This is a genomic window from Flavobacteriales bacterium (assembly GCA_016712535.1).
Classification (GTDB): domain Bacteria; phylum Bacteroidota; class Bacteroidia; order Flavobacteriales_F; family PHOS-HE28; genus PHOS-HE28.
In genome coordinates this window covers 2246762-2362104 of the sequence record JADJQW010000002.1, presented here as the reverse complement: position 1 = coordinate 2362104, position 115343 = coordinate 2246762, and the positions used below count along the sequence as shown (strand labels likewise).

General features: G+C 60.4%; 107 protein-coding genes, 1 tRNA gene and 1 pseudogene (2 of these 109 running past the window's edge). 58 read left to right on the top strand and 51 right to left on the bottom strand.

Annotated features, from left to right (window positions below; all coding sequences use genetic code 11):
- The 3 genes from IPK70_09980 to IPK70_09970 all read left to right on the top strand — a co-directional run.
- Positions 1 to 227: the final stretch of a hypothetical protein gene (locus IPK70_09980; protein ID MBK8227487.1), read on the top strand. 529 nt of this gene lie to the left of the window's left edge; only the last 227 of its 756 coding nucleotides appear in the window; its start codon lies off the left edge, out of view; its stop codon occupies positions 225 to 227.
- 158 nt (positions 228 to 385) lie between these two features.
- The gene (locus IPK70_09975) at positions 386 to 3130 is read left to right on the top strand and encodes a relaxase domain-containing protein (GenBank protein MBK8227486.1); all 2745 of its coding nucleotides are present in this window, start codon (positions 386 to 388) and stop codon (positions 3128 to 3130) included.
- A complete protein-coding gene (locus IPK70_09970) occupies positions 3114 to 3503 on the top strand; it encodes a hypothetical protein (protein MBK8227485.1) in 390 nt (129 codons plus the stop codon). Before IPK70_09975 ends, IPK70_09970 begins: the two co-directional genes overlap by 17 nt.
- 37 nt (positions 3504 to 3540) lie before the next feature.
- Here the strand turns inward: IPK70_09970 and IPK70_09965 are convergent, their stop codons facing one another.
- The 4 genes from IPK70_09965 to IPK70_09950 form a co-directional block, all read right to left on the bottom strand.
- On the bottom strand, positions 3541 to 4962 hold the full coding sequence (locus IPK70_09965) for a hypothetical protein (GenBank protein ID MBK8227484.1): 1422 nt from the start codon (positions 4960 to 4962) through the stop codon (positions 3541 to 3543).
- The gene (locus IPK70_09960; protein MBK8227483.1) at positions 4959 to 6626 is read right to left on the bottom strand and encodes an SIR2 family protein; all 1668 of its coding nucleotides are present in this window, start codon (positions 6624 to 6626) and stop codon (positions 4959 to 4961) included. Before IPK70_09960 ends, IPK70_09965 begins: the two co-directional genes overlap by 4 nt.
- Positions 6627 to 6883: 257 nt before the next feature.
- Complete coding sequence (locus IPK70_09955; protein MBK8227482.1) at positions 6884 to 7738, bottom strand: hypothetical protein; 855 nt, start codon at positions 7736 to 7738, stop codon at positions 6884 to 6886.
- Between the two features lie 76 nt (positions 7739 to 7814).
- On the bottom strand, positions 7815 to 7991 hold the full coding sequence (locus IPK70_09950) for a DNA-binding protein (GenBank protein ID MBK8227481.1): 177 nt from the start codon (positions 7989 to 7991) through the stop codon (positions 7815 to 7817).
- A 367-nt stretch (positions 7992 to 8358) separates the two neighbouring features.
- Between IPK70_09950 and IPK70_09945 the strand changes: the two genes are divergently transcribed.
- The 3 genes from IPK70_09945 (at position 8359) to IPK70_09935 (ending at position 11474) form a co-directional block, all read left to right on the top strand.
- The gene (locus tag IPK70_09945; GenBank protein ID MBK8227480.1) at positions 8359 to 8550 is read left to right on the top strand and encodes a hypothetical protein; all 192 of its coding nucleotides are present in this window, start codon (positions 8359 to 8361) and stop codon (positions 8548 to 8550) included.
- A gap of 232 nt (positions 8551 to 8782) precedes the next feature.
- Positions 8783 to 10072 (top strand): integrase, encoded by a 1290-nt coding sequence (locus IPK70_09940; protein MBK8227479.1) that lies wholly within the window; start codon positions 8783 to 8785, stop codon positions 10070 to 10072.
- A gap of 421 nt (positions 10073 to 10493) precedes the next feature.
- Complete coding sequence (locus IPK70_09935; GenBank protein MBK8227478.1) at positions 10494 to 11474, top strand: T9SS type A sorting domain-containing protein; 981 nt, start codon at positions 10494 to 10496, stop codon at positions 11472 to 11474.
- A 71-nt stretch (positions 11475 to 11545) separates the two neighbouring features.
- Here the strand turns inward: IPK70_09935 and IPK70_09930 are convergent, their stop codons facing one another.
- Positions 11546 to 12052 carry an antirestriction protein ArdA gene (locus IPK70_09930; protein MBK8227477.1) on the bottom strand — a complete coding sequence of 169 codons (507 nt, stop codon included), beginning with the start codon at positions 12050 to 12052 and terminating at the stop codon, positions 11546 to 11548.
- A gap of 295 nt (positions 12053 to 12347) precedes the next feature.
- The gene (locus IPK70_09925) at positions 12348 to 13361 is read right to left on the bottom strand and encodes a toprim domain-containing protein (GenBank protein ID MBK8227476.1); all 1014 of its coding nucleotides are present in this window, start codon (positions 13359 to 13361) and stop codon (positions 12348 to 12350) included.
- Between the two features lie 631 nt (positions 13362 to 13992).
- Here IPK70_09925 and IPK70_09920 point away from each other — a divergent pair.
- The 23 genes from IPK70_09920 to IPK70_09810 all read left to right on the top strand — a co-directional run bounded on the left by IPK70_09920 (position 13993) and on the right by IPK70_09810 (position 38573).
- Positions 13993 to 14391: a hypothetical protein gene (locus tag IPK70_09920; protein ID MBK8227475.1), complete on the top strand. Its 399-nt coding sequence runs from the start codon at positions 13993 to 13995 to the stop codon at positions 14389 to 14391.
- A gap of 105 nt (positions 14392 to 14496) precedes the next feature.
- Positions 14497 to 18819 carry a CusA/CzcA family heavy metal efflux RND transporter gene (locus tag IPK70_09915; GenBank protein ID MBK8227474.1) on the top strand — a complete coding sequence of 1441 codons (4323 nt, stop codon included), beginning with the start codon at positions 14497 to 14499 and terminating at the stop codon, positions 18817 to 18819.
- 12 nt (positions 18820 to 18831) lie between these two features.
- A complete protein-coding gene (locus IPK70_09910; GenBank protein MBK8227473.1) occupies positions 18832 to 20334 on the top strand; it encodes an efflux RND transporter periplasmic adaptor subunit in 1503 nt (500 codons plus the stop codon).
- 12 nt (positions 20335 to 20346) lie between these two features.
- Positions 20347 to 21078, top strand: coding sequence for a hypothetical protein (locus IPK70_09905; protein MBK8227472.1), 732 nt, complete (start codon positions 20347 to 20349; stop codon positions 21076 to 21078).
- Between the two features lie 14 nt (positions 21079 to 21092).
- Positions 21093 to 22028 (top strand): hypothetical protein, encoded by a 936-nt coding sequence (locus IPK70_09900; protein ID MBK8227471.1) that lies wholly within the window; start codon positions 21093 to 21095, stop codon positions 22026 to 22028.
- Complete coding sequence (locus tag IPK70_09895) at positions 22025 to 22441, top strand: hypothetical protein (protein MBK8227470.1); 417 nt, start codon at positions 22025 to 22027, stop codon at positions 22439 to 22441. Before IPK70_09900 ends, IPK70_09895 begins: the two co-directional genes overlap by 4 nt.
- 18 nt (positions 22442 to 22459) lie before the next feature.
- The gene (locus IPK70_09890; protein ID MBK8227469.1) at positions 22460 to 22915 is read left to right on the top strand and encodes an MgtC/SapB family protein; all 456 of its coding nucleotides are present in this window, start codon (positions 22460 to 22462) and stop codon (positions 22913 to 22915) included.
- Between the two features lie 35 nt (positions 22916 to 22950).
- Positions 22951 to 23190, top strand: coding sequence for a hypothetical protein (locus IPK70_09885; GenBank protein ID MBK8227468.1), 240 nt, complete (start codon positions 22951 to 22953; stop codon positions 23188 to 23190).
- Between the two features lie 10 nt (positions 23191 to 23200).
- Positions 23201 to 25105, top strand: coding sequence for a cadmium-translocating P-type ATPase (gene cadA, locus IPK70_09880; GenBank protein ID MBK8227467.1), 1905 nt, complete (start codon positions 23201 to 23203; stop codon positions 25103 to 25105).
- Between the two features lie 280 nt (positions 25106 to 25385).
- Positions 25386 to 25676 carry a hypothetical protein gene (locus tag IPK70_09875; GenBank protein MBK8227466.1) on the top strand — a complete coding sequence of 97 codons (291 nt, stop codon included), beginning with the start codon at positions 25386 to 25388 and terminating at the stop codon, positions 25674 to 25676.
- A 146-nt stretch (positions 25677 to 25822) separates the two neighbouring features.
- Positions 25823 to 27499, top strand: coding sequence for a multicopper oxidase domain-containing protein (locus tag IPK70_09870; GenBank protein MBK8227465.1), 1677 nt, complete (start codon positions 25823 to 25825; stop codon positions 27497 to 27499).
- Between the two features lie 39 nt (positions 27500 to 27538).
- Positions 27539 to 28279: a T9SS type A sorting domain-containing protein gene (locus tag IPK70_09865; GenBank protein MBK8227464.1), complete on the top strand. Its 741-nt coding sequence runs from the start codon at positions 27539 to 27541 to the stop codon at positions 28277 to 28279.
- A 113-nt stretch (positions 28280 to 28392) separates the two neighbouring features.
- Positions 28393 to 28968 carry a helix-turn-helix transcriptional regulator gene (locus IPK70_09860; GenBank protein MBK8227463.1) on the top strand — a complete coding sequence of 192 codons (576 nt, stop codon included), beginning with the start codon at positions 28393 to 28395 and terminating at the stop codon, positions 28966 to 28968.
- Between the two features lie 92 nt (positions 28969 to 29060).
- On the top strand, positions 29061 to 29489 hold the full coding sequence (locus tag IPK70_09855; GenBank protein MBK8227462.1) for a cation transporter: 429 nt from the start codon (positions 29061 to 29063) through the stop codon (positions 29487 to 29489).
- Between the two features lie 3 nt (positions 29490 to 29492).
- A complete protein-coding gene (locus IPK70_09850; protein MBK8227461.1) occupies positions 29493 to 31928 on the top strand; it encodes a heavy metal translocating P-type ATPase in 2436 nt (811 codons plus the stop codon).
- A 10-nt stretch (positions 31929 to 31938) separates the two neighbouring features.
- Complete coding sequence (locus IPK70_09845; protein ID MBK8227460.1) at positions 31939 to 32322, top strand: heavy-metal-associated domain-containing protein; 384 nt, start codon at positions 31939 to 31941, stop codon at positions 32320 to 32322.
- A gap of 27 nt (positions 32323 to 32349) precedes the next feature.
- Positions 32350 to 33219 carry a DUF3347 domain-containing protein gene (locus IPK70_09840; GenBank protein MBK8227459.1) on the top strand — a complete coding sequence of 290 codons (870 nt, stop codon included), beginning with the start codon at positions 32350 to 32352 and terminating at the stop codon, positions 33217 to 33219.
- The gene (locus tag IPK70_09835; protein MBK8227458.1) at positions 33216 to 35534 is read left to right on the top strand and encodes a multicopper oxidase domain-containing protein; all 2319 of its coding nucleotides are present in this window, start codon (positions 33216 to 33218) and stop codon (positions 35532 to 35534) included. The genes IPK70_09840 and IPK70_09835 overlap by 4 nt, the downstream gene beginning before the upstream one ends.
- 221 nt (positions 35535 to 35755) lie before the next feature.
- Positions 35756 to 36523: a sulfite exporter TauE/SafE family protein gene (locus IPK70_09830; protein MBK8227457.1), complete on the top strand. Its 768-nt coding sequence runs from the start codon at positions 35756 to 35758 to the stop codon at positions 36521 to 36523.
- A gap of 154 nt (positions 36524 to 36677) precedes the next feature.
- Entirely contained in the window at positions 36678 to 37106 is a 429-nt protein-coding gene (locus tag IPK70_09825) for a hypothetical protein (protein MBK8227456.1), read from the top strand.
- 39 nt (positions 37107 to 37145) lie between these two features.
- A complete protein-coding gene (locus tag IPK70_09820) occupies positions 37146 to 37526 on the top strand; it encodes a heavy-metal-associated domain-containing protein (GenBank protein MBK8227455.1) in 381 nt (126 codons plus the stop codon).
- Positions 37527 to 37564: 38 nt separating this feature from the next.
- On the top strand, positions 37565 to 38197 hold the full coding sequence (locus IPK70_09815) for a class I SAM-dependent methyltransferase (protein ID MBK8227454.1): 633 nt from the start codon (positions 37565 to 37567) through the stop codon (positions 38195 to 38197).
- Between the two features lie 7 nt (positions 38198 to 38204).
- Positions 38205 to 38573, top strand: coding sequence for a DUF3703 domain-containing protein (locus tag IPK70_09810; protein MBK8227453.1), 369 nt, complete (start codon positions 38205 to 38207; stop codon positions 38571 to 38573).
- Here IPK70_09810 and IPK70_09805 read toward each other — a convergent pair.
- The 3 genes from IPK70_09805 to IPK70_09795 are packed head-to-tail and all read right to left on the bottom strand — an operon-like array spanning position 38564 to position 41404.
- Positions 38564 to 39790, bottom strand: a complete 1227-nt coding sequence (locus tag IPK70_09805; protein ID MBK8227452.1) for a hypothetical protein — start codon at positions 39788 to 39790, stop codon at positions 38564 to 38566. The two genes, IPK70_09810 and IPK70_09805, sit on opposite strands and share 10 nt — an antisense overlap.
- Positions 39787 to 40221, bottom strand: a complete 435-nt coding sequence (locus IPK70_09800; GenBank protein MBK8227451.1) for a Rieske (2Fe-2S) protein — start codon at positions 40219 to 40221, stop codon at positions 39787 to 39789. Before IPK70_09800 ends, IPK70_09805 begins: the two co-directional genes overlap by 4 nt.
- Before the next feature lies 1 nt (position 40222).
- Complete coding sequence (locus IPK70_09795; protein ID MBK8227450.1) at positions 40223 to 41404, bottom strand: thiol oxidoreductase; 1182 nt, start codon at positions 41402 to 41404, stop codon at positions 40223 to 40225.
- A gap of 67 nt (positions 41405 to 41471) precedes the next feature.
- On the opposite strand from IPK70_09795, the gene IPK70_09790 reads away from it, so the two are divergent.
- Complete coding sequence (locus IPK70_09790; GenBank protein MBK8227449.1) at positions 41472 to 42128, top strand: metal-dependent transcriptional regulator; 657 nt, start codon at positions 41472 to 41474, stop codon at positions 42126 to 42128.
- 26 nt (positions 42129 to 42154) lie between these two features.
- Positions 42155 to 42441, top strand: a pseudogene (locus IPK70_09785) (hypothetical protein).
- Between the two features lie 358 nt (positions 42442 to 42799).
- On the opposite strand, the gene IPK70_09780 reads toward IPK70_09785, so the two are convergent.
- From IPK70_09780 to IPK70_09765, 4 genes are all read right to left on the bottom strand, one after another.
- Entirely contained in the window at positions 42800 to 46054 is a 3255-nt protein-coding gene (locus IPK70_09780) for a CusA/CzcA family heavy metal efflux RND transporter (GenBank protein MBK8227448.1), read from the bottom strand.
- 10 nt (positions 46055 to 46064) lie between these two features.
- Positions 46065 to 46958, bottom strand: a complete 894-nt coding sequence (locus IPK70_09775) for an efflux RND transporter periplasmic adaptor subunit (GenBank protein ID MBK8227447.1) — start codon at positions 46956 to 46958, stop codon at positions 46065 to 46067.
- 17 nt (positions 46959 to 46975) lie between these two features.
- Complete coding sequence (locus IPK70_09770; protein MBK8227446.1) at positions 46976 to 48223, bottom strand: TolC family protein; 1248 nt, start codon at positions 48221 to 48223, stop codon at positions 46976 to 46978.
- Positions 48224 to 48830: 607 nt separating this feature from the next.
- Positions 48831 to 48917: transfer RNA gene (locus tag IPK70_09765), tRNA-Ser, on the bottom strand.
- A 97-nt stretch (positions 48918 to 49014) separates the two neighbouring features.
- Here IPK70_09765 and IPK70_09760 point away from each other — a divergent pair.
- The 11 genes from IPK70_09760 (at position 49015) to IPK70_09710 (ending at position 57846) form a co-directional block, all read left to right on the top strand.
- The gene (locus tag IPK70_09760) at positions 49015 to 50154 is read left to right on the top strand and encodes a hypothetical protein (protein MBK8227445.1); all 1140 of its coding nucleotides are present in this window, start codon (positions 49015 to 49017) and stop codon (positions 50152 to 50154) included.
- 25 nt (positions 50155 to 50179) lie between these two features.
- Positions 50180 to 50728 carry a YceI family protein gene (locus tag IPK70_09755; protein ID MBK8227444.1) on the top strand — a complete coding sequence of 183 codons (549 nt, stop codon included), beginning with the start codon at positions 50180 to 50182 and terminating at the stop codon, positions 50726 to 50728.
- A gap of 1 nt (position 50729) precedes the next feature.
- Entirely contained in the window at positions 50730 to 51929 is a 1200-nt protein-coding gene (locus tag IPK70_09750; GenBank protein ID MBK8227443.1) for a hypothetical protein, read from the top strand.
- Positions 51895 to 53502, top strand: coding sequence for a histidine kinase (locus tag IPK70_09745; GenBank protein ID MBK8227442.1), 1608 nt, complete (start codon positions 51895 to 51897; stop codon positions 53500 to 53502). The genes IPK70_09750 and IPK70_09745 overlap by 35 nt, the downstream gene beginning before the upstream one ends.
- Positions 53499 to 54251, top strand: a complete 753-nt coding sequence (locus IPK70_09740) for a response regulator transcription factor (protein ID MBK8227441.1) — start codon at positions 53499 to 53501, stop codon at positions 54249 to 54251. The genes IPK70_09745 and IPK70_09740 overlap by 4 nt, the downstream gene beginning before the upstream one ends.
- 100 nt (positions 54252 to 54351) lie before the next feature.
- A complete protein-coding gene (locus tag IPK70_09735) occupies positions 54352 to 54567 on the top strand; it encodes a hypothetical protein (protein ID MBK8227440.1) in 216 nt (71 codons plus the stop codon).
- Between the two features lie 52 nt (positions 54568 to 54619).
- Complete coding sequence (locus IPK70_09730) at positions 54620 to 55372, top strand: hypothetical protein (protein MBK8227439.1); 753 nt, start codon at positions 54620 to 54622, stop codon at positions 55370 to 55372.
- Between the two features lie 101 nt (positions 55373 to 55473).
- Positions 55474 to 55839, top strand: a complete 366-nt coding sequence (locus IPK70_09725) for a hypothetical protein (GenBank protein MBK8227438.1) — start codon at positions 55474 to 55476, stop codon at positions 55837 to 55839.
- 7 nt (positions 55840 to 55846) lie between these two features.
- Positions 55847 to 56281, top strand: coding sequence for a hypothetical protein (locus IPK70_09720; protein ID MBK8227437.1), 435 nt, complete (start codon positions 55847 to 55849; stop codon positions 56279 to 56281).
- A 54-nt stretch (positions 56282 to 56335) separates the two neighbouring features.
- Positions 56336 to 56869: a YceI family protein gene (locus IPK70_09715; protein MBK8227436.1), complete on the top strand. Its 534-nt coding sequence runs from the start codon at positions 56336 to 56338 to the stop codon at positions 56867 to 56869.
- A 47-nt stretch (positions 56870 to 56916) separates the two neighbouring features.
- On the top strand, positions 56917 to 57846 hold the full coding sequence (locus IPK70_09710; GenBank protein MBK8227435.1) for a hypothetical protein: 930 nt from the start codon (positions 56917 to 56919) through the stop codon (positions 57844 to 57846).
- A gap of 12 nt (positions 57847 to 57858) precedes the next feature.
- Here the strand turns inward: IPK70_09710 and IPK70_09705 are convergent, their stop codons facing one another.
- The 5 genes from IPK70_09705 to IPK70_09685 all read right to left on the bottom strand — a co-directional run bounded on the left by IPK70_09705 (position 57859) and on the right by IPK70_09685 (position 61702).
- Positions 57859 to 58977, bottom strand: coding sequence for a site-2 protease family protein (locus IPK70_09705; GenBank protein MBK8227434.1), 1119 nt, complete (start codon positions 58975 to 58977; stop codon positions 57859 to 57861).
- Positions 58977 to 59798, bottom strand: coding sequence for a universal stress protein (locus tag IPK70_09700; protein MBK8227433.1), 822 nt, complete (start codon positions 59796 to 59798; stop codon positions 58977 to 58979). Before IPK70_09700 ends, IPK70_09705 begins: the two co-directional genes overlap by 1 nt.
- 12 nt (positions 59799 to 59810) lie before the next feature.
- Entirely contained in the window at positions 59811 to 60029 is a 219-nt protein-coding gene (locus IPK70_09695) for a hypothetical protein (protein ID MBK8227432.1), read from the bottom strand.
- 58 nt (positions 60030 to 60087) lie between these two features.
- A complete protein-coding gene (locus IPK70_09690; GenBank protein ID MBK8227431.1) occupies positions 60088 to 60489 on the bottom strand; it encodes a hypothetical protein in 402 nt (133 codons plus the stop codon).
- An 88-nt stretch (positions 60490 to 60577) separates the two neighbouring features.
- Complete coding sequence (locus tag IPK70_09685) at positions 60578 to 61702, bottom strand: FAD-binding oxidoreductase (protein MBK8227430.1); 1125 nt, start codon at positions 61700 to 61702, stop codon at positions 60578 to 60580.
- A 75-nt stretch (positions 61703 to 61777) separates the two neighbouring features.
- Here IPK70_09685 and IPK70_09680 point away from each other — a divergent pair, with 75 nt between their 5' ends.
- The gene (locus IPK70_09680) at positions 61778 to 65962 is read left to right on the top strand and encodes a hypothetical protein (protein ID MBK8227429.1); all 4185 of its coding nucleotides are present in this window, start codon (positions 61778 to 61780) and stop codon (positions 65960 to 65962) included.
- Positions 65963 to 65992: 30 nt separating this feature from the next.
- Positions 65993 to 66649, top strand: a complete 657-nt coding sequence (locus tag IPK70_09675) for an RDD family protein (protein ID MBK8227428.1) — start codon at positions 65993 to 65995, stop codon at positions 66647 to 66649.
- 93 nt (positions 66650 to 66742) lie between these two features.
- Here the strand turns inward: IPK70_09675 and IPK70_09670 are convergent, their stop codons facing one another.
- From IPK70_09670 to IPK70_09610, 13 genes are all read right to left on the bottom strand, one after another.
- Complete coding sequence (locus tag IPK70_09670; GenBank protein ID MBK8227427.1) at positions 66743 to 67501, bottom strand: hypothetical protein; 759 nt, start codon at positions 67499 to 67501, stop codon at positions 66743 to 66745.
- A gap of 41 nt (positions 67502 to 67542) precedes the next feature.
- Positions 67543 to 68193 (bottom strand): outer membrane lipoprotein carrier protein LolA, encoded by a 651-nt coding sequence (locus IPK70_09665; protein MBK8227426.1) that lies wholly within the window; start codon positions 68191 to 68193, stop codon positions 67543 to 67545.
- Positions 68194 to 68243: 50 nt separating this feature from the next.
- The gene (gene lepB, locus IPK70_09660) at positions 68244 to 69068 is read right to left on the bottom strand and encodes a signal peptidase I (protein ID MBK8227425.1); all 825 of its coding nucleotides are present in this window, start codon (positions 69066 to 69068) and stop codon (positions 68244 to 68246) included.
- A gap of 107 nt (positions 69069 to 69175) precedes the next feature.
- Positions 69176 to 70756 carry a signal peptidase I gene (locus IPK70_09655; GenBank protein MBK8227424.1) on the bottom strand — a complete coding sequence of 527 codons (1581 nt, stop codon included), beginning with the start codon at positions 70754 to 70756 and terminating at the stop codon, positions 69176 to 69178.
- 88 nt (positions 70757 to 70844) lie between these two features.
- Positions 70845 to 71609, bottom strand: coding sequence for a 4-hydroxy-tetrahydrodipicolinate reductase (dapB, locus tag IPK70_09650; protein ID MBK8227423.1), 765 nt, complete (start codon positions 71607 to 71609; stop codon positions 70845 to 70847).
- A 66-nt stretch (positions 71610 to 71675) separates the two neighbouring features.
- The gene (locus IPK70_09645; GenBank protein MBK8227422.1) at positions 71676 to 72206 is read right to left on the bottom strand and encodes a hypothetical protein; all 531 of its coding nucleotides are present in this window, start codon (positions 72204 to 72206) and stop codon (positions 71676 to 71678) included.
- Between the two features lie 21 nt (positions 72207 to 72227).
- The gene (locus IPK70_09640) at positions 72228 to 73106 is read right to left on the bottom strand and encodes a ParB/RepB/Spo0J family partition protein (protein MBK8227421.1); all 879 of its coding nucleotides are present in this window, start codon (positions 73104 to 73106) and stop codon (positions 72228 to 72230) included.
- A 43-nt stretch (positions 73107 to 73149) separates the two neighbouring features.
- Positions 73150 to 73965: a ParA family protein gene (locus tag IPK70_09635; protein ID MBK8227420.1), complete on the bottom strand. Its 816-nt coding sequence runs from the start codon at positions 73963 to 73965 to the stop codon at positions 73150 to 73152.
- Positions 73966 to 74012: 47 nt separating this feature from the next.
- The gene (locus IPK70_09630) at positions 74013 to 74690 is read right to left on the bottom strand and encodes a metal-dependent hydrolase (GenBank protein ID MBK8227419.1); all 678 of its coding nucleotides are present in this window, start codon (positions 74688 to 74690) and stop codon (positions 74013 to 74015) included.
- 120 nt (positions 74691 to 74810) lie between these two features.
- A complete protein-coding gene (locus IPK70_09625) occupies positions 74811 to 75257 on the bottom strand; it encodes a DUF1987 domain-containing protein (GenBank protein MBK8227418.1) in 447 nt (148 codons plus the stop codon).
- Positions 75258 to 75343: 86 nt separating this feature from the next.
- Positions 75344 to 75748 (bottom strand): hypothetical protein, encoded by a 405-nt coding sequence (locus tag IPK70_09620; protein ID MBK8227417.1) that lies wholly within the window; start codon positions 75746 to 75748, stop codon positions 75344 to 75346.
- Positions 75745 to 76275 (bottom strand): tetratricopeptide repeat protein, encoded by a 531-nt coding sequence (locus IPK70_09615; protein MBK8227416.1) that lies wholly within the window; start codon positions 76273 to 76275, stop codon positions 75745 to 75747. Before IPK70_09615 ends, IPK70_09620 begins: the two co-directional genes overlap by 4 nt.
- Positions 76276 to 76291: 16 nt before the next feature.
- Positions 76292 to 76747 (bottom strand): hypothetical protein, encoded by a 456-nt coding sequence (locus IPK70_09610; GenBank protein ID MBK8227415.1) that lies wholly within the window; start codon positions 76745 to 76747, stop codon positions 76292 to 76294.
- A 66-nt stretch (positions 76748 to 76813) separates the two neighbouring features.
- Between IPK70_09610 and IPK70_09605 the strand changes: the two genes are divergently transcribed.
- Positions 76814 to 78034, top strand: coding sequence for a hypothetical protein (locus IPK70_09605; protein ID MBK8227414.1), 1221 nt, complete (start codon positions 76814 to 76816; stop codon positions 78032 to 78034).
- A 21-nt stretch (positions 78035 to 78055) separates the two neighbouring features.
- Here the strand turns inward: IPK70_09605 and IPK70_09600 are convergent, their stop codons facing one another.
- Positions 78056 to 78541 carry a nuclear transport factor 2 family protein gene (locus IPK70_09600; protein MBK8227413.1) on the bottom strand — a complete coding sequence of 162 codons (486 nt, stop codon included), beginning with the start codon at positions 78539 to 78541 and terminating at the stop codon, positions 78056 to 78058.
- A 155-nt stretch (positions 78542 to 78696) separates the two neighbouring features.
- Between IPK70_09600 and IPK70_09595 the strand changes: the two genes are divergently transcribed.
- The 3 genes from IPK70_09595 to IPK70_09585 all read left to right on the top strand — a co-directional run bounded on the left by IPK70_09595 (position 78697) and on the right by IPK70_09585 (position 81225).
- On the top strand, positions 78697 to 79209 hold the full coding sequence (locus IPK70_09595; GenBank protein ID MBK8227412.1) for a carboxypeptidase regulatory-like domain-containing protein: 513 nt from the start codon (positions 78697 to 78699) through the stop codon (positions 79207 to 79209).
- Positions 79210 to 79281: 72 nt separating this feature from the next.
- Complete coding sequence (locus IPK70_09590; GenBank protein MBK8227411.1) at positions 79282 to 79803, top strand: DinB family protein; 522 nt, start codon at positions 79282 to 79284, stop codon at positions 79801 to 79803.
- A 75-nt stretch (positions 79804 to 79878) separates the two neighbouring features.
- On the top strand, positions 79879 to 81225 hold the full coding sequence (locus IPK70_09585) for a DoxX family membrane protein (protein MBK8227410.1): 1347 nt from the start codon (positions 79879 to 79881) through the stop codon (positions 81223 to 81225).
- On the opposite strand, the gene IPK70_09580 is transcribed toward IPK70_09585, so the two are convergent.
- From IPK70_09580 to IPK70_09520, 13 genes are all read right to left on the bottom strand, one after another.
- Positions 81222 to 81953 carry a TIGR00730 family Rossman fold protein gene (locus tag IPK70_09580; GenBank protein ID MBK8227409.1) on the bottom strand — a complete coding sequence of 244 codons (732 nt, stop codon included), beginning with the start codon at positions 81951 to 81953 and terminating at the stop codon, positions 81222 to 81224. The genes IPK70_09585 and IPK70_09580 overlap by 4 nt on opposite strands.
- 90 nt (positions 81954 to 82043) lie before the next feature.
- Complete coding sequence (uvrA, locus tag IPK70_09575; protein ID MBK8227408.1) at positions 82044 to 84905, bottom strand: excinuclease ABC subunit UvrA; 2862 nt, start codon at positions 84903 to 84905, stop codon at positions 82044 to 82046.
- Positions 84906 to 84925: 20 nt separating this feature from the next.
- Entirely contained in the window at positions 84926 to 85882 is a 957-nt protein-coding gene (locus IPK70_09570; GenBank protein MBK8227407.1) for a lytic transglycosylase domain-containing protein, read from the bottom strand.
- A complete protein-coding gene (locus IPK70_09565) occupies positions 85879 to 86958 on the bottom strand; it encodes an undecaprenyl/decaprenyl-phosphate alpha-N-acetylglucosaminyl 1-phosphate transferase (GenBank protein ID MBK8227406.1) in 1080 nt (359 codons plus the stop codon). Before IPK70_09565 ends, IPK70_09570 begins: the two co-directional genes overlap by 4 nt.
- A gap of 4 nt (positions 86959 to 86962) precedes the next feature.
- A complete protein-coding gene (rfbC, locus tag IPK70_09560) occupies positions 86963 to 87511 on the bottom strand; it encodes a dTDP-4-dehydrorhamnose 3,5-epimerase (GenBank protein MBK8227405.1) in 549 nt (182 codons plus the stop codon).
- Positions 87508 to 89976 (bottom strand): polysaccharide biosynthesis tyrosine autokinase, encoded by a 2469-nt coding sequence (locus tag IPK70_09555; GenBank protein ID MBK8227404.1) that lies wholly within the window; start codon positions 89974 to 89976, stop codon positions 87508 to 87510. The genes rfbC and IPK70_09555 overlap by 4 nt, the downstream gene beginning before the upstream one ends.
- Before the next feature lie 11 nt (positions 89977 to 89987).
- Entirely contained in the window at positions 89988 to 90770 is a 783-nt protein-coding gene (locus IPK70_09550) for a polysaccharide biosynthesis/export family protein (GenBank protein ID MBK8227403.1), read from the bottom strand.
- A 34-nt stretch (positions 90771 to 90804) separates the two neighbouring features.
- On the bottom strand, positions 90805 to 92031 hold the full coding sequence (locus IPK70_09545; GenBank protein ID MBK8227402.1) for a glycosyltransferase: 1227 nt from the start codon (positions 92029 to 92031) through the stop codon (positions 90805 to 90807).
- Between the two features lie 27 nt (positions 92032 to 92058).
- Positions 92059 to 93948 (bottom strand): asparagine synthase (glutamine-hydrolyzing), encoded by a 1890-nt coding sequence (gene asnB / locus IPK70_09540; GenBank protein MBK8227401.1) that lies wholly within the window; start codon positions 93946 to 93948, stop codon positions 92059 to 92061.
- 42 nt (positions 93949 to 93990) lie between these two features.
- Complete coding sequence (lpdA, locus tag IPK70_09535; GenBank protein ID MBK8227400.1) at positions 93991 to 95379, bottom strand: dihydrolipoyl dehydrogenase; 1389 nt, start codon at positions 95377 to 95379, stop codon at positions 93991 to 93993.
- A 409-nt stretch (positions 95380 to 95788) separates the two neighbouring features.
- On the bottom strand, positions 95789 to 96163 hold the full coding sequence (locus IPK70_09530) for a DUF805 domain-containing protein (protein MBK8227399.1): 375 nt from the start codon (positions 96161 to 96163) through the stop codon (positions 95789 to 95791).
- Between the two features lie 98 nt (positions 96164 to 96261).
- Positions 96262 to 97074 (bottom strand): hypothetical protein, encoded by an 813-nt coding sequence (locus IPK70_09525; GenBank protein MBK8227398.1) that lies wholly within the window; start codon positions 97072 to 97074, stop codon positions 96262 to 96264.
- Positions 97075 to 97153: 79 nt separating this feature from the next.
- Complete coding sequence (locus tag IPK70_09520) at positions 97154 to 97963, bottom strand: 2,3,4,5-tetrahydropyridine-2,6-dicarboxylate N-succinyltransferase (GenBank protein MBK8227397.1); 810 nt, start codon at positions 97961 to 97963, stop codon at positions 97154 to 97156.
- A 145-nt stretch (positions 97964 to 98108) separates the two neighbouring features.
- On the opposite strand from IPK70_09520, the gene ruvX reads away from it, so the two are divergent.
- From ruvX to IPK70_09500, 4 genes are all read left to right on the top strand, one after another.
- Complete coding sequence (gene ruvX / locus IPK70_09515) at positions 98109 to 98519, top strand: Holliday junction resolvase RuvX (protein MBK8227396.1); 411 nt, start codon at positions 98109 to 98111, stop codon at positions 98517 to 98519.
- A 129-nt stretch (positions 98520 to 98648) separates the two neighbouring features.
- On the top strand, positions 98649 to 101099 hold the full coding sequence (lon, locus tag IPK70_09510; protein MBK8227395.1) for an endopeptidase La: 2451 nt from the start codon (positions 98649 to 98651) through the stop codon (positions 101097 to 101099).
- A gap of 5 nt (positions 101100 to 101104) precedes the next feature.
- On the top strand, positions 101105 to 101299 hold the full coding sequence (locus IPK70_09505; protein ID MBK8227394.1) for a hypothetical protein: 195 nt from the start codon (positions 101105 to 101107) through the stop codon (positions 101297 to 101299).
- A 4-nt stretch (positions 101300 to 101303) separates the two neighbouring features.
- On the top strand, positions 101304 to 101537 hold the full coding sequence (locus IPK70_09500; GenBank protein ID MBK8227393.1) for a hypothetical protein: 234 nt from the start codon (positions 101304 to 101306) through the stop codon (positions 101535 to 101537).
- Between the two features lie 250 nt (positions 101538 to 101787).
- Here the strand turns inward: IPK70_09500 and IPK70_09495 are convergent, their stop codons facing one another.
- On the bottom strand, positions 101788 to 102078 hold the full coding sequence (locus IPK70_09495; protein MBK8227392.1) for a hypothetical protein: 291 nt from the start codon (positions 102076 to 102078) through the stop codon (positions 101788 to 101790).
- Between the two features lie 124 nt (positions 102079 to 102202).
- On the opposite strand from IPK70_09495, the gene IPK70_09490 reads away from it, so the two are divergent.
- The 5 genes from IPK70_09490 (at position 102203) to IPK70_09470 (ending at position 109188) form a co-directional block, all read left to right on the top strand.
- The gene (locus IPK70_09490; protein ID MBK8227391.1) at positions 102203 to 102970 is read left to right on the top strand and encodes a triose-phosphate isomerase; all 768 of its coding nucleotides are present in this window, start codon (positions 102203 to 102205) and stop codon (positions 102968 to 102970) included.
- Between the two features lie 91 nt (positions 102971 to 103061).
- Complete coding sequence (gene prmA / locus IPK70_09485) at positions 103062 to 103916, top strand: 50S ribosomal protein L11 methyltransferase (GenBank protein ID MBK8227390.1); 855 nt, start codon at positions 103062 to 103064, stop codon at positions 103914 to 103916.
- Positions 103913 to 104347 carry a hypothetical protein gene (locus IPK70_09480; GenBank protein ID MBK8227389.1) on the top strand — a complete coding sequence of 145 codons (435 nt, stop codon included), beginning with the start codon at positions 103913 to 103915 and terminating at the stop codon, positions 104345 to 104347. The genes prmA and IPK70_09480 overlap by 4 nt, the downstream gene beginning before the upstream one ends.
- Entirely contained in the window at positions 104296 to 108384 is a 4089-nt protein-coding gene (locus IPK70_09475; protein MBK8227388.1) for a hypothetical protein, read from the top strand. Before IPK70_09480 ends, IPK70_09475 begins: the two co-directional genes overlap by 52 nt.
- Before the next feature lie 27 nt (positions 108385 to 108411).
- Positions 108412 to 109188 (top strand): MBL fold metallo-hydrolase, encoded by a 777-nt coding sequence (locus tag IPK70_09470; GenBank protein MBK8227387.1) that lies wholly within the window; start codon positions 108412 to 108414, stop codon positions 109186 to 109188.
- A gap of 4 nt (positions 109189 to 109192) precedes the next feature.
- Here IPK70_09470 and IPK70_09465 read toward each other — a convergent pair whose 3' ends face one another.
- The 5 genes from IPK70_09465 to IPK70_09445 form a co-directional block, all read right to left on the bottom strand.
- Positions 109193 to 110107 (bottom strand): LamG domain-containing protein, encoded by a 915-nt coding sequence (locus tag IPK70_09465; GenBank protein ID MBK8227386.1) that lies wholly within the window; start codon positions 110105 to 110107, stop codon positions 109193 to 109195.
- An 83-nt stretch (positions 110108 to 110190) separates the two neighbouring features.
- Positions 110191 to 111366, bottom strand: coding sequence for a hypothetical protein (locus tag IPK70_09460; protein ID MBK8227385.1), 1176 nt, complete (start codon positions 111364 to 111366; stop codon positions 110191 to 110193).
- Positions 111367 to 111395: 29 nt separating this feature from the next.
- Positions 111396 to 112625: a DegT/DnrJ/EryC1/StrS family aminotransferase gene (locus IPK70_09455; GenBank protein ID MBK8227384.1), complete on the bottom strand. Its 1230-nt coding sequence runs from the start codon at positions 112623 to 112625 to the stop codon at positions 111396 to 111398.
- A complete protein-coding gene (locus IPK70_09450) occupies positions 112622 to 113875 on the bottom strand; it encodes an O-antigen ligase family protein (GenBank protein ID MBK8227383.1) in 1254 nt (417 codons plus the stop codon). Before IPK70_09450 ends, IPK70_09455 begins: the two co-directional genes overlap by 4 nt.
- An 11-nt stretch (positions 113876 to 113886) precedes the next feature.
- A complete protein-coding gene (locus IPK70_09445; protein ID MBK8227382.1) occupies positions 113887 to 114801 on the bottom strand; it encodes a glycosyltransferase family 2 protein in 915 nt (304 codons plus the stop codon).
- 40 nt (positions 114802 to 114841) lie between these two features.
- On the opposite strand from IPK70_09445, the gene IPK70_09440 reads away from it, so the two are divergent.
- Positions 114842 to 115343, top strand: the 5' end (the start) of a protein-coding gene (locus IPK70_09440; GenBank protein MBK8227381.1) for a glycosyltransferase family 4 protein. The gene runs 665 nt beyond the window's last position; 502 of the gene's 1167 nt are visible here — the first part of the coding sequence; its start codon is at positions 114842 to 114844; its stop codon lies beyond the right edge, outside the window.

Genomic DNA, 115343 nt, shown 5'->3' with positions numbered 1-115343 from the left:
TCTATTCGGTGAGCAAGGCGGCTGCCTATTCCAAAGGCGACCACTTCATCATGGACCGAATCGACGAGATGATCTGCAACGAGGACCTCAAACGCGCGCTCGTGGACAATGAAGAGTCGAAACGCGGCATGCGCTTCCGCGCCAGATTCCCGACCAAGCGAGAACTGCGTGAGCAGCTAGCGGAGGAGATGATCGAGGAAGAAGAGCACGCTCCGGAGGTTCTGTAGGGTCGTTAGCACCGCTAAGGGAAGATGTCTGTACGTTCTTCTTCTACTGGCTTTAACGGCTTCCCTGGTCGCGGTTCGCTCCTACCGCGCTCTCGCACTGGCCTTAATGGAGGGCGGTTCTTTCCAGCCAACGCTGCCGACACGCTATACCACCTGCCATGATCCGTATGGTGCAAAGCGTGTCGGCGGCACAGGCCAAGTCCTATTACTCGGACGCGCTGCTCAAGTCCGACTACTACCTCGAAGATCAGGAGCTTGGAGGTAACTTCCAGGGTCGTCTTGCCTCACGTCTCGGGTTACAAGGTCGTGCCACACGCGAAGACTTCTTCGCCTTGTGTGAGAACCGGCATCCGAGCACGGGCAAACCACTCACCCCTCGCACCAAGGCAAACCGCACGACCGGCTACGATGTAAATTTTCACGTTCCCAAATCCGTGTCGTTGGTGCATGTACTGTCCAAGGACGATCATATACTGGAAGCGTTCCGAGGAAGTGTTGCCGAGACGATGGCGGACATCGAAAGAGACAGCAAGGCACGCGTTCGGAGGGGTAAGACCTATGCTGACCGATCCACCGGAGAGTTGCTCTGGATGGACTTTATCCATCAGACGGCGCGACCTGTCGAAGGCCATCATCCTGACCCTCATATGCACGCGCATTGCTACGTCTTCAATGCTACGTATGATCCTGACGAACAGCGGATTAAGGCCGGGCAGTTCCGCGATATCAAGCGGGACATGCCGTATTACCAAGCCTTGTTCCACAAGAGGCTGTCGGACAAGCTGATCGACCTTGGATACGATGTGCGCCGGACGAAGAAGTCATTCGAGATTGAAGGTGTTCCGCAACGAGCGCTTGACCACTTCTCCAAGCGCACGAACGAGATCGGACAGATAGCCAAAGAGAAAGGCATCACCGATGCGAAAGCACTTGACGAGCTGGGTGCTCGTACCCGTTCCAAGAAACAGAAAGGCTTAAGCATGGTTGAATTGAAAGCTAACTGGCGGGAACAGATTGCAGCTTTAGGCATGTCCGAGACCGAAGGCGGCAAGTCCATCCGCTTTGGCGCGGCCAAAGAAGAGAAGACCGGTATCTCCAAAGCCAGCCTTGACCATGCCGTCAAGCATCACTTTGACAAAGCGTCGGTGGTTCCCGAGCGACGACTTCTTGCCACCCTCTACACGCAATCAATCGGCCACCGATCAGCTACCATTGAAGAAGCCAATACGCTCTTCCTGAGCAGTCCTTCCCTGTTGCGAGTTGAAGAGCACGGCCAGGTGCTTTGCACTACCAGGGCTGTCCTCTCGGAAGAGAAGCGCATGGTGGCGTTGGCCCGAAGCGGCATCGGTAAGCTCACGCCACTTTACGCTGAGCCGCCGAAGGTGAAGCTCGATGGGGCGCAGCGCAAAGCCGTTGAGCATGTGCTGACCACACCCGATAGAGTGTCGATCATTCGTGGGGCGGCCGGATCGGGCAAGACGACGTTGATGGTTGAGGCGGTAACGTGGATGGAACGCAAGGGCAAGCACGTCACCGTCGTCGCTCCCACCTCTATCGCCTCGCGCGATGTGCTGCGCGGTGAAGGATTCGAGAAGGCCGACACGGTTGCTGCGCTGTTGCTGAACAAGCAACTGCAGGAGGGTTTGAAAGACGGTGTTCTCTGGGTCGATGAGGCGGGCATGCTCGGGACAAGTGACATGACGGCGCTCCTAAATCTTGCGACCAAGAACAACGCACGGGTGATCTTGGGCGGTGATACGCGCCAACATTCAAGCGTCCAGCGCGGCGATGCCTTGCGCATCCTCAACACGGTCGGCAAGATCAGAACCGCCGAAGTGTCCAAAATCTACCGGCAGAAGAACGCCGAGCACCGCGATGCGGTTGGCATGCTTGCCAAGGGTGACGTTAGGCAAGGCTTCGACAAGCTCGACCGTATGGGCGCTATCGTCGAGATTGATCGTGAACAGCCCAACGCCAAGTTGGTGGACGACTATCTCGATGCGGTTAAGCGCAAGAAGTCCGTGCTGGTCGTGTGTCCGACCAACGCGCATCGGCGTGGCTTGACCGACGACATCCGCGTGAGGCTGCGTGAGGCCGGACGCTTGGGCAAGAAAGAAATCAAGGCCGACCGCCTTCAAAACCTGCACCTCACGGCGGCGGAGAAAGAAGACTGGCAGAACTATAAGCCAGGTCAGATTGTCCAGTTCACTCAGCACGCCCCGGACATCAAGCGCGGCAGTCAATGGGTGATCGACAGCGCATCGGACGCCCAAGTTCTAATCAAGGATGAACGCACCGGTACGACCGTGCAACTACCCCAAGGTCGTTCCAGCGCGTTCGATGTGCTGGAACGCTCTGAGATTGCCCTCGCCAAGGGCGATGCCGTCACCATCACGCGCAACAGTTACGACCGTGACAAGCGGCGCATGGATAACGGACAGATGTTCGAAGTGCGTGCAGTGCGCAAGGACGGACGCATTGAGTTGCAGAGCAAGACGAGCAAACAGGTCTATCACGTCTCACGCGAGTTCGGGCATATCGATCACGCGCACTGCGTGACCTCCTATGCATCGCAAGGCAAGACCGTCGATGAGGTGCTGATCGCACAACCGGAAGCGACGTTCTCGGCTACAAACGCCAAGCAGTTCTATGTGTCCGCATCACGCTCCCGCGAGCGCATTCGCATCTATACCGACGACAAGGAAGGTCTTCTCGACCATGCGCAGCGTCTGGGTGATCGAACATCGGCTTTGGAGATTGCACACCTGATCGAGCACCAGGAGCATGTCATGCACAAGCAGCGTGAAGACCGTTCGGCACCTGAGCCGCATCGCGAACCAGAGCCGACACGTGAGCTCGTTTCACATTCCCGCAAAGACCGCGACTATGAACCAAGACTATAAGTCGCGCTACGGCGAGATGCAGGCGAACGACCCGACCACGCCCGAGCAGGATGCGTCGGACAAAGCGGCGGTCGAGAACTACCCCGCGCAAAGCAACGTGCGCAACATCATCTTCGAGCGCAGCGATGGTCGCCGGTTCTTCTTGAACTACAGCTACCTCATGTTCTGCGACGAGCTTGAGCCTGAGACCTGCATCCTTCTCATCTTCACCTCACACAGCGTCACGCTCAAAGGCCTGCGATTGAAAGGGCTGCTCGATGAGCTGGCCAACCACCTGCCCAAGCTCATCACCGCCACCGATCCGCGCTACAACGCCACCCTGTCGAATGACCAGCCGGTGGTCAACGAGATTGTGCTCACGGCGAATGGGTAGAACGAGTAAGTGACTCCAAGTACCCCAGAGTGCACTGCTACATGAAGAACCTAAGCTGATACGCAGACTTGCCAAGCACGGGCATGCGCTTCATCACTCGCGCTAGGACCTTCGCATAGCCAAGGGTCATCGGCAGAGGGTCGTACAACGCATCATTATTCCAGTCCATTTTGGATAGTGCCAGAATTGCACGGGCCGTATCATCCCAAGGTCCGTGACCAGCATGCCTTACAATCCGCAGTGGACGAGGTGTTCCTCTTTGACCCTGAAAGAATGCCTTACCCTGTGCGATTCCCCTGACATCACCATGCGTCCAGAGCAGAGCTTCTTTCGGCCCAAGACCGACAAGGGTACCTCTATGAACTGGCCATAAGGCCGAAACCCCTTTGCCATCTCGTTCATTTCGCTCAACGCGTATACCCTTCCAAGAAACATCCTCAACGATCTGGATCAGGTCAACAGCCTCACAGAGATACAAGGCCTCCATGCAGCCTTCAATCTCCTCCTTCTTGAACTCTGTTGTCTTATGCACCATCACCCTTCGCGGATAGCGTCCAGCATGCTGGGCACGATAGAGTGCCAGTGATCGCGTCATAACCCGGAACATCTCTGTTCGCGACAAGAACGGATTGTCGCGTTGAACCTCCACATCACGCGCGTCGTAGGCGATAAATTCTAGTCCGGCTCCATCTGAATCGAACACTTGACTGCAACATGTCACAAACCGTGGCTGGTTCGAAGCTGTTGGTCGGACGGCATAGGATATTCCAATATATGCCATTTCTGGATCAGACCCAGCAAGTTTCCAAGGAACACCCCCCGCTTTCGCGTACAGCGCAAGTCCAACGCGCCATGCGACGCTTGCCCTGTCCGGATACGCCAGGGCCTTGTCCTCACGCACCAATTGTATTGGCAACCGCCTTCCTGCAGCGGCGGCCTTGAGATGATCGTGTAAGTCAAAATCCTCTCCTTCACCACCAACGAATCCGCGCTCCCATCGCTTCGGTACGTAGATGAAGAGCACATCAAACTCAGTTCTGCGTGCATAGAGCTGATGAATTGCTCTTACAACGTGCTCCACAAGCACTATGTGAGGGGTAGCAGACTGCTCGAACTCCGCATCAAGGCTTGGCGCCAACTCTACGTGGCATGACTTGCCAGCTGACCTTGCTTTCACCCCAAAGACACCATGAAAGCCCGGCCAATCTGGCAAATAGTCCTTACGTTCATTGGGCTTCAGTGATCCTTGCAGTTCGCGCATCAGAGCAAAGAGCCTATGGCTCTCACCGTAAGGAGTAAGTGTCGCAACACGAATAGGATCTGGCACCCATCCTTTGGAATAAGGCCCAAAACGCACAAGGCCTCGCAATGGATGAATGTCCCGATCTGAATCCCGATCAGGATGAAAGGAAAGTTCGGGTTCCGGTATCCAGAGGTGTGATTCGATCTCGGTCGTCATGCGCTCATCCGTCTTGAGTAGGCAGGCCTAGAAGACAATCCGAAGACGGCGTCAATGCCGTCACCGATGCCCAATGCTCTGAGTTCTTCACCACTCGTTGCAAGGACACCAGACCAGAACTCCATGATATCGTTCGTCTGCCTGTTATAGCGCCTCACCCCACGCTCTCTTGAGAAGTCGGCTGCGGCTGCCTTGTTACTGAGATTGAGACCAGCGAAAACCAAACGCGGCTCAAAGAGCAACCAGACGCGTCCGTCTGCCCAGTCCAATCTCGTCGAAATGCCTTCGACCCAGGTTAGCTCAGGATGATCTGGCACTACCCCTGCCAATGACCCGACCTGCTGTCGTAACGCATTCCACTTTGTGTCATTCGGGTTAGATGGAGCAAGCAAGTCGGAACTCCGCTTGTGATGGTGGACGAATCCGTGTTGTCGGACAAGCGCACGCGTAAGCGCATCCCTTAAGAGACCTCGTTCACCAGAATCATATCGAAGGCGATGAGGCTCGATTGTGTGCAAGTCGAACGCCGTAATATTATACTTCTCCAAAGCCTTCTTGATATCCCTATCGCTGCCAAAGGCTAGCACTCCATCTCTGACTCTCGAAACAATGACATCGACATTGGCCTCGGACATCGCAGCACGTGTTTCCGCAAAGCCACCCACGTCACAAACCACCCGACGACAAGTCGTCGGGACCACTCGTAGCGGCAACCCGTTTAGCTTTACAATGGGCCATCCCCGGTTACCTCCAGGCCTAGGAGGTGGACTAAAATGACTCCGTTCCGAGGCAAATTTTTCCAGTGGAGCCATGTCAAGGCTATCGGCCATTGGTCGAACCAGGTCACGAAGCACTTCGTCAAAATTCTCGACCTTGACCAACGCGGCTTCGCAGCCCTGCTGAAGGGCCTTATTCAACAAACTAACCACTCGTGGAAGTGGCGCACCTTCGCCTTTATGAAGCCAGAAAAGCCCAGCGGGAAAAGCACCCGGTTCAGCTAGCGCGTCTTCAAGTGCTCGCATCACCGACTCATCGCGACCGCTATATCCGACTGCAACAAGGCCGAAACGGCGACAAACATCAACTAGAGTACGCCTGAACAACATGTCTTGGCTCAACAGTTCAGCCGACGTGTTCTTAAGTCGCCGTGAACGGAAATCGCCGTGCAGCTTTACCTCAATTGGCCAACGGCCCTCTCCAATAAGCTGGGCGGCTTGCTCTGTGCCTTCCAAGCCAATGGTTGTGAGCTTCCCCGTTGTATCGAACACCTTAGCGCAAGCATCCGCAACCAGTGGGTCGAAGTTCGTCGTCCATACAAGCCTTGCCTTATCCGCCTTCATAAGGCAAGAAAGGGCGACATGGCCATACGAAGGACGAGCACTGGCCATCTTCCTGTCCAAATAGGTCCGTCGATCTCCTTCGGACGGATAGAGTGTCTCGAACAGTGTTGCATACTCCTCAAGAGAGTCCAAGGCGGGTAGCGTTCCAGACGAATCGATGTGGGCCTGCAACTGGGCGCGAATGGCGGGATTGGCCAAGTCAGAGACGGACTTAAGAGTCGCCTTACGCTGATGAACGAAAAGCTGTTGCTTGAACTCCCAAACCATCTCCCACGCGGTCGGGATTCCCGCCGAAGCCGAGGCGCCCGCTCCGAGCAGCCACATTAGATTGGGAGCGCGGAGACCGAAACGTCGTGTGAAATCATCCCCCTCAATCCACAGGGATAAAGAAAGGTCCCCCTCTTTCTCCGACTCGCCATCCAGTTCGATTGTCTTGTCTGTCATAGGCCTGTACTACTAGTATGCATGGCACAGGATTGAACCCGCCATGGAAGAGGTAAAGTTGCGCGAAAGTTCCTTCTAACAGCTTCCATGTCAGAATCGTGTTTGTCAAGACCTGAGCCAAGAAGTCACTTAGTCACTCACATGTCCAAGCTCATCGCCCTGTGCTTCAAGTCTGGTTCCGTTCCGCATAGCCAGTCGAACGCTTCGGTGGTGCGTCGGCCGCGTTCATCAGCGGGAAACCAACTGTAGAGATGCTTGTAGCGGTAGCCACGGATGTAGGTGGCGGCATCATCGGCACAGGCATAGTCGTGCAGGATGATGCTGTCCTGGTCGAACGGTGTGTCTTGGCGGCTTCGCATCACCGCGTAGTAGTCGAAGATGTTCTTGAAGACGTTGACTCCTTCAGGCTTGTGCTCACGTCCACGGATAAAGCTGATCGCTGCAATCGGCGTCATACCGGCGACGTGCGGGCTGTAGATCGCATAGCCGCCGACTTCGTTCCGGTAACCAAGTGCCTTGAACTCTTCGCCTGTGTCCATGCTGCGCACGTGAATCTGCTTGAACATCTTACCGGCCTGATCGCGGGCAATGCCTTGGCGCATGGCGTAGCGGATCAAGGCACCTTCTTGTAACGTTGTCTTGGATAACAACGTGTAGGTGTCCAATGGTGTGCCTTCTGTCAGGCCGAACAGCGTTACCAGCGACGGATAGCCGATGTTGAATCGCAGCCAATGCAGAACGTCCTCTTCCGTGCCCTGGAAGCCTTGATGCACCAGCCAAGCTTGCACCATCTCGAACGGGCCGCCCTTGCTGCTTGTGCTTGTGTCGCTCCAAGTGTTAGAGCGGTGATCCACCTTCAAGCTGGGGACGGGGTGGTGTGGATTGAAGGGTGAGAGGAAGAAAGCGTGGTCGCATGTTTCTGCGACGGGCTCCAGACCGAGCTTGTCGAGGATGGTGCGTATAGGGATGGTATCGGCATAACAGAGGTTCATGATGACTCCTAATCGAAAATGATGATGATGGGTGCGTTTGCTGAAGTGAGCGAGACACTGAGGACTCGTTCTTCACTTACCGACGTGATGGCCGGATGCGCTCGTCGGCGAAGCGGTTGAGGCTGGACAAGCGATAGCGCACCGCGTTGCCGAACTTGATCGGTTCCAGGTCGTACGCTTTGGTACTGTCCCACACGGCCAATGTGCCAGGCTTGAAGCCCGTGAAGGCCGACGCCTCGTAGCGATCGAGCAGCGGATCGAAGCGATACGGGCATGTCGGACAACAGCCTCGAACTTCTGGTGATCGGCTGTGCTGCGCATCACGGGTTTCAGCGCTGATACGGTCGAGAATGGAAAGCAAAACATCATGCTTGTGCATGGAACGCATGGGGAACTCCTTTGCTGGCGGTGAACATGCCTTTCGGCGCGGAGCCCTGTATATCGAACGCGCAAGAGAGTGTCGCTGAATTCACCCTCAGTTAAAGCGCCTTAAAGCGAGCGCATACGCATGTGTGGAAGTGCGCTTGTACCGTCACCCTTATCGCGTGTTAACGGATGCGGACTGTTCTTGATGGTCGGGCTGATCCTGCTAGGCTGACCTCTTGGAAAGGAGTTCACCCATGGACAAACAAGCAACCGTGACCGATACGATGCTCGACGACGCCTATGCGGTCATGGCACGCATCATCCGCGACGGCGGTGACAAGTACCTGCCGATTTTCAAGAGACTGCACGAGGAGAAGGAGATGCGAAAAGCAACCAATGACCTGAAGAAAGTTGCTTTACACGTGGCCGCTGATATGATACCGTGATCGCACTTCAGCCTGTCACACACTCTTTGGTACAGCCCAGCGCAAGTGCTTGATAAACCTGAAGAACGAGCGGTGCGGATGTTTTTGTGTGACCACTTCCTCTCCGCCAGCCTTTCGGGCTTTTAAAGGCATTTATCACCTTTAAAGGGAACGTGTTTTTCGATTTCGGCAACACCTCGATTACGGCGAGTATAGAAGAGTGTCACGCAAACTGTAACACAGGGTGACATCCATGACCTTTCTTCTCAAGCGCGGCACACGCTACTACTACAACCGTCGGGTTCCCGACATCTTCCGCCATCTCGACCGACGCGACACGGTGCGCGTCTCGCTCCGTACCGACAGCCGCGCACACGCGTGGCGCAAGGCGGTCGCGCTCAACGATGAGGTGGAAGCCTATTGGCAGAGCCTCATCAACGAAACTCTGTTGCACGACGCCAGCCGCTTCGGCAAGATCGTGCTTGTCGCGCATCAGCTTGGTTTCAGTTACCAGCCTATGTCGGCAGTTGCCACTCTGCCTCTGCAACAGCTTGTTGAGCGCGTACTGGCGACGAGGGACGCATCACCCAAGCAAGTTGAGGCTTTGTTGGGTGGCAAAGAAGCTCCACTCCTACCCCTTAGCAAAGTGCTGGACAAGTATTGGGAGTTGGCCAAGGACAAGATCGCTGGCAAGTCTCTCGACCAGGTGCGCAAGTGGCGTCGACCACGTGCCCGCGTCATTGATCGTTTCATCCGGCTAACGGGCGACAAGGAGCTGAAGGATGTCACCCGAGATGACGTGCTTTCCTTCCGAGATTGGTGGCTGGAGCGCATTCGCACCGAAGATCAGAACGCGCTGAGCGCGAACAAGGAGTTCATTCATCTGAAGGGCATCCTAGAACTGGTGTCGGAACACTACAAGGTTGGGTTGGACGTCCCGCACCTCTTCAAGAAGGTCAAGCTCGCCACACGCTTCAAGAAACAGAGATTGCCGTTCACTACGGAGCAGATCATAACCATGCTGCACAGCGACAAGCTCTATGACATGAACAAGGAGCTACGCTGGTTCTTGCTTTCTGCAGCGGAGACCGGCGCGCGACCATCCGAGCTTACCGGACTGATGCCGGAAGACATACGGCTCAACGCGCCGGTGCCGCATATCACCATCACTGACCGTAAGGAGCGTACGCTGAAGAACGCGCATAGCGAGCGCGTGATCCCATTGGTCGGGTACGCACTTGCGGCGTTCAGGGCTTGTCCGCAAGGTTTCCCGCGCTATCGCGACAAGACGGACAATCTGAGCAACGCCGCAAACAAGTTCCTGCGGCAGAACGGGCTGCTTCCTTCCGCGCAGCACTCGGTGTACTCGTTCCGTCATAGCTTCCAGGACAGGATACTTGGAATCAACGCGCCCGACCGTGTGCAAGCGGAACTGATGGGTCACAGGTTCAACCGACCCAAATACGGCAACGGCCCCAGCTTGGAGCAGAAGAAGGAATGGATGGACAGGGTTTGCTTGATGCAACCGAACCAGGTCAGCTAAGCATGTGATTCCCTCCGACTCATTGGAGAACGAATAGGGCGCCGTATATTCGTGTCCACATACAGGCGGCAATGCCGCCGGTCCTTCTCACCGGGAATTACGACACCCTGAAGGAGAGTTGAGGGACTACTGCACAGCGTGTGCCTACATGGGCGCGGGCTGCTGTCGTAGTCCGCGCTCTCAGGCCGTCGTAAGCCTCCGGTGAGCGGCTCGGTGGTGGTTCCGCGCTCACCATTTGAAAGCCGCCCCACACTTCGTCTCCAGGAGCATCGCTGCTCATCCGTATTGCCTCCGGCTTCCCGGTATGGGCAGTGGGCTTCCATTGTCCTTGTCCCATGCTGTTCTGGTGTCGAGCGCTCGTTCCACCGCTTCCCTGAAACCAAGGTCTGATGACCACTACACAACCAAACCCCATCAGAAGATGAACACACGTAACCTCACTACTGCACTAGCGGCACTACTCATCGCCTTCAGCGTTCGAGGACAAGACTGCTCCGGCAACACCGTCACCGACATCGACGGCAATGTCTATCCTGTGGTCACCATTGGCACTCAGTGCTGGATGGCCGAGAACCTTCGCACCAGCCGGTATCGAGATGGCAGCAACATACCCAACGTCACCAGCAATATGGGATGGACGGATGGGATGTTTGGCGTAGGAGCATGGTGTAACTACGATAACGACCCGAACAACGATGCCGTGTACGGCAAGCTGTACAATTGGTTGGCTGCCGGTAACGACAACCTCTGTCCGTTGGGATGGCACGTGCCCACAGATGAGGAATGGATGACGTTGGAGTCGTCTTTAGGCATGCCCGCGAATGAGCTGGAGGTCTTTGACCCCAACCGGGGCGTCGCTCAGAACGTCGGCGGCAAGCTGAAGGCCATCACCTTGTGGGAAAGTCCCAATACGGGCGCAACGAATACGAGTGGCTTCACGGCCCTCCCTACCGGCTACCGCGACTACTTCATGGGAACCTATCTCCTTCTGGACACTTACAGTTACCTGTGGACCGCATCATTGAACGACAACGGCTATCCGTGGAGTCGCAGCTTGGGTAACACCAGTCCTGGCGTTGGACGAGACTACCAGAACCGGCTTGTTGGGGCTTGTGTCCGTTGTCTGCGTGATGGGAATGTGGGCGTGATCGAGGCGCAGCCTGTGCGCTTCACCATCGCGCCCAACCCGACGCGAGGAACAATCGTGATTGACCATGCGGCCAACACGTTGCCCCAGACCGTAACTCTAATGGATGCTACCGGTCGAACGCTGTGGGTGCAGAACATTGCTGTCACCAACCGCATGACTATTGATCTGAGCAGCTACGAGAATGGTCTCTACTTGCTGCAGTTGGACTTCGCCGATGGCACGAAAGCACTGGAGCGCGTGGTGAAGGAGTAAGCCTCACATACACTTCAAGAGAGAAGGGCATCCCAAACGGATGCCCTTCCTGCATGATAGGCGTCTCCACACTACGCGCAACGATAGACAAGGCGCCGACCAGCGATGACCGTCTCGTGGTAGTCCACGCCGAGATCACACGCAATGGCCTCCATATCGAGGTAGTTGCGGATGTTGTCAGGGATGGTTCCGAACAGTCCGTTCTCGACGAACTCCTCCGCCAACTCTGTGAGCGAGTCCAGCTCATAGATGTCCATGTCGATGTCCTCCGGCCGATCCTTGTCGAGATCGAAGTCATAGCCGCATTCACCGACGGCGATGGCGACGCGGGTCTTCTCATCGTCGTCCCAGCCCTCGATCGCCTCAAAGAACGCCCCGATGTCGCCCTGGTGAATGCCAAGCGCATTGAACAGTTCCATGTCAGCGTCTTCACCATCGATGAACTGTATCTCGAACTCCTCCACGGGTTGACCATAGGAGTCCCGCAGGCTTGCGGACTGCTGCCGGTAGCTTTCCAGGCTATCGAAGTAGAAGCCGGTTGCATCGATGTTGTATGGTTGTGCATAGAGTTTGGTCATTGTCTGATCTCCTGATAGAAGGGGTTGCCTGTAAAGCCCCAAGGGAATTTCATGGGGCGCTTCATGAACCCTTGCCACACGGCGAGTGGGGGGTGAGCAAGGGACAAGGCCGAAACCGCCGGAGGGGGAATCACCCGGCTTGCACGAAGCTTTGCTGAGGAAAGTCGGGGATACCGGCGTGCAGCTCGTTAGCGCGGCAGCGCGAAGCCTTGGCCCGCGCAAGGGGGAACACCCTAAAGCGATCTGCTCTTGTCGAAGACCTAGTCTCCACCCGAAGAAACTTCGATGACGTTCTCTAAAGTCTCAAGTGAGTCACCCCGCGAGGAGCGTTCAGCTCACGCATTTGCCAGGATGGTCGGCGTCCGTCCCTCTTGGCCGCAACGTAGGCCGCATTCAAATCCTTGTGGTCATCGAGGTAGTGCGGGGACATGTCGCCATAGATCCGATCACCGAAGGCACTCGCAAAGCGAGCGGTGACTTCCTGACCGGTGCGATCGCTGTCGAACCACGTCAACACACGCTCAATCCCCTGAAGACGTTTTTCGCTCTTGATGTGCGCGATGCCGCGCTGATCCAAGTACGCGCTGTTGAGAACAAGCGCGGCTTCACCCGACCGAAGCCCATGAGTCTCCTCGAACGTTAGAAAGTCGAAGAACCCCTCGAACACATGTAACGTATGGGGTTCTTGTTCTTCGTGACTGTACAGCGTTGTGATCTCCTTCTGACCGATAACTGTCTTGAACTCGGCGTTGAGCCCGCGCACCTCCCAACTGTCCGGTGCATTGGTGGGAAAGCCGATCCCGAAATAAGGCCGTTCGCGTGGCTCGCCTTTGCGCTGATAATAGACCTCCGAGCAAAAGCGCTGGGCGGTTTCAAGTGCGATGCCTCGTGTGTTGATATAAGCCAGGATGGGCGGATAGCTCAGCCGTCGTGTCTCCAAGAGTTCAAAACCCGCTGGCCCTGGTACGAACGGCTCAATGTCAGGTGAAGTCGTCTTCGCCAATTCATCCATGCATATCTCATCACCTACTCCGATAAAACGTTCGAGCCAACGCAAGGCGTCAGATACGCTCGCGCCGTTCAGGTGCGCCTGGGCCAGCGCGATCACATCCCCGCCAGCACCGGTACCAAAGTCTTTCCACGTGCCGCGCTGTAGATGCACAACAAGGCTTGCCTCACTGTCGCCCTTCCGAAGTGGCGAGTGGAACCAGACATCCTTTCCGTCCCAGGCAGTCTTGACCGGCTCGCCAGCCCCGATGGCGCGAAGTACGCTCTCGATGGGAATGGTCTTGGCTTGTTCAATGTTCATGAGGCTTGTCCTTTCCGAATAGGGTTGCGATGTGGCCGTGGTGTTTTCTTTTTCACGGCAAGACAGCCTAGCGCGCCCTCGGGGATTCCCTCGAAAGAGCACTCGCCATTAAAGCCTGTGCAAGCCAACGCGATCCGGTACACCACCAACACCGAGCGTCACGCCTATGGCTGACTGTGGCCCGTTGCGGTTGATCCTAAAGTCCCTTACTTCGCTGTACCAAAGCCAAGCTCAACCAGTCCGGCAAGACCTACATGCTCCATAGGTACTTGCCACGGCGCGAAGGGTTGCCCCACAAGGCAGCCCTTCGTGTTGGTAGAGGAACGAGAAGGAGGTACTAAGCTTGGGTGAGATTGTAAGGGTAGATCAAGACAGGTGGCGGTCAGTACATTTCTGCACGACACCATGAAGAGGACGTACCGCAAGCACAGTGCCGCCTTCAAGACGAAGGTGGTGCTGGAATCGCTCAAGGAGCGCGGGACGACCAGTGAACTGGCAGCCCGCGCAAGGGGGCACTTCCTAAAGGAATCTGAACTGTAGCTTCTTTCACTTGGCCATCGTCTGCCTCTTTAACTATTCGCCACGGTCCATATGGAGGGTGTCAGCCATCCAAGGGGGGAACAACTTCCCCATGAACCATTCGCTCAAGTCTCTACTTTTGCGCCACATGCGGTCCTCTTTCGGTCTCGTCCTAGCCCTCTACGCATTTAGTGCGCTTGAGATGCACGAGTGGCTTCATGTCCCTAGTGTAGTTGCCCATTTTTTGGAGCAGCATACAGGAGAAGAGTTCCACGACCTGTTCCATGAGGAGCATGGTCCTACGCAGCATCACGACGACCATGAACATGATCCTTTCAATGAGGATTGCCATGGCGAGTTCTGCGCATGCGGTGGGCTAGTCGCCCTTTCCCCTGTAAACGGCTCTTTACAGATCGGCGTGGCCGCGCTTACTATCGCTGTGGGCGCCCATGTGATCGATGTTCCACCGCGCGGATACTCAGGTACCGTGTGGAACCCTCCCAAGGCTTGAGTTAGCGCCTTAGCGCGCTTTCCTGCGCCGTGCATTCGTGCATGACCGACCGCCTTGCGGGTCATCGGCGCCTTCTCGTTCCGTCCATTTCACTCAAGCATTCCCATGATCGACAAGGTCATCAAGTTCTCCATCCACAACAAGGCCATCATCGGGCTCTTCACGCTCGTGCTGGTGCTCTACGGCGCGTATTCGCTCACGCAGCTACCCATCGATGCCGTGCCCGACATCACCAACAACCAGGTGCAGGTGATCACCACCACCCCTACGCTGGCCGCGCAGGAGGTGGAGCAGTTCGTTACCTCGCCCATCGAGCGCGCCATGGCCAGTTTGCCCGATCTGGTGGAGATCCGCTCCATCAGCCGCTTCGGCCTCAGCATCGTCACCATCGTGTTCGATGAGGACGTGGACACCTACTTCGCGCGAACGCTCGTGGACCAGCGCCTCGGCGATGCGGCCAAGCTGATACCGCCCGGGGTGGGCGAACCTGTGCTCGCACCGGTGAGCACAGGGCTGGGGGAGATCTACCAGTACGTGCTGCACGCTGATGACAGCACCACCAAGACATTCACCGCCTCCGAGCTGCGCGAGATCCAGGACTGGATCGTATCGCGGCAGTTGATCGGCACACCGGGCGTGGCCGAGGTGAACAGTTTCGGTGGCGAGGTGAAACAGTACGAGGTGGCTGTGGATCCCAAGCGCTTGCAAAGCATGGATGTCACCATCGCTGATGTGTTCACGGCCTTGGAGAACAACAACGAGAACACCGGTGGCGCTTACATCGACAAGCGGCCCAATGCCTACTCCATCCGTGGTGCAGGGCTGCTCACCTCGCTGGACGATATCCGCAAGGTGGTGGTGAAGACCCCGGAGAACGGGGTGCCACTGCTCATCGGCGATGTGGCCACCGTAGGCTTCGGCAGCGCACCACGCTACGGTGCCATGACGCGCAATGGCGAAGGCGAAGTAGTGGGCGGCACGGTGATGATGCTCAAAGGAGGAAACAGCGCCGCCGTGGTGGAAGCCATCGAAGCGCGCATCCCTACCGTGCAGAAGGCATTGCCCGAAGGTGTTGTGATCGAACCGTACCTCGTGCGCAGTTCACTGGTGAAACGGGCGATCGATACGGTGAAGACCAACTTGATCGAGGGGGCCTTGATCGTGATCTTCGTGCTGGTGCTCTTCCTGGGCAACTGGCGCGCGGGCCTCATCGTGGCCAGCGTGATCCCGCTGTGCATGCTCTTCGCGATCATCCTCATGAACGCGTTCGGCGTGAGCGGCAATTTGATGTCGCTCGGTGCCATCGACTTCGGCTTGATCGTGGACGGCGCGGTGATCATCGTGGAAGCCACCTTGCATCACCTGCATTCGCGCTTCAAAGGGCGGATCCTCAGTCGCGAGGAAATGGACCGCGAGGTGTTCAACAGTGCCAGCCGCATCCGGAGCAGTGCTTCGTTCGGGGAGATCATCATCCTCATCGTGTACATCCCCATCCTTACGCTGGTCGGCATCGAAGGCAAGATGTTCCGCCCAATGGCCATCACCGTGAGCTTCGCCATCCTCGGTGCGCTGCTGCTGAGCCTCACCTACGTGCCCATGATGTGCGCGCTCTTCCTGCCGCGCAACACCCAGCATACGCGCAACTTCAGCGACCGCATGATGGACCGTTTCCAGAAGTGGTACGACCCCTTCATCGCCTTCGCATTGCGCAACCGCTTGAAGACCATCGGCGTGGCCGTGGCGCTCTTCATCGGCTCGATCTTCCTGTTCTCGCGCATGGGCGGGGAATTCATACCCACCTTGGAGGAAGGGGACTTCGCCTTCCACAGCATCCTGCCACAAGGCTCCTCGCTCAGCCAGAGCATCGCGAACAATGCCAAGGTGGAGCGGATCCTGATGAAATTCCCGGAAGTGAAGGAAGTCGTGGGCCGCACGGGAAGCGCCGAGATCCCGACGGACCCCATGCCGCCGGAGGCCACGGACCTCATGATCATCCTGAAGGAAAAGGATGAATGGGTAACGGCGCACGACCGCGAATCGCTGCAGGACACCATGATGAAGGCCCTGCGCGAACTGCCCGGTGTGTTCTACGAAAGCACACAACCCATCCAGATGCGCTTCAACGAACTGATGACCGGCATACGCCAGGACGTGGCCGTGAAGATCTACGGCGAGAACATGGACACGCTGGCGGCCTACGCCGAACGCATGAGCGCGATCGTGGCCGAAGTGCAAGGCGCGGGCGAGCCCCAAGTGGAGAAAGTCGCCGGTCTTCCGCAGATCACCGTTACCTATGACCGGGCGCGCGTGGCGCAATACGGCCTCAACATCCGCGACCTCAACAGCACCCTGCGAACGGCCTTCGCCGGTGAGAGCACCGGTGCCATCTACGAGAACGAACGCCGTTTCGACCTGGTCGTGCGGATGGCCGAACAGCAGCGCCAGAGCATCGACGATGTGCGCGAACTCTTCGTGGCGCTCCCGCGTGGTGGCCAGATCCAACTGCAACAGGTGGCCAACATCGAACTGATCAACGGCCCTGCGCAGATCAGCCGTGAGAACGCCAAGCGGCGCATCGTGATCGGCGTGAACGTGCGCGGCCGCGATGTGCAGAGTTTCGTGGAGGAACTGGATCGCCGCATCGTTGCTGATGTGAAGTTGCCAGCGGGCTACTACTACACCTTCGGCGGTACGTTCGAGAACTTGCAAGCAGCGAGCAAACGCTTGATGGTGGCCGTTCCCGTGGCGCTGCTGCTCATCTTCATGCTCCTCTTCTTCACCTTCAACAGCGTGAAACGCGCGCTGCTGATCTACACGGCCATTCCCATGAGCGCCATCGGTGGCGTGGTGGCCTTGCTGCTCCGCGATATGCCCTTCAGCATCAGTGCGGGCGTGGGCTTCATCGCGCTGTTCGGTGTGGCGGTGCTCAACGGTATTGTGCTCATCGGCACCTTCGATCAACTGGAGAAGGAAGGCATCACCGACCTGAAGGAACGCGTGCTTAAAGGCACACGCATCCGCCTGCGTCCTGTGCTGATGACCGCCGCTGTGGCCTCCTTGGGTTTCCTGCCCATGGCCCTGAGCGGAAGTTCCGGTGCCGAGGTGCAACGCCCCTTGGCCACCGTGGTGATCGGTGGACTGATCACGGCGACGGCCCTGACCTTGTTGGTATTGCCGGTGCTGTACCTGCTCTTCATGAGCGCTGGAAAGAAGCGCAAGGATGATGACGGTGGCACGGCGAAAGCCCCGCTGATCGTTGCCTCGTTGCTGCTGTTGTTCGCTGGCGGAAGTGTTACCGCACAGAACCAAGTGCCCATGGATACGGTGATCGCACGCGCGTTGCGCACGCATCCGAGCATGACCGCTGCTGAACTCGGCGTGCAGGAACAGGATGCCTTGCGTAAGACGGCCTTCAACCTGCAACCGCTGAACGCGCAGTTCATGCAGGGGCAGATCCAAGGGCCGTACCGCACGGACATCAACCTACAAGCCACCACGGGCTTCGCCTTCCCCACCACCATCGCGCGGCGTTCCACCTATTTGAAGGAAAGCCTGCGACTGGCGGAGAACGAAAAGTTGAACACATCGGCCTACGTGAAGGAGAGCGCTGGCGGTGCTTACTTGCAATGGGCCATGGGCTTGGAGCAAGTGCGCATCCTGCAACAGCTCGATAGCGCGTACTCCTCCATGGCCGCGTTCGCCACGAAACGTTTCGAGCTCGGTGAGACCGGTCGCCTGGAAAAGACCAGCGCACAAAGTCGCGCCGAACATGTGAAGGTGCGTTTGCGCCAGGCCCAGGCCGACCTGCAAGCCTACCAGGCCGAAGTGGAACGCTGGACCGGCGCGCTCAACGGCGCAGCACCGATCACCGGTGAATTGCTCAACACTGCACGCACGCCCGATCCCGGCGGAGGCAGCGATCCACTGCTGCTATCCATGGAACAACGCACGCAAGTGGCCGAGGCCGAATGGAAATTGCAACGCAGCCAATGGGCACCCAGCTTGCAAGGCGGCGGCTTCTACCAGACCTTCGATGGCAAATCGCCCTTCAGCGGTTACTTGATCGGCGCATCGCTTCCCTTGCCCGGCAGCGGACAAGGCGGTCGCACCAAGGCCGCGCGCCTGCGCAGCGAGATCGCCACGCAGGAACTGGAAGCCGCACGCCGCCAACGCACCAGCGAACGCGCCAGCACGCAAGCGCAACTCGCACAACTGCGCGAGAGCCTCGCGTACTACGAGAGCACCGGCGCTGCCTTGGCGGAAACCTTGCGCGATGATGCGCAACGGGCCTACACCGCTGGCGAAGCCGACTACTTCCAATTCACCCAAGGCATCGAGCAGGCCTTCCAACTCAACGCCGAGCATCTGCGCGTGCGTTACGAGCTCGCCCTCACCGTCCTCCACCTCCGTGCCCTCAACGGCCTCTAAGACCGATCCGATATGAAAACGCAACAGATCAACAGCGCCTTCGCGCGCATCCTGTCCCGCCTCGGCGGAATCCCGCAATTCCTCCTCTTGCTCCTGCTCACCGTAGCGATCGCCTCCTGTGGCGGCGCTGCGTCCGGTGAAGAAGAAGGCCACGGTGGTCACGACGAGCACGGTGAAGAAGGTGGCAGCAAGAGCAGTGTCACCATCGAACCCGTGCAATTCGCCAACATCGAAGGCAAGCTCGGCACCGTGGAGCTCAAGGACCTGAACACCGCCCTCAAAGCCACCGGTTTCCTGAAAGTGCCGCCGCAGAACATGGCCGATATCACCGCTGCCATGGGCGGCACCGTGCGCGAAGTGCTCGTGCAGGAAGGCGATGCCGTGCGCAAAGGACAGCCCTTGGTTACGATCGCCGATCCCGCCATCATCGACCTGCAACGCGACTACATCGAAGCGAAGGCACGCCTTACGTATTCCACGGCCGACCTCGCCCGCCAGCAGGAATTGGCCGACGCCAACGTGGCCGCACGCAAGACACTGCAACAGGCCACCGCGGAGAACGCGTCGCTGAAAGCCACCGTGACCGCCAACGCCCAACTGCTGCGCATGATCAACATCGACCCCTACCGCCTCGATGCGGACGGCCTCCGCAGCTCAGCGTCCATCGTGAGCCCGATCGACGGCACCGTGGCGCACATCGGTGTGAACGTGGGCACGAAGGTGACGGGCGACGCGGCGCTGATGCGCGTGGTGAACAACGGCAAGTTGCACGTGGATGTGTTCCTGTACGAGCAGGATATCGCCAAAGTGAAAGTGGGGCAGAACATCGACCTCACGCTCACCAACCTCCCAGGGCGCACCTACACCGCCAAGGTCTTCGCCATCGGCAGCGCGTTCGAGAGCGAGACCAAGACCATCCCCGTGCATGCCGAGATTACCGGCGAACGCCAAGGGCTCATCGACGGCATGGGCGTTACCGCCCGCATCGATGTGGGCAACGCGAAAGTCACCGCCGTGCTCACCGACGCCATCGTGAACTACATGGGCGTGGACTATGTTTTCATCCGCACCGATGGTGAGGAAGCGCATGTGCACGCCGAAGAGGCCGAGCACAAGCATGCCGAAGGGGACGCACACGACCACGCCGCCGAGAACAAGGAGAGCCACGCCTCCGGCGAGGAACACGCCCATGACCATGATGCGGAACCTGCGCCCAAGGAAGAAGAGGAACAAAAACACGCGGAAGGCGAAGCCCACGACCACGCAGCGGAGAACAAGGAAAGTCACGCCCAAGGCGACGAACACGCGCATGACGAAAAAGCAGGGCACGAGGATCACGCGCCCGTGCCCGGCAGCATGACCTTCAAGAAAGTGCAAGTGAAGCGCGGCACTACGGACGGCGCCTACACCGCCGTCACCTTCATGGAACCGGTGGAAGAGGGCGCCGAAGTGGTGGTGGGCGGAGCCTTCTACATCATTGCCATGATGAATACGAGCAGTGGGCACCAGCACTAAGAATAACAAGCCATGAGAACACTGAATGAATTCGAGCAGGCTCTGGTCAGGAAACTGCTTCTGGCCAACTCGATCGGGATCCCCAGCCTGCCCGCCATGATCGACGACTGGCTCAGGGACATAGATCTTGTTCACACACCCGGCCATTGGGAAATGCACTTCGATGCGCAGCAGTTCCAAGGACAGGTGTTGGTGGACCGGGTTCGCGAGTTCTCAAGTCAGTTGGTGAGTCTGGTTCACCTGCTGCGCGAGTTGGAGGTGAATGGATTGGTCATCCTGTACGACGAATCACCATTTCCGGCCCAAGCGCGCTTCGGACGGCTGGTGCAAGGCAATCAACCCATTACAGCCCAGGTGTATGATGCGCGGGTCAATCAGTTACTGGACGAGACCGCCTTCAGTTCCATCCTGGTGAACCCCGGCCTGATCGCCTATGTGCGCGACGGCTTCCGCATGCCGGATGAAGTGCGCGCTGACAATGATCTGCGGATGAACCGACGCAACCTGAGCATCGCAGCGTGGGCCTTGGTGCTCGGCGTGGGCATCGGCCTGTGGCAGGTTTGCTTGGCCTACCGCGAGGTACACTACGGCAAACTACAAGTGGAGCAAACCCAACAAGTGCAACTGGACTCCGCGCAGTACAACACGCTCCTCCACCGGTTGGATGCAGTAAGCCCAACGGACACCGCGCTGACGCGAAACGATAGCACCGTCACGCGCAAGGTATGCTGCGCGAAGCATTGAACCGAATGCAGGAGATGCAAGACATAGGCGCCCAATACGCAATGGACCGGCAGGCGGACCCAACCGGTTTCCTGGGGCGCGCTCGGCTGCATCAGTCACGGTTCCGCGCGGAGCATCTACGTGTACCCTGCGGCCGCTATGGCAACTACCTGCTGGAGGCCGATGCCCGCAAGGGGCTGAATTTCTTCGACGGCTTCGGTATCCGCGATGCGGTGCGCGAGCGCTACCCCACCTATAGCCGGAACGTATACTCCAACCTGCTGCGCAGTGAACACATCCCATTGAACCTCTTCATTCCGCTGAACAGCGATGATGAGTTCCGTCGAAGGCTCTTCAGTACCTGGCTCGGTTTCGAGTTGAGGCGCGTGGATGAAGTACGCATCGAACACGCCCCGATGCCGCGCACCGATTTCCTGAACGACCGCACAAGCTTCGACGCATACGTGGAGTACGAGGACGAAGCCGGTTTGCGCGGGCTTTTGGGCATTGAGGTGAAGTATACTGAACGGCCCTATCCATTGGGCAAGGGAAGCAAGGAAGACCATGACCTCCTTGATCCGGGTTCGGCCTATCATCGCGTGATGGCCGCCGCTGGTATTTATAGCGAAGGCTGTATCAAGAGCCTTTTGCGCGATGAATACCGGCAGATCTGGCGGAACCAATTGCTCGGAGAGAGCATCCAGCAGCGCTTCAAAGACCAGTTTGCCTGCGCTACGCTCATGGTGCTCTATCCAGAAGGCAACAGCCATGTGGCGAATGCTTGCGCAGGGTACAGCACCTTTCTTGTGCATCCGGAGCACACGTTCAAGGCGCTCACCTACGAACAGTTCCTCCTCGACCTGCGCAAGCACGCCACATCTACTGCCTTCGCCCCTTGGGCGAATTACTTGCACGACCGGTACATCGTTCACCCGGATCCCACCAACGATCGAACCCCGACAAGTCCATGAAACACATCCTCCTTCCCTTAGTGCTGCTCACAGGCGCCGCGCTCCATGCCCAACAACCCACCTTCAAAGCCCCGCACGGCGGGCAGCTCGTGCGTTCCGAAGCGCACTGCATCGAAATGGTGCTGCGCGGCGATGAAGCGCTCTTCTACCTGCTGGACACTCTGGGGGCCTCCGTTCCCGCATGGGGCGGCGTGGCCTACATCCGTTTCGCTGACCAGAAGACCGCCAACCCAGTCTTCGAACCGCTGAAGGACGGCGGCTTCCGCGTGGTGCTTACCAACCCCAACGCCTTCACCGTGGTGCCCAGCTTCAAGACCGGCAACGGTTTCGCGAGCGCTGAGATGAGCAGCGGTCCGCGCATGAGCGTACCTCCGGTGCAACAGCACAACGCCGACGACGGCCATGGACACTGACCCATGGAGATCCATCCGATCGACATCCAAGAGGAACTGGTCATCGCCAGTAAGCTGTTGATAGCGGCCGTGCTGGGCGCGGTGGTGGGGTATGATCGCGAGCGCCACAGTCGCGACGCCGGTCTCCGCACTTACGCCAGCGTGTGCGTGGGCGCGGCGCTCTTCACCAGCATTGGTGGGCATTTGGAGGATGTGGCCGCCACCTCCCGCATTGTGGCCAACGTGGTCATGGGCATCGGTTTCCTCGGAGCCGGTATCGTGTACAAGGATGCGAACAGCGGTTACTCCAAGGGCCTTACCACGGCCGCCACCATCTGGTGTACCGCCGCCATCGGCGTCGCCGTGGGCCTCAACATGTTCGTGATTGCCGCCGCTGGCGCACTGCTGGTATACTTCCTCATCAGCCTGCATCACCGCACCTGGTACGTGCGCTGGAAACAACGCATCAAGGACAGCACCAACAACAACGACTGAACATTTCACACCAACAACCCAAAACCCAAATCAACATGAAACGCACGCTTATTCCCCTCTTCGCCGCCGCATTCCTTTTCGCCTGCGGTGCGCCTGCTGAGAATGCCAACGATACCGCCAAGGAAGGCACCCACACCGAAGGTGACGGCCCCGACCACGCCGCCGAAGGTCACGACGAGCACGAGGGCCACAGCCACGACGCCGGTCACGCGCACGAGGAGGCTGCGCACGATACCACGGCGGGGCACAGCCATGACGATGGACATACGCATTGAGTAGCATACCATGAGCACCGACCACGACCACTCCACCGACCACAAGAAGGACGCAGCCGCCACCCCCGCGTGGCTCGCCTACCTGCCCGCCATCACCGCCTTCGTGCTGCTCATCGGCGGCATCGCCATCGACCAGCTGGCGCCGCTGTTCTGGCAGCAGCCGTGGTGGCGGCTCGTTTGGTACCTGGCAGCGTACCTGCCCGTGGGCTGGCCGGTGATGGTGAGCGCGGTGCGCGCCATCGGCAAGGGCGATGTGTTCAGCGAGTTCTTCCTGATGAGTTTAGCCACCATCGGCGCGTTCTACATCGGCGAGTACCCCGAGGGCGTGGCCGTGATGCTCTTCTACGCCATGGGCGAATTGTTCCAGAACGCTGCCGTGGACCGCGCCAAGCGCAACATCCAGGCGCTGCTCGATGTGCGTCCCGATACCGCGAACGTGATGAAGGATGGTGTCCCGGTGGAAACGCCCGCCGCCGAGGTGAAAATCGGGGACACCATCCGCATCCGCGTGGGCGATCGCGTGCCGCTGGATGGAAAACTGCTGAGCGACAAGGCCTCCTTCGATACCGCCGCGCTCACCGGTGAGAGCGTGCCGCGCTCCATCGAGAAGGATGCTGCCGTGCTCGCTGGCATGATCGCCACGGACAAGGTGGTGGATATGCAAGTGACCAAGCCCTTCGGCGAAAGCAGTCTCGCACGCATCCTGGACCTGGTGCAGAACGCCGCGAAGAGCAAGGCGCCCACGGAGCTCTTCATCCGCCGCTTCGCGCGCATCTACACACCGATCGTGGTCGCGTTGGCGGTGGGCATCGTGCTGGTGCCCATGCTCATCGTGGATCCGTACGTGTTCAATGCATGGCTCTACCGCGCGCTCATCTTCCTGGTGATCTCGTGCCCCTGCGCGCTGGTCATCAGCATTCCGCTGGGCTACTTCGGCGGCATCGGCGCGGCCAGTCGCAAGGGCATCTTACTCAAGGGCGGCAACTACCTCGACGTGCTCACCAAGGTGAACACCGTGGTGATGGACAAGACCGGAACCATGACCGAAGGCGTCTTCGCCGTGCAAGAGGTGAAGCCAGCCAACGGCGTGGATGCGCAACAGTTCCTCGGCACCGTGAAGGCGATGGAAGCGCACAGCACGCACCCCATCGCCAAAGCAGTGCTGCAACACAGCGATGGCGCTGCCGTGGGCGAGGCGACGAACGTGGAAGAGATCAGCGGCCACGGCATGCGCGGCACGGTGCAAGGCAAAGAGGTGCTGGTAGGCAACGCCAGGCTCTTGAGCAAGTTCAACGTGGTCTATCCGCCGGAAGTGGATGCGGTGGAGGACACCATTGTAGTGTGCGCCATCGGTGGCGCGTACGCGGGTTACCTCACCGTGGCCGACAAGATCAAGGCCGATGCGCAACAAGCAGTGACAGATTTGCGTGCGCTCGGCGTGCGCGACATCGTGATGCTGAGCGGCGACAAGTCGAGCATCACGCAGCGCGTGGCAGCCAAGCTCGGTATCAACAAGGCCTTCGGTGACCTGCTTCCGCAGGACAAGGTGACGAAGATGCAAGAAGTAAAGAAGAATCCCACCGCCGTGGTGGCCTTCGTGGGCGACGGCATCAACGACGCGCCAGTGCTCGCCCTCAGCGACGTGGGCATCGCCATGGGCGGCCTAGGCAGCGATGCGGCCATCGAGACCGCCGACGTGGTGATCCAAAACGATCAGCCTTCACGCATCGCCGAGGCCATACGCATCGGCAAGGCCACCAAGCGCGTGGTCACGCAGAATATCGTGCTCGCCTTCGGGGTGAAGGCCATCGTGCTCGTTCTTGGAGCGGGTGGCCTGGCTACACTATGGGAAGCGGTCTTCGCCGATGTGGGCGTGGCCCTGTTGGCGATCGTGAACGCGGCGCGGATGCGGTGATGAACAAGGACGATCGTACCGCGGTGGGAGCTAGGAATGCGACCCATCGGATAGGTGCACTTGCGTACTTCGATCACACGCCTTGTTCTAGCTTGCCTTCCAACCTTGAGCGCTTTTGTGCGCTTTAGGGCGCCGCAGCATCCCTACGTTTGTGATTGCTTTGTTCAGCCCAGCCACTCACCGAGCACAACGTAAAGCTGCCATTGGCTTAGTGTTGCTATTTGCCTGGAGTGCGCTAGTTCCGGCTCTTTATCGTATGGACTGCACCACCAGTGGTCGAATGATCACCTCGTGGTTCGAGCCAGTGAACTGTTATGCGCCGGATGTGAATGGAACGGGCGAACATGTACGCACCAACTGCTGCATCTTCTACAAGGCCGATGCGGTGGATAGCCCCAATACGTTGGTGGTACGGACAAGTATTCCCGCCCCTGTTGATGAGTTCGTGTTCTGCGCGAGTTGCTGCGGGGCATCGATGCCGGTGCTGCACCCTTTCTGGGTGCATCGAGACCATGGGCCACCGCTGGTGCAAGGCCAACGGCTGGCAGCGCTAGGGGTGTTGCGGGTGTAGGAGCTTAATGTGCTCGGTGCGCACGGATCGTTGCGCGCTTTGTCCGTTCATCCTACAACCACTATATCCGTATGGTTCTCAGATCAGCTCACTCGGCCCTGCTTCTGTTCCCGCGCTTGTTCGCTGTCTACGTTTGTCTGGCATTCGTGCTGTTCAGTAGCGCACAACCGCCACTACCCGTACCTCCGGTACTCACCGGAACCGACATCCAGCTCACGCTGCAAGAGGGCACCTGGGAGTTCCATCCCGGCGAAGTTGTGCCCACATACGGGTACAACGGCGATCTTCTCGGTCCAACGATCATGTTGGACCAAGGGCAGGCCGTGACGTTGAACGTGACCAACACCTTGCCAGACCTCACCACCACGCACTGGCATGGGCTGCATGTGAGCGCAGAGAATGATGGTGGCCCGCACTCGTTGATCTATCCGAACACCACATGGAGCCCCAGCTTCACAGTGCTCGACCGCGCCAGCACCTTCTGGTACCATCCGCACGGCCATGGTCTTACCGATTACCAAGTGACCATGGGCGCTGCGGGCATGATCATCGTGCGGGATGCCCTGGAGGCCGCCATGGAACTGCCACGTACCTATGGCGTGGATGACATCCCCTTGATCCTTCAAACCAAGGCCATCGTGGGCGGCATGCTTTCGGTACATACTGGCTTGGACAGCGTAATAGTGGTGAACGGAGTACGGCAACCCCTTGCTGAAGTGCCCGCCCAAGTGGTGCGCTTGCGCTGCTTGAACGGATCGAGCGAACGCACGTTCCTGATCGGCTTCGAGAACAACATGCCATTCCAGGTGATCGGCACCGATGGCGGTCTGCTGGCCGCCCCTGTGCCCAAGACCCGCTTGCGCCTGATGCCGGGCGAGCGCGTGGAACTGCTCGTAGACCTGGGCGGTTTGCAGGGCAACAGCTTCGACATGATGGCCTACAACAGTGAACTGCCCAACGGCGTCATCGGCGCGGCCGAGGTGGGCAATGGTATGGCCACGCTGGATGGCTATAACGACAACGCATTGAACGGCGCAGACTTCGCATTGCTCAGCTTCAGCGTTGGAGCACCCACGGCCGACCCGATCACCACGATTCCTTCCGCACTGGCGCCCGTGGTGCCCTACAACGAAGCCGATGTGGATGTGACGCGCTCGTTCATCTTCGAGCCGGAGGGAATGATGCCGATGGAGATGATCGAAGGGCCCTTCCTCATCGATGGAGCGCTCTTCGACATGGAGGTGGACAACGAAGTAGTGCAACTAGGCGCCACCGAGATCTGGGAGTTCACCAACAACACCATGGTGGGCCACCCCATCCACATCCACGATATCCAGTTCAACATCCTGGACCGCAACGGCGGGCCACCGGAAGATTGGGAGACCGGCTGGAAGGATGTGGTCTTCGTGCCCTCCATGGGCAGTGCGCGCGTGATCACACGCTTCGATGACTTCGCCGATCCAGAGATGCCTTACATGTACCACTGCCACTTGCTGATGCACGAGGATGAGGGCATGATGGGCCAGTTCCTGGTGATCGACGCCAATGCGATCGGCGAGACTGGCGCGGAGCTGGACAAATTGCAAGTATGGCCGCAGCCTTTCAGCAACGGAAGCTTGAACCTGCGTGCTGCCCGCTTGAACGGGAAGCTCGATGTGTTGCTGCGCGATGCTTCCGGCCGCATCGTACACGCAGGCTCCACGTCCTTCATGGACGGCATGGCTCGCATACTTCCACCGTCCTTGGCAGCGGGCCTCTACGCTGTGCAGGTCCCAACACGCGATGGCCAGCAGTACTCGGCCACCTTCATCGTTCAACCTTGACACGACGGAACAACCAACTCAACCCAAAACAACATGTACATGAAAAAGCTCTTCTCCGTCCTGACCGCCTCGGCTTTCGCTCTTTCGGGCATTGCCCAGACCACTGCCCTTGATTTCACCGCGAACGATTGCGATGGCATGTCCCATAACCTCTTCACCGAGTTGGAAGCGGGCGATGTGGTGATCATCGAACTGGTGATGATGGGCTGCCAGCCCTGTGTGACTTCGGCCAACAGCCTGCTGACCAATGTCCTCCCTAACGTGAGCGACCCCAGTCGCGTGAAGCTCTACAGCATAGGTTTCACGAACGCCATCACCTGCACGCAGATGAACAACTGGAAGAGCACCAACAGCTTTTCGCACACGGTGTTCGCAGGCATAAGCGCACAGACCACGCACTATGGCGGCATGGGCATGCCCACGATCGCCGTTGTTGGTGGTGCGGACCACACCGTGTTCTACAGCGAAGTTGGACATAGCAATAGCGACGATCCGGTCATCATCGCTGCGGTCAACGCGGCACTGAATGCCGGCGTCGGCGTGAACGAGCAGGCCGCCACCATGGTCGGCATAAGCCCGAACCCGGCCAGGGACCTGATCACGATCGCCGGTGGTGCGTGGACGAATGCTACCGTGCTGGACGCGAGCGGTAAGGAGGTGCTTGCCGGTGCGCTGGTCAACCAGAAACTGGACATTGGAATGCTCCCCGATGGAGCCTACGTGATCCGGCTATCGAACGGCAAGGGGGAGTCGGGTACCGCTCGTTTTGAGAAGCAGTAATGGATATGTATGCCTTCGAGCCGCGCAAGCTGGCCGGGGTTGGTGAAAGGGGGAGGCAACCTGCCGGGTGCCTCCCCTGATCACCGCATCAGATCGCTTCCCCATTCATAGCCATGCTGAGCAAGAAGATCTACATACGGAACATGGTCTGCGACCGCTGCACAACGGCGGTGAGCAACCTATTGATCGGTTCAGGCCTCCAATATGTGTCGATCATGCTTGGTCAAGTGATCCTTGACCGTCCACTGAAAACTCGCGAGCGAGCAGAGCTGGAGAAGGGTTTGAAACGCCTGGGTTTCGAATTGATCGAAAGCAAACAAGCCCGGACGGTGGAGCAGATCAAAGGCGTCCTCCGTGAACATGTGCGTTCCAGCGCACTGACACGCGCGAATGTTAAGCTTAGCGAGTGGCTGGCTAGCGCCATGAATGCGGAGTATTCAGGGCTGAGCAAGCTATTCTCCGAAGTGGAAGGGACCACCCTCGAACGATATCACAACCTCCTGCGCATTGAACGGGCGAAGGAACTCTTGGTGTATGATGAGTTGAGCGTTGCGCAAATAGCCGATGAGCTCGGTTACAGTAGCGTGCAACACCTCAGCAACCAGTTCGCCCAATTCGTGGGACACAGCCCTACCCACTTCAAGCGAATTGGTGCAGAACGCCGCAATGCGTTGGACAAAGTGCGCTAGCGAACGATGCCTGATGTAACACTTATCCATCATCCTGTAACTACCTCGGCGAGGGGTGCCCAGAACTTTGTCATCGTAAACCGGACATAGCCATGAACACCCTGAACATCACTCTGCCACTCCTTAATGTGAACAGCGCCCATTGCGCACTTCGCATACAACAAGCCCTGCAAGCAACGGCTGGCGTTACTGACGCACAAGTTGACCTCGGTACCCAACGCGCTACCATCTCCAGCGAAACACCCGCAAAAGCTGTACGCGAAGCTGTTGCCGCCGTCAGACTGGCTGGATACGATGTGTCCACCGAACGACTGCACTTCAACACTACTGGCATCACCTGCGCTGGTTGTGCCAAGAGCGCGGGCATCATCCTTGACCGCATACCTGGGGTATTGGGTGCCGTTATCGACCAGCCCAACGGAACCGCCGAGGTGGAAGTGGTAAGGGAGATGGTGTCCTTGGATGCCATGCTCGCCGCACTGAAGCCCGCAGGCTACGGGCTTATCCCGCATGCCGCCTGAGCCATGGCGAGCGAAAGCACTACGCTCCTGTTACCCGTGGACAACATGGACAGCGAGCATTGCGCCCTGATCGTGGACAAGGCCGTTGCTACGGTACCCGAAGTAACGGAGCACCATGTGGAACTGAACAACCGGCGCGCGGTGCTTACCAGCGAACGACCTGTGGAAGCCTTGCAACATGCGGTGGAAGCCATACGCGACAATGGCTATGATGTGCCGACGCTCAAACGCACATTCCCGGTGACCGGCATGACCTGCGCGAGCTGTGTGGCCAGCGTGGAGAGCATGCTGCTGGCCCAGCCCGGTGTGCTGAAGGCCGCCGTGAACCTCGCCACCAGCAGCGTGCAGGTGGAATACGTGCCCGGCGTGGTGGACGAGAAACGCATGCGCAACGCCATTCAAAGCATCGGATACGACCTGCTTACCGGTGCGGAGCAGGATGCACAAGCTGATCTGGAACAGGTGCAAGGCGTCCAGCGGGTCGCATTGAAGAAGCGATTGTGGGCTTCCGTCGCACTCAGCGTGCCCTTGGTGGTCATCGGCATGTTCCTCATGCACGAACCCTGGGCCAACTTCGCCATGTGGGCCTTGAGTACGCCAGTGGTGCTCGTGTTCGGCAGGCAGTTCTTCATCAACGCCTGGAAGCAGGCGAAGCACCGCAGTGCGAATATGGACACACTGGTGGCCCTGAGCACCGGTGTAGCCTATGTGTTCAGCGTGTTCAACACGGCCTACCCTTCGTTCTGGACCGGTCGCGGACTGCAACCCCATGTGTACTTCGAGGCCGCAGCAGTGGTCATCACGTTCATCCTTCTCGGAAAGTTCTTGGAGGAACGGGCCAAGGCCGGAACCAGCAGCGCCATCAAAAAGCTCATGGGCCTGCGGCCCAACACCGTGCTTCGCGAACAGAAGAACGGTGCCACCATGGAGGTGCCTATCGCCGATGTGAACGTGGACGACATCCTGGTGGTGCGCCCCGGCGAGAGCATCGCTGTGGACGGTGAGGTGGTAAGCGGCGAGAGCTATGTGGATGAGAGTATGATCAGTGGCGAACCGATAGCCGTCGAGAAGACCACAGGCGCGAAGCTTCTGGCAGGCACCATCAATCAAAAGGGCAGCTTGCGTATGCGTGCCGAAAAAGTAGGTGCCGCCACGCTGTTGGGGCAGATCGTGCGCACGGTGCAAGATGCGCAGGGGAGCAAGGCGCCCGTGCAGAAGTTAGTGGACCGCATCGCTTCTGTGTTCGTGCCCATGGTCATCGGCATCGCCCTCCTCAGCGCCAGCGTGTGGTGGATTTTCGGTGCGGAACATGCCTTCACGCAGGGCTTGCTCGCCTTGGTAACGGTACTGGTGGTCGCCTGCCCATGCGCATTGGGTCTGGCCACGCCCACGGCCATCATGGCGGGCATGGGGAAAGGTGCGGAGAACGGCATCCTCATCAAGGACGCTGACAGCCTGGAGCGCGCCAAGCGCATCACCGCTATCGTACTGGACAAGACCGGCACCATTACCGAAGGAAAGCCCGAGGTGGTCGATGCCATCGGCTTGGACGATACCTCGGTCGAGAGCGCGTTGCTGGCCATCGAGTCACGGTCGGAGCACCCCTTGGCGGAAGCCGTGGTGCGTTACCTCCATGCGCACAGAACGCTGCAACCCTCTTTCGTTGAGGGCTTCGAGAGCCTGACAGGCAAGGGCGTGCATGCGAAAGTTGATGGTACTGTGTGGAGTGTTGGCAACAGGCGTCTGCTCGAAGAGAAAGGCATCCGTGTGGACGGCACCTACGTGGAAAAGGAACGGACTTGGCAGGAAGCCGCACGCACCGTGGTATGGGTGGCCGATGAGCAACGTGTGAGGGCTGCGGTGGCCATTGCCGACCGCATCAAGCCCAGCTCGGTGCAGGCCATCGCGCGGCTGAAGAGCACGGGCATCAAAGTCTTCATGCAAACGGGTGACTCGCGACGCACCGCACAAGCTGTCGCCAAAGCCGTGGGCATAGATGACTTCCGTAGTGAAGTGCTGCCCAAGGACAAAGCCGCATTCGTTACCGGGTTGCAGCAACAAGGGCATGTGGTGGCCATGGTAGGCGATGGTATCAACGACAGCGAGGCATTGGCCAAGGCCGACGTGAGCATCGCCATGGGTCAGGGTAGCGATATCGCTATGGACGTGGCCCGCATGACGCTCATCAGCTCAGACCTCAACGCCATTCCGCGTGCCATCACCCTCTCCCGCAAGACCGTTGCCTTCATCCGCCAGAATCTCTTCTGGGCCTTCATCTACAACGTGCTCGGTATCCCCATCGCGGCCGGTGTGCTCTACCCCATCAACGGTTTCGTTCTGGACCCCATGATCGCCGGTGCGGCCATGGCGCTCAGCAGCGTAAGCGTGGTAAGCAACAGCCTGCGTTTGAAATGGACCCGCCTCGACGCCAGACCTTGACATCACGAACATGAAACCCTCGAACAGCATACCTGCACTGGTTCTGACGCTTCTTTTGGCGAGTTGCTCCACCATCCCCAACGCCGCCACTACCGAGGTATTGGTGAACGGCAATTGCAGCATGTGCGAAGAGACCATCGAGGAAGCGGGCCTGAAGGAGAATGTCTCCGAAGTGGATTGGGACCGCACCACGCGCAAGGCCACCATCACCTTCGACAGCACGGAGACCAGCGCTGGTGTGGTGCTGCAGCGCATCGCACAGGCTGGATACGACAATGAGCGGTTCATCGCCACCGACGAAGCCTACGCGGCTCGGCCGATGTGCTGCCAATACGAACGAACAGGAAAGACCATCGCGCCGCCAACGAAGGAAGAAGCCCAGCGCCGCCATTGAGCGCTCGCGCAACAAACACTTGAACAGATGATCACCAAGAACCTATTTGCCATCATGAGTACCGTGCTCCTTCTTTCGAGCTGCAGCGCACAAATGAAGAACGCCCAGACCACGACCCTGCGCGTGGACGGCGATTGCCCCATGTGCGAGAAGACCATCGAGAAGGTGGCCTACGTGAAGGGCGAGGCCGAAGCCGATTGGGACGTGGAGGCGAAGACCGCGCGCATCACCATCGACGCCAAGCGCACCACCGTGGATGCTGTGCTGAAGCGCATCGCGCAAGCTGGATACGACAGTGAGAAGTTCTTGGCGCCCGATGCTGCCTACGCCGCGCTGCCCGGCTGTTGCCAGTACGAGCGCAGCTTCAAGAAGGCACCGCTGGCCACCGCTTCCATGGGCCACGACGGTCATGCACAAGAAGGCACCGCCACGCCAGACTCCCTTGCCGCACAGAAGCCGATGAACCCCAAGTCCGACCAGTTCAACGCGCTCTTCACGGCCTACTTCGCGTTGAAGGATGCGCTGGTAGCATCGGATGCGAAAACCGCTGCAGTGCAAGCCGCCGCGTTGTCCAGTGCGGTGAAGGCCGTGCAGATGGAGCGCATGGGTCCCGAGTTGCATGGCGTGTGGATGCAGGTGATGGAGCCGATGGCGAGCACCAGTGCGGGCATTGCATCGAAGACGGACATCCACGCGCAGCGCAAGGCCTTCGCCGAACTCTCACCGCACATGCTGACGCTGGTGAAGGTCGCGCCGCGCCCGGATCCGGTCTACTACGATCACTGCCCCATGTACGAGGGAGGCGCCAACTGGCTGAGCATGGAGAAGCCGATCAAGAACCCGTTCTATGGGAGCATGATGATGACGTGCGGGACCGTGAAGCAGACTATCCCGTGAATAGACAGACCGCTTTCATACTTGCATACTTCTTCGCGTATTCGCCATTGTTCGCACAATATGGCGGTGGTCCCACCGACCCGTCGGGCACCAGCGCCATTGGTGGCACCTTCACCCCGCAGGTCACGCGCTACGACCTGGTGATCACTGACACCATCGTGAGCCCCAACGGCAAGCCGCGCAGGGCCTTCGCGGTGAACGGGCACATGCCGATGCCCACGCTCACCTTCACCGAGGGCGACACGGCCATGATCGTGGTACGCAACGCGATGGAGAAGGAGGAAACATCGCTGCACTGGCATGGCATCATCCTGCCCTGGCACTTGGACGGTGTGCCCTACCTCACCACCGCGCCCATCAAGGCCGGTGAAACCCAGGTGTACAAGTTCCCGGTGATGCAGAGCGGCACATACTGGTACCACTCGCACACGCGCTTGCAGGAGCAGAACGGCATGCACGGCGCGCTCATCATCCACAAGCGGGAAGAGCCCGCGATGCCGGAACAAGTGCTCATCCTCAGCGAATGGACCGACATGAAGCCCGATGAAGTGCATCGCCGCTTGCACAACGCCAACGATTGGAGCGCCATCAAGAAGCACGGCGTGCGGCCGGGCACGGTTCAGAGCTACAGCGATGCCATCAAGCATGGTGCGCTGGGCGTGAAGCTGAAGAACGAGTGGAAGCGCATTAACGCCATGGACGTGAGCGATGTGTACTACGATGTGCTCTTCAGCAACGGCAAGGCCGAGGACCATGCGCCACAACTCATAGGCGGCGACCGCGTGCGTGTGAGGCTGATCAACGGTGGCGCCAGCAGCTACTTCTGGATCACCTATGCGGGCGGCAAGATGACCGTGGTGGCCAGCGACGGCATCGATGTGGAACCCGTGGAAGTTGACCGCTTTATCATGGGCGTGGCCGAGACCTACGATGTGATCGTGACGATCCCCGCCGACAGCACCGCCTACGAACTGCTCGCCACCAGCGAGGACCGCGTGCGCAGCACCTCGCTCTGGCTGGGCAGCGGCATCAAGCAACTAGCCGCGCCCTTGGCACCGCTCAAGTACTTCGAGGGCATGCGTATGATGAACGGCATGATGAAAATGAACGGCGACCTGGACGACATGGGCATGAACATGAGCCTCCAGCAGATGGACATGAACGTGGTGATGTACCCGGAGATCACCGGTGCTCCTGAGAAAAGAGCGAAAGAGGGAAAAAGTGAAATGGATGCGAGTGCGGGCGATGTGGACATGAGCGGCATGTACAACAGCAACGCGCTATCGGAGATCACCACGCTCAACTACGCCATGCTGCGGGCCACCACCAGCACTGCGCTGCCACCGGGACCGGTGAAGGAATTGCGCTTCGAGCTCACCGGCAACATGAACCGCTACTTGTGGACGCTGGACAACAAGACGGTGAGCGAGACCGACCGCATCCTGATCCGCAAGGGCGAGAACCTGCGCATCATTCTGCACAACAACAGCATGATGCGCCACCCCATGCACTTGCACGGCCACTTCTTCCGGGTGGTGAATGGACAAGGCGACCGATCCCCGCTGAAGAACGTGCTCGACATCATGCCGATGGAGACCGACACCATCGAGTTCGCCGCCACGGAAACAGGAGACTGGTTCTTCCACTGTCACATCCTCTACCACATGATGAGCGGCATGGGCCGCGTGTTCAGCTACGAAGGCAGCGCGCCCAACCCCGTGCTGCCCGATGCGAAGAAGGCCGCGAAGCGCTTTACCCTCGAGGACAAGGAGTGGCACTTCATGTTCCAGAACGACTTCGCCACCAACGGCAACGACGGCGAGGCGATGCTGCAGAACAAGCGCTGGAACCTGCAGAGCGAATGGCGCCTGGGCTACACGCGCGCACACGGGCAGGAAGTGGAAACGCACTTCGGCCGCTACCTCGGCAAGATGCAATGGTGGTTCGTGAACGCGGGCTTGGACTGGCGCCAGCGCGACGCCGGTGCGCACGCCGACCGGAGCGCTTCACCGGAAACCAACCTCTTCCAGCAGACCAACACCAAGGACAACCGCACGGTGGCGCACATCGGTTTCCAATTCACGCTGCCCATGCTCCTGGTGCTAGATGCCCGCGTAGATACGGACGGCCGCTTGCGTGCGCAACTCATACGCGAGGACATCCCGTTAACGCCCCGCATGCGCATGGACCTGATGTACAACACGGATCTGGAATACATGGGTGGCCTGCGATACATTCTGGATAAGACGTGGGCGGTGAGGGCACACTACGATAGTGACATGGGCTTCGGGGTGGGTCTGTCCGTCTCCTACTGATGTAGTGCGATTCGGTTGCTTTTGAGCATTTGGGACTACATGGGGTACTAATACCGCATTGCACCAGGTGTGCACCACCCCAGTGAGGTGCTTGGCGGCGTGTTTCTTGGTATAGCTGTGGCACTCCTCGTTCACAACGCATAACGCAGCTGGTACCTGAATTGCTATTCGAAAGCACCCTGGTCGATGGACCGTAAGCACTGAACTTTGGCCTGTTCCACATGGACATCTCCATCCTCATTGTTCCTGCCGCTGCTCTGGCCGCATCCCTTCTCACATTGATCAGTGGCTTCGGTTTGGGCACTCTGCTGCTTCCAGTGTTCGCCGTGTTCTTTCCGCTGGAGATGGCAATCCTGCTAACCGCCGTCGTGCATCTGCTCAACAATCTCTTCAAGCTCGGGCTGCTGTGGAGGTATATCCATTGGAGCACCGTGCTGCGTTTTGGGGTGCCCGGGATTCTCGGCGCCTATATAGGTGCGCGGCTAATGCTCACCTTGGGCGAGCGTGCGCCCATCTTCCAGGGCGTCCTTCATCCCTTGGATCCGCTGGACCTGGTGATCGCCGGACTGATGTTGCTATTCGGGCTTATCGAACTCTCGAAGAAGCTCAACTCCTTGTCGCTCCCGGCGGAATGGATGCTGCCCGGCGGTCTCATCAGCGGATTCTTCGGTGGGCTGAGCGGGCATCAAGGTGCTTTACGCAGCCTGTTCTTGCTGCGCGGTGGGCTGGGTAGAGAAGCCTTCATCGCTACGGGTGTCGCCATCGCCTGCATGGTGGATCTAACGCGCTTGCCAGCGTACATCACCAAGGGCATGCTGTCCCGGCTTGGGGACCAGTGGCCACTGCTGTTGGCCTGTACGCTGGCCTCATTCTTTGGCGTCTGGTGGGGCAGCAAGCTCATCCGGAAGGTGACCATGCGTGGTGTACAAGTCGTCGTTGGCCTGCTGATGCTCTCGATCGCAGCCATGCTCGCGGGCGGTCTGATTTGAGCCCATGACATGCCTCGTAAGGGACAGGATCCCTAGCCATGGCACCATGCTGAGCACAGTTCTCGATAACCCTGCACCCCAGACAGCGTATTTTCGCGAACCAACGGCAAGGTTCTTGCCATGTAAGATGTCCAACACACTTAAGTAACGATCTATGAAACCTTCCTTGCTCGCCAGTGCCGCCTTGATCGGTCTGCTTTCGTTCTCAACCATAACCGTCCAAGCAGTAACGCTACAAGGTGTTGGAACACATGATCCGGCCACGACCGCTGATGACAGCAAAGCCGCTGCTACCCGAGTGATGACCGTACTGATCAACGATGGCTTGATAGCCGGGGAGGACGCCGCCAAGTTACGTGATGAACTCACCGCCATTTTCACCAAGACCCCGTTGGTCGCTACGGGTGACGAGAAGAAGGACGCCGCCACCAAAGCCAAGGTGAAGGATCAAGTACAAGCTGCCGTTCTCCGCCAAGTGGGCAAAGAGAAGAGTGCCCGCGTGGCCGAACTCCTTGCCAAGCCCGAAAGTTGGGACGCCAAAGCCTGCGCGAAAGGCAAGGCTTGCTGCGCAGGCCACAAATAGGCGGCACCCGTTATTCTCATCAACCCCAAGCGCATTCCCATGAAGTGCCCTAAGTTCCTGTTGTTCGCTCTCGGCCTGGTCTTCGCTGTGAACTCCTTCGCGCAGGACGGAGCTGCTCCTGCCAAAGCCGGTGTCGAAACCGTGAAGATCCAGAGCAGTGCCATCTGCGACATGTGCGAGAAGACCATCGAAACGGAGCTGGTCTACGAGAAAGGCGTGAAGAAGGTGGATGTGGATCTGACTACCGCCACAGTGAATGTGCAGTACGACCCCAAGAAGACCGACGCCGACAAACTCCGCGCAGCATTGGTGAAGCTGGGTTACTCAGCAGATGGCACGGCCGGGAATGCGGAGGCTTTCGCCAAGCTGCCCTTGTGCTGCCAGAAGGAAGGCTGTGGTAAGATGCCGGAGAAGCCGTGATGATCGGGTGACTGCACGCGACCGCACCATTCACCATCATGGAACAGAACGCATTCGACCCGAAAGCACACTGGGAAACCATCTACACCAAGAAGGGGCCGCAGGATGTGAGTTGGTTCCAGGCCATGCCCAAGGTGTCGTTGGACCTCTTCGCCGAGTACCGTGTGCCGCAGAACGCGCGTATCATCGATGTGGGTGGTGGAGATAGCTTGCTCGTGGATCATTTGCTCGACAACGGGTTCCGTAATGTGACCGTGCTCGACATCAGCGGTGCGGCGCTGGGCAAAGCCAAGGAGCGCCTGGGTGAACGTGCTGGCCTGGTGCAGTGGATCGAGAGCAACGCCACTTCGTTCGATGCGCCTGCACCGTTCGATGTGTGGCACGATCGCGCGGTGTTCCACTTCCTCACTTCGGAGGCCGACGTGGATCGCTACATCGATCGCCTCGTCAAGTTGCTTAAGCCCGGTGGACTGCTCATCCTGGCCACCTTCAGCGAGAACGGGCCGGAGAAGTGTAGCGGCATACCCGTGCATCGCTACAGTGAGGCGGAAATGGTGGCGCGTCTGCAGAAGGTGTGCGACCGCATCAAGTGCTTCACGGTGGACCATGTCACGCCGTTCGATACCGTTCAGAACTTCCTGTTCTGTGCGTTCCGTAAGGCCGCGTTCTGAGCATCGCATGAAGTTCCATTGGTCCATGCCCGAACGTGTGCGGCCTTTCTATTTGGCCGAATTGCATGCAAGTGAACAGGCGCATGCTCACGGCGATCTGCGAACGGAGTGGCACCACCTAGAACGGGCGCACATCCTCGGTCAGCGTTGGCCAAGGGAGCATAATGCCGTTCACTGGCGCATGCTCATGTTCGGATTCCGCATCAAGAACGGACGCGAGATCGCCGGGCAACTGCCGCGACTGGTCTTCGGCGGTGTGAAGAGCTTCGTGGGTACGGTGCCGATCGGCAATACTGGCGGGGCGGATGTGCCCGCGCTGCAGCCGATGCCTGTGCCGGACGATCTGGCACGCATGCTGGAGGGTGCTCAGAAATAGCTGGATACGCCGAACTGGAAGCCGCCGGTGATGCTGGGTGGATTGCCCAATAGATCCGTCTGGCGAAGGTGCCGGTAGTTGAGCCGGATCACCGTTTCGGGCGCGGGCCGGAAGCTGATGGCCGGCACAACGGCCCGGACTTCATCGCCGATGCGACCACCGGTCTCACGGAAGCGGCCGTCGTTCCAATCAACGTACTCCAGTCGGCACGCTACGTTGAGCACTGCGCCATCGAAACCGAGGATGCGTCCTCTTAGCATTGGTTGCACGATGTCCAGGTAGCCTCCCTGCTGACGCGACCCATACTGCTGCGTGTACGTTTCGGGCACATCCACCAGCACCCAGGCCCATTCGCCGGTGAAGCGCGTGCCCCACGGCTTGATGGTGCTGTTCGCATCAATGGCAAGCACATCCACGCGGCGACGCTCGTCCAAGGCGAGGCCATCCTCCTCGAACTTGTTGTACACGCCGTTCATGGTGCTAAGGCCAATCTCGCCGAAGCGTTGGTGCCGCACGGCCACTTTGCCGGTGAACAACGGTACGCCATTGAAGCTCTCGGAAAAGCGCTCGGGGTTTTCCTTCGCCGCAGGAAGGAAGGTGCGGTTCTCGTCGTTGCTGATGATGCTGGCGTCGAAGCCGTTGGTGAGATAGACTTCGTAGCCCAAGGTCCATGCGCCGCTACCATGCTTGCCGACCGCACCGAAGCCGACGTTGCTCCACGTAGCTGGTAGCATGCGTTGTGCGGACATCGGGCGGTCGTTGAATTCCCACTTGGGTCCGTCGTGGTTCTGGTTGAAGGCGCCGATCGGGTTCATGACAACGCCACCACGTAGCGAGAACAACGGGTCCAGTTCCAGATCGAGCGCTGCGAACTCGATCGCGATCTCACGCCCTCCCTCCTCCAATTCGATCTCGCTGAGGAAGCGCAGTCGCGGCTTGATCGTAGAGGCCACGAACAGCGTCATGCGTTGGAACGCAAAGGCAGTTCCATCGCTCACACCATCGGTTCCTAAGTGTTCCACCTTCGCTTCCACATATCCGCCCAAGCTCACTGGCGCCTTATCGAACGTGAGGAAGGGTCGGTTGTAGATGGCATCCATGTTCAGTTGGCCGCGGCTCGTGCTGTCGGGCCCCGCGCTCTTAAACAACGACGAGTCGATCTGGGCCACCGAAGTGGATGCACATGTGATACAGATGACAAGCGCTTCGGCCCTCATGCTCCCAATGAAATGCGGACGAGTCCGTCCAGTTCTACAGTCGGGAATTTCCGCAGGGGTATGCTCGCCGGTCCTTCGATGACCGCTCCTCCGCTTTCGAAAACGCTCCCGTGTGCAGGGCACTCCAACCGTTCACCTACCACTTGAAGATCGGCCCCGCGATGGGTGCATCGCATCAGAACTGAATGGTAGTACCCTTCAGGTGCATGGAACACTGCGATGGGATGTTTGAGTTGGTCTTGCGTCACGATCAAGTAGGGCCGTGCTTTTCCATTTTTATCGAGGAAAGCAGAGAACGGAAGTACCAAGTCGTCACCTTCGATCGTAGCGGTCACGTAGCGAGTCGAAGTGCAGGAGGCGAGAAGAGCAGGCATGGCCGTTGCAGAAAGGCAGGCGAGACAAGCGTTTTGTATGAAGTTGCGCCGGTCCATCTCAAAGGCTCATTAGGAAAGCGATCAGCTTCATGCGTTCATCTGAGGAAAGCGCGATGAAGGCATTACGCGCTGCATGCCCTTCACCACCGTGCAGGTCGATGGCTTCTTCGATGCTGTGCGCACGACCATCGTGCATCAGGAAGTAGGAACCGCCCTGGCTGGCCGGAAAAAGGCCAAGGCCCCACAAGGCTGGCGTACGCCATTCGGCGGTGTAAGCCGAGCCCTCGGTGTAGCCGTCGTCGAGACCAGGCCCCATATCGTGCAGGAGCAGGTCGGTGAAGGGTTTGAAGGTCTTGTGGGCCAGCGCGTCGATCGGACTTTCACCGGTGGTCAACTCTGGGCGGTGGCATTTCGCGCAGCCAACCGAGGTGAATATCCCTTCGCCTGCGACAACCTCTGCATCGCCTTGCTCCCGCTGGATCGGCGCTTTCAGTGTGCGCAAGTAGAAGACCACATCATGCAAAGTGGTGCTCAGCACCTCAGGATCTTGCTCATCGCCGCTGTAAGGATCCACCGGCTCGAACGCGCTGACCACGCCGATATCCTGGTTGTAGGCTTGCGATGTCTGCTGCAGCAGATCGTACGCACCGGCCTTGCGTCCGAACCGGCCGATGTACAGACCTCCTTGCTCGATCGCACCCGGCCGCGCTGCACTGTACGGCTTGCGCACCACCCAGTTCGGTCGGCCGCTGATGCCATCACCATTCGCATCGTTCTCATCAGCGAAAGCGAGCAGGTCGGCATCGCTTACGGCATCCAGAAAACCGAGCCCCGTGTTCAAAGGCGGAAGGAAGCGCGCCGAGGTTGCGCCTTCAGGGATCGACTCCGGCTGGACACCCGGAATCGCACGGTCCTGCAACTGCGGACCGCCCTGCGCAAGGAATTGGTTCCCCGTCGCATCGTACTGCCCGAAACGCGTGAGCGTAGTGAAGGGATGCCCTGGACCATCGCCCGCATGACAGGATCCACAACTCGTTGCCACGAAAACAGGACCCAGTCCATTCCCCGCATGGAACACCTCATCGTTGAAAGCCACATCCCCACGGAGGAAGCGCGCGTTCTCCTCCCCGCTCAATCCTTCCACTGGCCCATCGAGCAGTGCGTCGTTGGCAGGTGCAGCGGGCTCCAACTTGGAGCAGGCTGCCAGCAGGACGGTGATCAAGAGGAAGACTGCGCGCATGGGAGGGCGAAAGTAGAACATTGTTTAGACACGCCTAATCTATTATCTACATTCGCCGCATCATCCGATGCTCACCCGCAGCGAAGAAGACCACATCAAGGCCGTGTATGCCCTGCTCCAGGCTGAGGAGAGCGCCTTCACGAAGGAGATCGCCGCGCGCATGCACACCAAGGCCAGCAGCGTCACGGACATGCTGAAGAAGCTGGCGAAGAAGAAGCTGCTGAAGCACGAGCCCTACTACGGTGTGAAACTCACCGCGAAGGGCGAAGCCCTGGCCCTGCAGCTCGTACGGCGGCACCGACTCTGGGAGACCTTCCTCGTGGAGCGCCTAGGCTTCGGCTGGGACGAGGTGCACGAGGTGGCTGAGCACATGGAGCATGTGGCCAGCGAAAAACTCGTGGACAAGCTCGATGCCTACCTCGGCCGCCCGCACTTCGATCCGCATGGCGACCCGATCCCCGACAAGTACGGTCGCATCCGCGCGCGGAAAACCAAGCGCCTCGCTGCCTGCAAGCCAGGCGAGACCGTGCGCATCGCAGCGGTGAGCGATACCACCGACGGGCTCCTGCGGCTCCTGGGGGCCAAAGGGCTGCGCATCGGTGCTACGCTCAGTGTGCAGGAAGTGCATGCCTTCGATGGCAGTATGGATGTGAAGCCTACAGGCGGAGTAGCATTCAGCCTGAGCAAGGATGTGAGCTACCACCTGCAAGTAGAGCACGCTTGAACACCATCATCAACTGGTTAGCCTCCATCGACCTTGGCGAGGAACTCATCATCTCAAAACTGTTCCTTGCCACAGTGCTAGGCGCGCTCTTCGGCTACGACCGCGATGCGGGCCCACGCACCTATGCCAGCGCATGCGTAGGTGTGGCGCTCTTCACGAGCACAGCCGGGCGCTTGGAGGATGCGGCCACCATCTGGTCTACCGCCGCCGTCGGCGTGGCCGTGGACCCCAACATGTTCGTCATCGCCACGGCCAGTACGCTGCTGGTGTACTATCTCATCCGTCTGCACACCGCACATGGTATGTGCGCTGAAAACAGCAGATTCGACAGAACACTAATTACTCTGACTGAATCTCCAACACCCCAGGGCCCAGTGATGCACCGTGTCCTTTCTCTCGGACAATACCCGCGTTCGCTCCTAATTGTTTGCCATACCGACCTGCAAGTTCGGGCATCAATTTGAATGATAGTGTACTTCATCCCTTGTTCAGAGGCGATTCTTCTAGCTTCTTCAAGAACCATCTGTCCAGAGGCTTGATGATTGCTGTATACGTGCGTGCTGACTCCGTTTCGCTTCTGCAAGATTGGCCAGATGTGGAGCCAAAGAATGCTAGACACTCCAGGATAGCGCTGAAAGCGCAATACATGTGTTGCAAGCGATATTCATCGTTCATGCTTTCACCTCATGTTCACTCATCATGCTCTTTCCTAATGAGAAAAGCGCATATAGCGCGGGTACTACTAGCAATGTCAGCATGGTCGCCGTAATCAGGCCGCCGATGACAACGGTGGCAAGGGGTTTCTGCACTTCGGCACCGGCCCCTGTTGCGATTGCCATCGGCACAAAGCCGAGTGAAGCCACCAAAGCCGTCATCAAGACGGGACGAAGACGGGATAAGGCCCCTTCAACGACTGCCCGTCCTTGCTCCATTCCCTCGCGCACCAGCTGGTTGATGCGCGAAACCATGACCAGGCCGTTTAAGACAGCAACACCGGAAAGAGCTATGAAACCTACCGCGGCAGAGATCGAAAACGGCATATCACGAAGCCACAGTGAGATGATGCCTCCGGTTAAAGCCAACGGCACGCCGCTAAAAACCAGCAAGGCCTGTTTGGCGGAGTGAAGTGCTGCGAATAGCAGCAGAAAGATCATAAAGAAGCAAGCTGGCACAACCACGCTCAAGCGCTTCTTGGCCTCTTGCAAGTTCTTGAACTGTCCTCCCCATTCCAGCCAGTAGCCTGCTGGAGTCTTGACCTTTCTCTCCACTGAATCTTGGGCATCTGCAACGAAACTGCCAATGTCACGATCGCGCACGTTCGCCTGAACAACAATCCTACGTTTACCATTCTCGCGACTTATCTGGTTAGGACCGTCCTTGACTACTAAGCGTGCTAGCTCCTTCAGCGGCACATACGTAGGACGGATGTGCTGAGCGTTCGGTGTCTGATCAGAAGTATCGCCATCCTCGGCAGATAAAAGAATAGGCAGGTTCCGCAAGGCCTCCATATTGTGACGTAGATATTCAGGCAGCCGTATCATGATGTCAAAGCGACGATCTCCTTGAAAAATAAGACCACCGCTCCGGCCGCCCACAGCGATAGCGACGACGTCCAGCACATCACTAACATTAAGACCGTAACGGGCGATGGCCGGTTTATCCAGCTCAACCTCTAGCATCGGCAAACCTGATGTCTGTTCCACTTTCACATCAGCGGCTCCTTCGAGGGACTTCAGCGCTAGAGCAATCTCCCTGGCTGTCCTTTCCATGCTTGCGAAGTCATCTCCATAGATTTTAACGGCTACATCGCTGCGTACGCCAGAAATCAACTCATTGAACCGCATCTGGATTGGCTGGGTGAATTCATAGTTATTACCAGGCACCTTCATGACCGCCCTCTCAATACGCGTAACAAGCTCTGACTTGGCCATATCCGGATTAGGCCATTCCTTTCGCGCCTTCAGAATAATGAAAGTGTCTGCCACGTTCGGCGGCATGGGGTCGGCAGCCATCTGAGCCGTGCCAATCTTTGAGAACACGAAGGAAACTTCGGGAACCGTGCTTACAGCCCTTTCGACTGCAAACTGGAGCTGCTGGGACTGTTCCAGCGATGTACTCGGGATGCGCATGGCGTGCATGGCAATGTCCTTCTCATCAAGAGTCGGGATAAACTCTTGTCCCATATTTAGCAGCACGATGAGTGAGACCAAGAAGGCCGCCGTCGCACCGCTTACCAAAGCGCGAGGAGCTCGCAGGCTGAAGCGCAAGACGGGCTCATAGCAACGCTTGGCAATTTCAATAGCCCTGTTCTCCTTCTCCCGTACCTTCCCGCTAACAAACAGAGCAATCATCGCAGGAATAAACGTGAGAGAAAGGATGAACGCAGCAACAAGCGCAAGAATGACGGTCGTCGCCATCGGCTCGAACATCTTACCCTCCACGCCACCAAATGTCAGCAGTGGGATGTAGACCATGATAATGATTACTTGACCAAAGACTGTAGGCTGAATCATCTCACGTGAAGCAATCGATACTTCCTCAAGTCGTTCAGGCCTTGTTAGTTGTCTGCCATGGTGATGCTGACGCTCGGCTAGACGACGCAAACAGTTCTCGGTGATAATCACTGCCCCATCAACAATAAGACCGAAATCCAAAGCTCCGAGGCTCATCAGGTTGCCACTTATTCCTAAATGCTGCATACCAATAGATGTCATTAGCATTGAAATCGGTATGACTAGTGCCGTAATCATGGCGGCACGAATATTACCGAGCAGCAGGAAAAGAATGGCGATGACCAGAATAGCGCCTTCCGCCAAATTCTTTTGTACTGTAGAGATAGTGGCATCGACCAGTTTGGTTCGATTCAAAACAGGCTTGGCGATGATATTGGGCGGCAGGGTCTTGTTGACTTGCTGTAACTTCTTATCGACAGTGTCCGATACAATCCGACTATTTGCCCCAATTAACATCAACGCCGTGCCGACGACAATTTCATTACCATTTTCACTGGCCGATCCGGTGCGCAGTTCTTTACCTGATGCAATGTCCGCCACATCTTTCAGGTAAATGGCAATGCCGTTGCGATGGGCGATCACGATATTGGCTAGTTGCTCCGTATTCTCAATCCGGCCATCGGAACGCACCACATAGGCTTCACCGTTATTCTCGATATAGCCTGCACCGATACTGTGATTATTTTTTTCGATGACATTCAGCACATCGGCAAAGCCCAAACCAAGGGCCAGCAGCTTCTCAGGATCGGGCATGACATGATATTGCTGAACATAGCCGCCGATAGCATCAATCTCGGCAACACCTGTCACATTCTTCATCTGTGGGCGGATAATCCAGTCTGCTACAGTCCGTAAATATCCTGCCAGTTCATAGTCTTTGCGCAGATATTGGCCTTCGGGTGTCAGGTAACTTCTATCTTTTTGCCAGCCAGCTTCACCATCTTTGACAGTCACGCCTTTGCCATCCGGATTTTTGTACTCGACCGTCCACATATAGACTTCGCCAAGACCAGTCGTGATCGGCCCCATCTTTGGATCTGTCCCTTCCGGCAAGGCTTCTTTGGCTTCTGTCAGTCGCTCATTTACTTGCTGACGGGCAAAGTAAATGTCCACATCGTCGCGGAAGATCGCGGTCACTTGTGAGAAGCCGTTACGCGATAGTGAGCGTGTGTTCTCCAGTCCAGGAATGCCCGCCAAGGCTGTTTCAACTGGATAGGTCACTTGCTTTTCAATTTCAGCAGGTGAGAAAGCGGGCGCGACCGTATTGATCTGCACCTGAATATTGGTGATGTCCGGCACGGCATCAATCGGCAGGCCGCGCAGGGAGTAAATCCCGAATGCGGTGATTGCTCCCGTCAGCATAACGACCAGCTCGCGATTACGAAGCGAGAAATTTAAAATACGGGCGATCATGGTCTATCCATCAATGTTCGTGTTCAGCTTCGGATTTGGCGATGTCGGCTTTGACAATAAAGCTGTTTTCCGACACGTATATTTCACCAGCCTGCACGCCGTTCAGGATTTCCGTCCATTCACGGTCACTTTGCCCTACCTCGACTTTGCGCATCTCATAGTCATTACCTTCCTGCACATAGACGACCTGCCCGCCTTCCTGACGCTGGACAGCGGTTGTTCTAACCGCGAGTGGTACTTCGCGCTCACTCAGAACTACATCGCCTCGTACCGTCATTCCGGCACGCCATTTATCCTCATCATTATTCAGCTCGACACGGGCAACGACCGTCTGGCTCGAACTTTCAGTGGTCGGCAGCAAAGTTGTAAGCTGCGCTTCCGCTTCGGTATCGTCCGTGAGACTCCGAATACGTATGGCCTGACCCTGTTTAATCGAATTCAGGTCACGGGAAAAGATAAAGAACTCTGCCCATAGTTTTTTCAGGTCGGCCACGACAAACATCGGCTCATTTTCAGCCGTATCGCCGACATTGGTATTACGACCCAAGATAACTCCGTCCATTGGCGAAGTAACCGGATAGGCTTGCAGACTTTGATTGCTCTCGACAATCGCAAGCGTCTGTTCTTTTTTAACTACGTCACCAATATTGCTTCTTACATCTCGAACAAGGCCGGGAAATCGCGCCCGCACTTGGGCTACGCGGTTCTTATTCAGCGTGATCTTGCCTGTCAGACTGATCGTCTGATGCACCTTGCCTGGCCTGACTATATCCGTGCCGATCTTCATGGCCTGCGCTGACTCAGAATCAATAGTCGTGCGGTCGCCAGCCTCCTCATGTTCATCTGCATGGCCATGATCGTCACTGGCATAGGATGGACTAGTTATTAGGACGGCAAATAACATTAGGATAAAAAGACGGTTCATGGTTTATCTCCTGTCACAATGTCCTGCGCGGTCAGGCGCTCGATTTCTGCTCTTTGAATGTGGTAATCGCGCAAAGCCTGAATATAAGATAGCCTTGTATCCATCAGTGTGCGCTGCGCGTCCAAGACTTCCAGATAAGCGAACTTCCCTGCATTATAACCACGCTTGGCCTGTGCAAAGGCTTCCTGTGCTTCCGGCAGGATTGTTTCTTTGATTGAGGAAGCCGTCAGATAGGCGTTTTGCAAAAGCTGCAAGCGCTCGGCCAAATCCATCTGCCCATCCAGCAAAAGTTTCTGGCGGTCGGTATTAGCTTTTATCGCTTGCTGGCGAGCTTTCTCGATATTGCCCCGGTTCATATTGAAGACGGGTAAAGGGATAGATACACCAGCGACAAGTGCCTGATCATTCGACGCTCGGAAATCGCGCAGACCGACATTGAAGGTCGGATTAGGTACGGCATTAGCACGTTCCAAATCGAGCAGGGATTGCGCTTGATCGGCAGCGGCAGATGTCTGTTTATAATCCACCGTGTCCCGTAACAGCTTTTGTGCATCGACATCGATATTCGGTTTTTCGATTTTGTAGAAATCGGCAGGATCAACCGCCACAGCCGTGTTACTCCCCCACAGAGCCCCCAAGACCTTCAATACAGCATTTTTTTGACCTTGCGCACGCTGGGCAGTGAGGTCTGCATTTGCCATCAGGATTTTGGCCTTATTGCGCTGGACAAGCGGCTCGGCAGCAGCGCTGACACGCTTATCGACCGTCTTGTAAACGTCGCGGGCGAGGTCAGCTTGCTCTGTCGCAATAGAGGCTTCCTCCTGGGCGGCAACAGCATTGGCAAAGGCCGTACTTACATCGCGTACCAAATTCAGTTTGGCTGCTGACTGGCCGTATCGGGCGATAACCTGACCATGATCAGCTGCTTTGATACGTGCTGAGCGCTTGCCGCCAATTTCAAATGTCTGCGATACGCCTGCCGTCAATTCAGCGCCATCTGTACCGCTAAAGGCACCCGTGCCGCTGACATTCTCGGCATCGAAACCGATGGTCGGGTTCAGGTACGCAGAGGCCTGACGGCGTTCGCCCTGTGCCGCGCCATATTCTGCATCGGCGCCTTTGATACTTGGCGATGCGTCCAGCGCAAGCTGAATAGCGTCATTAAGACGCAAAGATTTCTGCGCATCAGCATAAGCAGGGCTGATGAAGCACAAACAGGCACAAAATGCCCACGAACTTTTCATGGTAAGTTCCTTCGACTTGAAAATGGGAACAGGCCCAACTACATCGGGCTAGGATTAAGCGAAGAGCTTGGGAGGACGGTCTAAGCCCTTGGATTCGAAACTCGCTAGGCGATTCTCTTCGATAGAGGGCAATCCAGCTTTGGATGGGGACATAACCTGGGGTTTAGACTGGGTTGGGCTCATAAGTTTAGCGAAGCAGCAATGATGCGATAAGCAACACTTGTCCTTTGAATTGGAACTATCCCGATGGTTATTCGAGGCGTTCTTAACCACCTGCTCCGCCTTGATTACATCCGCATCGTCGAGACAGAGATGTGGTATGGCCGGAGCGCCCGCTAGTAGGGCGGTCATCAGAATCATCATCAAGGTTTGGAAGATTCGCATGCCCAAAGCGTACTCTAAGCGCTATGAAAGTCAAGTTAAGCCATCCCCTGGGTCTAGGTGTAAGCTTCCCTTAAAGTCGGGCCAGTGATAGCTAGAGGTCTCCGGGCTCGATGTAGGCGAGGGTGGTCGTGCCCGTCCGGTTTGACACCTATTTGACACCGAGGCCAGGCTTCTAAAGAAAAACGCAGGTCCCTGGATATCCGGAGACCCGCGTCAATCTAAGCGGAGAGGGAGGGATTCGAACCCCCGGTACCCGTGAAGGCACATCTGTTTTCGAGACAGACCCGATCGACCACTCTGGCACCTCTCCGATTCGGGGCGGCGAAGATAGCCGGGCGCGCTTTCGTCGGGGACCCGCGTGAACCTCATGCGCTTTGCGGTGTTCTGCGGTGGACTAGCTTGCACCCATGCGCCATCTCTTGCTTGCCCTTGCCGCGCTGCCGACCATGGCGGCTGCTCAGCCATACCTCATCGGCAACCGTTCGATCACCTTTTTCGATGCCAGCCGCAACCGCAACATCGCCACCAACCTGTATTACCCAGGCGAGGCCGCTGGCAGCAATGCGGCGGTGCTCGCCGGCGAATGGCCGGTGCTCGTGGTGGGCCATGGCTTCGTGATGGGGACCGATGCCTATGCGAACCTCTGGAACCACTTCGTGCCGCGCGGCTACATCGTGGCATTGCCCACCACTGAGGGCGGCTTCGCTCCGAGCCACAGCAATTTCGGCCAGGACCTCGCTTACGTGGCCGCCGCGTTGCAGGCCGCCAACGATGAAGCGGCATCACCATTCCATGAGCGTGTGGCGCCCACCAGCGCACTCATGGGACATAGCATGGGCGGTGGTGCCAGCTTCCTGGGAGCTGCCAATAACACCAGCATTACCACCGTGGTGAACCTCGCAGCCGCTGAGACCAACCCCAGCGCAGTGGCGGCCTGTGCCCAAGTGCTGGTGCCCACCCTCATGTTCGCGGGCAGCAACGATTGCGTGACTCCGATCCCGCAGCACCAGGAGCCCATGTTCGATGCGCTCACCGTGCCGTGCCGCGCCTTCGTGAATGTCATCGGTGGCGGCCATTGCTATTTCGCCGAGAGCAACTTCAATTGTTCATTCGGCGAGCTCACCTGCACGCCTGCGCCGGCCATCTCGCGCGCCGCGCAGCATGATGCGGTGAACGATTTCGCAACGCTCTGGCTCGACCATTTCCTCAAAGGCGATGAGCCAGCGTTCCCCGCCTTCCTCGACAGCGTCTCGTTGAGCACTCGCGTGGTCGCGACCACTGCTTGCGAGCTTCCAACTTCAGTGAGCCATTTGCAGCACCGCGATCCGGTCCTTTGGCCCTCGATCGCCACCGACCGCTTCCACGTGCGCATAGGTGCACCAACGCTTGTAGAGGCCTATGGAATCGACGGCAAGCGCATGCTGAGCGCGCTGGTGCGGTCCAGCGGTGAACCGGTGGACGTGAGCGGATTGGCGCCAGGCGCCTATTCGGTTGTCCTCCATGAAGGCGGCGCGTCGCATTCCCACCGGCTGCTGATCGCGAGATAGCATCAAGCTACCTTCGGCCTCGCGCATGCGGGGTTGCCTCCTGATCATACTTCTCACGTTCACGGCGCTCGCCGGGCGGGCGCAGGAAAGGGACCTCTTGCGCTTGATCGATTCCGAGGTTCGCTTCACCAGCGTAGCTCCATTGGAGACCATCACAGCGGCCTGCGTGCTTGGCAGCGGCCTCATCGATAGGGCTGATCGGACCTTTGCCGTGCAGCTGCCCGTAGTTGATTTCATGGGTTTCAATGCGCCATTGCAGCGGGAGCATTTCCATGAGAACTACATGTCCGTAGAGGACTGGCCGCATGCCACCTTCACAGGCCGCATCATCGAGGCGATCGACCTCGGGGCGCCCGGAAAGCATGCGGTGCGAGCGAAGGGCGTGCTCACCATCAGAGGGCAGGCGGTGGAGCGCGTGATCCCATGCGCGATCGACGTCGCGCCCAGTGGCCTGTCTGTGAGCGCGCGCTTCGAGGTCCCAGTGGCCGATCACGGTATCCGCATCCCCCGCGTGGTGCAGCAGAAAGTGGCGGCGGTGGTGCAGGTGGAAGCGCGGTTGTCATTCGCACCTTGAAATGAGGGCGCGATCGCTCCTTTGGTTCGTGCTGCTGCTGCCCGGTTGGGCAATGGCGCAATACCCGATGGTGAGGGCCATTGAGGTGCGGCCTGGCCAGCAGCGTCCGCGGATCACGTTGATCGCGCAGGATGAGCGCGGCTTGATCTGGACTGCCAGCGATGCCGGCTTGATGCGCACCGATGGCGAAGCAGTGGATGTGATGGCGCGGTTCGAGGGGGCGCGTATCACCGCGCTCGCTGCCGATGGCGCATCGATGCTCGCGGCCCTATCGACAGGCGTGATCATGCGCTGCAGAGAGCGCGGCTGCGACACGCTGCTGATGGATTCCGCGTTCGTGGCGAATCGCGTGACCGGATTGGTGGCCGATGGTGCAGGAGCCGTTTGGGTAGGCACCTATGGCGCAGGCCTGTGGCACTGGCAAGACGGGCGGTCAACGAAGTGGAACGAGCTGAACGGCCTGCCGGAGGATCACGTGAACGCCATCGCCGCGCTGCCCGATGGGTCCATGGCCGTGGCCACGGATCAGGGCCTTGCGGTGTGCAGCGGCAATCGGATCACGGCGTTGATGGGAGAGGCCGAAGGGGCGCCTGACAACCTGGTGCTCGCATTGGCCGTGGATGAGGAGGGCCTGATCTGGGCCGGTTCCGACCGGAAAGGCGTTTTCAAGTGGCGGCCCGGGGAGACTGCGCTGGCCATCGCCCAGCCGTGGCCATTCGGTGCGGTGCACGATGTAGCCGTGAGCGGCGGCATGGTGTGGGCGGCCACTCGTGAGCATGGCGCCGTGGTGATGGATCTCGCTCTGGAGCACGGGACCTACCGGATGGAGGAGCCCGGGCCTCCAGCGCTGCGCATGATGCGCGATGCCGATGGCGCGGTCTGGTGGTGCAATGGAAGCGAGGCGCTGCACCGTGCCGATCCTGCCATCCTCATCGTCCCCGAGCACGAGGGCCTCGACCTGCGCGGCATCACGGCGCTCTGCGCAGACGCTCGCCAGAGCATATGGTTCGCCACGGAGCAAGGCGTTCATCAGCATGCGGCGTGGTTCTCCGAAGAGCGCACCGTGGCGCGCCCCCGTGGTGGCTCTGGCTGCGTCACCGGATGGAACGGTTTGGGCAGCCACCTTCGGTGCGGGTGTCAGCGCGATTGCTCCCGATGGATCCGTTGTGCAATACAGCGAAGCCAGCGGCCTGTCGAATGACAATGTGCTGGGGGCGCGCGCCACTCCAGACGGTGCTGTGTTCGCCACGCTCGCGGGCGTGTCCGTCGTTCGAAACGGATCAATGCAGCGGGCGGCCGGCGATGCGGGCTTCACCTTCGATGCCTTGTTGCACGATGGCGGCTTGCTGGCAGCAACGGATGGCAAGGGCATTCGCAGCGTCGAGCCCGACTCACCGGTCAGTGAAGAGCTGCGGAAGGGCACCTACTACAGCCTGCTGCGCGATTCTGGTGGCCGGTTCTGGGCGATCGGCCCGGGGACCGGTTTCTGCCGCGCCGATGATGCATCGCAGCCCTGCATCGCAGCGGGCTTGCCGCCCTTTGATGGCGACCTCTATGCCTTGGGCGAGGTTGCTGGCCATCTGATCGCCTTCGGCAGCACGGGCGTGCTGGCGCTCGATCCCATCACCGGCGACCTGTTCGATGTCACAACGGCTTTCGGCCTGAACGACATCACCGCCGGGTTGAATTGCGTCTCCTCGGATGTGCAGGGCGCGCTCTGGTTCGCATGCAGCAAGGGCCTGGTCAGGCTTCGTCCGCAGGCCGCGCACTTCAGGAAGGGACTCAAGACAGCGCTGCTGCTCGCCGAGGTGGCTGGCGAAGCCGTTGATCACGCACAAGGTCTTCGGCTTGCCCATGACCGCAGCTCGTTGGTCCTGCGGTTCACCGCCACGCATTGGGCCGACCCTGCTGCGGTGCGATTCCAGTACCGGCTCCGTGGATTCAGCGAAGGCATCGTTGATACACGAGACCGCCAAGCGGCATTCCCCGCCTTGCCTCCGGGGAGCTACACGTTTCAAGTGCGCGCCTTCGCGGGTGCACCCGATGCCGATGCGCCATGGACAGAGCTGGGTATCACGGTGACTCCGCCGTGGTGGAGGCTGCCTTGGGTGCTGGTGCTGTTCTTCATCCTTGCCTTGGGCATTGCATTCGCCGTGATTCGCGCCCGCGATCGCAGACTGCGTTTCCGCGACCGCATGGAGCAGGAGAAGGTGCGCTTCCAGCTTGAAGCACTGCGCTCCCAGGTCGATCCGCACTTCCTCTTCAACAGCTTCAATGCGCTTGTTGAGTTGATCGAGAGCGAGCCCGCCAAGGCCGTGGGGCATGTGGAGCAGTTGAGCACCTTCTTCCGGAATATCCTACAAGTGCGCGATCAGGAGCGCATCACGGTGGAGGAAGAGCTGCGCTTGCTGGCCACGTATTTCGCGCTGGAGCAGCGGAGGTTCGGGAGCCGCATCGCGCTGCAGGTCGATGTGGACGCCGCCAGCCGAGCTCGGGCCATCGTGCCTCTCACCTTGCAGCTGCTGGTTGAGAACGCGCTCAAGCACAATGTGGTGATCGGGGGGGAGCCATTCACGATCACCGTTGCATCCGAGGGCGATTCGCTGGTGGTGGCCAATCCGATCCGTCCGCGCACGACGCCGGCACGGTCCACGGGCTTCGGATTGGAGAGCATCACGAAGCGCTATGCCGCGCTCACCGGCCGTCCCATCGAAGTGGTTGACGGGGAAGGGCGATTCTGGGTGCGGATACCTTTGATCGACCCCCAACCATGAAGATCCTCATTGTCGAAGACGAGAGCTCCGCTGTGCAGCGGTTGCGGAAGATCCTGGCGGGCATCGGTGGCGGCGTAGAAGCGGTGGCCGATGTGCCGAGCATCGTCTCAGCCGTGGATTGGTTCAAGTCCAATGCAGCGCCCGACCTGGCCCTGTTCGATGTGCAGCTGGCCGATGGTGAGAGCTTCGTGGTGTTCAAGCGCGTGGAGGTGACCTGCCCGGTGATCTTCACCACGGCTTACGATCAGCACGCGTTGCAGGCCTTCAAGGTGAACGCGATCGATTACCTCTTGAAGCCTGTGAATGCCGATGAGCTCAGGGCCGCGATCGAACGGGTGCGGAAGCTGGGCCTCGTGCGCGATCACTCCGCATTGGCCGCATTTCACCTGTCTGAGCAGCCGCACGCCTATGCCAAGCGCTTCCTCATCCGCTACGGTGAGCACTTCAAGGTTGTTGAGCCTGAGCAGATCGCGTATTTCCATTCGCTGCTGAAGAACACCTTCCTCCGCACGCGAGAAGGACGTGACCTGCCCATGGAAGAGAGCCTCGACCGCCTGGAGAAGCAGCTCGACCCGCAGCGCTTCATCCGCCTCAATCGGCAGTTGATCGTGCATCTGCACAGCATCAAGGAGCTGCTGGCCTACAGCAAGAGCCGCGTGAAGGTGGTGCTCGATCCGCCTTACGGCGATGACGCCATCGTGAGCAGTGAGCGCAGCGCCGCCTTCAAGCGCTGGTTGGCCGGTGAGTGAGCGGCCTTGCCGATTGGTCGCACCCGTTGCCCGTTCTGTCAGACCCGAGTGGTAATCCGCATCGCGGTGCGTCCACCTTCGGTGCACCAAGCACGATATCATGAATTCCCTCCGCCTCCTCAGCCGCTTCGACCAGCAACGGCTGCTGGCCATGTCCCCCGAGGACCGCTTGGGCATGATCATCCGACTGAACGGCGCCGCCCGGTACAGCAACCGGCTGAACGTGGTGGAATTGATGGTTGCTCTGGCTGAACTGATCGAGAAAGGAGCCGTGTCCGGTTCATCGCCGGTTTCTCCCGGTTTATCCGCTTCGTAAGAAGAAGAGCATGGATCGCGCGTTTCATTTGGGCCAGCAAGCAAGCATCGCCATGATCAGGAAGAGAACCAAGGGTTTGGCAAGGTGGGTAGCCTTGGGCTCGGCCTTGGTCATGGCGATGCTGCTCGCTGATTCTTGCAAGCATGAACCGCTTATTGAGCCGGGAGTTGACAACGGGCAGAGCGGTGGGGGAGGAGACGACCCCGACGAAGGCACGGTGTGCGACCCCAATACGATCTGGTTCCAGCAGCAGGTGCTGCCCATCCTCACCAGCAGCTGCACCAATCCCGGGGAGGGCCTCAACTGCCACCACACGGCCAACGACGACAACGACGAGATCCGGATCACCAGTTACGAGACGCTCATGGCCAGCGGCATCGTGCAGGATGGCGACTTGATGGAGCACATCACGGAGAATGACCCGGACGACATCATGCCGCCCCCGCCATTCACACCGCTCACCGCCGCCCAGATCGCGCTGATCCAGCAGTGGATCAACCAGGGCGCGCAGAACAACAGCTGCGAGCCTTCGGGCTGCGACACGCTCAACGTCACCTACAGCGGCACCATCGCCCCTCTGCTTCAATCGCGCTGCACCAGCTGCCACAGCGGGTCCACGCCATCAGGCGGCATCAACCTCACGCAATGGAGCGTGGTGAATCAGCGCGCTGCCGATGGCACCTTGGAGGGCGCCATCCGCCGCCTGCCCACCTTCGAGCCCATGCCGCCTTCTGGTCCGCAGCTCTCCGATTGCCGCATCCGCCAGGTTCAGCTCTGGATCGCCCAGGGTGCGCCAAATAATTGATCGTACCGGTGAACATCCGCTCCAAGCATCCCGGATGGTCGGTTAGCCCGTATGTTCGCCAAGGCGCCGTCATCGGCACGGTGCGATCACATTTCAAGGGCATGGATCACCGCGCATTCGCAATCCTCTCGGCGCTGGCTGCGCTCTTGCTGCTGCCAGGTTGCTACTACGACAACGAAGAGGAACTCTATCCAGACACTTTCTGTGACACGACGGCCGTGACTTGGACGGGTGTAATAGAGCCTTTGGTGCAGGGCAGTTGCGCCATACCGGGTTGCCATGTTCCGGGCGGGCAATCCCCTGCGCTCACGAGCTACACCGCTGTGAAAGCCATCGCCGACGAGGGCAAGCTGCAAGGCGTCGTGGTCGCAGGCAGCCCATACTTCATGCCGCCCAGCGGCAAGCTGCCCGTTTGCGACCAGAACAAGGTGCAGGCATGGATCGATGCAGGCGCACCGCAGAATTAACGGACCCATGAAAGCACGCAACTGGATCCTCATCGGCGGCATCGCCCTGGCGGCCGCAGGGGCTTATGGCCTCATGGAATTCAACCGGGGCCACGACGATCTTGCCTCAAGCAAGCCGGACCACACCCTTGATGCGCCCGCGCTGCTGGCCGCTTTCGTGAATGATGAAGCCGTTGCGAACGCGCAATATGTGGAGAAGGTCCTGCAGGTGAAGGGCACGATCTCCAGCATTGAAACCGGTGCTGGCGACGCTCCCGTGAACCTCATGCTCGATAGCGGTGACCCCATGGCCGGCATCCTTTGCGAATTCAATGAAGCGGATTTGCCGAAGAACTGGGAAGAGGGCGCACCGGTGACCGTGAAGGGCATCTGCGCGGGCTACCTCGGCAGCGACCTGCTCCCTGGCAACGTGATCCTGCAACGATGCGTGGCGGTGGAATGATGCTTGCCTGACCCATTTAAACGAAGAACCATGAACCTGCTGAAGACCACTCTGATGAGCCTCGCGCTCGCACCGATCGCCCTCGCTGCGCAAGACCGCTACATGACGCGCACGGGCCACATCGACTTCCATTCCTCCACGCCTTTGGAGGATATCCATGCCGATAACGACAAGGTGACCAGCGTCTGGGACATCACCACCGGCGCCATCGAGTTCTCCGTCCTGATCAAGGCGTTCACGTTCGAGAAGGCCCTGATGCAGGAGCACTTCAACGAGAACTACATGGAGAGCAGCAAGTTCCCCAAGGCCTCGTTCAAAGGCGCCCTCAAAGGGGTCACCGCAGAGCAGTTGGCGAAAGCAGGGACTTACCCGGTGACGGCTGAGGGCACGATCAGCATCCATGGTGTGGATCAGCCGGCCAAGGCTACGGGCACCATCACCGTCGATGGCAAGGGCGGCATCCGCGCGGAGAGCAAGTTCCAGGTGAAGCCCGAGGATCACGGCATCAAGATCCCAGGAGCGGTGCGCAAGAACATAGCTGAGGCCATGGATGTCTCGGTGCGGATGGACTTCACCAAGATGCCCTGATCCTCCTGTTACAGTCCTTCTGCCACTCCGACAATCCTCCTTGATCCATGCGCTTCGTCCCGATCCTCTTCACAGCACTATTGCTGATCCCAAGCGCTCGTGCGCAAGAAGACCTGCTCGGGCTGCTGGGTGCGGAGGAACAAGGACCGGAGTACACGAGCGCGGCCTTCAAGACCACACGTGTGATCAACGGCCACAGCCTGGAGAACACGGCGGCCGGCGTGCTCGATTTCCGGATAGGCCATCGGTTCGGGCCCACCAATGGCGGAGCCCGGGAGGCCTTCGGCCTCGATGGCGCCACGGTGCGTCTCGGATTCGATTACGGGGTGAGCGACCGCCTGATGGTGGGCATCGGCCGCAGCGGGTACCAGAAGACGATTGATGGATTCGTGAAGTACAAGCTGGTTCGCCAATGCGATGCCGGATGCAAGGCGCCGCTCACCTTGGCGTTGGTGGCAGCGTCGTCCATGACCACGCTCGCAGCCGATCAGGTGCCTTGGTACAATCCGGACCGAACGGACTACTTCACACACCGCCTCTCGTATGCTTGGACCTTGATCGTCGGCCGGAAGTTCAGCGAGTCGATCAGCGTGCAGTTGAATCCCGGTGCGGTGCACCGCAACCTTGTGGCCGCTGCGAGCACCCCGAACGATGTGTTCCACGTAAGCGGCGCCGGCCGCGTGAAGCTCACCAAGCGCCTGACCTTCAACGCGGAGTACTTCCATGTGCTGCCCGATGGCCTCGATGAGGGATTCCAGCAATCACTCTCCGTAGGATTCGACATTGAGACCGGCGGGCATGTGTTCCAACTGCACTTCAGCAACAGCGCGGGCATGTTCGATCGTGCCTTCATCACGGAGAGCACCGGCGATTGGGCCAAGGCCTTCTCATCTCCTGACGATGGCGCTGGCGTTCACTTCGGCTTCAACATCTCGCGCGTATTCACGCTGCATGAGCCGAAGCGGCCCAAGGGCTGAGCCCAAGCCGCTCTAGCGACGGCTCGCCGCTTCGGCCTGCTTCACCTTCACGAATTCGCTGAGGTTGGCGGCTTCCAGCACGCCCACCAAGCGATGCTCTTGCACCACGGGCAGCAAAGGAAGGCCACCGACGATCATCCGTTGGGTGCTTTCATGCGCATCAGCTTCCGGTGCCACCATGGGTGCCGGTTTCGGTGGAAGGTCGATGAGGCGCATGTCTTTGCGGCCGGCCTCCACCGCGCCGAAGAGGTCGTTGCGGTGCAGGACGCCCATGGGAAGGCCGTCCATGCCGATCACCACCAAGGAGGTGTCGCCGCCTGCGAGCAGCTCATTCACGGCCTCGTGCACCGTGGAGTTCAGTCCCATGCTCCAGAAGCGCGTGCGCATCACTTGCCCAACGGTGATTCCCCGCAAGTGCTCGCGCTGCACCACGTTGCGCGCCTCAGCGCCGGCAGCCATGAAGATGAAGACCCCGATCAAGGCGAGGAAGGGCTCGCCAGCGAAAAGCCCGTAGCCGATGCCGAGGATGGCCACGCCCCGACCCAGGACGGCGGCGATGCGGGTGGCGCGTTCACGTGGCATCCGCATGGCCAACAGGGATCGCAGGATGCGGCCGCCGTCCATGGGGAATGCGGGGATCAGGTTGAAGAGGAAGAGCCAGATGTTGAGCCCTGCGAGGAAGAGCAGCGCGTTGGTGAAGAGCGATGCGCCGCCGAGCAACAGGTCCGTGAAGAAGCCCAAGAGGCCCAGTGCCGCCATGGCGATGATGGCAAGGAGTGCGATGGCCAAGTTCACAGCCGGGCCGGCCACCGTGATCCAGAACTCATGGCGCGGCTCTTCAGGCATGCGCTCCAAAGAGGCCACGCCACCAATGGGCAGCAGGGTGATGTCGCGCGTGCCTACACCGAAGCGACGTGCCGTGAGGGCATGGCCGTATTCATGCAGCACCACGCAGGCGAAGGCGATTGCCACCATGCCCAGGCGCAGGCCGATCATCTCCCAATCCATGCCTTGCGAAAGGCCCGAGTACAGGACATAGACCGGCAGCAGCACGAAGCTCCAATGCAACCGGACGGCTATGCCCTTGAAGACGAAGAGCGGGATCGATCCGCGATCGAGGATGCCGGCCATCAGCGTTCGGCTTGCTGCAGCACCAGCAAGGGCAGGTGCGTGTGCATGGCCAGCTTGGCGGCGGTGCTGCGGTGGAAAAGCCCTTGGAAAAGGCCGCGCTTCCGGTGGAGCACGGCGAGCAGGTCGGCATCGCCTTGCTCGGCCAAGTCGTTCAGAGCGGCCTCCACGTTCTCGGCGCTGAGGTATTGCTGGCTGTGCGGAATGCCGCCGAGCAATTGGTCATAGGCCTGTTGGCCACCATCGTCTGCCGTCACCTGCTCGTTCACCACGCGAGCTATGCGGAGCTCGCTTTGGCTCCAGCGCGCGATGTCGAGCAGCAGCGCCAGTGATTCCTTCTTCACCGGTCCGCCATCGTCAGCGAGCAAGATGCGCTTGGGTGCGCGGTACTCAGCATCGGACGGCACGGCCAGCACGGGGAAGCTGCCGTGCTTGATCACGCTGGCGGTGTTGCTGCCGAAGAGCGCCTCTTGGATGCCGCTGGCGCCAAGAGTGCCCATCACCACGCAGATCGGCTTCTCCTCATCGCCCAGGAAGCGGTCAACCACATTCGGCAGGTCACCGTGCTCGCAGACCGTTTCCAGATGCGCATCCACGCCAGGGAGCGCGGCGCGCAGCACGGATTCGAATTGCTTCAGCCCTGTGATTGACTCTCGAGCGAGAAGCTCATCCATGTTCCACATGGTGCTGGCAGCACCGGCCGGCATCATGAAGGTGTTCAAGAGTACGAACCGGTTGCCATCAGCACCGAACAGGCGCACGGCATACACTGCCGCCCGGAGTGAGCCGGAACTGAAGTCGGTAGGAATCAGGATACGCGCCATGAGGCTGCCGGGTCAATGCCCGTGGTCCTCTGCCGAGGGCTGCTTGCCGGCTGAATCGACCAGAGCGTAACCTATGAAGAGCAAGGCGAGCATGGCCACGAAGCTGATCAGCCCCATGGTGTTATCGGCACGCCCCGATTCCTTAACCACCTCATCGGTGTCGAGGATAGAGAACCGGAAGGGGATGAGGAAGGCGTGGAGCCAGAGCGCGAGGCCGATGAACTTCTTCATGTGCTATGGTTTGGAGCGTGCGAAGGTAAACGCCTGTTCGGACGCCTAGCAGGTTCCATCACATGCGTTTCACCAACCATTGGTGGAACTCTGCCTTGAGCTCCCGGTAGAGCTTCTCGAAAGTCTGGTAGCGGTCGCGCAGTGAGGTATGGTCCGTGAACCAACGATGATCGATGGCCACCGGATGGTCCTTCGCCTCCTTCTCCAACTCGTTCTCGGCCTGCTTGATGTCGTGGCGCAATTCATCAACGACTTCCTTCTCGCGGATGAACTGGTTCTGGAAATGCTCCAGCTCTGCCATGACCTCGGGCTTGGTGTTGCGGCGCACGATATCCTCTAAGCGATGCTCGAATATGCTGATCTCATCCTTATAGAACTTCAAGGAGTTGACCCATTCCATATGGTCGAAATGGAGGTCGCCGATGCGGACGCGAGGGGTGGTTGTGGCCGTGGTGCTCATGGGAGTTGAAGTGTTGATGCGCGAATTGATGGTGATGCAGCGCAGAAGGACCTGACGAAGGTCAGATAGTCATGGTGCGCCGCGGCCGCTAAACAAGCAAATCGCAGGCATTTCGCGCCACCCGGATGCCGATCGCCACACCCATTCCTCCCATTCTCACCGCCACCGAAACACGATCACTCAGGCGATCGACGAGCGGAGACTTCCCGGTGCTGCCGAACGCCATGGTGCCGCTCCAGCGTTGCGCAACCTTGAAATCCACGCCGGGCAGGATGACCTCGCGCAAAAGGCCCTCCAGCGCGTCCTGGATCCGAGGGGTTAGCCCTTCCTCCCAAGTTCGCTCGCCTGCAAGATCAAGGTGGCGGCCTCCGCCCAGCAGCACCCCTCCTGCGCAGTCGCGGAAATAATAGAAGCCCTCGTTCATGTGGAAGCAGCCGCGCAGGGCGAGCCCCGGCACAGGCGCAGTGAGCAGCACTTGGCCGCGCGCAGGCACCACATCCAATTCAGGCAAGAGCGAGGCGGTGAATCCATTCGTCGCGACCAGTACTCGGGAACAGCGCCAGGCCGTCCCATCACGCAACGGCAGCACCACTTCAGATGCCCCCTCTTCGATCCGGGCCACCTCAGCGTTGAAACGTACCTCGACCCCGGCCTGCCCGGCCTTCCGCAGCAGCGCGCGCATCAACATGCCGCTATCGATGGCTCCTTCCAGATCAGTGCAGGCAAGATGCTCGATGCCATGAAGGCCGCAGGTGCGGATCCGGGCATCATCCCACCGATAGGTGACCTGCCCGGTGATCGGCCGCAACAGGTCGTTCAGGTGATCGAACCTCTCCGCCACGAGCGGGTACAGTGCGTCACTTGCCCGGAACGCTTCATGCCCGCCCGTCAACTCGAACCCGATCGCTTCGTCGCCTAATTCAGCGCGCAATTCATGAAGGCCTATCCAGCGCTCCTCGGCCCGAGCGAGGGCGGTATGCGAGCCCTCGGTTTCGATGTCGTGAAGCAGTTCGCTGGGGCTTCCGAAGCAAGCGAACCCAGCATTGCGCGCGCTGGCGCCGATGGGATGCGGCCCCCGTTCAAGGATCACTACGCGATGCTTCGGGTTCCTGCGTTGATGGAAGATCGCGGCGAAGAGCCCAACGATGCCCGAGCCGACCACCACGAGGTCTGCTTGTGCGGTGAAGGAGGTACGTTCCCAAACGCTCTGCATGGGGGTCGTGGGGCGGGCGGCAAAGATGTTCTAAATTGCGGCGGCTCGGAACCGGCCAATGCATTGCACAGCCTGATGATCAGCTCCTTGCGCACTTTGACCAATCGCTTCCTTGCGTTCTTCCTGTTCGCCTTCGCGTGCTCTTCGTCCTGGGCACAGGTCGATGTCGTGATGGTCTATGGGACCGTGAAGGACCTGTCGACCGCTAAGAAGATCGATGGGGTGACCATCTCTGTCTTCAAGAACGGAGCTAAACTCATCGAGGTTCCAACGAACGCCAGCGGCAAGTACGAGGTCAACCTCGATTACAGCGCCGAGTACAAGGTGATGTGCTCGAAGAAGGGCTTTGTCAGCAAGAACATCGTCATCGACACGCGCAACATTCCGGAGGAGGAGAGGCAGGGCGGCCACGGCATGAACATCGATTTCACGATGCTGCAGGAGCTGCCGGGAGTCGATTTCTCCATCCTGCAAGAGCCATTCGGCAAGGCCAAGTACGTAGGTGCCACGGGCAACTTCGAGTGGGACATGGACTACACCAACCGGATGCGCGAGGCCCAGGTGCAGTTGATGAAGCAATATGAAGAGCGGAAGAAGCGCGAAGCCAATGCAGAAGCGGAGTTCGCTAAGCTCATGACCGCAGGCAATGCTGCCATGACCGCAAGCGACTTCAAGAAGGCGGTGGAGAGCTTCACCGAGGCACTGACACTGAAGGCCAACGACCCCGTTGCCACGGCCAAGCTCAGCGATGCCCGGATGCGCTTGGAGGCCGTGGATGGAGAGAAGAAGCTCGCTGAGGAATACGGGGCGCTCGTCAAGGAGGCTGACGGCCTATTCAGCAAGAAGAACTATGAGGCTGCGAAGGTGAAGTACGAGGCAGCGCTGGATATCAAAGAGGCCGAGGCGCACCCCAAGGCGCGGATCAAAGAGATCGACGTCATCCTGGCCGACCTGGCCAAGAAGGCCGAAGAAGAGCGCAAGGCCAAGGAGCTGCAGCAGAAATACGAAGCTGCGATCACCGCTGCGGACGCCGCCTTCAAGGCGGAGAATTGGGATCAGGCTACGGCCAAGTACACCGAAGCCGGCACCCTGAAGCCTGAGGAGCGCTATCCCAAGGACCAGATCGCCGCCATCGCCAAGAAGAAGGAGGAATTGGCCAACAAGGCCGAGGAGGAGCGCAAGGCCAAGGAGCTCCAGCAGAAGTACGATGCCGCCGTGGCCGCTGGTGATGCTGCTTTCAAAGCGAGCAATTGGGACATCGCCACCGCCAAGTACAACGAGGCCAGCACGCACAAGCCGGAGGAGAAGTACCCCAAGGACCAACTCGCGGCCATTGCGGCCAAGAAGGACGAAGAGAAGCGCAAGGCTGAAGAGGAGCGCCTGGCCAAGGAAACCTTGCAGAAATACCAAGCCGCCATCGCCGCAGCCGACGTGGCCTTCACCGGGACGCGCTATGATGATGCCGAAGCCAAGTACAACGAAGCCAGCGCGCTGAGGCCCGACGAGAAGTATCCGAAAGACCAGCTCGCATCCATCGCCAGGAAGCGCGAGGAGCTGGCGAAGCAGGCTGAGGAGGAGCGCAAGGCCAAGGATCTTGATGAGCGGTACAAGGCAATGCTGGCCGATGCCATGAAGGCCTTCACGGGTGATCAGTACGATGATGCCATCGCCAAATACACGGAGGCAGGCAACCTGAAGCCCAAGGAGCAATACCCCAAGGACCAGATCGCCCTCATCAACAAGAAGAAGGAGGAATTGGCCAAGAAGGCGGAGGAAGACCGGAAAGCCAAAGAACTCCAAGAGAAATATGATGCGGCGATCGCCGCCGCCGATGCTGCGCTCGGCAGCGAAGAATGGGAGGCTGCCACCTCGAAGTACACCGAGGCCTCAAGCTTGAAGCCCGCAGAGAAGTACCCGAAGGATCAGCTCGCAGTGGTGCTCAAGCGCAAAGCAGAAGCGGAGGAGCGTCGGAAGCAGCAGGAACTGCAGGTCAAGTATGACAAGGCTGTAGCCGATGCCGATGATTCCTTCGATGCGGAGGATTTCACCATTGCCAAGTCCAAGTACCAGGAGGCCTCGGCCATTAAGCCAGCGGAGAGCTACCCGAAGGGCCGGATCGAGGAATGCGATGCCCGTATCGCAGAGAAGGCCAAGCGGGAGGAGGAAGAGCGCAAGGCTCGCGAGCTTGATGCGAAGTACACCGAACTCATTGCCAGGGCTGATAAGGCATACAGCGGCGAGAAGCTCTCCGCCGCACTGTCTGATTACAAGGATGCCGCTGCCCTGAAGCCACAGGAAGCCCATCCGCGTGACCGTATCATCGATATCGAATCACGGCTCGATTCCGAAGCCAAGGCCAAGGCCGAAGCAGAACGGCTGGCGCGCGAGAAAGCTGACCTGGACAAGCGCTACACCGACTTGATCACGGTAGCTGATCGCGACTTCGGAGCCAAGAAGTACGAGCAGGCACGCACGGCTTACACCGATGCCTTGGGCATCAAGCCTGAAGAGCAGCGCCCCAAGGATCGTATTGCAGAGATTGAGCGGATCCTTGCCGATCTGGCTGCCAAGGATGCTGCTGACCGGGAAGCCGCGGAACGTGCCGCTGCCGAACGTGCTGCTAAAGAAGCTGCCGATAAGCTTGCCGCGGAATTGGCAGCGGCCGAGAAGGCCCGCGCCGAAGAAGAGGCCAGGATTCGGAAGGCCGAGGAAGAGGAGATCGCCCGCCAGTACCGTGAAGCCGTGGCCGCGGCCGATCTGGCCTTCGGGCAGGACAATTTCGATCGCGCGCGCCAGAAGTACACCGATGCGCTGGGCCTGAAGCCGCAGGAGAATTACCCCAAGGACCGGTTGGCTGCGATCGATGCCGAGATCGCGCGTCGCGATAAGGACCGCAGCGAAGCCGACAGGCTGGCGGACCAGCTTCGTCGTGATGAAGAAGAGCGCAAGCGCCGCGAAGCAGAGGAAGCCGAGCGCGCCCGGCTCGCGGCCATCAGCGAACGTGACCGGTTGGAGGCAGAGCGCCTGTCGCGTGAGCAGCAGGAAGCTGAGGCGCGCCGCATGGCCGAAGAACGGGACCGGTTGGCGCGTGAGGATTCGAAGGCGATGGAGGAGCGATTCCGTTCGGCGATCGTGAACGCCGACGAAGCCTTGGCGGCGAAGGAATATGAACGGGCTCGCGGGCTGTATGCCGAGGCCAGCGATCTAAGGCCCGAAGAGACCTATCCGCTCGCCAAGATCGGCCAGATCGATATGCTGCTCGCTGAATTGGAGCGGCAGCGGCAAGAGGCAGAGCTGGCGGCGCGCAGGGCGATGGAGGATGAATCGCAGCAGCGCTCGCGGAAATCGACAACCATCGATAGGAGCAACGAGCAGCAGGCGGAGGAGTTCATGCGCAAGGCCCGTGAACGGGAGGAAGCCGAGAAATGGGAGCGCATCCGCAAGCAGCGTGATGACCTCATGGCTCAGGAAACCAGCAAGGTCCAGGACGCCACCAAGCGCCGTGATGGCGAGGTGGTCAGCAAAGAGCGTGTACAGGAGGCACAGGCCGGGCTTTATCGCGGCGATGAGACCAGGCGCGAGTTGAGCGCCTCCGAAATGCAGGCCATGAAGGACCGTTTGGCCGAGGAGGAGGAGCGTCGCAGGGACCGGTCAGGCCAGGTGATCGCGCAGCAGTACGACCTGAAAGTGGCAACCGAAGACCGGGTGATGCAGAAGGAGCGAGCCATGGCCCAGCGGCAGGTGCAGGCGACGGAGACCGTGGCGGAGCAGACCGAGCGCATCCGGACTGCCGAGGCCGAACGGACCGCAGCGGGCGCTAAGCGCACGAGCGAGCAACGGAGCCAAGTAGAGCAGGTGATCGAGCAGGAATCCGATCGCCAGCGCAAAGGCGCAGCATTGAACGATGAGCGGCTGCGTGCAATCGACGACCAGAAACGGTCCGCTCTCGCACGGGAAGCGGGCTATGCTCAGGCCAGTGAGGCCTCAAGGGCGCGCAGCAAGGCACGGTTGGATGCAACGCCCAAGGACCAGCCGCGCGACTTCGCCAATTACAACCGGAACAAGCTCGCGCAAGAGTATCCGGAGGGTGTCACCGAGGAGAGCTCCACCGAAGGCAACAAGGTGATCATCAGGCGCATCGTAGTCAAAGGCAACCGTGCCGATGAGTACAGCAAGGTGATCGCGAAGTGGGGCATCTACTATTTCAAGAACGGCCAGAGCATCACCGAGGCCATTTGGACGCGTGAGACCGAGGGCTAGCCAATCCGCGGAACAGGCTTCGACCCGCGCATGAGCAACATCCGCATCGAGACCGCTCAGAACGTCGTCATCCACCATGAGGTGGCCGGCATCGGCGATCGATTGGTGGCATGGCTCATTGATGGCTTGGTGAAGATGGCCTGGTACGTCTTCTGGCTCATGATGCTCTTCATCCTGGAGCCGCAGGATTGGGATGACACGAGCGTTGGCGTCTACTTGATCCTCGTTCAGCTGCCACCGAGCTTCTACCACCTTGCCAGCGAACTGCTCATGGACGGCAAGAGCGTGGGCAAGAACGTGATGAAGATCAAGGTGGTGCGCATCGACGGTGGTCAACCCACCCTGGGGCAGTACCTCTTGCGCTGGCTCATACGCCCGCTCGACAGCCTCTACGGGCTCGGGCTCGTAGTGGTGCTGATCAACGGCAAAGGCCAAAGGATCGGCGACCTGGCTGGGGGCACCACCGTTGTTTCATTGAAGCAGCGCACCCGCTTGGCTGACACACTGCTCACCGAAGTCCGTGATGCGCATGTGGCGCGTTTCCCGCAGGCCGTTCGCCTGACCGATGCTCAGGCTGCATTGGTGAAAGAGGTGCTCGGCAGCACGCGCATGGCGAACCGCTTCGCCATGATCGATGAGGTGGCGGCCAAGGTGCGCGCCACGACAGGATCAGCGGCGATGGTCTGAACAACATGGATTTCCTGAAGGCCGTGCTGAACGACTATGTGCACATCACGGGGCAGCAAGGCGCGGGCACCGGCCATTTCAAGGGCGAGCGCCCTACCAGCCCGTCACCAGCAGGCGGCGCGCCCCGTTGATCCCGCACTTCTGGTACTTGTCGTAGGCCGCTGCTGAGCGCTCCCGGATGCGCTCTTGGTTCTCGCGCAGGACCCAGCCATCGAGCGCTGCCTTCAGCGTGTAGGCTTCGGGGGCCATCAATCCGGTGGTCCATACCAGCGGATCGGCACCGGTTGCGCGCAGGTGCTCCGCGAAGTAGCGCTTGCTGATGCATGCCAGGATGATGGCCTCTCGACTGGAATGGCCGGATGAGGTGAACCGCTCCTCGATGCTGAAGTCCATGAGGCCATCGTGGCCGAGGTAAGCCACCAGTGCGGCATTGCCACCGGCGTGAAGCGTTGTTCCCCCGGCCTTCACGGTACGTGGCCCCTGACCACTGGAATAGCGGAGCAGATCAACCGTGGCTTCACGGATATGGCGTCCATCATAGGCGTCGGCCACGATGTACACGGCGCTGTCGCGGTGCTTCCAAACGGCGCGATCCAGGATATGCGGCTCGATGGCTGCTCCGCATGGCACCCGCAACCAATCCGCTGAGCGGTCGAAGTGCGTCTTCACGCCATAGCCCGCGCCCCAATACAGGTTGGTGCGCGCATTCTGGCCATTGCCGATGCCAGCCGGCACCTTCACGATTCCTTGGTGCTCGTTGTCGCAGAGCGCCACGAGCACATGCGCCACGCGCGGCGATTGAGCGGATAGCGCATTGAAGGCGACGAAAGCCGGAAAGACGAGGGCGCGCATGGTGGATGAATGCGCGCCCTCCGTGCGGGTAACGTCAGCGATCAGCGCAGGTCGTTCACCTCCACGCCCGGATACTTGCTCTTGTCGAAGGTGAAGAGACCATCCGGGAGATCAGGGTTGGCCGTGAATTTCTTCACCGTGTAAGTGACCACGTTGCCATCCTTGTAGAGCACTTGCACGCTGCGCGGGTCGCCCTTGGCTTTTTCAACCGTGAGCAGCACGGTGTGGAATGGCTTCTTCGCCGGATCGATAGGGAAGAGCTTCACCACTTGCGTCATCGCGCCGCTGGCATCGGCCTTCTCCTCCACGAACTGGCTCTTGAAGCCTTTCTCGTACTGGGTGAACATGGTGCTCGGGTCGAGGTCCTGGTCCATTTCGGCGGGATCGTTCAAGGTGACCTCGTTGGTCTCTTTGCTGTAGGTGTGCAGCACCTTGCCATCGTTGATGATGGTGTTCTTGTCGAGCACGAGGCGGAAGCGCTTTCCCTTCACCTTCATGTTGCCCTCCTGCTTCACGTCGAGCTTGTCCTTGGTGCTCTGCAGGCGGCTGGTGAAGTCGGCTTCGAAGCTGGTCCAGCTCTTGGACTGGGCCATCAGGCGGTCAACGATCGCTTTCGATTTGGGGTCGTCCTGTGCAGAGGATGCGATCGGCGTGAGGAGGAGCGCAGCGGTAAGGAGCAGGGCATTCTTCATGGCGGTGCGAAGTTCGGGCGCCTTAGCCAAAGGCCATGCCACGAGGATGATCATCTTCGATGCAGCAGTACTGCCCGTCCGATCAGATGGTCATTCGGCACGAAGCCCCAGTAGCGGGAATCGGCGCTGAAGTGACGGCTATCGCCCAGCACGAAGTAGTAGTCCTTCTCCACTTCGTAAGTCGTAAGCGGCTGTCCATCAATCAGGAGCACGTTGCCGCTATTGCTCAACCGGTGCCCTTCGTAAACGGAGATGAGCCGATCATAGAGAGGCAGATTGTCAACGGTGATCCTGAGCCTGTCGCCGCGCTTGGGCACGGTGATGGGGCCATAGTCATCGCCATTCCACGGGTAGAACGGGCTGAAGGGGAAGAGGTGCCGTTTCCCGCCCGAATCGAGCCGCATGGGCGCGACGCTCACCACCGATCCATCCTTCACGAGTGCATCGGCCAATGGCGCATTCAACGCGGTTTCCAGGTTGCTCCTTCCTGGAACGATGAGGGCGTCAGGCAAGCCATGCCGCTGCGCCAATGCGCTCGCATCAACGCCACTACGCAAGCGCACCAGATGGCTCAAGGTCATGCCCTCAGGCTGATCCGCTTGCGTGCCATTCACGAAGAGCCTGGCATTCCGAAGCTCAAGGATGTCGCCAGGGGTACCGGCCACACGCTTCACCATCAAGGGCCTTCGCCACCGGGGCTCGGAATCCTTCAGCGGGTCGCGGAACACCACGATGTCACCGCGGTGAATGCCTGTCCACGTCGTCCAGCGTTGCACCAGCAGCAGGTCGCCAGGCCGCAGCGTAGCGAACATGCTCGCGCTGCGCACGGTGACGAAGCGAATGATGAGCGCATTGAGCAGGAATAGAACGCCCAAGGCAAGGGCGAAGGCATGAAGCCAGCCGCTGCGTTTCGCATTCGACAGGACTTCTCGAATCCTTAACCTGCCTTGCATTCGACCTGCAGTCCAATACCGCGATCGGACTACTTAACCCCTGAGAATATCCGCTTCCACCGGATTCCGGTCTCAGGATCCTTGGTGAACCATACCAGCACGGCCTTGCCCACCACGTGGTCGAAGGGCACGAAGCCCCAGAAGCGGCTATCCTGGCTTCGGTGCCGGTTGTCGCCCATGAGCCAATAGTAGTCCTGCGCGAAGGTGTAGCTGGTTGCCGGCTGTCCGTCGATCAGGATCTGATCGCCTTCCACCGCCAGGTCATGGCCTTCATAGACGTCGATGATGCGGCGGTAGAGCGGCAGGTTCTCCAAGGAGAGTTGCACCGTGGCGCCTTGCTCCGGTATCCACAACGGACCGAAGTTGTCCTCGCTCCAATCGAAGCGCTTGTCATTGGGGAAGATGGGAAGCTTGCTTCCTCGCTCTGTCCCGCGAGGATTGTCTTGCCGCTCCAATTGGGTGAAGTAGGGGTTGTTGGCCTCGAGCGATCGCACCTGCGCGTTCGTGAGCGCCACGTTCACGGGTTCGCCGGCCACCGGGCGCTGTCCGTTCTGCAGTGAGTAGGATCCCATGTCCCCGATGCCGATGTCGTCGCGCTCCTTCATCATCGCCTGGGTGCGCTCACCATAGTTCACCTTGAAGGCTGTGTTGTAGCTGAACTGCGCTTGCTCGGGCCAGGTCTCTTTCACGCCATCCACGTAGACGAATCCGCTGCGCACCTCCAGCGTATCGCCAGCCACGGCCACGCAGCGCTTGATGTAGTTCTCGCGCTTGTCGATCGGGCGCACGAGCAAGCCGCCCATGGGAACGCTCACGATATCGTCACCGACACGGTTCATGATCCGGGTGTTCGGGTCGCTCACTTTCTTCCGGCCCATGTCGCGCACGAGCTGGTAATAGCTCTGGTTCTGCACGTTAGCCACTACGGTATCGCCTTCGGGGAAATTGAACACCACGGCATCGCCTCGCTCGGGCTTGCCAAGGCCGGGTAGCCGGCGGTAGGGTTGTGAGAACCAATCCACGAACGATGGGGTGCTCGTGGTGAGGGGCATGGTGTGGTGCGTGAAGGGGAAGGTGAGCGGGGTCATGGGCAGCCGAGGGCCGTAGCTGAGCTTGCTCACGAAGAGGTAGTCGCCCACCAGCAGGCTCTTCTCCATCGACGGCGTGGGGATGGTGAAGGCCTCGAAGGTGTAGGTGCGGAAGACCGTGGCCACGATCACGGCGAACAGGATGGCATCGCCCCATTGCTCAAAGAGGTTGCGCTTGCGCTTCTCAGGCGGGATGGGGCCGATGTAGGTGTCCTTCGAGAAGATGGTCTCAGGGATCCTCCACCACGGCAGGAAGGTCATGAGCACGTACTCCTTGTAGCTGCGGCGACCGAGCACGATGGAGATGTTCACATTCATGATGATGAACATGAGCAGGTTCACGCCCGGCACGATGAAGAGCACGATCCACCACCAAGGCTTGCCGGTGATCTTCAGCCACACAAGGATGTTGTACACGGGGACGAATCCGGCCCATGCGGGCTTGCCGGCCTTCTGGAAGAGCTTCCATAGGCTGGCCATGAGCACAGCGAAGTAGGCGTAGAGGAAGATGTAGGGGAGCAAGGTTGGGAGGTTGAATTTTGACCCTTAGGTCGGGGGGATGTTGCAGGTTGCAGCTTGGAGCGTCGGCTTCAGGGTCGGCACTGCCGGTTCACGATCGTTGATTCATGTCCAGCACATCGTCCATGGTGAAGAGCCCTTTGCGGTTCAGGAGCCATTCAGCCGCGATCACCGCGCCTGTAGCGAATCCGCTACGATTGAAAGCCTCGTGCGTGATGGTGATGCGGTCGTTCGCGCTGGACCAGGTGACGCTATGCTTGCCGGGGACTTCGCCCGTTCGCTCGCTCGAAATGGGGACCGGGGCTGGCGAGACCGCTTCGCTCAGCTGGCCGTTCGGCAAGGCAGGGTCGACGTGACCACGACTACCAACGAGTTCCCAGCCAGCGTAACGTTGCGCGCGCAGGTCGATATCGTTGGCGAGGGTGATAGCCGTGCCGCTGGGCGCATCGAGCTTGTGGGCATGATGCACCTCGTCGATTCGGGCGGCGTAGGCCGGCACCTTATCCATGAGCGCGGCCAGCTGCCGGTTAACGCGGAAGAAGAGGTTGACGCCGACGCTGAAGTTGCTGGCCCAGAGCAAGGAGCCTTTGTATTCATCCACGAGGCGGCGCACCTCGGGGAGCTTGTCGTACCAGCCTGTGGTGCCCACGACCACGGGCACGCCCATCTCCATGCACAGCCGCATATTGGCCAACGCTTGCTCGGGCTTGCTGAACTCGATGGCCACATCGGCACCGCTCGGCGCTGCGCCGGCATTCGCCTTGGTCACGCGCAGCACCACTTCATGCCCACGCGCATGGAGAGCGGCCTCAATGGCCTTGCCCATTTTCCCGTAGCCGTAGAGTGCGATGCGCATGCTGGGCGCCGAAGGTAACCGGCTGCCTCAGAGGCGGTGGCAAACAAGTGTGAACGGCAATGCGCCTCAGCGCAGTGCCAATGATAGGCTGAAGCCCGGTGCGCCAATCGCCGCAGTGCTCAACGATGGCCCTAAGCCTGCACTTAAGTCGCGCCCCACATCGAAACGCACGAAGTGGGCGTCAACGCTCGCGTCCACCACATTGAGCAGATAGACCGCCCCGAAGGCGATGTAGCTTAGGTCGCGCCAGCGGCGGTAGGTATCGGTCACCTCCAGCACCTGGCTGGAGCTGAAGCGGCCATTGAATTCGTCGGTGGTGGCGGGGTCGCCATCCACGATCGCGATGTAGGCATCCTTGTAGCGGCGGTACTCTCGGGTGTTCTCCTGGATGAAATACACGCACGTGCCCAGCCCGGCCCAAGCGATCGGGGCCTTCCAGTACTTGCGGTTATAGATCTGCCCGGCCCCCGGAGCCACAATGCTGAGGATGCTGGCTTTGCGCGGGGAGTGGCGTTGGCGCCAGGAAAGTGTGTCGGATTGCGCCGATGATGCGCTGGCGACCACGAAAGCGAGCAGAATGGCGAAATGACGATTCACGGTGCAAAGGTGAGGCTTCGTTCACCCCAGCACCTTCTTCAGCCTATCCAGCTCCTGCTGGCTCTTGAAGCCGATCTCGATGGTGCCCCTTCCGTTCATATCCACCTTCACGGTAACACGGCTTCCGAGCTGATCGGTGAGCAACGCGCTCAGTTCCTTGTCGTAGCGTGCTTTCGATGCAGTTGCCGGACGCTTGATCCCCGGCACGGGCGTGAGGTTCCGGGCCAGGTCCTCCACCTGCCGCACGCTCAATTGGCTCTCCACGATCTTGTGGAAGAGCGCCACCTGTCGGCCGGGATCTCCGATGGTGATCAGCGCCCGCGCATGGCCCATGCCGATGCTGCGGTTGCGAAGGCCCAATTGCACTTCGGGCTGCAGCTTCAGCAGGCGCAGGTAATTGCTGACGGTCGCACGGTCCTTGCCCACCTTCTCGCTGAGCTTCTCTTGGGTCAGGCTCACCTCATCGATCAGACGCTGGAAGCTCACGGCCACTTCGATGGGGTCGAGTTCCTCGCGCTGGATGTTCTCCACCAGGGCCATCTCGAGCATGGCCTCGTCGTTGGCCACGCGCACATAAGCAGGCACCTCAGCGAGTCCGGCCAGTTGCGAGGCGCGGAAGCGACGTTCGCCACTGATGAGCTGGAAGCGCTCATAGCCCACCTTGCGCACGGTCACCGGCTGGATCACCCCCAATTCGCGGATGCTCTGCGCCAGATCGGCCAGGGCCTCTTCGCCGAAATGCGCGCGTGGCTGGAAGGGGTTGGGCTCGATCTGCGATACCGGGAGCATCGTGGTGCCGCCCATGGGCCGGTGCGCTGAGGCATCGCGCGCCGTGATGTCGGCGGCTGGCTCATCGAGCAGTGCGCTCAATCCTCGTCCAAGCCCTTTCTTCTTGATCATGTTCGCTGGTAATGCTTGAGGTGCGCTGAAACAGATGAAGGCGTCAGTCAATGGTCCCAGCGGCCATCATGCGCTCGGCTTCCGGTATGCGCGTAAGGCTGTTCTTCTGCAGGATCTCGCGGGCCAGGTTCAGGTAATTGGTGGCGCCCTTGCTGCTGGCATCGTGCATGATGATGCTCTTGCCATGGCTCGGCGCTTCGCCCAGAGCCACGTTGCGGTGGATCACGGTATCGAACACCAATTGCTGGAAGTGGGTCTTCACCTCTTCCACCACTTGGTTGGCAAGGCGCAGACGGCTGTCGTACATGGTGAGCAGCATGCCCTCGATCATCAGCTCCGGGTTGAGCCGCTGCTGCACGATCTTGATGGTGTTGAGCAGCTTGCCCAGGCCCTCAAGCGCGAAGTATTCGCACTGCACGGGCACGATCACGCTGTCGGAGCAGGTGAGGCTGTTCACGGTGACCAGTCCCAAGGAGGGCGAGCAATCGATGATGATGAAGTCGTAGCTGTCACGCAATGGTTCCAGCACTTTCTTCATCTGATGCTCACGTTCAGGCATATCGATCATCTCGATCTCCGCGCCCACCAGGTCAATGTGGCCCGGCAGCAGGTCGAGTCCGGGATTATCGGTGCCCACGATCACTTGCTGGGCCGGCGTGCCGTTAATGATGCACTCGTAGATGCTGGCTTTCACTTGCCGAGGATCGTGCCCGGTCCCGCTGGTGGCGTTGGCCTGTGGATCGGCATCCACGAGCAGGGTGCGCCGCTCTAATGCGCCCAGGCTCGCGGCCAGGTTGATGGCAGTGGTGGTCTTGCCTACGCCGCCTTTCTGGTTCACGATGGAGATGATCTTGGCCATGTTGCTGATTTTTGTTGTTGGGCCGGGAATGCCCTGCCCGTGCGAGTTCAGATTTCGATGGTCTCTCCGATGGCAGGAAGCAGGAGGGTGATCTTCGATAGGGCGAAGGCCTCAATGGCCGCTTTCGTATCGATGGTGATGGGAGGGAAGGTGTTATAGTGGATGCCTACCACCTTGCTCACGCCCATGAGTTGGGCCGCCGCAATGGCATCCTGCACACCCATGGTGAAATGGTCGCCGATGGGCAGACAGGCGAAGCGCAGGTTGAAAGGCTTCAGCAATTGCATGTCAATGGTGAGGGCCGTATCACCGGCATGGTGGTAGGAACCCTCAGGACCAGTAACCACGAAGCCCCCTGGATTGCCGCCGTAGCTGCCGTCAGGCAACTGGCTGCTGTGCAATGCGGTTGTGTACTTCACACGGAAGGGCCCCACCGCGGTGCTGCCTCCTATGTTCAGTCCAACGGTCTTGGCAACACCCTTCTTCTCGAACCAAGTGGCGATCTCATAGTTGCTCACAAGGGTGGCATTCGTCCGCTTGGCAATGGCTTCTGCATCGGCAACGTGATCACCGTGACCGTGCGTGATCATGATCTCCGTGGCCGGCACGCGCTCAGCATTCACTTTGCCAGCAAGCGGATTACCAGTGATGAAGGGATCGAAGAGCACATCGTGCCCGGCGCTGTTCACGCCGATGCAGGAGTGGCCATAATAGGTGAGCTTCATCCGATCCAGGCGGTAAACGTTGGGTCAACGTTTCCGGCCGGACAAAGAACAGGGCGGACCTTGCCTTATTGCTGTTGAAAAACAGGCGAGTTTTGAACAGGGCCCGGTGCTCAGGATTCGTTAGAAGAGATCTTGCACTTCCACGAAGTTGAAGTCGAGGCGGAAGAGGCTCTCATAGTCCTTCCCGGTCTCGGCCATTTCCTCATCCCCGGTCTCGAAATGCCAGTTCACCCGCACGTGCTGCCCGCGCTCGTTCACGGCGTCGAGCTTCTGGAAGATGTTGTAGAGGTGCTTGCTGCTGCTTGTGTCAAGGTAGTCAAGCCGCATGTTCACCGTGGTCTCTTCCTTGGGCTGCTCCAGGTATTCCTCGATCCAGCGATAGACACGGGAATAGAATTGCTCGGAATTGTTGGGGAGTGATCGGCCCACGAATTCCATCACGCCGTTATCGAGGTCGAGGTCGATCTCGGGTGAATGCTCGGTGCGGTCGATGTGGAAACGTTTGGCGGGCATGGCATGCAGGGCTTCGAGCCAAAAGTGCATGCCAATGCCGCGTGCTGAGCGCATGATGGATGGCTCCCCATCAACACGGCAGGGTGGAGAACGATGAGAGCCGATGGGGCCGCCATCGGCCTTCGAGTGGAGCAGGGTGCTCAGCGCCCGTTGTAGGCGGTGATGATCTCGCGGTCCGTCGGAAGCACGATCTCGCTGTCATTGGCGCGGCGCACCCAATAGAGGTACTTGCCGCTGCCTTCGCAAGCAAAAGCGTTCAGGCTCTCTTCGGGTCCGAGCGCGCGCACAGGGAAGGTGCGCCAGGTTCCGTTCTTCTCTTGCACGGCCACCTTCACTTCGATCACCTCGCGGCACGCGTTCTTCAGGTCGAGCTGATAGGTGCCGCTGAAATCGCGCTTGTAGCCTTCGATATAGCTGAAGCAATGGTCGCATGGCGCGCCCCATTTGCTGCTGGTCTTCACCAGGCAGTCGGAGTAGCTCTGGTCTTGCGCTTGGGTCGTGAGCGCCAAGGCGAAGGCGGCGAGGAGTGTAAGGGTTCGGGTCATTTGCATCGGTTGTTCTCGAGGATGATGCGCGCTTCGGCGTTGCCGGCTCGCTTGCTTGCTTTCCAATCCTTGCAGGCGCCGTCCTGATCACCAGTCGCCTTGCGGCTCCAACCGCGGTTGTTGAAGGCCTCGCCGTTACGCGCATCGATCGCGATCACGCGGTCGAAATCGGCGATGGCCTCAGCATGGCGCCCCAGCTTGGCCAGTGCGCTGCCACGGCTCAAGAAGGCTTGCGGGTGCTCGGGCTTTTCGCCGATCACCGTGCTGAAGTCAGCGACCGCCTCGGCGTATTGCTTCAGGATGCTATGGCAGAAGCCGCGGTGCAGGTGCGCGTTCACATGCGTCGGTGCTATGGCGATGGCCTGAGTGTACGCTGCGATGGCCATCATATGGTCTCCTGCGCGATGGGCCTTTTCGCCGGCCTTGTAGAAATCATCGGCCGGGTCGGGCTTGCCGTTGTCGGCGAGGTATTGACCTTGCGCGCTGGCGGCCACCAGCATCGCGGCAAGGGGTGTTGATAGGCGCATGGGTCGGTTGAAAACGTCAGTTCTTACGCTCTCCGCGCATTGGGGTTTCCAAGGCTGTGGCGGAATGCGCCGCTAGCAGTGCGCGCAGTGCATCCAAGGTGGCCGCGGCCCCATCGTCCAGCGGTGGTCGGGGCAGGTTGCATCGGCCTGTCAGGCGCACGGAATTGAGCTTGAAGAGCTCTTTCGTGAAGCATCGGTCATGACCCTCACGGCATTCGAGGATCACGGCATCCTCTTCCATGGAATAATGGAGGCGCTCCGGGTCAATGCTCGCCAAGGGCGCCACATCCTGCCGGATCCGCGAATTAGCGTCGTACAAGTCGATCACGAGTTGCAGGCGCTTATCCAGCTTCAAGACCACGCTCCCGCCGAATAGCTCGTTGAGCTTGGCGATGCCGTCGGACTGCCCGAAACCGTTGTTCGGAATGACCGCGAAGGCTGCGATCGCGGGAAGCAGTTTCCAGTGAACCATGCGAGGCGCTGTAACGTACACGGGCACCCGAGGTTCCGCTCGCCCATGCTTCAACCCCTGCGCTCCATGCTCCGGACTGCCTTATCGGTCACCTTCTTGCTGCTGGCCGTATCACTGCTCGCGCAAGGCAAGTTCAAGGCGAATGGCCGGGTGAAGATCGAAGGAGGCGACATGGCCGGCGCACGCGCCGTGGTGTACAAGAATGGCGTGAAGGAGCGCACCATCACCACTGGCCTGAGCAAGTTCGCGCTGGAGCTGGAACTCAATGCAAGCTACATCGTGTCGTTCGAGAAGGATGGCTACGTGGCCAAGAAGATCTCCTTCGACACGCGCGTGCCAGGGGATGCCATCGCCAATGGATTCACCCCGTTCGATTTCGCGGTCTCCCTCTTCAAGCAGTACGACGACATCAACATGGTGGTCTTCAATCAACCGGTTGGGATGATCCGGTATGATGCCTCGGCAGGGGATTTCGACTACGACACCGACTACACCAAGTCGATCCAATCGCAGTTGCAGGAAGCGGTCGCTCAGGTGGAGAAGAAACAGAAACAGGAAGCCGCAGGAGCTGCTGAGGCCGAGAAGCGCAAGGCTGAGGAAGCCAAGGCGCTGCAGAAGGCCGAGGCTGAAGCGAAGAAGCAGTTGGCAGCGCAGGAGGCATCGGCTGCCAAGGCGAAAGCTGAGGCCGAGAAGGCTGCAGCAGCGGAAGCAAAGGCCAAGGAAGAGTCAGATCGCCGGTCAGCGGCCGAAGCCGCGAAGGCGGAGCAGGCGCGCGCATTGGCAGCTCAGAAAGAAACCGCGAAAGCGCCGGTTGCGAAAAAGACCGAGCCCAAGGCCGATGTGCCGCTGAAGGCTCCTGTCGAGCCCAAGCCCGAGAAGCCCAAGCTGATCCCAGGTGTTCCTGCCCCACAGCGTAACACATTGGCCGCAGCCCCTTCGGAAGGCGAGGATGGTCGGCGTCGCGTGGATCCCGTGCTCGTTGAAGAGCAGTCGCGCATGGCCAAGGCGCGCACGAATGAACAGCAGGAGGACAGGCCTGTCCCAAGCACCGTTGAAGCGGATTCGTTCCGCACAGAGGAACTGATCGTGGAGGCCGGCAAGGTGACCACCGTTGTGAAGGTTGAAGTCGGGGGCAAGGCCACGGAGTACCGCCGCGTGTTCCACAAGTGGGGCGGTGTATTCTACTTCAAGGATGGATTGGCCTGCACCCAGCTCGTTTACGAGAACGAGGCCTTGCCTCCGCAAGAGCATCTGGCAGGAGCGGCGCCACGCGGCAAGCTCGATTGAGCCGCCGGATCCTTCTTCTGTTCATTCATCCTTCAAAGGCCCGAGCGGGCAAGCTGGGCACCCTTCCGTTCGTCGCGTGTACGCCACGCTTGCGATTCGCCAGCCTCCTGGCCCGAGTGCCAGGGTGAATGAATCAATGCCGCAGTGCGAAAAACGCCCATCGATGTGGAAGTCATAGAGCATCGTGGCCACCGCGATCGGACCATCGATACGGACATGCGCATCCCAATAGCGCTCTACCAGCCGCTCGGTCCCGGCAGTCAAGCGGGTCAAGTAGTCCTCGAACGAAATTGACTGCACGCGCTTCGAGCCATCGAGGGCCACCACGTGCAGGGCACCGCCACTGACCAAGGTGCTGGCCATGGCCGCGCTGTCACGGGCGGTCATGGCGGAAAAGAAGTGATCCACCGCGCGCAGCACATCGGTCTCGGCCTCGAGGAATGCTTGCGGCTTCGCCTTTAATGGGGCAATGGAGAGTAGCAGGAGGCCGAGCAGTCGGGTCGTCATGGTGCCAAGGTATCCGCAAGCCATTCACACGAGGGTGTTCGTAATCGGCTATTCAGGCCCAATGCCGCCGTTTCTGCGTGATCCTATGTTCGCCCCCCGCTCGTTCCGGATCCGCTTACCACGACGGCACGGGCGACCTCAAATTCCGTTCTATCATGCGTACGCTAGGTCTCCTCGCGCTCTGCCTTGTCGCCATCGAATCAGGAGCTGCACGGCTGCACATCAAAGGCAATGTTACCGTTTTCGAATCCCGTGAACCGATGGCGAACGCGCTTGTGCGGGTCTACAAGAACGGCGTGAAGCAGCACGTATTCCGAACGGTCGCGAACGGTCGCTATGACGTGGTGCTCGACAATGGGGCCGATTATGTTATCCGCTTCTCCTCGCCGGGACACGTCACCAAGTGCTTCGGGATCGATACGCACGGACCAGCCTGGGAGAACGATAACGCGGTTACCGTGGTTGAAGTGGAGATGACGCTGTTCCAGCAGGTCGAGGGCATGGATCTGAGCTTCTTCGATATGCCCATGGGCCTTGCGCGCTACAACCCGATGACCGGCTTCCTCGGTTGGAACAGGCCCTACGAGGAACGCATTCAGCCGGAGGTGGCCCGCCTGTGCGCGGAGGTCAAGCAGCGGCGTGACCAGGCGATGGCGAAGCATCCGTAAGGCCATTGTCATGGAAATGCAAGCTCGGCTGCTGCGAGGCATCGGTTCGGGTGCCTGTCGGGTCAAGGGTTCATGAAGCTCATCCCGTGGTCGGACCGGAAGCTGCCATTCGGCAAGGGCGTCGACGATTGGCCATTCTTACTCGAGCGATTGCGCGGTACGCCGGCGCGCTCGGCGCACCTGCTCAAAGGGATCCCGATCGAGTGCCTTGTGCTTCAGCAGCAAGGCCGATGGAGCGCCATGGGGCACTTGGCCCATATGCTGTTCCTCGACCAGCGGTTCCAGTCCCGCATTGATGATTTCGAATGCCGGCGTCCGGCCTTGTGCCGGATAAGCCTTGATGGGCAGGAGGAGCGGATCAGGCTGGCAAGCAACCGTCAGCCCGGCGATCTCTTGGAAGAGCACCGCATCACGCGTCTGGATCTGGTCAGTAAGCTGGCAGCCATGGATGAGGCAGTGCTTCAGCATCGAGCATCGCATCCATGCATGGGAAGCGCCATGAGCCCTGTGGATATGGCACTATGGATCGCTGAGCACGATGACCACCATCTGCTCTCGATGCGCATGGCGCTCGTCGAGCGCTTCAACGATTGAGCGTCAAAGGGGTGTTAAGGGCCTTATGCCCGTGATGGCCCCTTCTATCTTCGGCGCCATTCAATCGGAACGGATATGCGCCCACTCGTGCTCTTCTCCCGGCTCATTGTCGGATCGCTCTTCATCGTCAGCGGCCTGATCAAGGCCAACGATCCGCTCGGCTTCTCCTATAAGCTGCAGGAGTATTTCGCGGAGAGCGCGCTCAATCTCCCCGCATTCGAGCCGTACGCGATGGCCTTGGGGATCCTCGCCTGCTTGGCGGAGGTGGTGCTGGGCTTCGCCGTGCTTTTCGGCGGTCGCTTGCGCATGGCGGCCATCTCGCTCTTCGCGCTCACGGTCTTCTTCGGCTGGCTCACGCTCTATACCGCCACATGCGATCCGCATGGCACGTACACGGTGCTGGTGAATGGCGTGGCCGAGGAGCGCCCCGTGACCTGCGTAACGGACTGCGGCTGCTTCGGCGACGCCATGAAAGGCAGCGTGGGCAGGAGCCTCACGCCTTGGGAGAGCTTTTACAAGGATGCCATCCTCTTCGTGCTCATCATCCCGATACTCATCCATGCGTTCCGCTCCAAGGGCGGTTCATGGAACACCAAGGCCGACGACATGGTGCTGTTGCCCGGCGGCTTGCTGCTGGTGGCCATCTGGAGCTGGATCTTCACTTGGTGGGGTCCGGTGTGGTTCACGCTGCTCGGCTTCCTTGGGTATGCGCTGATCAAGCGCGGTGCTCAAGGCATCAAGGCCGAGTGGCTCACTGCGGCATGGGCATCGGTGCTCACCCTGGTTTTCGCATGGTGGTGCTACTCGCATCTTCCATTGCGCGATTATCGGCCATATGCCGTTGGCAAGAGCATCACTGAGCAGCGCGTGAGCAAGCCTGCAGTGAATAGGATCTTCATGAGCTACACGAACAAGACCACGGGCAAGGTGGAGGAGTTCGATACCTCCATGCCGTACCCATGGGACGATCCCAATTACGAAGAGGTGAAGGAGAGCATGCGGGTGGTTGAGCTGGAAGCTGGCGTGCCATCGCCGGTGCAGGACTTCCGGTTGATCGACCGGGACGGATACGAGCTCACGGATGATGTCCTCAATGAGCCCGCCCCGGTGATCCTGGTGGCGGCATACGACCTGAGGAAGAGCGATCCTTCGAACATCAAGGCCATTGCGCAGCTCGCCGATGATGCTCAGCGGAAGGGCTGGTACGTGTACGGGGTCACCACCAATGCCTGGGAAGCGGTGGATGAGTTCAGGCACGAGCACCAGCTGGCCTTCGAGTTCGTGCAATGCGATGAGAAGGTGATCAAGACGATGGTGCGTGCCAATCCTGGCGTGCTGCTGCTGAAGCAGGGCACCGTGAAGGGCATCTGGCACGGGAACGACGCGCCCTCGCTGGTCGAAGCCGAAGCGAAGCTGAACTAGAAGTTCGGCTTCAGCATGTACTTGCTGTAGAAGGCGTTGATCGCAGCCACGGCGTCCTCTGGCTTGTCAACCACGCTGAAGAGCTCCATGTCCTCCATGTTGATGTAGGCATGCTTGCTTCCCATGGTCTGGGCGATCCAATCCAGCAGGCCTTGCCAGTACTTCTTGCCGACCAGGATGATCGGGAAGCGCGCGATCTTCTGCGTCTGTATCAGCGTGAGCGCCTCGAAAAGCTCATCGAGCGTGCCGAAGCCGCCGGGCAGCACGATGAAGCCCTGCGAGTATTTGGTGAACATCACCTTGCGGACGAAGAAGTAGTCGAAGTGGAGGCTCTTCTCCTTGTCCACGTATGGGTTCGATGATTGCTCGAAGGGCAGCTCTATGTTGAGGCCCACGCTCGTGCCTCCGCCGCGCTGGGCGCCTTTGTTGGCGGCCTCCATGATGCCTGGGCCGCCGCCTGTGATCACGCCGTAGCCATTGCCGGTGAGCTGGAAGGCGATCTCCTCCGCCAGCTTGTACTCCGCGGCGTCGGGCTTGGTGCGTGCGCTGCCGAAGACGCTCACGCAGGGTCGGATGCGCTGCATGGCCTCGAAGCCCTCAACGAATTCGCTCATGATCTTGAAGATCGCCCAGCTGTCGTTGGCCTTCACCTCGCTCCAGCCCTTGCGCTTGAATGCGCGCATGATCCGGCGCTCGCTCTCTTCGTTCTGTTTCGACTCTTTCTTCATCGGTTGGTCAGCTGCCGCGAAGGAAGCCCCGGCTGGTGCTCGCGCCCGATCCGGTCGATGCCCTTTATCAACGCTCCGTCGAGGACAGGCTCAGGGGTGCAGCTCTTCCTTCAGGTAGGGCCAGGTGTGGCCACGGCCCATCAGCACCACTTCCTCCGGCGTTCCGCGCGCCACGATCATGCCGCCGCCGGCGCCGCCTTCCGGCCCCATGTCGATCAAGTAGTCGGCCACCTTCATGATGTCGAGGTTATGCTCGATCACAAGCACGGTGTTGCCTTGGTCCACCAGGCGCTGCAGCACGTCGATGAGCTGCTTCACGTCGTCGAAGTGGAGTCCCGTGGTGGGTTCGTCCAGGATGTAGAAGGTGTTGCCCGTTCCTTTCTTGGTGAGTTCGGTGGCCAGCTTGATGCGCTGTGCCTCGCCTCCGCTGAGGGTCGTGCTGCTCTGGCCGAGCTTCACGTAACCGAGTCCCACATCGAGTAATGTGCGCAGCTTCTGGTTGATCTGCGGGATGTCGGCGAAGACCGTGGCCGCCTCCTCCACGGGCATGTCGAGCACGTCGGCGATGCTCTTGCCCTTGAACCGCACTTCAAGCGTCTCGCGGTCGTAACGCTTGCCACGGCAGGTCTCGCACGGCACGTGCACGGCAGGAAGGAAATTCATCTCGATGGTGCGCACCCCTGCGCCCTTGCATGTCTCGCAACGGCCTCCAGCGGTGTTGAAGCTGAAGCGGCCGGCCTTGTAGCCGCGGATCTTGGCGCTGGGCAGTTGCGCGAAAAGCTCGCGGATGTGGTCGAAGAGGCCGGTATAGGTGGCGGGGTTGCTGCGCGGGGTGCGGCCAATGGGGCTCTGGTCCACCTCGATCACCTTGTCGATATGCTCCAGCCCTTTGATGCTGTGGAAGGCCAGCGGCTGCGGATCGCTGCGGTAGAAGTGCTTGCTGAGGATGGGGTATAGGGTGTCGCCGATGAGGGTGCTCTTGCCGCTGCCGCTCACACCGGTGATGCAGATCAAGGTGCCCAGCGGGAAGTCCGCATCCACCTCTTTGAGGTTGTTGCCTTTGGCGCCGCGCAGCGTGAGCCGTTTGCCGTTGCCCTGTCGCCGCGCCTTCGGCACCTCGATGCGCAATTCGTTGCGCAGGTACTGCGCGGTTACGCTATCCCCTTGGGCGAATCGCTTCGGGTGGCCTTGCGCCACGATCCGGCCGCCGTGCTCGCCTGCGCCAGGCCCGATATCGATCAGGTGGTCGGCGCTCATCATCATCTCCTTATCGTGCTCGACCACCAGCACGCTGTTGCCTCCGTCGCGAAGGCTGCGAAGGCTCGCGATGAGGCGCTGGTCGTCGCGCTGGTGCAGGCCGATGCTTGGCTCATCGAGGATGTAGAGCACGCCGGTGAGCTGGCTGCCGATCTGCGTGGCCAGGCGTATGCGTTGCGCCTCGCCGCCGCTCAATGAGCGCGCGCTGCGGTCAAGGGTGAGGTATTCGAGGCCCACATCGAGCAGGAACCGGCTACGTGCGGTGATCTCCTTCACCACCTCTTTGGCGATGACGGCCTTGGTGCCTTCAAGCCTGTCCACCAGGCCATTCATGAAGGCATGCAGCTCGATGAAGGAGAGTTGCACCAGCTCGCTGATGTTCTTCCCATCCACGCGGAAATGCAAGGCGGTCTTCTTCAAGCGTGCACCATGGCATTCTGGGCAAGCCACCATGTGCGTGAACCCGGCCGCCCATTTCTGTGCGGTCTTCGGGCCTTCTTCAGCCTGTTCGAGGATGAATGGGATGATGCCCTCGAACTGCACGGTGCGGTCGCTGAGGCCGATGCTGCTGCTCACCCGCAGCGGCTCATCCATGCCGTTGAGCAAGGCTGCCAGCACAGCGTCGTCCATCTCTTCGACCGGGGTGTCCAGGTCGTGGCCGAAATTCTCCAGCACCGCTTCGATCTGTTTGAACACCCAGGAATTCTTCGCGCTGCCAATGGCTACGATGGCTCCTTTCCGGATGCTCTTCTTCCGGTCGGGGACGATCTTGTCGAGCGCGACCTCGGTTACTTGACCGAGGCCGCTGCACCTTGGGCATGCTCCGTAGGGACTGTTGAAGCTGAAGAGGTTCGGCTCAGGCTCTTCATACGCGATCCCGCTGGTGGGGCACATGAGGTGGCGGCTGAGGAAGCGGGGCGCGTGTTGGCCCTTGGCTTCCACCACCATCAGGCTGCCCTTGCCGTACTTCATAGCGGTGTTGATCGTCTCGGCAAGGCGCTTGGCGTTGCTTTCGCTCACCTTGATGCGGTCCACCACCAGCTCGATGTCGTGGACCTTATACCGGTCCAAGCGTGGCCGGCTCGTCAGGTCGATCACTTCGCCGTCGGCCCTAGCACGTAGGAAACCCTGCCGCAGGAGCTGCTCGAAGAGCTCGCGGTAGTGCCCCTTCCGCCCGCGCACCAAGGGCGCCAGCACAAGCACCTCTGTGTTGTCGTAGGCTTCGGAAACCAGCTGCACGATCTGCTGGTCAGAGTAACGCACCATGGGCTCGCCGGTCACATGGCTGAAGGCATCGGCCACGCGGGCATAGAGCAGTCGCAGCAGGTCGTAGATCTCCGTCACCGTGCCCACAGTGCTGCGCGGGTTGCGGCTGATGGTCTTCTGCTCGATGGCGATCACAGGGCTGAGGCCGGTGATCAGGTCAACATCGGGCCGTTCGATGCCGCCGAGGAATTGGCGCGCATAAGCGCTGAATGTCTCGATGTAGCGGCGCTGGCCCTCGGCGTGGATGGTGTCGAAGGCCAGGGAGCTCTTGCCGCTGCCGCTCAGGCCCGTTATCACGACCAGCTGGTCGCGCGGGATGCGCACATCGATGCCTTTCAGGTTGTGAACCCTGGCGCCGAGCACTTCGATATGATCTTCAGTGGCGCTGCCGTTGTGCGCGGCATCCGCCGGGAGGGCTTCAGTCTTCAAACGGGCGCAAAGGTCGCGACTTACTCGGTCGTGCCGTCATGGAAGCCTTCAGCCGGCAGCAGGATCGCGTAGGTCCGGCCTTCCTTGTTCGTCAGTTTGCTGTCCCGAAGCCAAGGATTCAGGAGCTTCACGGTCTTGTAATCCGTGCCATGGCGCAGAGCGAAGGCCGCGAGGTCTTCAATGGGCCCATTCACCTCGAAGGACCGGGTACGGTAGGGGGGGTAGAGGTCTTGCGCGCGCAGGTGGAAGCCGTAGCGCTCTGGGTCGCGGATGATCTCTTTCATGGCCAGGATCCGGAACACATAGCGGCTGGTCTCTTCGGGCAGCAGCAGGTCGAAGTAGTTCTCCATCTTCTGCCGATCGAGTTGCTTGTCAACTCCGCCTTGACCGAGGTTGTAAGATGCAGCGGCCAAGGCCCAGCTGCCGAACTTGGCGTAAGAGGCCTTCAGGTACTTGCACGCCGCCACGGTGCTCTTCTCCACGTTGTACCGCTCATCCACCTCGGCATTCACCTCCAATCCGTGGGTTTGGCCCGTCTCCTTCAGGAACTGCCAGTAGCCTGCGGCTCCCATGGGCGATACAGCGTTCGTGAAATTGCTCTCAACCAGGGCCAGGTACTTCATGTCGTCCGGCACTCCTTCCCGGCGAAGCACCTCTTCGATCAATGGGAACCAGCGGTTGGCGCGCTTGTGGGCGAGCAAGGTGTTGCTCTGCCAATAGGTGTTCACCAGCAGCTCCCGATCAAGCCGCTCGCGCACATCGATGCGGTCCATCGGCACGGGTTCGCCGCAGAACACCACTTGGGCGGGCATGGTGAGGCTGAAGACCTTGTAGCCGTCGTTGAAGCGCTGGCGGTGATCCAGGTCGGTGGCAGCGCTGCTCGCAGAGAAGACCAGCAAGTGAGCGGCCACGGATCCGGCCAGGAGCAGAACGAGCAGGCCGATGGAGCGTGCAAGAAGACGAAGGGCGTTCTTCATGGGTGAGGCCTCGAGCGGCGGGTGATTGCGAAGAGCGTTCCGAACACGAGCAGGCCGTATGAAACGAACGCGACGGTGTGCAGGTTCCCCCAGATGATGATGAAGCGCGCCATGGTGAAGGCAAGGAACACGTTCACAAGGCTCAGGCCGATGAAGACGAGCGCCACCTGCCCATCGCTGAGGCCGAGGTAGCTGAGGTGATGCGTGGTGTGATCCCGCCCCCCGACGAAAGGGCTGTGGCCGCGCATGATCCGGTTTATGGAGACGGTCGCGGTATCAGCGATCGGGAGAAGGAACACGATGAGGGGCATGATCACCTGCCGGGCGGGTTCCCAGGCCCCTGTCGGCCCCTGCATGTTCCAGAAGAAGCGGATGCCGACGAAAGCGATGAGCACCCCGAGGAATTGGCTGCCGGTATCCCCCATGAACATGCGCGACGGGTTCCAGTTGTAGAAGAGGAAGCCGGCGAGGGCAGCCATGGTGCCAACCAGCAGCACCATGTACACCGGGTCCATCGCATTGGTGGCGATCATCACCACGGTGGCCGCCGATAGGATCGCGATGGTGACGGAGGTCGCCACCGCGTCCATGTTATCGAGCATATTGATCGAGTTCATCATGCCCACCACCCAGAACAACGTGAGCGCCACGTTGGCCCATTGCGCCTCGAAGAGATTGATGCAGGTGCCGCTCGCGATGAGGATGCCGCCGCAGCCGAGCTGAACCATGAACTTGAGCACGGGGCGCGTGTTGTAAGCGTCATCCGCAAGGCCCATGAGGAACCCGAGGGAAGTAGCGGCCAAGAGGCCCAAGAGCTCGGGGCGCAGCACGGCCACCTCGCCAGGGAAGAGCACGCCGTGCAAGGTGAAGCAAGCGAGGAACAGGATGTAGAACCCGATTCCGCCGAAGGCCGGCTTGTAGCTGGCGCTCCAGCGCTCGATAAGCTGATCCTTCTCACGCATGCCCAAGGTGCGCGCGAAGCGCATGAAGAGCGAGTTCACGAGCAGGCTGAAGACCAGCGCCGCGAAGAAGAGGCCCGAGTAGATGAGGAAGAGCTGGGTCCCGCTGTAAGCCATGGCCTCATTTAGGCAGGTGCCAAGGCTCCTCGAAGCCGAATCCTGCCCGGTCCTTATCGCTCACCAGCGGATCGCGGACTCCCCAGTCAATGCCCAGCGCCGGGTCGTCCCAGCGGATGGTGCGCTCGGCTTGGGGATGATAGTAGGCCGTGCACTTGTAGTTGAAGACCGTTCCGTCCTCAAGCGCCGCGAATCCGTGAGCGAAGCCCGGTGGCACCCAGAGCAGGGTGGGGGCCTCCGAAGTGAGATGCACCTTCACATGCTGCCCGTACGTCGGGCTGTCCCGGCGGATATCGACGCAGACATCGATGGCAGCGCCGCGCGAGACGCGCACCAGCTTGCCTTGCGCATGCGGGTCGAGCTGGAAGTGCAGCCCGCGCAGCACGCCTGCGCGCGAGATGCTCTCGTTGTCCTGCACGAAACGCTGGCTGCCGATGGCTTCATCCATGGCACGCTGGCTCCAGGTCTCCATGAAGGAGCCGCGGTCATCAGCGAAGCTGCGGGGCCGAAGCAGCACGAGCCCGGGAATGGGGAAGGTCTCCGTCGCGATCATGATTTGCCGAAAAGGTTGGCCAGGAACCCGGTCTTGCCCCGCTTCGTGGCCGGCCGGTCCTCGTAATAGCCGCCTGCATACCCGCTTCCATAGCCGTAGCCGTAGCCATAGCCATAGCCGTAGCCATAGTTGTAGCCGTAGCGGTTGCGGTCCACATCAACGCCATTGAGCACGCAGCTGAGGCGCTTGATGCTGTTCTCGTTGATCAAGCGGTCGACGTTCTGCACGAAGTGCTTCTTGCTGTAGTCGCTCCGGAAGATGTAGATCGGGTAATCCGCCAGCTGGATCATCGGGATGCCATCGGTCACCAGCCCCACCGGCGGGTTATCAAGGAGCACCACATCGTACATCTTCTTCAGTTCAGCGAGCACCTCGAGCATGCGCGGGCTGATGATCAGCTCCGATGGGTTCGGCGGGATCGGGCCGGCGGTGATGTAGTCGAGGCCCTCAAGGCTGCTGTGCCGTATGCAGTCGGCCAAGGTGTCCTTGCCGATCAGCACCGTGCTCATGCCGCGCGCATTGTCCACATCGAAGCCAAGGTGGATCTTGGGCTTGCGCATGTCCAAGTCGAGGATGATCACGCGCTTGCCGCTGTAGGAGATGATGCCCGCGAGGTTCATGGCAACGAAGGTCTTCCCTTCGCCGGAGATGGTGCTGGTGATGGCGATCACCTTCGGCCCAGGCGAGTTGTCGACGAACTGCATATTGGTGCGCACCGTGCGGAACGCCTCAGCGATGAGGCTCTTGGGATTCTTATCGATGAGCAGCTCGGAAACGGGGATATCGTGCTTGTACTTGGGCACCATGCCGAGGATGCCGATGCTGGCGTGGCTGAGCTTGGCCACATCGTTCAAGGTGGTGATGTTGTCGTGCAGGATATAGCGGATCAGGAGTATCAACAGGCACAGGATGATGCCCGCCATGATGTAGGAGCCGATCACCACCTCCTTGTTGGGCGTTACCGGTGAGTGCGAGAGCGCGGCCCCTTGCAGGATGCGGTTCTGCGGAACGAAACCGGCCTTGCTGATCCGGTACTCCACCTCTTTCTCCAGCAGCATGGTGTAGTACTTCTGGTTGATGCTGAAGACGCGCTCGACCCGGCTGTACTCGATCTCCTTCTCCGGCAGCACCCTGAACTTGCCATCGAGGATGCCCAGCTGCCTGCCGAGGTCGTCGCGCTGGCGTTCCGCGCTCTCGCGCATGCGCCGGAGCGATTCCAGCAGAACCCGCTTCTGCAAGGCCAGCCGCTCTTCCGCGGCCAGCAGGGCCGGGTGCGACGCCGTGGCGTCCTCACGGAGCATATCGCGCTCATCGAGCCGGTCCTGAAGGTTGCGCAGCGGCATGCTCAGCGTGGTCTCATACTTGGTGCCGAGCAGCAAGGGGAGCAGGTCGTGGGCGCTGATCTCGCCGCGCTCGCTCGCACTGGCCCGTTCCATCGCCTTGAGCAACTCCACATCGAGCGTGAGCCGCACCAGCTCATCCTCGTATTCGTTCGTGCGCTCCAGCAGCAAGGGACCGAGTGCGGCCATGTCGCTCACGCGGTTCTCGCTCTGGAGGCCCTGCATGATGTACTCCGAATCGCGCAGCTCCTTGTAGGCCGTGTCCTTCTGGGTCCGGATGAAGGCGATCACGCTCGCCGCGCTGCTGCTCTGGCGCTGCACATCGTAGTCGATGTAGGTCTCGGCCAGCGATTGCGCCAGGTCACGCGCCACGTACGGATTCGGGTCGCGGCAGGTGATCTCAACGACTTTCGTGGCGTAGTCCTGCGATACCAGCCAGACCTGGTTGGCGTACTTCTCCAGGAGGCGTTCACGGCTGTTGATCTTGAAATAGAAGCTCGTCTTGGCATCCGGGTCGCTCAGGATCGGGCTCTCGCCGATGGTGATCCGCGCCGTGAAGTGCGGCATGGTCACCAAGCCGTCTCGCGGAAAGACGTCCTTGAAGGTCCTGCCGCCAACCGTGTAGGAGAGCCCCACCTGGCTGGGGCTGGCCAGATCGAGGAAGACAGGCTGGTCGAGCACGATGCTGTCGGTGACCGCAAGGTCGTGGAGCTTGAAGAAGGAGTGCACGTAATACTCCTCGGTGAGGATCTGCCCACGGTTGAAGTAGCTCACGCGCAGTGGCAGCCGGTCCAGCGCCATGCCCAGGAAGAAGCGGCTGCGCATGAACTCAAGGTCAACGGCGAAGTTCTGCTCCTCCATGAAGCTGTTCATGAGCAGCACCTGCTTGGCCTGGTTGCTGCCGCCAAGCTGGAGCACCGAGCGCGATTGGTGGATGGGAACGGTATAGCGCAGGTAAAGCGCCGCCGAAGCGCCGGCCAGCATCAGCACGAGCACCACCCACGGCAGGCTGCGCCGGAAGATGTGGATGAAAAGCCCGAGGTCGAACTCGTTGCTGAAGTTCGTGATCCGCTGGCGGTAGCTCTCGAAGCTGACGGCTCGGCTGGTGACCTCTTCTGCGACCATCGTGGCGCGGCTTAACGGGCGAAGCCGCGCACCACGCCGATGACGAGCACGATGCTGGTGAGAAGGGTAATGACCGGGGTGAGGTCCTGCAGCGCCTCGCGCACCAATTCGGGGTTGGGATGCACGTAGATGATGTCGTCGCCCTGCAGCACGATGTCGGCGTGGCGCAGACCTTCAATGTCTGAGAGGTCGAACTGATGAACGGTCCGGCTTCCATCAGGGCCGTTGCGGAAGAGCTTCACCCGGCGCGCATCTCCGCGCTTGGCAATACCGCCGGACAGGGCCAAGGCCTCAAGCAAGGTGGTGTTATTATTCTCGATAGGCACCACACGGGCGTCGCCACCGCCGCCGGGGAAGACCACCACGCGCCGGTTGATCACCAGGAGTTGCACGTAGGGCCGCTGGTAGTAAGTGGAGTAACGCTCCTCCATGTATGCTTCAGCCTCCCTGACGGTCTTTCCGGCCAGGACCACGCGGCCCAGCAGCGGCAGCTTGCACTCCCCGTTGCTCTCGATGACGTAGTTGAAGGTGACGCGGTTCAGCATGGCCGCCTCACGCGTCCCGCCTTCACTCACCAGGTCGATCATCTTGAATCCGTCGTTCGCGAAGAGCCTGAATTGGAGCAGGTCGTTCGGTTGCAGCCGGACCCGCTTCGAGGCATCACCCGTATCGGCGAAGGTCCGGAACTGGTAATCGAGCGGTGTCTTGAACATGATGTCGCGGTTGATCGTGCAGCTGGTGGCGAGCACGGTCAGCGCGAAAGCGCCCCAAAGGGATTTCGAATGAATGGGCATGTGCGGCCAAATGTAGCGATCGGCCATTGCAGCCTCAGGCGAGCAGCTCACGATAAAGCCGGGCCGTGTCATCGATCAGCCGGGTGTAGTGGTAACGGTCCCGCACGAAGGCCCACCCGCCCTTGCCCATGCGGTCGCGCAAGGCCGCGTTGCGGGCCAAGCGCTCCAAGGCTGCTGCGAGCCCCTCTGCGTCTCCCGAAGGGCATAGCAACGCGGTCTCGTCGGCTTGCACCACGTTCCGGATCCCTCCCACATCGGTGCTCACAACCGGCCGATTGCTGGCCTGCGCCTCGATCAGGCTCACCGGGGTGCCTTCGTTAAGGCTGGTGAGCATGGCGATGTCAAGCCCTGCGTTCACGATGTCGATCTCCTTGATCCAACTGGTGAAGGTCACCTCGGCAGCCTTCACCATGGGCTTGCCATTCACGCCATGCCCGAAGGGGTGCCCATTGAAGTAAGGGCCCATGACCTGGCTCAGGCCGAGCCGGGCAGTCTGGGCCTGCAGGCGCTCGCGCTCCTCACCATCGCCGACGATGAAGGCGCGCAACTTCAGGCCGGTGCGTTCGCGAACGCGCATGATCACTTCCAGGAAGAGGTCGTGGTTCTTGATCGGCACCAGGCGGCCTACGATGCCCACCGCCAGCTCGTCGTCCGCAACCCCGTATACGCGGCGGAAGAGCGCGCGCTTCCGCTCCTGCTCCAATTGGAACGGCATCAGGTCGAAGCCCAAAGGGATCACGTCCACCTTGGAGCCCTCGCAGATCCGGTGCTCATCAACCAATTCATCGCGCTGACGCTCGCTGATGGCGATGATCCGGTGCGACCGCTTGGCCAGATAGCGCTCGATGCTCTTGTACAAGGCCGTGCGCACCGGGCCGAAGTAGCTGTGGAACACATGTCCATGGAAGGTGTGCACGATGCCCTTCACGCCCAGGTCCGCGGCGGCCATGCGCCCTACGGCACCAGCCTTCGCCGCATGCGTATGCACGATGTCGGGCCTGAAGTGCTTGATCACCTGCTTGATCCGGCGGTAAGCGCTGCGGTCGCGCCATGGCGCCACTTCACGCTGAAGCTCCGGCAGGATCATGGGCTCAACGCCCATGCTCTTGGTGATGTACTGGCTACCGGCCTCGGTTGCTTCCTGGCTGCCGCCGATGAGCAGGGTCTCGAACTCCGGCGCCATGTACCGCGTGAGGTAGGCCGCATTGTGCGTGGGGCCACCGAGGTTGAAGCGGTTGAGGATCTGGAGTACGCGGGGCATTGAAGGCGTGCGAAGATAACCCGGCTGTCAGGCGGCGGAGGCCCTTGATCGCCTCGCTTTCCACCACGTCATGTAGACGAGCAGGGCATGCACGGTTGCCTGAGCATCACCGGGGAACGATGACCGCAAGCGGCGCCGAACAGCAGCAGCGCCGCGCGGATCAAGGCCTGCGGCATGGACCAGTTCTTCACGCAGCAATTCCTCCTGCAAGCCAGGGAGTGGGCCGAGCAGCAGGTCGCGCAGGGGCACCTCGAAGCCTTGCTTCCTCCGCGCAACGATGGATGGAGGGAGCATTGCACCGAAGGCCTCGCGCAGGATCGCCTTGCCGGCACCGCGGCGGAGCTTCATCTCCGCAGGCATTGAGAAGGCGATCTCCACCACACGGTGATCGAGGAAGGGCGCGCGCACCTCGAGGCCGTGCGCCATGCTCGTGAGGTCGACCTTGTGCAGCATGTCGTTGGGCAGCACGGTCTCCAGATCCGCTAGGAGATAGCCGTTGAATCCGTGCAAGCTCTTGACGCCGCGAGACAGTTGACTCTCGCGTTCGCGCAATGCCAGCGGAGAGCCCGGCTGTGGCACAAGCCGACCGGCATCATCATCCGGGTCCTGGCCGGCGAGGTCCAGCCAGAGCTGCTCGGCGGATCCGCCAGCATTCTTGGCGAATCGGTCCAGCTTCCGGAAACTGTCCGAGATGCGGTTGTTCCTCGACTTGGGGAGCAGGCGCCACAAGGGGCCAAGGGCGATCACCGCTTTGTCCGGTCCCTGCGGTTCGGCAAGCCGCAACTGCGCCTGGTGCTTCCGGTAGCCGCCGAAGAGCTCATCGGCGCCATCACCGCTCAATGCCACCGTCACATGCTTGCGTGCTTCGCGCGCAAGGATGAAGGCAGGCAGCGCGCTGCTATCCGCGAAAGGCTCATCGACGCAGGCGAGGAAATCCGTGTAGCCGGCGGCCAAATCGTCGGTGCTGAGGCGGATGCTGGTGTGATCGGTGCCGATGTGCCGCGCGGCCTCTTCGGCGAAGCGCGTCTCATCGAAGTACGGTGCGTCCGCGTATCCGATGCTGAACGTGCGCAGTCCCGTCCGGTGGCGCGCGGCTAATGCGCTCACGATGCTGCTGTCGAGCCCGCCGCTGAGGAAGGCGCCGATGGGCACGTCGCTATTCAGGCGCAGCCGAACGGATTCGTCGAGCAGCTCCCGGAGCCGGCCTCGTGGATCGGAACTCGTTCTAGTTCGCTTGGCGGCACCAACCACATCGTACCAACGGCTCCGCTCCACGCCTCTTGCGCTCACGCGGATCAGCTCGCCGGGCTTGAGCTTCCTAGCTCCTTTCAGTACGCTCCATGGAGCAGGGATGTAGTGGAAGGTGAAGTACTGATGCAGGCTGTGCGGGTCAAGCTCGCCCTTCGCGCCCAAGGCCTCCAAAGCCCGGAGTTCACTGGCGAATAGCAAGCGGCCATCTTGCTCGCAGTACCAGAGCGGTTTCTCGCCGAAGCGGTCGCGCGCGATCAGCAATTCATCCTTCACCGCATCGTGGATGGCCAATGCGAAGAAGCCGTTGAGGTCATGCAGGAAGCCCTCGCCCTTCAGCGCGAAGAGCCGGAGCACGACCTCGGTATCACTCTGGCTTCTGAAGCGGTGGCCATGCGCTTCCAGTTCCGCGCGCAGCTCCTGGTAATTGAAGGCCTCGCCGTTGAAGGCAATCGTGAAGCGCCCCCCTTCATCGGTGAACGGCTGGTGAGCGGCGGGGCTGGTGTCAATGACGCTCAGCCGGCGATGGCCCAGCACCGTGCGTCCGCTGCGATGGACTCCCTCGTCATCGGGGCCGCGGTGCGCGAGGCACCTGAGGGCATCGCTGATGCGGTCTTCGGATTGGACCGGACCGCTGCCGAACTGGTATGAACCCGCGATGCCGCACATGAAACAGATGCGCCACTTGCAGGGGCGCGAGGTTCCGCGCTCCTACAAGTGGATCACCTCGCCGTAGGCCGCCGCCGCCGCCTCCATGATCGCTTCGCTCATGGTGGGGTGGGGGTGAACGGTCTTGATGATCTCGTGGCCGGTGGTCTCCAGCTTGCGGATGCTCACGCACTCGGCGATCATCTCGGTCACGTTCATGCCGATCATGTGCGCGCCCAGCAGCTCGCCGTACTTGGCATCGAAGATCAGCTTCACGAAGCCGTCCTTGTTGCCGCCCGCGCTGGCCTTGCCGCTCGCGCTGAAGGGGAACTTGCCCACCTTGATGGCCAGGCCCTTCTCCTTGCATTGCTTCTCTGTCATGCCCACGCTGGCCACTTCGGGGCTGCAATAGGTGCAGCCGGGGATGTTGCCGTAATCGAGCGTGTGCGGGTTCTGCCCGGCGATCTTCTCCACGCAGATGATCCCTTCCGCGCTGGCCACGTGCGCAAGCGCCTGTCCTGGGGTGCAATCGCCGATGGCGTAGTAGCCGGGCATGTTGGTGGCGTAATAGCCATCGACCTTGATCTTGCCCTTGTCCGTTACGATGCCCACTTCTTCGAGCCCGATGCCTTCGATGTTGGCGGCGATTCCCACGGCGCTCAGCACGATGTCGCATTCCACCACCTTCTCACCAGCCGCGCTCTTGATCGTCACCTTGCAACCCTTGCCGCCGGTCTCCACCTTGGTCACTTCCGAAGAGACCATCACGTCGATGCCCTGCTTCTTGAAGCTCTTCTCCAGCTGCTTGCTCACGTCCTCATCCTCCACCGGGACGATGTTCGGCATGAACTCCACCAGCGTGACCTTGGTGCCGATGGCGGCATAGAAGTAGGCGAACTCGCTGCCGATCGCTCCGCTGCCCACCACCACCATGCTCTTGGGCTGTTCGGGCAGCACCATGGCCTCGCGGTATCCGATGATCTTCTTGCCATCCTGCTTCAGTGCGGGCAATTCGCGGCTGCGCGCGCCGGTGGCGATGATGATGTGCTTGGCCTCCACCACGCTCTTCTTCCCATCGGCGGCCGTCACTTCGATCTTGCGGCCGGGCATGAGCTTGCCGCTGCCCATGATCACGTCGATCTTGTTCTTCTTCATCAGGAACTGCACGCCTTTGCTCATGCCATCGGCTACGCCCCGGCTCCGGGCCACGATCGCCTTCAGGTCGGGCTTGCCCTCGCCCACGGTGATGCCATAGTCCTTGGCGTGGCTGATGTATTCGAATACCTGCGCGCTCTTCAGCAGCGCCTTGGTGGGGATGCAGCCCCAGTTGAGGCAGATGCCGCCGAGGCTCTCGCGCTCCACGATGGCGGTCTTCAGTCCGAGTTGGCTGGCACGGATGGCGGCAACGTAGCCGCCGGGGCCGCTGCCGAGGACAATCAGGTCGTAGCTCATGGTGATTGGAATGGCCCGTTTCGGGCGGGCGAATGTAGCCACGCCTCCGTGTCTAGGTTCTGATGTGCCAGAAGGGTGCTTTCCGTATTTGCTGAAGCGCGACAGGCTTGAAAGCACGAATTGGTGATGCGCAGATGAGCGCGCAACTGCCACGTGCGGTGGGTGTCCACGATCCGCGCGGGACAGGCGGTCGGCGTGCATGTGCGTAGAGCCGGTGTGGTAGCCGAGCCGCCTGGACTTGGATCGTGGTTGATTTTTGGCTCCACCTTTTCATCAAGGAAAAGGTGGAAACGCATTTGAATACCGACTGATCAACTTGAGGCACGACCCTTGGTCGTTGGCAGCCGGTGCCGAAAGAGAAAGGGCCGTCCTTGCGGACAGCCCTTTCAAGCGCGAGGTTGAAGGCGACTCAGGCCACGGCGCCCTCCTTCGGATTCGCACCATACTCGTTCGCCCCTGGCTTGCTGTCGGTGCAAAGGAGCACCAGGAGCCAGATGGCGCCGATGAGCGGAATGAGCGCGATCAGGATGAACCAGCCGCTCTTGCCCACATCGTGCAGGCGACGCACCGCCACGGCGAGGCCGGGGAGAAGCATAGCCAGCGCATAGAGGCCATAGATCGGGCCGTAGCCCGTCATCGGGCTCGCCAAGCCGGCCACATTGTCCAGCACCATCGCCGCTACCGCGAAGATGATGTTGAAGAGCGTGAACATCCAGTACTCCTTGCGGCGCGCTCGACCGCTGAAACCGACGTAATTCTTCAGTGCTTTGAGGTACCAGTTCATGATTGGGAAGGGGTTTGGTTCTTCGCAAGGATAGTGAATGCCGCGCAGAGCATCAGCACCTGCGCATCGATAAAGGTCGGCCTCGGTGAATCCCGGCCTCAGTTCGCCTTCTTGGTGCGTTCCTGATCCACAGCGATCCGCAACGCCTCCATGCTGAACGGCCCTTTGGCGGTCTCGGTGAAGGCGTCGTTCCAGGCCACGGTGAGCGTGGTGAACTGCATGTCGGCGATCTTGGCAGGGATCTCAGCCACCACGCTGAAATCGTCCGTGCCGCCCGCCTCCAGCAGCACGGGCTTCGACTTGCTCTTCTCATTGGCGAACGCCTGTCCGCTGGGCAGCTTCACGCTGATGCGGCTGGGGTCAACGATGCCCAATGCGCTGCCGGTGTATTGCACGCTGAAGCGCGCCACGGTCTTGTCGGTCTCCTTCGAGAGATCCTTCAGGTTGAGCTTGAACGGACCGGCGCTCATGGCATTGGTGCTGGCAGGCAGGCTGAACTCATCCATCGCGGTCACGCGGCCCATGCCCGGGGCCATCTGCAGGCCATCGGCGAAGTCGAGCACCGGCGCCTCGTGCTGGTAGGTGCTTGCGCCATAGGCATCAAGCGTCTTCGACTCACTGTCGAAGGGGCGCACCACGAAGGGTTTCTCCTTGAATCGCGCAACGGCGTCGCCCATCACGTACCGGAAGCGGCTCGGATCAACGAAAAGGTAGTCGCCGGTCTTGTTCGTCACCTTCATCCTGAATTTGCAGAGGGTGAGCTCGCCGATGGCGTCCATGACCTCGACGGTGATGCCGCCCGTGGTGCCGCTGGCGTTGGAATAGAGGAAGCGCTGCTTCGCGGTGTACGCATTCTGGGCGGAAGCGCTCAGGACCAGGATGCTGGAAAGAAGGATTGCTGATGTTCTCATGCGGGTTGGATTTTGGGCCGGCCCTCCATGAAAACTGTGCCGGACATGCGGGTGCTTCGTGGTTGCCGAAGATCGGGGTTCATACGGCCACGCTGTGCTCGCGCAGCGCTTCGTTCAAAGAGGTCTTCTTGTCGGTGCTCTCCTTGCGCTGGCCGATGATCAGCGCGCAAGGCACGCCGTACTCGCCGGCCGCGAACCGCTTCGGCACCGTGCCTGGGATCACCACGCTGCGCGGCGGCACCATGCCCTTCATCTCCACCGGCTCCGGACCCGTCACATCAATGATGCGCGTGCTGGCCGTGAGCACCACGTTGGCGCCGAGCACCGCCTCGCTGCACACGCGCACGCCTTCAACAACAATGGCGCGCGAGCCGATGAAGCAGCCATCCTCGATGATCACCGGCGCGGCCTGCACCGGCTCCAGCACGCCGCCGATGCCCACGCCGCCGCTCAGGTGTACGTGCTTGCCGATCTGCGCGCAGCTGCCCACCGTGGCCCAGGTATCCACCATGGTGCCCTCGTCCACGTGCGCGCCGATGTTCACGTAGCTCGGCATCAGGATCACGCCGGGCGCCAGGTAGCTGCCGTGCCGCGCGATGGCATGCGGCACCACGCGCACCCCGAGCTGCGCATAGCGACGCTTCAGCGGGATCTTGTCGTGGAACTCCAGCGGCCCCACCTCATGCGTGTGCATCTGCTTGATGGGGAAGTACATGATCACCGCCTTCTTCACCCAATCGTTCACCCGCCAGCCGCCGGCGCCATCGGGCTCCGCCACCCGCACTTCGCCGCGGTCGAGCTTCTCCACCACCGCCTCAATGTGGTTCACCACCTCCGCATCGCGCAGCAGGTTCCGGTCCTCCCACGCTTTCTCGATCAGTTCATGCATGCTGCAAAGATGCAATTCGAAGGTTGGGGGGTGCCGCCGCCGCGCAGGCCCCTGCCTCAGCTTGCGCGTTGCAGGATGGTCTCAACCCGTAGCCGGTCAGTCCGAGCGGAGCGAAGGACCAACCCTCAACCTTCATCTTTGAGGCATGCCACGCGTGATAGCCATCGATTTCGGACTGAAACGCACCGGGCTCGCTGTCACCGATCCCCTGCGCATCATCGCCTCGGCGCTGGAAACCGTGGAGAGCAAGGACCTCATGCCCTTCCTGGTCGACTACTGCGCCCGCGAGCAAGTGGACGGTTTCGTCATCGGCCTGCCCGTGAACCTCGATGGCAGCGACACCGATGTGACCCCGAATGTCCGCTTGCTCGCCGATGCGCTGCGGAAGCGATTCCCAGCGCACTTCGTGCAACTGGCCGATGAGCGCTTCACCAGCAAGCTCGCGCAGCAGACCCTGCTCGACAGCGGCAAAGGCCGCATGGCCCGGCGCGAGAAAGGGCAGCTCGACCGCATCAGCGCCACGATCATCTTGCAGGATTGGCTCACCCGTAAGTGACCATCTGGCAGTCCGCTTGGCGTCGGCATAATGGTTGGCCTGCGTGGCAACGCCTGTTGAAAACCGCGTCTGACCGACGGGGAGCGCGGGCGGTACTTTTGCTCCTGCCAATCTGACCCCAATCCGTCGATGAACGACATCCTCCATAGCGGCCCCGACATGTTCAGCAGCGAGGCCATCGAGAACGAGACCGAGCTCATCCCCCTCATCACCGCCGAGGATGAGGAGCAGATGAATGCGGAGAGCACGCCGCCTGAATTGCCCATCCTTCCCTTGCGCAACACCGTGCTCTTCCCCGGCGTGGTCATTCCCATCACCGTGGGCCGCGACCGCAGCATCCGGCTCATCCAGGATGTGTACCGCGGCAACCGCACACTGGGCGTGGTGAGCCAGAAGGACAGCCAGATCGAAGAGCCCCGCGCCGATGACCTCAATAAGGTGGGTACGATCGCCACCATCATCCGCATGTTGCGCATGCCTGATGGAAGCACCACAGCGATCATCCAGGGCAAGAAGCGCTTCGAGGTGATCGAGATGGTGAAGCTGGATCCCTACTTCACGGCACGCGTGAAGGAGTTCGAGGAGATCCGCCCCGCCAAGGACGACAAGAGCTTCGCGGCGCTGGTGAGCTCGCTGAAGGACCTCTCGCTCGAGATCATCAAGCAGAGCCCGCACATCCCCACCGAGGCGCAGTTCGCCATCAAGAACATCGATTCGCCCTCCTTCCTGGTGAATTTCATCAGCAGCAACATGAATGCGGATGTCGCCGAGAAGCAGAAGATGCTCGAGGTGGCCGACCTCCGTGAGCGCGCCTCGCTGCTGCTGGCGCACCTCACCAAGGAGCTGCAGATGCTGCAGATGAAGAACGAGATCCAGAGCAAGGTGCGCACCGAGGTGGACCGTCAGCAGCGCGAGTATTTCCTGCACCAGCAGATGAAGACCATCCAGGATGAGCTGGGCGGCAACCCCATCGAGCAGGAGATCTTCGACATGCGTGGCAAGGCGGCCCTGAAGAAGTGGAGCAAGAAAGTGGGGGAGGTCTTCGAGAAGGAGCTCACCAAGCTCCAGCGCATGAACCCGGCCGGCGCGGAGTTCAGCGTGCAGTACAACTACGTGCAGCTGCTGCTGGAATTGCCCTGGGGCGAGTACAGCGTCGACAAGTTCGACCTGAAGCACGCGCAGAAGATCCTCGACCGCGACCATTTCGGTCTCGACAAGGTGAAGGAGCGCATCATCGAGCACTTGGCCGTGCTCAAGCTCAAGGGCGACATGAAGGCGCCCATCATCTGCCTGTACGGTCCTCCCGGCGTGGGCAAGACCAGCCTCGGCAAGAGCATGGCCGAAGCCCTCGGCCGCAAGTACGTGCGCATGAGCCTGGGCGGCCTGCACGATGAGGCCGAGATCCGCGGCCACCGCAAGACCTACATCGGCGCCATGCCCGGCCGCCTGATCCAGAGCATGAAGAAGGCCGGCACCAGCAACCCGCTCTTCGTGCTCGACGAGATCGACAAGGTGGGCCGCAGCAACCAGGGAGACCCCGCCAGCGCGCTGCTCGAAGTGCTCGACCCCGAGCAGAACAACGCCTTCCACGACAACTTCGTGGAGATCGAGTACGACCTGAGCCGCGTGATGTTCGTGGCCACGGCCAACAGCCTCAGCAGCATCCACCCGGCCCTTCGCGACCGCATGGAGATCATCGAGGTGAACGGCTACACCGAGGAGGAGAAGGTCGAGATCGCCTTGCGCCACCTGCTGCCCAAGCAGTTCAAGGAGAACGGCATCAAGCCCAAGCAGCTCAAGCTCGCCCCCGGCCTGCTCGAAGCCATCATTGAGCAATACACCGATGAGAGCGGAGTGCGCACCCTGGAGAAGCGCATCGCCAAGCTGGTGCGCTACCGCGCCAAGCAGATCGCCCTCAAGCAGAAGCACAGCCTGCAGATCGGGATCGATGACCTGCCGAGGATCTACGGCCCCAGCCACGCCCGCGACAAGTATCAGGGCAACGATGTGGCCGGCGTGGTCACCGGACTGGCCTGGACGCCCACCGGCGGCGACATCCTCTTCATCGAGACCAGCATCACCAAGGGCGAGGGCAAGCTCACCCTCACCGGCAACCTCGGCGACGTGATGAAGGAGAGCGCCGTGATCGCCCTCGAGTACACCAAGGCCCACAGCGACATCATCGGCCTCGACCCCGAAGTGTTCAAGCGCTGGAATGTGCACGTGCACGTGCCCGAAGGCGCCACTCCGAAGGATGGCCCCTCAGCCGGCATTACCATGCTCACCAGCATCGCCAGCGCATTCACCCAGCAGAAGGTGCGCAAGTTCACGGCCATGACCGGCGAGATCACCCTGCGCGGCCGAGTGCTCCCCGTGGGCGGCATCAAGGAGAAGATCCTCGCCGCCAAGCGCGCGGGCATCAAGGAGATCATCCTCAGCGCCGACAACCGCAAGGACATCGAGGACATCGATGCGCGCTACACCAAGGGCATGCGCTTCACCTACGTCACCGAGATGATCGAAGTGGTGAAGCACGCGCTCCTGAAGGAAAAGGTGGAGAACGCGTTGAAGGTGGCGTAGACGACATGGACAAGCGCATCCGCTTCGAGACCAAGGAAGAGGCCAATGCGCGCCGGGAGCGTGAGTTCATGGCGCTGACCCCCGGTGACCGGCTGGAGTGGTTCCTGCGCAGTTTCGATGGTCGCGAGAACGAGGACCCCGATCGCGGCAGGAGGAAGGGCAACTTCGTGATCGAGAAGAAGCACGATGCACTTCGGTGAAGAGGTGACCCAATTCCTGCGCGCCGCGAACGGGCATGGCGTGCGGATGCTGCTGATCGGAGGCGGGGCGGTGAACTTCCACGGCTATCAGAGGCAATCACCTGACCTCGATTTCCGGATGGAGCCAACGCCCGCGAATTTCGATCGGCTCGCAGCTGCATTGCGGAGCATCGGATTTGATGTTGAGGCATTCCCGGAGAAGGTCAGCCAAGGCGAGCAGAACATCACCTTGAAATGACACCCGGCCTGGACGTCGAAGTAGTGACCTTCTTGCGGCCAGGCTTCTCCTTTGAAGAAGCATGGTCCAGGGCTGAACAACAAGATCTGGCAGGAGAACCCATGATGAAGTGCCATGTTCTATCGTTCAGCGACCTGATCGAAAGCAAGCTGAGATCGGCGCGCCCGAAGGACCTTCTCGATATCCAAGAGTTGAAGCGAAGGAGATCCTAGGGTGTTTTCTCATGCAAGGCGCCCCCCGGGCGTGTGGGTCAGAACATGACGTTCTTCGGATCCAGAATATGGATGAGGAATTTCACCAAGAGTGCCACGAGTGTACCAGCCACTGCCAATGCAACGGTCACGGCGATGACCTGCGCGATTCGAGGCGGAAGCAGTGCGCGTGGCTGCTCTTGGAATCGGCGCTTCCATGGGCCAGTGCGCCTCGTTGATGCCTCGTCCTTGCTCTTCTCCTTGCTGAGATAAGGCTTCAGATAAGCCATGTGCCTTCGCGGCGGACGGCTGTACGCCTCCTTCTTCATGCCGAAGCCCATGTAGCCCATGTCGTGAAGATAGGAGTGGGGCCGACAGCTCGAGGCCGGTTACGTGCACAACGCGGTGAGCACTATTCCGGTACTGCCCCCCATTCACTGCGGCGCCCATCTTTGCCGACCTCAATCACTCCTTATGCGCACCATCGTAGCGGGCAATTGGAAGATGAACACGGACCGAGTGAGCGCTGAGGCGCTGGTATCGGCCGTGGTGGAACATGCAGGTGGCATCGCTCCCGAGGTGGAGGTGATCATCGCGCCGCCTTTCCCGTTTTTAGCCATGGCTGTCGCGAAATGCGAAGGCACCCGCATCATCGTTGCCGCGCAGAATTGCCATCAAGCGGAGAAGGGCGCTTACACGGGCGAGGTGAGCGCCACCATGCTGAAGAGCTTTGGCGTGAAAGCCTGCATCGTAGGGCATAGCGAGCGCAGGCAGTACTTCGGCGAAAGCGACGCGGTGATCGGGGAAAAGGCGGCCGCGCTGCTCACGCAGGGCCTCACGCCGATCTTCTGCTGCGGCGAGAATCAGGAGGAGCGGACCAGCGGGCGCCATTTCGATGTGGTCACCGAGCAGATGAAGGGAGCCTTGGCGCGGTTCAGCAATGCCGAGCTGGCGCGGATCGTGATCGCCTATGAGCCGGTATGGGCCATCGGCACCGGGCTCACCGCCAGCAAAGAGCAGGCGCAGGAGATGCATGCGCACATCCGCGCGCTGCTGCACATGCACGGCGCCCCGGTAGCCGAGCGCGTGCCCATCCTCTATGGCGGCAGCTGCAACCCGACCAATGCGGACAGCCTCTTCGCGCAGCCCGATGTGAATGGCGGCCTGATCGGCGGCGCATCGCTCGTGGAGGAGCAGTTCCTGGAGCTGATCCGGATCGCTGGTCGATCGACGAAGGGCTGATTCGAATCGCGTTGACGCATGCCTTCAACCTCCGACCAGCTTTGTCATCCCGCGCTTTGCCCGGGACAACCATCAATCCCACGGACCTCAAGTGCCTCACACCCAACTCACCTTCCTCATCTCACCGCCGGATCCCTGGCGCGACCTGCTCATGGCGGAGCTCGCGGACATCGGCTTCGAGAGCTTTGAAGAAGGCTTCACGGACCCCAAGGGCGCCAGCGGTGAATTGAGGGCGTGGATCCGCAGCGACCGTTTCTCCGAAGCGAGGCTGCGCGAGCTCCTGAGCCTCCGTGATCCGCACGCCACCGTGACCTGGGATGCAGAAGTGATCGCCGACCGCAATTGGAACGCGGTGTGGGAGAGCAGCTTCCGACCCGTGGAGGTCGATGGCGCTGTGCGGATCCGCGCGGATTTCCACGAGAGCAAGCCCGGCTTCATGCATGAGTTGATCATCACGCCGCGCATGGCCTTCGGCACTGGTCACCACGCCACCACCCGCATGATGGTGCAGGCGATGCTGGCGCTTGAATGGCAGGGAAAGGCGGTGTGCGATCTCGGATGCGGTACCGGTGTCCTGGCCATCCTGGCCGAGCGCATGGGCGCGGAACAGGTTCTGGCCATCGACAACGACCCCGGCGCGGTGGAGAATGCCCGGCAGAATAGCGGGCTGAACGGTTGTGCCCGCATCACTGTGGAAAAGGGCGACGCCTCCTCGTTGCAGGGCCTGCGCTTCGATGCAATTTTGGCCAACATCGAACGCAACATCCTCCTCGAAGCCATGCCGCAGATGAGCGACGCGCTCAAGCCAGGCGGAGCACTGTTCCTCAGCGGCTTCGTGCCCGGCGACCGCCACATGCTGGCGCAACGCGCGAAAGAGTGCGGCCTGGTGCTTGCCGAGCGCTTGCAGGAAGGGGAGTGGGCGTTGCTCGGATGCCGGAAACCATGAAGCTATCCACCAGACTCAAGGCGCAAGGTCAAGGATCCCGACCCTTCGCGGCGATCAGCTTGCTGCTTCTTGCTCCTTCCGCCATTGCTCAGCAAAAACCCTTTTCATCAGACCAGGCCCTTTTCCTTCAGGAGGTCTCGGCCTTCATGGTGACTGTGGACAAGAAAGAAGGCAAGCCTTTCATGGAAGAGGTCTTCGCCCCGGCATGGAACGGCGCCTATTTCAGCGAGCGTCAACGGATCAAGGTCGCTGAGGTGGCCAACTTCATGCTCAAGAAGCGCTTCGATGCCTTCCCCGGCTTCCGTGATTACCTCGATTGCGTGGCGGCGTTCCCGGCCACGGGCCGCAATGCAACGGATTCGATGCGTGGATGCAGGGCATGGACAAGCTGGTGCAAGGCGCGCGCAAGCAGAACGTGCAGGCCTTCGTGACCACCTGCGCAGGGCTCTTCCGCGAAGGCGCGTTGGTGAAGAGCGCGAGCGTGACATGGAAGGCGCGCAGCAAGGACTTCGCCTTCGCCTTCGATAGCGTCCCCTTGATCACTTTCGCCAAGACGGACCTGGTCTGCATTGCCAAAGGGGACAGCAGCGTGATCCTGGGCACCAGCGGCACCTACTTGCCCACGCAGGAAGCGTGGAGGGGCAGGGGGGGCAAGGTCACATGGCAGCGCGCAGGATTGAAGCCGACAGCAACGTATGCTGAATGGGACCACGCGTACACCTTGCGCACCAAGACCGCGGCCTTCGAGGTGGACACCGTCCAGTTCAATGACCCCTACTTCCCGAAGACGCTGACCGGGAAGCTCTCCGAGAAGCTGCTGGCCAATGTGGATGAGGGCAGCGCCAGCTATCCGCGCTTCGAGAGCTACGACCGCCGTATGAAGATCCGCGAGATCGTCGAAGGCATCGATTTCGAGGGCGGCTTCAGCATGCAAGGCGCCAAGCTGCAGGGCTACGGCACCAAGGAAGAGCCCGCCTACCTCACCTTCTACAGGGACAAGCGGCCCTTCATCGTCACCAGCGGGCAGCGCTTCAGCATCGACCCCGACCGGATCACCAGCGATGAGGTCGCCTTGCGCGTGCGCATGGAGAAGGACAGCCTCTGGCACCAGAGCGCCAGCCTGCGGTTCCTGCGTGACAAGCGGCAGCTCTCGCTGATCAAGAAGGACCAGGGCTTGGGCAAGGCGCCCTTCTACAACACCTACCACCAGGTCGACATGTACTTCGAGGTGCTCACCTGGAAACAGGGCGATCCGGTGCTGCAGATCGGCAACCTCAGCGGCACCAGCCAGAACAAGGCCAGCTTCGAGAGCTTCGACTACTTCCGCGACAAGCGATACATGGGCATGCTCGGCATCGATAACGTGCACCCGCTCGCTCGCCTCAACGATTTCAGCAAGCAGAACGATGGCCGTTTCCTTGCGCAGGAGTTCGCGGTGTTCAGCAAGATGCAGAAGACCACCGTGGTGCCCCTGCTCATCGACATGCACAACAAGGGTTACCTCAATTACGACCCCGAGACCGAATGGGTGGTGGTGCAGCCGCGCCTTCGCCAGCACATCCTCAACAACGCCGGCAAGCAGGACTACGATGCGCTGCAGTTCAACAGCACCGTCGATGACAACGTGAACGCCACGATCAACCTGCTCAACAATGACCTCACCATGAAGGGCGTGAGCGTGATCCTGATGAGCGACTCGCAGGATGTGCGCATCTATCCGGCCGAGAAGACCATCACCATCAAGAAGAACCGCGACTTCACCTTCGCCGGGAGCATCAAGGCGGGCCGCCTCCAGTACTACGGCAAGGAGTACTACTTCCACTACGACCCCTTCACCATCGACCTGGTCAACGTGGACAGCGTGAGCTTCATGGCCAGCAGCTTCGAGCCCAACAGCGAGGGCCAGCACACGCTGGTACGCGTGAAGAACGTCCTGGAGCAGGTGAGCGGGACCCTCGAGATCGATGCACCCAGCAACAAGAGCGGCCGGCAGCAGGAGAAGTACCCGCAGTTCCCCATCTTCTCCAGCTCACGCGAGAGCTATGTCTACTACGACAAGCGGAGCATCCAGCGCGGCGCCTACGGCCGAGACCGCTTCTATTACCGCAGCGATCCCTTCAAGCTCGATTCACTCGACAACTTCAGCAATGCAGGCCTCCACTTCAGCGGCACGCTCGTGAGCGGCGGGATCTTCCCCGACATCCGCGAGCCCTTGCGGCTGCAGACCGATTATGCCCTCGGCTTCGTGAAGCCCACCGGCGATCCTGGCTTGCCGCTCTATGGCAAGAAGGCGAAGTTCACCAGCACCGTCACGCTCAACAGCCGCGGCCTGCAAGGCAATGGTGACATGGAGTACCTCACCACCCGGCTCACGAGCAAGCAGCTCATCTTCACCCCCGACAGCACCCTGGGCCGCGCTGATACGCTCGAGAACATCGCCGCTGCCACGCCCAGCAAGGTGCCGCACATCACCGCGGCGCAAGTGTATGTGCGGCTGGAGCCCGCCAAGGACAACCTCCGCACGGAGCAGATCCGCAAGCCGATGGTGATGTACGACGATCAGGCCCTGCTGCACGGCCTCACCGACCTCACGCCCAAAGGCATGACCGGCGCCGGCCTCATCGACTTCCGCAACGCCACGCTCAAGAGCAAGCTCTTCCAGTTCGAGACCATGCAGCTGCATGCTGATACGAGCGACTTCCGCCTTACGGAGGGCGATACGGCCAGCATCGCCTTCAAGACCGATAACGTGAACGCCACCGTGAAGCTCGACGAGCGCATCGGCGAATTCGTGAGCAACGGCAGCGAGACGAAGGTGGAGTTCCCCGTGAACCAGTACATCTGCTACATGGACCGCTTCAAGTGGTTCATGGACCAGGGCGACATCGCCCTCGAGAGCGACCGCAAGGCCGCCGAGGGCGCCGAGGACCTGCAGCTCTCCGGCTCCAACTTCATCAGCATCAGGCCCGATCAGGACAGCCTCCACTTCATGGCGCCCAAGGCGCGCTATGACCTCAAGAAGCACCTGATCACCGCCGATGATGTGCAGTACATCCAGGTGGCCGACGCGCTCATCACCCCGGACAGCATGCGCGTCCGCATCCGCAAGAACGCGGAAATGGACCCGCTCACCAACACGGTCATCACGGCCAACTTCGTCACCAAGCACCATCGCATCTACAACGCCACGGCGAACATCAAGGCCAAACGGAGCTACACCGCCACCGGCACCATCGATTATATCGATGAGAACAACCGCAAGCTGCCCATCAACCTCTTCAGCATCGGCGTCGATACAGCCTACCAGACGCGCGCCGTGGGCCGTATCGCCCCGGAGCAGGACTTCCAGCTGAACCCCGCCTTCGACTTCTTCGGCGATGTGCATCTCACCGCCAGCATCAAGGAACTCACCTTCAGCGGAAGCACCCGGATACAGCATGGCTGCGAGGGACTCGCGCGCAACTGGATGCGCTTCGAATCGCCGATCGACCCGCTGGAGATCTTCATCCCTGTCGGGGATACGCTCTTCGATGATCAGGGTGAGCGCATCGGTGCCGGCCTGCACCTCACCGACGAGGATCCCTTCAGCACCTACGGCACCTTCCTGAGCCGCACCAAGAGCAAGGACGACCGCGACATCATCACCGCGCGCGGCCTGCTCTTCTATGACAAGGGCCGCAAGGAGTACGTGATCTCCAACAAGGACAAGATCCGCCAGCGCAACCTGCCCGGGGCGCTCGTGAGCCTGGCCGTGGAGCCCTGCGTGGTGATGGCCGATGGCCCGATCGACTTCGGCGTGAAGCTCGGCCGCGTGAGAACTTCCATGGTGGGCGCCATGCGCTATGAGACGGTGGAGAAGAAGGCGTTCGGCAACGGCGTGCTGGTGGCCGACTTCCACTTCCTCGACAACGCGCTGGAGCGCATGGCCGCGGAGATCATCGCCTACCCCGACCAGCAGGCGCTCGACATCGGGAAGACCTATTACGAGAAGTTCATGCGCGAGGCCCTCGGCCTGGAGAAGAGCGACAAGCTCATCAGCGAGCTCAGCATCAAGGGCGAGATCAAGAAGCTGCCCGATGAACTGGTCCGGCCAATCGTTCTGGGCGATGTGAAGATGCGCTGGGACGGCCCCGAGCAGAGCTGGGTGAGCGATGGCCCCATCGGGGTGGCCACCGTCCTGAAGAAGCCCGTGTACCGCACGGTGAAGGGCAAGGTCCACATCGAGCGCAAGCGCAGCGGGGACATCATCACCCTCTTCCTCCAGCTCGACGACCAGACCTACTACTTCTTCCAGTACAGCCGCAACATGCTCTACGCCTTCAGCAGCGACCAGCAGTTCAACACCATGATCAGCGAGGCCAAGGACGACAAGCGCAAGCTGCCGGATAACAAGGACGGCCCCGAGTACGAGTACAAACTCAGCAACAAGCCGAAGGTGGACGGCTTCCGGGACCGGTTCGGGTTGTGATGCGGCGTCGGGACCGATCTTCGCCGCATGCCTGCGGTCTCGTTGGAATTCTTGGGCACCGGCACCAGCCAAGGCGTGCCGGTGGTCGGCTGCGCGTGCGCCGTTTGCCGGAGCACCGATGCGCGTGACCGTCGGCTCCGCGCGTCGGCCCTGTTGCGCGTCGATGGACGCGCGCTGCTGATCGATGCCGGCCCCGACCTGCGGCAGCAATTGCTGCGCGCTCGGGTGGATCACCTCGATGCCGTGCTGCTCACCCACGAGCACATGGACCACATCGGCGGCATCGACGACCTGCGGGCGCTGAACTACCGCATGAAGCGGCCCATGGACATCCATGCCAGCACACATACGCTCTCAGCGCTCCAGAGCACGTTCGCATACGCCTTCGCTGCTGATCGCTACCCCGGCGTGCCCGAGCTGCACCTGCATCCGATCACAGGTCGCGCGTTCGAGGCAGGCGGCGTGGCGATCGAGAAGATCGAGGTGATGCACTACCGCATGCCGGTGCTCGGCTTCCGCATCGGCGGCCTGGCCTACATCACCGATGCGAAGACCATCGACGCCGAGGAAGTGGAGCGGCTCCGGGGCATCGACACGCTCGTGCTCAACGCGCTGCGCATCGAGGAGCATGTTTCGCACCTCAACCTGAAGGAAGCGCTGGCGATGGTGGAGCGCATCGCTCCGAAGCGCGCCTACTTCACGCACATCAGCCACCTGCTCGGACGGCACGATGACGTCTCTCGCGGCTTGCCCGGGAACGTGGCCCTGGCCTACGATGGGCTGCGCGTGGATGTGGAGGCCTGAACCATCAGGGGAGGACCGTGCGCGCGGTGGTGCGGCCATCCTGGCCCTCGATGCCGATCAGCAGCAAGCCAAGTGCATCGGCCGGCAAGGGCAGCATTGCAGGGCCTTGTGCGCTGGTTTCGTGCAGCAGTCGGCCCAGCTGGTCGTGGATCGTGATCCGGTGCATGCCGGCAGGCACGTTCACCGCGCCATCAGCCACGGCGGGTGAAGGTGCTCTCGTGATCGAGGTGGTCATCTGCTCCATCAAGAGCTCCATGACCTCCGCTGCGCTGAGCGCCTGGTCGTAGATGCGCACGTCGTCGATCCATCCGGAGAAGGGTTGCGCTCCGGTGCTCAGCGCGCCGATGGATGCCGGTGATTGCGGATGAAGGCCGATCAACCCGCTCGCATTGGCGGAGCCCATGAGGCTGCCATTGAGGTAGAGCCGCATCTGCGCGCCATCATAAGTGCCCACGATGTGGTACCACTGCCCGCCGAAAAGCGAGCTCGGCCCCGTGTTGATCGCGTAGCTGTTGCCCGCAGCACGCATCCGGAAGCGCAGTCCGCTGCCGCTCACGAAGGCGACGCCCCAGACCTGATCGCTTGCATTCGGACCTGTTGATTTAGCCATCAGCGTGCGGTCCATCCCGGTGATGAAATCGGCCTTGGCCCAAAGCGAGAGCGAGAAGGCGCCATTGCCGGTGGTGATGTCGCAAGGGCCGAGCAGGATGCGATCATCGACCCCATCGAAGTGCGCGCAGCCCTGATGGTGGCCGCCCGTGGGTGACCAGGTGACACCGCCCACGAGCGTGCCATTGGTGCCGCCCCAGGCGTGCGCCACGTTGCCAGTACTCTCGTCGAGCGGCCAATGGAAGAGGGGGCCTTGGGCCTGTGCGCCCAGTTGCATGGCTAAGGCCCATACGAAGTTCGCATTCCTCATGGCGCGCGGTTTTCGGAAGCAACGGGCCGGGAACGGCGCGGTTGCGATCATTCGATGAGCGCCGCTGCGCGATCGATGCTCCTTTAGTTGAAGGCGCCCGCAGTGCGGCAAGCCGCCAAGTGGGCGAGGGATGCGCGGAGCTTCTCGGGCGTGGCGCGCTTGCCGGCCTTCGCCAAGATCCTCGATGCGAGGCAGCCGTGCTCGATGATCACGGCCAGGTGCGTGCGTGCGTTCTCGCTCAATTCGCCGTAGAGTTCCACGAAGAGGTGCTTGAGCGCTTCCGAGGCTGTGGCGCGTTCCTGCTTCAGCATGCCCAGCATGAAGAGGTAGTCGCGGTTGGTGATCACGGCCCTGGAACCGTCGCGGATCGCGCTCAGCATCACGTTCATCAGGTCCTCGCTGCTCCAGGCGCGTTGCAGGTAGTTGCTGCTCCAGCGCCCAGCCACCAATGCGCGCAGCAGCGCGATTGTGAATTCGAGCACCGCCATGTCGGCAGCCGGGTTCTCTTGCGCATCAATGGCGTGGATGCTCAGGATGCCGGTGTCGAATTGGGCCGTGGCCGCGCGCAGGTTCAACGCTTGCGCGTCCGTTGCTTCCGCTCCGCGCGATGTGGCGATGGCCTGCAGGATGGGACCGAGCACCTCGCGGTCGTAGTCGTTCGCATCGAATACTGCTTCGGGGATGAAGCCGCCGACGCGTGTGGGATGCCGGTCGTACAGATCGAGGCAGGCCCGCAGGCGCGCACTGTGGAAGCCCGAGCCGCGCCCCTCGTGGAGCGGCGTGGCCGCGCTCAGCGCAGGCAGCAGGGGCAGGGCCATGCGCACAGCGGCATGCAATCGTCCGAAGTCCTGCTCGCGCGCGAAGTGCAGATCGAGCCGAAGGCCGGAACGGAAGCAGGCGGGCATGCCATCATCCTGGGTCCACGGCCCGAAGGGCGATGGACCGGGCAGCAGCAGGGCTCCGCGCGCGCCGAGCACAGGGTTGAGCGCGGCCTGCAGCGCATTCAGCTTGCGCACCCAATTGGCCGGGCGTTTGGCCAGCCGCTGGCTGCTGATCGCGATGGCACCTGCACCGGATTGCGCCAAGCCGAGGTCCTGCCGCTCCGGGTGCTGCCGCGATGTTGACGGCAGCGCTGTGGCCGCAAGCGCTCCCGCAGCCTCGATCGGTTGCAGCGTGGCCGCATCGCACACGTTGGCCTCCACCACGAAGCCGAAGGCATCGAATAGGGCGGGCAAGCGCTTGCGTTCGGGATCGGGCATGGCCAAAGGTCGCAATTGGCCCAGAACGGCTACGCCGTCATCACCGCTGCCACCGCACCCTTCACGGCAGCCGCCACTTCATCCACCTGGGCATCGGAGAGGTCGAAGTACACCGGCAGGCTGACCTCGCGGCTGTATTGCGCGTAGGTGCCCGGGAATCGGTCGATGGCGTGCCCTTGCGCCTTGTAGAAGGAGAGCAACGGCAGCGGGATGAAATGCACGTTCACGCTCACCCCGTGCTTGGCGATGGCGGTGATGATGGCGTCGCGCTGCTCTTCCGAGGCCTGGGCGATGCGCAGCATGTACAAGTGATAGCTGCTCTCGCGCTGCTCATCGCGCAGCACGGGCACGATGAAGCGCGGATCGCTGCTGAAAGCGGCGTGGTAACGGGCGCAGATGGACTTGCGGCGGGGGAGCGTCTCCGCATCATAGCGCTCCAGCTCAACCAGTCCGATGGCGGCCTGCAGATCGGTCATGTTGCACTTGTAGCCGGGGAAGGCCACATCGTAGCGCCAGGCGCCGGGCTGCGTCTTGGCCAGGGCATCCTTGCTCTGGCCGTGCAGGCTGAAGGTGTTGAAGAAGGCATAGAGCTCGTCGGCCGCAAAGGGCTCAGGCAGGTTGAAGGCGAGCGCGCCGCCCTCGGCCGTGGTGAGGTTCTTCACGGCGTGGAAGCTGAAGCCGGTGATATCGGCCTGCGTGCCTAAGGACTTGCCGGCGATGCGGGCGCCGAAGGAGTGCGCGGCGTCGCTCAGCACCAGCGCCCGGCCCAGCCGCATCTGCGGATTGGTGCCATCGGTGCGCAGGTTCAGCTTCGGGGTGAAGAGGCCCGTGGCGTCCTCGGCGATCTTCATGATCTCGCCGATGCGCGCGGGCAGTCCGCCGATGTCCACCGGGATGATGCACTTGGTGCGCGGGCTCATGGCGCGCTTCACCGCCTCGGGGTCGATGGTGAAGTCGTCGAGCACATCCACCAGCACGGGCTTGGCGCCCACATGCATCACGATGTTCGCGGTGGCGCAGTAGGTGTAGGCCGGCACGATCACCTCATCGCCGGGGCCGATGCCGAACCAGCGCAGCACCAGCTCACAGGCGTTGGTCCAGCTGTTCAGGGCGATCACGCGCTCCACGCCGCAATAGGCGGCCAAGCGCTTCTCGAATTCCTTGGTGCGCGGCCCGGTGGTGATCCAGCCGCTACGGAGGGCTTCTTCCACCGCCTTCACGGTGCGGTCGTCGATGCGCGGGGGCGAGAATGGGATCATTCGGGCTTGGTTGGATCGGTTCGCCCCGCAAGATGCGCATGCGCGGTGCCCCGAGCGACGAGCAGTCCAAGCATCAGCGCATAGAAGACCACGCCCGCCTGTACTTCCAGCACTGATTCCACCGCCGCATTCAGCAGGAAGAGCAGGGCGAAGAGCGACAGGAGCGCATCCCCGCGGCGAAGGGCGAAGGCCAAAGGCACGAACGCTGTAGCCAAGGTGAGCAGCAGCCCCGGCCAGCCCAGGGCCACGCCGCCTTGCAGGAATTGCGAGTGGCTGTTGAGCTTACGCTCGAGAGCAGGGGTTGCGCCCTTGGCCGCATAGCATTCGGCGAGCGCATGCTTGATGTCGCCGGTGCCAGTGCCCATGGGGTCCTTCGCGATCCGCTCCGTGCTGCAGATCCAGGCCACCAAGCGCATCTCGCTCCCGCCCTCGCTGCTGTAGATGACCGGATCGCCGTCACGCGCCAGTTGAACCGCATCCATGGCCGCTTGCATGCGGGCCATCACCACGCTTCCCCCGCGCATCGCGGCCAGCGCGATCAGGCAAGCGGCTGCGAAAACAGCGATCCTCACAGCCGCGCCATACCGCATGACCACACGCGCGCCCAGCCAAACGGCTACGAATGCCAGTCCGATCACGCCGCTCTTGCTGGCCAACAGCACCACGAAGGCCGAAAGGGCCGCCATGCTCGCGATCCACCACCATCGTTCGATCGGCTTCATCGCTTCACCGCTCACCAGCCGATGGCCCGTATAGGCCACCGACCAGCAGGCGTACCATGCGGCGTAGCTCGGATGCAGGTCGAAGGAGAGCGCGCTCTGGCTGAAGCAACCCTCGCCGCCAAGGGCCTGACAACGCCACGCTTCGATCAAGCTTAAGGTCATCGCCGTCAGGTTGCCGAAGGTGAAAGCGCCCATGGCGCCGTGCATGCCCATTGGTTGCATCACCATGAAAGCCGCAGCAGCGATCGGCAGCAGCACGAGCCCAAGCTTCACTTGCAGGTCGAAGAGGCCGAAATCGAAGTCGTCCGTCCACAGCATGCCGATGAGGTGCAGGGCGTACAGGGCGCCGAGCGGCCAGAGCACGCGCCAGTTGATCGAGGGCCGCTCCCGCCAAGCCGCCACGAGCAGCAGCACGATGGCGATCGCCAATGGAACGGGGAGCCAGGCGCCGCTCATTGGCAATAGCGCGCATACCAGGAGCACGGCCCAGGTAGCGGCGTTGCGGAGGGTGATGGAGGATGATTGCATGCTGAATGACCCTAGATCGAAAGATCGCCGCGGATGAGATAGTTCCAGTAACGGGTCCAAGCATGCCGATAGGCATTGGCACGAGGCTCCTCGCGCAACAGGCTGATCACGCCGAAGGCCATGATGCGCGTGACGATGTGCAAGCCGATGACCACAGCCACGAGCCCCGCGATCACCCTGCCGCGGTGCTTCTTCGCGAGCTTGATGCGGCTCAGCAACTGGTTGGGTATCGCACGATTCGGGTTGCGCTTGGCGCTCTCGCCGCCGACGTGCATGATGTCCGCGCCAGAGATGAACCAGCACGATCCGCCCGCAGCAGTGAAGCGCATGCAGAGGTCGGTATCCTCGCACCAGAACAGCACGGGGTCCAACACGCCGACCCGCGCGATCCAATCCCGGTGGAAGAGCATGGCGGCGCCGGAAACGAAGCCGGGCTCGAAGTCCGTCGCGAACCGACTTGCTGCATAGCCGTGCCCGCCGACCAGACGCTGCAGACCGATGAGTTCCTGGAATGCGCTGCTCAACCCGGGCACCTTCCACGCGGAGGGCTGCAAGCTGCCATCGGTGTTCAGAAGGCGGGGACCGCTGATGCCTGCGCCATGCGCCTGATGTGCCGCGAGCCATGCCGCAAGCGCGCCGGGCCGCAGCTCGGTGTCGGGATTCAACAGGATGATCCATTCGCCGCTCGCCAGCGCGATGCCCAGGTTGTTCGCTGGTGAGAAGCCGAGGTTCTCCGGCTGCTCCATCAAGTTCACCTCCGGGAACTCTGCTTGCACCATGGCGCCGCTGCCATCGGTGCTTGCGTTGTCCACCACGATCACGGAGCACGGTATGCCCGCATGGGCCCTGATGGATCCCAGGCAGGCGCGCAGCACCGAGCGGGTGTTGCAGCTGACGATGATGATGCTGACCAGTGGCCGTTGCATGGGCGGCGCAAGGTACCCGGCGCTCTTTGCTTCGCGAGCGTTGACCACCTTCGCCGCCGTGCACAACGCTCCGCGCATCGCCTTCCTCACAACCACCGACCCTCATGATCGGCGGAGCTGGTCGGGCATCCACGCCGTGATGCTCGATGAGCTGCAGCGCCGCTTCGAGGACGTGTTGACCGTTGGGCCTTTTGATGGCGGTGCGGCGCTGCTGGGCGGGCGCCTGTTGAACCGAGCCCTGCTCGCAGCAACCGGAAAGCGCTTTGACTATGCCCATGGCGATCGGCTCGTGCGCCATTATGCTCCGATGGTGAAGGAGCGTCTCCGCCGTGCCCATGCGGACCTGGTGATCGCGCCAGCGGCCACGGCCTTGCTCGCTGGACCCGACCTGGGCATGCCATTCATTTTCCTTTCGGATACCACGCTGGCGAACATGCTCGACTATTACGAGCCGTACTCAGCGCTCTCGAGCTGGTCAAAGCGGCAGAGCCTGCGCAATGAGAGCGCGGCCATCCAGCGCTCCGCCTTCGCCGTGTTCCCTT

Bases quoted from the DNA above. Each gene is read 5' to 3' on its own strand.
- IPK70_09975 (MBK8227486.1), top strand. From the start codon at position 386: ATGATCCGTATGGTGCAAAGCGTGTCGGCGGCACAGGCCAAGTCCTAT.
- IPK70_09970 (MBK8227485.1), top strand. From the start codon at position 3,114: ATGAACCAAGACTATAAGTCGCGCTACGGCGAGATGCAGGCGAACGAC.
- IPK70_09965 (MBK8227484.1), bottom strand. From the start codon at position 4,962: ATGACGACCGAGATCGAATCACACCTCTGGATACCGGAACCCGAACTT.
- IPK70_09960 (MBK8227483.1), bottom strand. From the start codon at position 6,626: ATGTGGCTGCTCGGAGCGGGCGCCTCGGCTTCGGCGGGAATCCCGACC.
- IPK70_09955 (MBK8227482.1), bottom strand. From the start codon at position 7,738: ATGAACCTCTGTTATGCCGATACCATCCCTATACGCACCATCCTCGAC.
- IPK70_09945 (MBK8227480.1), top strand. From the start codon at position 8,359: ATGGACAAACAAGCAACCGTGACCGATACGATGCTCGACGACGCCTAT.
- IPK70_09940 (MBK8227479.1), top strand. From the start codon at position 8,783: ATGACCTTTCTTCTCAAGCGCGGCACACGCTACTACTACAACCGTCGG.
- IPK70_09935 (MBK8227478.1), top strand. From the start codon at position 10,494: ATGAACACACGTAACCTCACTACTGCACTAGCGGCACTACTCATCGCC.
- IPK70_09930 (MBK8227477.1), bottom strand. From the start codon at position 12,052: ATGACCAAACTCTATGCACAACCATACAACATCGATGCAACCGGCTTC.
- IPK70_09925 (MBK8227476.1), bottom strand. From the start codon at position 13,361: ATGAACATTGAACAAGCCAAGACCATTCCCATCGAGAGCGTACTTCGC.
- IPK70_09920 (MBK8227475.1), top strand. From the start codon at position 13,993: ATGAACCATTCGCTCAAGTCTCTACTTTTGCGCCACATGCGGTCCTCT.
- IPK70_09915 (MBK8227474.1), top strand. From the start codon at position 14,497: ATGATCGACAAGGTCATCAAGTTCTCCATCCACAACAAGGCCATCATC.
- IPK70_09910 (MBK8227473.1), top strand. From the start codon at position 18,832: ATGAAAACGCAACAGATCAACAGCGCCTTCGCGCGCATCCTGTCCCGC.
- IPK70_09905 (MBK8227472.1), top strand. From the start codon at position 20,347: ATGAGAACACTGAATGAATTCGAGCAGGCTCTGGTCAGGAAACTGCTT.
- IPK70_09900 (MBK8227471.1), top strand. From the start codon at position 21,093: ATGCAAGACATAGGCGCCCAATACGCAATGGACCGGCAGGCGGACCCA.
- IPK70_09895 (MBK8227470.1), top strand. From the start codon at position 22,025: ATGAAACACATCCTCCTTCCCTTAGTGCTGCTCACAGGCGCCGCGCTC.
- IPK70_09885 (MBK8227468.1), top strand. From the start codon at position 22,951: ATGAAACGCACGCTTATTCCCCTCTTCGCCGCCGCATTCCTTTTCGCC.
- cadA (MBK8227467.1), top strand. From the start codon at position 23,201: ATGAGCACCGACCACGACCACTCCACCGACCACAAGAAGGACGCAGCC.
- IPK70_09875 (MBK8227466.1), top strand. From the start codon at position 25,386: ATGATCACCTCGTGGTTCGAGCCAGTGAACTGTTATGCGCCGGATGTG.
- IPK70_09865 (MBK8227464.1), top strand. From the start codon at position 27,539: ATGAAAAAGCTCTTCTCCGTCCTGACCGCCTCGGCTTTCGCTCTTTCG.
- IPK70_09860 (MBK8227463.1), top strand. From the start codon at position 28,393: ATGCTGAGCAAGAAGATCTACATACGGAACATGGTCTGCGACCGCTGC.
- IPK70_09855 (MBK8227462.1), top strand. From the start codon at position 29,061: ATGAACACCCTGAACATCACTCTGCCACTCCTTAATGTGAACAGCGCC.
- IPK70_09850 (MBK8227461.1), top strand. From the start codon at position 29,493: ATGGCGAGCGAAAGCACTACGCTCCTGTTACCCGTGGACAACATGGAC.
- IPK70_09845 (MBK8227460.1), top strand. From the start codon at position 31,939: ATGAAACCCTCGAACAGCATACCTGCACTGGTTCTGACGCTTCTTTTG.
- IPK70_09840 (MBK8227459.1), top strand. From the start codon at position 32,350: ATGATCACCAAGAACCTATTTGCCATCATGAGTACCGTGCTCCTTCTT.
- IPK70_09830 (MBK8227457.1), top strand. From the start codon at position 35,756: ATGGACATCTCCATCCTCATTGTTCCTGCCGCTGCTCTGGCCGCATCC.
- IPK70_09825 (MBK8227456.1), top strand. From the start codon at position 36,678: ATGAAACCTTCCTTGCTCGCCAGTGCCGCCTTGATCGGTCTGCTTTCG.
- IPK70_09820 (MBK8227455.1), top strand. From the start codon at position 37,146: ATGAAGTGCCCTAAGTTCCTGTTGTTCGCTCTCGGCCTGGTCTTCGCT.
- IPK70_09815 (MBK8227454.1), top strand. From the start codon at position 37,565: ATGGAACAGAACGCATTCGACCCGAAAGCACACTGGGAAACCATCTAC.
- IPK70_09810 (MBK8227453.1), top strand. From the start codon at position 38,205: ATGAAGTTCCATTGGTCCATGCCCGAACGTGTGCGGCCTTTCTATTTG.
- IPK70_09805 (MBK8227452.1), bottom strand. From the start codon at position 39,790: ATGAGGGCCGAAGCGCTTGTCATCTGTATCACATGTGCATCCACTTCG.
- IPK70_09800 (MBK8227451.1), bottom strand. From the start codon at position 40,221: ATGGACCGGCGCAACTTCATACAAAACGCTTGTCTCGCCTGCCTTTCT.
- IPK70_09795 (MBK8227450.1), bottom strand. From the start codon at position 41,404: ATGCGCGCAGTCTTCCTCTTGATCACCGTCCTGCTGGCAGCCTGCTCC.
- IPK70_09790 (MBK8227449.1), top strand. From the start codon at position 41,472: ATGCTCACCCGCAGCGAAGAAGACCACATCAAGGCCGTGTATGCCCTG.
- IPK70_09780 (MBK8227448.1), bottom strand. From the start codon at position 46,054: ATGATCGCCCGTATTTTAAATTTCTCGCTTCGTAATCGCGAGCTGGTC.
- IPK70_09775 (MBK8227447.1), bottom strand. From the start codon at position 46,958: ATGTTATTTGCCGTCCTAATAACTAGTCCATCCTATGCCAGTGACGAT.
- IPK70_09770 (MBK8227446.1), bottom strand. From the start codon at position 48,223: ATGAAAAGTTCGTGGGCATTTTGTGCCTGTTTGTGCTTCATCAGCCCT.
- IPK70_09760 (MBK8227445.1), top strand. From the start codon at position 49,015: ATGCGCCATCTCTTGCTTGCCCTTGCCGCGCTGCCGACCATGGCGGCT.
- IPK70_09755 (MBK8227444.1), top strand. From the start codon at position 50,180: ATGCGGGGTTGCCTCCTGATCATACTTCTCACGTTCACGGCGCTCGCC.
- IPK70_09750 (MBK8227443.1), top strand. From the start codon at position 50,730: ATGAGGGCGCGATCGCTCCTTTGGTTCGTGCTGCTGCTGCCCGGTTGG.
- IPK70_09740 (MBK8227441.1), top strand. From the start codon at position 53,499: ATGAAGATCCTCATTGTCGAAGACGAGAGCTCCGCTGTGCAGCGGTTG.
- IPK70_09735 (MBK8227440.1), top strand. From the start codon at position 54,352: ATGAATTCCCTCCGCCTCCTCAGCCGCTTCGACCAGCAACGGCTGCTG.
- IPK70_09730 (MBK8227439.1), top strand. From the start codon at position 54,620: ATGATCAGGAAGAGAACCAAGGGTTTGGCAAGGTGGGTAGCCTTGGGC.
- IPK70_09725 (MBK8227438.1), top strand. From the start codon at position 55,474: ATGGATCACCGCGCATTCGCAATCCTCTCGGCGCTGGCTGCGCTCTTG.
- IPK70_09720 (MBK8227437.1), top strand. From the start codon at position 55,847: ATGAAAGCACGCAACTGGATCCTCATCGGCGGCATCGCCCTGGCGGCC.
- IPK70_09715 (MBK8227436.1), top strand. From the start codon at position 56,336: ATGAGCCTCGCGCTCGCACCGATCGCCCTCGCTGCGCAAGACCGCTAC.
- IPK70_09710 (MBK8227435.1), top strand. From the start codon at position 56,917: ATGCGCTTCGTCCCGATCCTCTTCACAGCACTATTGCTGATCCCAAGC.
- IPK70_09705 (MBK8227434.1), bottom strand. From the start codon at position 58,977: ATGGCCGGCATCCTCGATCGCGGATCGATCCCGCTCTTCGTCTTCAAG.
- IPK70_09700 (MBK8227433.1), bottom strand. From the start codon at position 59,798: ATGGCGCGTATCCTGATTCCTACCGACTTCAGTTCCGGCTCACTCCGG.
- IPK70_09695 (MBK8227432.1), bottom strand. From the start codon at position 60,029: ATGAAGAAGTTCATCGGCCTCGCGCTCTGGCTCCACGCCTTCCTCATC.
- IPK70_09690 (MBK8227431.1), bottom strand. From the start codon at position 60,489: ATGAGCACCACGGCCACAACCACCCCTCGCGTCCGCATCGGCGACCTC.
- IPK70_09685 (MBK8227430.1), bottom strand. From the start codon at position 61,702: ATGCAGAGCGTTTGGGAACGTACCTCCTTCACCGCACAAGCAGACCTC.
- IPK70_09680 (MBK8227429.1), top strand. From the start codon at position 61,778: ATGATCAGCTCCTTGCGCACTTTGACCAATCGCTTCCTTGCGTTCTTC.
- IPK70_09675 (MBK8227428.1), top strand. From the start codon at position 65,993: ATGAGCAACATCCGCATCGAGACCGCTCAGAACGTCGTCATCCACCAT.
- IPK70_09670 (MBK8227427.1), bottom strand. From the start codon at position 67,501: ATGCGCGCCCTCGTCTTTCCGGCTTTCGTCGCCTTCAATGCGCTATCC.
- IPK70_09665 (MBK8227426.1), bottom strand. From the start codon at position 68,193: ATGAAGAATGCCCTGCTCCTTACCGCTGCGCTCCTCCTCACGCCGATC.
- dapB (MBK8227423.1), bottom strand. From the start codon at position 71,609: ATGCGCATCGCACTCTACGGCTACGGGAAAATGGGCAAGGCCATTGAG.
- IPK70_09640 (MBK8227421.1), bottom strand. From the start codon at position 73,106: ATGATCAAGAAGAAAGGGCTTGGACGAGGATTGAGCGCACTGCTCGAT.
- IPK70_09635 (MBK8227420.1), bottom strand. From the start codon at position 73,965: ATGGCCAAGATCATCTCCATCGTGAACCAGAAAGGCGGCGTAGGCAAG.
- IPK70_09630 (MBK8227419.1), bottom strand. From the start codon at position 74,690: ATGAAGCTCACCTATTATGGCCACTCCTGCATCGGCGTGAACAGCGCC.
- IPK70_09625 (MBK8227418.1), bottom strand. From the start codon at position 75,257: ATGCGCTCAGCACGCGGCATTGGCATGCACTTTTGGCTCGAAGCCCTG.
- IPK70_09620 (MBK8227417.1), bottom strand. From the start codon at position 75,748: ATGACCCGAACCCTTACACTCCTCGCCGCCTTCGCCTTGGCGCTCACG.
- IPK70_09615 (MBK8227416.1), bottom strand. From the start codon at position 76,275: ATGCGCCTATCAACACCCCTTGCCGCGATGCTGGTGGCCGCCAGCGCG.
- IPK70_09610 (MBK8227415.1), bottom strand. From the start codon at position 76,747: ATGGTTCACTGGAAACTGCTTCCCGCGATCGCAGCCTTCGCGGTCATT.
- IPK70_09605 (MBK8227414.1), top strand. From the start codon at position 76,814: ATGCTCCGGACTGCCTTATCGGTCACCTTCTTGCTGCTGGCCGTATCA.
- IPK70_09600 (MBK8227413.1), bottom strand. From the start codon at position 78,541: ATGACGACCCGACTGCTCGGCCTCCTGCTACTCTCCATTGCCCCATTA.
- IPK70_09595 (MBK8227412.1), top strand. From the start codon at position 78,697: ATGCGTACGCTAGGTCTCCTCGCGCTCTGCCTTGTCGCCATCGAATCA.
- IPK70_09590 (MBK8227411.1), top strand. From the start codon at position 79,282: ATGAAGCTCATCCCGTGGTCGGACCGGAAGCTGCCATTCGGCAAGGGC.
- IPK70_09585 (MBK8227410.1), top strand. From the start codon at position 79,879: ATGCGCCCACTCGTGCTCTTCTCCCGGCTCATTGTCGGATCGCTCTTC.
- IPK70_09580 (MBK8227409.1), bottom strand. From the start codon at position 81,953: ATGAAGAAAGAGTCGAAACAGAACGAAGAGAGCGAGCGCCGGATCATG.
- IPK70_09570 (MBK8227407.1), bottom strand. From the start codon at position 85,882: ATGAAGAACGCCCTTCGTCTTCTTGCACGCTCCATCGGCCTGCTCGTT.
- IPK70_09565 (MBK8227406.1), bottom strand. From the start codon at position 86,958: ATGGCTTACAGCGGGACCCAGCTCTTCCTCATCTACTCGGGCCTCTTC.
- rfbC (MBK8227405.1), bottom strand. From the start codon at position 87,511: ATGATCGCGACGGAGACCTTCCCCATTCCCGGGCTCGTGCTGCTTCGG.
- IPK70_09555 (MBK8227404.1), bottom strand. From the start codon at position 89,976: ATGGTCGCAGAAGAGGTCACCAGCCGAGCCGTCAGCTTCGAGAGCTAC.
- IPK70_09550 (MBK8227403.1), bottom strand. From the start codon at position 90,770: ATGCCCATTCATTCGAAATCCCTTTGGGGCGCTTTCGCGCTGACCGTG.
- IPK70_09545 (MBK8227402.1), bottom strand. From the start codon at position 92,031: ATGCCCCGCGTACTCCAGATCCTCAACCGCTTCAACCTCGGTGGCCCC.
- asnB (MBK8227401.1), bottom strand. From the start codon at position 93,948: ATGTGCGGCATCGCGGGTTCATACCAGTTCGGCAGCGGTCCGGTCCAA.
- lpdA (MBK8227400.1), bottom strand. From the start codon at position 95,379: ATGAGCTACGACCTGATTGTCCTCGGCAGCGGCCCCGGCGGCTACGTT.
- IPK70_09530 (MBK8227399.1), bottom strand. From the start codon at position 96,163: ATGAACTGGTACCTCAAAGCACTGAAGAATTACGTCGGTTTCAGCGGT.
- IPK70_09525 (MBK8227398.1), bottom strand. From the start codon at position 97,074: ATGAGAACATCAGCAATCCTTCTTTCCAGCATCCTGGTCCTGAGCGCT.
- IPK70_09520 (MBK8227397.1), bottom strand. From the start codon at position 97,963: ATGCATGAACTGATCGAGAAAGCGTGGGAGGACCGGAACCTGCTGCGC.
- ruvX (MBK8227396.1), top strand. From the start codon at position 98,109: ATGCCACGCGTGATAGCCATCGATTTCGGACTGAAACGCACCGGGCTC.
- lon (MBK8227395.1), top strand. From the start codon at position 98,649: ATGAACGACATCCTCCATAGCGGCCCCGACATGTTCAGCAGCGAGGCC.
- IPK70_09505 (MBK8227394.1), top strand. From the start codon at position 101,105: ATGGACAAGCGCATCCGCTTCGAGACCAAGGAAGAGGCCAATGCGCGC.
- IPK70_09495 (MBK8227392.1), bottom strand. From the start codon at position 102,078: ATGGGCTACATGGGCTTCGGCATGAAGAAGGAGGCGTACAGCCGTCCG.
- IPK70_09490 (MBK8227391.1), top strand. From the start codon at position 102,203: ATGCGCACCATCGTAGCGGGCAATTGGAAGATGAACACGGACCGAGTG.
- IPK70_09480 (MBK8227389.1), top strand. From the start codon at position 103,913: ATGAAGCTATCCACCAGACTCAAGGCGCAAGGTCAAGGATCCCGACCC.
- IPK70_09475 (MBK8227388.1), top strand. From the start codon at position 104,296: ATGGACAAGCTGGTGCAAGGCGCGCGCAAGCAGAACGTGCAGGCCTTC.
- IPK70_09470 (MBK8227387.1), top strand. From the start codon at position 108,412: ATGCCTGCGGTCTCGTTGGAATTCTTGGGCACCGGCACCAGCCAAGGC.
- IPK70_09465 (MBK8227386.1), bottom strand. From the start codon at position 110,107: ATGAGGAATGCGAACTTCGTATGGGCCTTAGCCATGCAACTGGGCGCA.
- IPK70_09460 (MBK8227385.1), bottom strand. From the start codon at position 111,366: ATGCCCGATCCCGAACGCAAGCGCTTGCCCGCCCTATTCGATGCCTTC.
- IPK70_09455 (MBK8227384.1), bottom strand. From the start codon at position 112,625: ATGATCCCATTCTCGCCCCCGCGCATCGACGACCGCACCGTGAAGGCG.
- IPK70_09450 (MBK8227383.1), bottom strand. From the start codon at position 113,875: ATGCAATCATCCTCCATCACCCTCCGCAACGCCGCTACCTGGGCCGTG.
- IPK70_09445 (MBK8227382.1), bottom strand. From the start codon at position 114,801: ATGCAACGGCCACTGGTCAGCATCATCATCGTCAGCTGCAACACCCGC.